Origin of the sequence: Actinacidiphila paucisporea (assembly GCF_900142575.1) — a bacterium.
Lineage (GTDB): Bacteria > Actinomycetota > Actinomycetes > Streptomycetales > Streptomycetaceae > Actinacidiphila > Actinacidiphila paucisporea.
In genome coordinates this window covers 57,672-153,639 of sequence record NZ_FRBI01000018.1, presented here as the reverse complement: position 1 = coordinate 153,639, position 95,968 = coordinate 57,672, and the positions used below count along the sequence as shown (strand labels likewise).

Genomic DNA, 95,968 nt, shown 5'->3' with positions numbered 1-95,968 from the left:
CGCCGACAACGCCGGCACCTCCCCCCTCATCGCCAACCGCACCGCCATCGGCCCCTGGGAACAGTTCGACCTCCTCGACCAGGGCAACGGCACCATCGCCCTCCGCGCCCACGCCAACAACCTCCTCGTCTGCGCCGACAACGCCGGCACCTCCCCCCTCATCGCCAACCGCACCACCCCCGGCGCCTGGGAAACCTTCCAACTCATCCACAACACCAACGGCACCATCAGCCTCAAAGCCCAGATCAACAACCAATACGTCACCGCAGAAAACGCCGGCGCCTCCCCCCTCATCGCCAACCGACCCACCATCGGCGGATGGGAGCAATTCGACCTCATCACCAGCTGACACCCCTCTTGAGGCGACCTGGCAGACGGGCGGCGCCGCCGCCGGAATGACGCCCTGACCGCGCGCGGCGGCCGCGGTCTAAACTCTCCTGGCACCGGCCTGTACGAAGGTGACCGGAGACAGGCCGTCCATGCCCGATCCCGAGGGGTACTCGGCACTTTGATACAGATAGAGTCAGTTACGAAGCGATACCCGGACGGCACGACAGCGGTCGACGACCTGTCGCTGGAGATACCGGACGGCTCGATCACCGTGCTGGTAGGGCCGTCGGGATGCGGGAAGACCACCACTTTGCGCATGATCAACCGGATGGTCGAGCCGACGTCGGGCCGCATCCTGCTGGACGGCTCGGACATCACCGGGCAGCCGGTCAACGCGCTGCGCCGGTCGATGGGATACGTCATCCAGAATGCCGGCCTCTTCCAGCACCGGACCATCGTGGACAACATCGCGACCGTGCCGCGGATGCTCGGCTGGGACCGCCGCAGGGCCCGCGACCGCGCCAGGGAGTTGATGGCGCGTGTCGGTCTGGACGAGGCGCTGGCCAGGCGCTACCCGTACCAGCTCTCCGGCGGGCAGCAGCAGCGCGTCGGGGTGGCCAGGGCGCTGGCCGCCGATCCGCCGGTGCTGCTGATGGACGAGCCGTTCTCGGCGGTCGACCCGATCGTCCGCAAGAGCCTGCAGGGCGAGCTGCTGCGCATCCAGCAGGAGTTGGGCAAGACGATCGTCTTCGTCACGCATGACATCGACGAGGCCATCAGGATCGGCGACATGATCGCGGTGATGCGGACCGGCGGCCGGCTGGCCCAGTTCGCACCGCCCACCGAGCTGCTCAGCTCCCCCGCCGACGCCTTCGTCGAGGACTTCCTCGGCACCGACCGCGGCATCAGGCGGCTGTCGTTCTTCTCCTCCGACGGCCTGGAGCTGTCCAAGGGCCCCCTCGTCGCGGTGGACGCCGACGCCGAGCAGGTGGCGCGCAGCGCCGCGGCCGGGGCGCCGTATCTGCTGCTCACCGACGCCGAGGGCAAGCCGCTCGGCTGGGTGGCGGCGCAGGACGCGGCGGGCGGCGCGGACAAGGTCGCGGTGGGCCGGCTGCTGCCCTTCGGGCGGCCGTTCGCGGCCGGGCGCGAGTCGCTGCGGGACGCGCTGGACTGCGCGGTGCTCTCCCCCACCGGGTGGGCGGTCGCGGTGGACGGCGAGGGCAAGGCGGTCGGGGTGGTCTCCCAGGAGACGATCGGCGCCGCCATCCGCAGCGCGCACGCACGGCATGAGGGCGCCGGCGGCACCGACCGGGACGACTTCACCAAGGCCGGGGCCGCCACATGAGGGGCGCCGGCTTCTTCGACATCCCCAGCGACCTGCAGACGTCCTACCTGGGCCTGATCGGCCTGCACGTCGAGGAGGCGCTGATACCGGTGGCGATCGGGCTGGCGATCGCGCTGCCGCTCGGCCAGTTGTGCGTGCGCTTCTCCTGGCTGTACGCACCGGTGCTGTGGGTCACCACCGTGCTGTACGCGATCCCGTCGCTGGCCTTCTTCATCTTCCTCATCGACTACACCGGGGCGACCCGCACCACGGTGATGATCCCGCTGACCGTCTACAGCCTGGTGCTGCTGGTGCCGTCCATCGTGGACGGCGTCAGATCGGTGCCGCAGGAGACCATGTCGGCGGCCACCGCGATGGGCTTTGGACCCGTACAGCGCTATCTCAAGGTCCAGTTGCCCATCGCGGTGCCGGCGATCGTCGCGGGGCTGCGGGTCGCGGTGGCGTCCAGCATCTCGCTGGTCAGCATCGGGGCGCTGATCGGCAACCAGGGGGCGCTGGGCAACCTGCTCCAGGACGCCATCCTCTACCACCGCTCCAACCTCGCGATGAACTCGGTGGTCACCACGGCCGTGCTCGCCGTCCTGATGGACATCGCGCTGGTGCTGCTGCGGATGGCGCTGACCCCGTGGATGCCGCGCGGCGGCCGGGCGGCCCGCCGCGCGGCACGCACCGCGGCGGTCGAGCCCACGGCCCGGCCCGCCCTGGAGGACACCACCGTATGAGCATCTTCCAGTTCATCAGCGACTTCTTCCGGGACAGCGCACACTGGCACGGCCAGTCCGGCATCCCACACCGGACGCTGGAGCATCTGCAGTACTCGTTCATGGCGCTGGGCATCGCGGCGGGCATCGCCCTGCCGGTGGGCCTGGTCACCGGCCACACCGGCCGCGGCGGCAACGCGCTGGCGCTGATCGCCACCGCGGCCCGCGCACTGCCGAGTTACGGGCTGCTGGTGCTGATGTTCTTCTGGCTGGGCATCGGGCTCACCCCGGTGATGATCCCGCTGGTCGCACTCGCCGTACCGCCGATCCTGGTGAACTCCTACGAGGCGATGCGGACCGTCGAGCCGTCGCCGGTCGACGCGGCCCGCGGGATGGGCATGGGGCCGGTCGCGGTGCTCTTCCAGGTGGAACTGCCCGTCGCGCTGCCGCTGATCCTCAGCGGGCTGCGGTCCGCGGCGATCCAGGTCGTCTCCACCACCGCCATCGCCGCGACCGTCTCGCTCGGCGGACTCGGACGGTTCGTCATCGACGGGCTCTACCAGCGCAACTACGAGATCGTGGTGGGCGGTGCGACGCTGATCGCGGGTCTGGCGCTGGCCATGATCGCGCTGTTCTGGCTGGTCGAGCGGCTGACCGTCTCCCCGGGCGTGCGGGGCGGCCGTTGATCGGCGGACGCCTGGTTTGTGAACACCGTGTATCGATACCTATCGGTGACCATGCTGGCCTTGACTCGGTTTGAGCCCGCTGGATTGGATCAGTTGAACTACGGAACCGACGTTTCGATGTCAACTGGACGCCATCCGAACCCTCAGCCCCGGAAGCGGGAATCGTGATCTCACACACGAAGAGCACCACCGGCCCTCGACACCTCAGCGCGACGGCGATCGTGATCGCCGCCGCCACGGCCGCGGCGCTGCTCGCGGGCTGTTCCTCCTCCTCCGACTCCTCGTCGGACCCGTCCGCGTCGTCCTCCGGCGGCGGCAGCAAACCCAAGGACCCGCTGGCGGCGCCGGCGGCAGGCGGCACCGTGGTCGTCGGCTCCAACAACTTCGCCGAGAGCATCCTGCTCATGGACGTCTACGGCGAGGCGCTCAAGGCCAAGGGCGTCAAGGTCAGCTACCAGCCGAACATCGGCACCCGGGAGGTCAGCTACGGGCTGCTCAAGAACGGCTCCGTGACCGTCCTGCCGGAATTCAACGGCTCGCTGCTCGCCTATCTCGACAAGTCCGCGGCGCCCACCTCGGCGCAGGCCGCCACGGCGGCGATCGAGGCGAAGCTGGACCCGAAGCTGACCATGCTCGACCCCGCCGCGGCCGAGGACAAGGACTCGGTCACGATCAACGCGGCGACCGCCGCGAAATACCACCTGACGTCCCAGTCCACCATCGCGGACCTGGCGAAGGTCGGCTCGCAGATCGTTGTCGGCGGCTCCCCGGAGTTCCAGACCCGCCAGCAGGGCCTGGTCGGTCTGAAGTCCGAGTACGGCCTGGTCCCCAAGTCGTTCAAGCCGCTCGACGCGGGCGGTCCGCTGACGGTCGCGGCACTGAAGAACAACAACGTCCAGGCCGCTGACGTCTTCAGCACCGACGCGTCGGTGGCACGGGAGAAGTTCGTGGTCCTGCAGGACCCGAAGAAGCTGTTCGGCTTCGCGAACGTCCAGCCCCTGGTCTCCAAGGCGGGCCTGCCGGCCGCCGGCGTGGCCGCGCTCAACGCGGTGTCGGCGAAGCTCGACACCAAGACACTGCTCGACCTGGACAACCAGGTGCAGAACCAGAAGAAGGACCCGCTGGACGTCGCCCAGGCCTGGCTGAAGTCGGTCGGCCTGAGCTGAGCCCCGCCCTCATGTGCCGGGCCGGTCCGCGAGGACCGGCCCGGCAGGTGTGTCAGCGGCCGGTCGCGTGGTGCCCACGTGCCCCATTGCCTCACCCACGTCCCACCCCGGGCGCCCTGAACAGGTCTTTCCTCTCGTCCTGCGCGAACCACCGTCGACTGTTCATCCGGTGATCGCCCAGCGGTTGCCGAACGCTGCCACATTGCACCGCATGGACACACCTCAGATGGGTATTGCCGCCAGGCTCGCGGCGAAGATGAGCATGGCGGAACAGCACGAGTACCTGCGCTCCAAGGTGACCCGCAGGCGCGTGGTGCTCGGCGGGATGGCCACCGCGGGCACGGTCGCCGCCTCCGGGCTGCTGGGTGGGGTCGCGCAGGCGCAGAGCCCCGCTCCCTCGCTGCTCACCCGGCCGGCCACCGACCACCACGTCGACGGTGCCCTGGTCGCCCCGTTCGGGCGGCACCTCCAGTTCGGAGCCGACCCGAAGTCACAGTTCACCGTCTCCTGGCAGGTGCCGCTGGCGGTCCGCCGGCCGTTCGTGCGGATCGGCCTGGCCCCCTGGTCGCTCAGCCACCGGATCGAGGCCGAGGTGCGCGCCCTGCACACCCCGCAGCTGCTGAACAGCAAGCTGCCGGCGGTCGACCAGTACTACCTGCACGTGCGGCTCGACGGCCTGCGCGCCGGCACCACGTACTACTACGGCGTCGGCCACGAGGGCTTCGACCCGGCGACCACCGCCGCGTTCGGGACGATCGGCTCGTTCACCACCGCGCCCGCGCACAGCGAGCCCTTCACCTTCACCGCGTTCGGCGACCAGGGTGTCAGCTACCACGCGCTGGCCAACGACTCCCTGATCCTGGCCCAGAACCCGGCCTTCCACCTGCACGCGGGCGACATCTGCTACGCCGACCCCGACGGGTCCGGCCAGCAGAGTGACTCGGCGGACTACGACGCGCGCACCTGGGACTCCTTCCTGGCGCAGACCGAGTCCGTCTCGGCGCGCGTGCCGTGGATGGTGACCACCGGCAACCACGACATGGAGGCCTGGTACTCGCCCAACGGCTACGGCGGCCAGGAGGCCCGCTGGACGCTGCCGGGCAACGGCCACGACCCGAAGAACCAGCCGGGCGCGTACTCCTTCGTCTACGGCAACACCGCGGTCGTCGCGCTCGACGCGAACGACGTGTCGTACGAGATCCCCGCCAACTACGGGATCACCGGCGGCAAGCAGACCGCATGGCTGGACCGCACCCTGGCCGGCTACCGCGGCCGCCACGACATCGACTTCCTGGTGGTGTTCTTCCACCACTGCGCGTACTCCACCACCAACTCGCACGCCTCCGACGGCGGCGTGCAGACGGAGTGGGTGCCGATCTTCGACAAATACCAGGTCGACCTGGTGATCAACGGCCACAACCACGTCTACGAGCGGACCGACGCGATCCGCAAGGGTGAGGTGTCGCACGCGGTGCCGATCGGGGAGACCACCCGCCCGGCCACCGACGGCACGGTCTACATCACCGCGGGCGGCGCCGGCCGCAGCCTGTACAGCTTCCCGGCCCCCGACACCTTCGAGGGCAGCGAGCACCCGGTGGACACGGTGACCACCTGGCACTCCGCCAAGGGCGGCGCCCACGTGGTGGACACCGTCACCTGGTCGCGGGTCCGCTACACCGGCTACTCGTTCGTCTCGATCGACGTCCAGCCCGGCCGCCCGGGCCGCGAGTCGACCCTGACGGTCTCCGCGATCGCCGAGACCGGCGAGCGCATCGACCACTTCACGGTCGCCCGCCGCACCAGCTGACCCCGCGCTCCGGCGGCCACGCCCGTTGCGTGGCCGCCGGGCGCCGCGGCGGGCCCGAGTGGTCAGCCGACCGGCTGGAAGGTCCAGAGCAGGTTGGGGCTGTCCTGCCAGGGCCACTGCTTGCACACCGAGCCGGAGGGGACCGATCCGCCGCCGTCGAGTACGAGGCCGGTGGCGCGGTTGGCGACCGAGTAGCGGCCCGCGCCGCGGTCGGTGATCTGCCACTGCTGGTTGGGGCTGCCCGTCCAGGCGGACTGGCGGGCCGGGTCGCCGGAGGTGGTGGTGCCCCCGCCGTCGGCTGCCATGCCGTTGGTGCGGTTGACCAGCCGGTAGTAGCCGGTGCCCAGGTCGATCGCCTGCCATTGGACGTTGGTGCTGTCCACCGGCGTCCACTGCTTGAGGTTCGACCCGGCGGGGACGCTGCCGCCGCTGTCCAGGGCGAGGCCGTCCGTGACGTTGACCAGGCGGAAGTACGCGGACGGGTTGAAGGCCACCTTCAGCGAGACGATCGCGTCGTTGTTGCCGGTCTGCCGCAGGTCAGGGGCGTCCGCGGTGAAGGCCCACGCCGTGCCGGTGAAGTTGTCGCCGGAGTAGCCCGTGACCTGGTAGCCGCTGGGCACCCGGAGCGAGGAGATGAGGGACGGCCCGCTGCCCGCGGCGGACAGTTGGGCGGCGGTGTAGCCGCCCAGCGCCAGGACGGCGTGGCCGCCGGCGTAGCCGGTGTCCTGGAAGACCGTCGTGCTGGAGGTGGTGGAAGGTACGCCGGTGACCGCGACGCACACCACCGAGTCGGCGGCGTTGGGCGCGGCGGTCGGCACGGTGACGTTGATCTGCCCGCCGCTGACCGTGTACGGCAGCGAGGCCGACGGGTTGTTCATCAGATAGACGCGGCTGACGGTGTTGGTGAGCGCCGGGATCTGGAGCCGGCCATCGGCGGGCCAGGTGAAGACGTGGGCGTACAGCGTGCCGTCCTTCTTGGTGGCCCTGCCCCAGGAGGGGTCGGTGGCGTAGGGGCTCGCGGTGGTGCCGTGGACGCTGTCGCCGTAGGTCGACATCCAGGAGGCGAGTCCCTGGAGGATGGTCACGGACCCGGCGGTGACCGTGCCGTCGCCCTTCGGGCCGATGTTGAGCAGGTAGTTGCCGTCCCGGGAGACGACGGTGACCAGTTCGCGGACGATGTCCGCCACGGACCGGTAGGAATTCTCCGACCCCGAGTTGTAACCCCAGGCGCCGTTCATGGTGGCGCAGGTCTCCCAGGGCCGGGACAGCGGCGCCGCGGGCACGGTCTGCTCCGGGCACATGAAGTCGCCGAGGCCGAGGTTGCGCTTGACCCGCTCGTTGACGACGAGTCCGGGCTTGCGCGCGATCAGCCAGTTGTAGAGGTCGAGGCCGTCGGCGCGGAGCCACCAGTCGTTCAGGGTGGGGCCGGCGGGCTCGCCGAACCAGTCGCCGTCGAACCACAGGACAGCCGGGTCGTAGCGGTCGAGCAGCTCCTGGAGCTGGGCCTTCATGTCGGCGATGTAGGCGCTGCGGGCGCTCAGCGAGGACATTGTGGTGAGGCCCCCTCGGTCGGTCTGGGAGGGGTGGTTCCAGTCCAGGATGGAGTAGTAGAGCCCGAACTTGACGCCCCGCGCCTCGCACTCGGTCTTGAGCGACGCCAGCAGGTCGCCCTGGTAGGCGGTGTAGTCGTGCAGGTTGTACGACTTGGTGCCGGTGGTGTCGGTGAAGCCGGGGACGCCCGAGTCCCACATGGCGAAGCCCTCGTGGTGCTTGGCGGTGATCACCAGGTATTTCATGCCGGCGTTGGCGGCCAGCGTGGCGGTGGTGGCGGCGTTGAAGGACGTCGGATTGAAGTGCGCGGACACCTGGGTCTGGTAGTTCGCCTTGGCCCAGTTCTCGTTGGTGAAGGCCCACTCGCCGTGGCCGAGGTAGGAGTAGGACCCGAAGTGGATGAACATGCCGAACCGGGCCTGATACCACCAGTCCATCTTCGCGGGAACGGTGTACGCCGCGGCGGGCGCGGCGTCCAGGAACTGGGGCAGCCCGAAGGCCACGGTGCCGCCGGCCAGTGCGGCGGCTTTGATGAGGGACCGTCGGCTCATGGGGACAGAGGACACAGGGCGACTCCTGCGGTGTGGGGGCGAAGGGGCGGGAGGGTGGGGGACCCGGCCGGTGAGCGCCGCGGACGCACTGGGCCCGGACTCGGCAGTCACGCGCGTACATCGGATGAATTTATAGAGTAGGGCGCGAACGGTGTCCAGGGCTGCGGCAAAGATGCGAGCTATTGCCCTACCCGTGAGCCGAACTCCGATGGCTGCTGCACGTAGAGATCGGGTCTCTCGCAGGGTCCGGTCGGCGGATCATTCCTGCGGGCGTGGCGGGCCGACCTCACCGGCTGAGTCGCTCGACGGCAGCGGAGGCGTCGTGTCGCACCTGCTCGGCCCGGCCCACCGCGTCGTCGGCCGCCCGCCGGCCGGCCTCGGCCTCCTGAGCGCTCGTCCGGGCCTCGGCATGGGCCTCGCGGGCCTGCCGCAACCGGTCCTCGGCGACGGCGACGGCCCGTCGGGCCTGCTCCACCCGGTCCTCCGCCTCGGCGACGGCCCTTCCGGCCTGTCCCACCCGGTCCTCCGCCTCGGCCGATGCCGCGGCGGCGGAAGCGGCTTCCTTGCGGGCTCCCCGCAGGCCTGCTTCGGCTGTCTTCGCCGCTTCGCGGGCCTCGGCGAGCCGGTGTTGCCGTTCGCGCCGCCGCTCGGCGAGTTCGTCGTGGCGGTCCGCCCGGGGCGGCGCCGGTTTCGACGGCGCGGGCTCGGTGGGAGCGGAGCGTGCGCCGGCCGCGGGGAGGTCGGTGGGCGGGGTGAGGGCACCGCTCAGCCGGCCGCGCGCCCACTGCTCGGCCGCCTCGGGGTCGGCGATGACCGCCCGCAGCGTGGACTCGACCTCCCGCTGGACGGCGTCGCTCAAGCGGTGGCCGGCCTCCTGGGCCAGTCCCGCCGCCTGCCGTGCCAGTTGCGAGATGACGCGCCACTGCTGGGAGCCGAGCTCACGCATCTGCGCGCTGTCCAGCTCGTCGTGCGCGCGACGCAGTGCTTCACCCAGCTGGAGAAACTGCCGTGCCTCCTCGGGCCGCCGGCGGACGAGCAGATTGGCGGCCCAGGCCGACAGGCTCGGTTTGCGCAGTGCGCGGATCGCGCGGGCGGTGCCGGGATCCCCGGCGGCCTTCGCGGCGCCGGCCTGCTCGTCGCGGCGCGCGACGAAGTCGCCGGGAGCACCGGTGTAGAGGTCGTCGCAGACCGCTTCCAGGTCCGGAGCTGCGCCGGACCGGCCCGCGGACCTTCTACGCGCGGCCACGTCCGCCTCCCCGGCCGGCGGCGGCCGCCGCGGTGGGGGCTGCGGCCGCGCTGCGGGTTGCTCCGGGCTCCATGCCCCCAGCCTGCTGCGCCGGGCGGTCGGGCGCACTTCGAATCCCGCGCCGGCACTCCAGCCCTCCTGCCCGCCGGCAACGCATCGCCCTCGTCGGCGGGCAGCGGCCTTCCGGCCGGTCCGCGCCGACTCAGGCGGGCAGTTCGGTGCCGGCCTGCTCGTTCACCATGTAGCGCGCGTACCAGGCGGGCCAGTCGGGATCCTCCGCGCCGGTGCGGGCCTCGTGCTCGCCGTGCGCCGCTGCGGCCCGGCGCATCGCGTCCGCCAGGTCGTCGGCCGAGGCGAACTCCGTGGTCGCGGCGTCCACCCGCCCGGGGAGCCGGGTGGTGATCTCCTGCAGGATCCAGCCGTTGCCGTCCGGATCATCGAAGGAGAGGAACGAGCCGTAGCTGTTCCGCCCGGGGTCGGGGCCGGGCACTCGGGCGTCGGTCCCGCCGTGGTGGAAGACGCCGCCGGCGTCGTGGAAGACGTCGCTCGGGTCGGCCCCCAGCCGCTTCAGCTCGCCGTGGGCGGCCTCGATGTCGGCGACGACGAGTTGCAGGCCCTCCGCCGAGCCCGGCTGCTGGTTCGTCACCGAGGTGCCGAAGATGACCGACGCCGGTGAGCCCGGGGGGGTCACCTGCACGACCCGGAAGTTCTCGTCGGGGGCGATGTCGGCGTCGAGGCGCCAGCCCAGCGCCGTATAGAAGTTCTTGGCGCGGTCCACGTCGGACACCGGCACCACGACTACTTCGAGTTTCATGTCCACGATTCGCGCCTCCCGCGGTCCCTTCTCACCCTAGGCAGGCATCAGGCCGGGCGCATGCGGGCGCGACCGCCCGCCTGCCGCCACCGGGCCGCATGGGGTGCGAGGTCCCTTCCGCGGTGCGAGGCTTGCAGCGTGCCCCGGGCGGGCCCGCGGGCCGCCGGCCCGCCCGGATCCGCGCTGACGGCAGGAGGGACAGCCATGAACTGCGTGACGCGCCCGCTGCTGTACGGAGCCGCGGCCGGAGCCGCCGGTACGACCGCGCTGAACATCGTCAGCTACGCGGACATGGCGCTGCGGGCCAGGCCCGCGAGCAGCACGCCCGAGGTGAGCTTGCGCAAACTCGCGGCGAAACTGCACGTGAGGATCCCCGGCGAGGGCGAGGAGCTGGACAACCGGGTCGCGGGCCTCGCCCCGCTGACCGGTTTCGCCTCAGGCCTCGCCATGGGAGCGGTGCTGGCCCTGGCCCGGAGCGCCGGCTGGCGCCCGTCCAAGGCCCCCGAATACGTCGTGGCCGCGGTCGGGGCGCTGATCGGCACGAACGGGCCGATGACCTTCCTGGGCGTGACCGACCCGCGCACCTGGTCGGCGTCGGACTGGGTCTCCGACATCGTCCCCCACCTCGCCTACGCGGCGGTGACGACCGCGGTGCTCGACCGGATGTACGCGACGGCCTCCGGCTGACGCGTGGCCGGCACGGCCGCGACGAGGCCGCGGTGCGGGAAGAGCGTCCGGCGCGCCCGCGGTCCGGGCGGCGGTCGCGCCCCTATGATGCACAGATGTTCGATTCCTTTCCTCCTCCCGATCGCTCACGCCACGAGGAGGTCCCGAGCGACTGGCCCTTCCTCCTGGCGCGGGCCGACCCGCCGGTCGACGGCGACCTGTGCTCGACCAGACGGAGCGACGTGGTCGTGGCCACCCGCGACGGCGGCTGGGAGGAGGCCGTGGTGTGGGCATGGACGTGGAACGACAACGGACACCCGGTCCGGTGGCGCTGCCAGGTCGAACTCGGCGGCCACGTCAGCTGGTACGTCCACGACAGCCACCTGATCCGTCCGGTGGAGGGGTGCTAGCCGTTCTCCCTACCCGGCAGGGGTGTGCCGTCCAGGAAAGCTCTGTAGGCGCGGGCGGCGTCCGGCTCGATCTCGGGGCGGGTGGGGCCGTAGCGGGTGTCGGTCCTGTCCTGCTTCGGGCCGGAGACCCAGAATTCCTCGCCGGTGTCGACGTCGTGGAAGTTCGCGTCGTAGAGCCCGGCGGCCCGTCGCAGGGTCCGCCCGTGGAAGTACGCGGTGCTCCAGGTCTTCGAGAAGTCCACCCACCCGATCCAGGACGGCCCGCGGTCGGTGTCGTAGCCGGTCTTCAGCTGCACGAACATGATCCGTCGGGGCATGCGCCCAGGGTGCCAGGGGCTCGCACTGAGCGCACCCACTTTTCGCGGGGCCCTTCCTGGTCGCGGGGCGACCGTTCTCACCCGATGTCGTCGGGCGCGAGGTCCGGGCGGAGGCGGTGCCAGGACGGGTGGCGGAGGAGGCCGGCGCGGGTCCAGGTCGTGTAGCCGACCTCGCCGACCAGGCGCGGCAGCGCCCACCTGGCGCGGGCGACCCGCGGTGCCGGACTGAACGGGCTGCGGCTGACCTCGGCGACCGTGAGAAGGGCAGCGAGGTCGCTCCGTTGCCGGTCGCTCCACCCTGTGCCGACGTTCCCGATGTACCGCAACTCCCCGTCCCTGTACTGGCCGAGCAGGAGGGCCCCGGGTAGCCCGGCGAGCCGGCCCTGCCCGGGGATCCAGCCGCCGACGATCGCGTCCACCGTCCGGACGTTGCGGATCTTGATCCACGAGCGGGACCGCACACCGGGCTCGTACGGGGATCCGGTCGCCTTGCACACGATGCCCTCCAGCCCCGCGGCGCGGGTGTGTTCGAGAGCCTGCGCGCCGTGCCCGACCAGGGCGCCGGGCACCGACCAGCTGGGCCCGTCGAGACCGAGCGAGACCAGGGCCTCGCGCCGCTCCGTCCACGGGCGCCCCGTCAGGTTCTCCGTCGCCAGGAAGGTGGCGTCGAACAGGACGAGGTGGGCCGGGACGGCCGTCGCCACCTGGGCGGCTCTGGCGGGTGAGCCGGCGAGCCCCATCCGGGACTGCAGCCGTTCGAAGTCCGGGCGCCCGTTCCCGTCGTACGCCACGATCTCGCCGTCCAGTACGGCCGGTACGCCGCCGAGCGCCTCCCCCAGGCCGCGCAACTCCGGGTAGGCCGGGGTGATGTCCAGGCCGGCGCGGGACCGCAGCAGCACCGAGCCGTCGCCGGGCAGGTAGACGGTGGCGCGCTGGCCGTCGTGCTTGGTCTCCACCGCCCAGCGGTCCTCGACGGCGGGCGCGGGCAGCGACCCCGGGGTGGCGAGCATGGGAGGGATCTCGGGAAGGACGGCCATGGGCGGACCGTCGCCGCTCCGGCCCGCGGCCACACCTGGCCGGTGCGTACTTCCCCCGTTCGGCGCAGCGCGCCGGCCCCCGGATGACGCGGGTCGCACGGAGCGGGCCCGATGCCCGGATCGTAAGGTTTCAGCGTCGACGGCTCCGACGCCCGGGTGCGGGCCTTCTGGGGGGGGACATCCGCCCCGGGACCTGACGGGCCCCCAGCCGACGACCACGAACGGGCAGGACGAAGGAATCCGGTGGAGATGCCAGAAGCAGCAGGCGCGCGGGTGGTCACGGGCGAGGAGCCCGGGTCGTTCGCGCGGAGTGTCCTCGCCCGGCGGCACCCCGCCCTCATCCGGCAGGTCCGGGATGCCTTCCCCTACCCGCCCGAGCGACAGCGAGCCCTGGACGCGCTGCTGGAGGAGACGCAGCACGGGGTGATCGCGCCGCTGCTGCCCGGGGCCCATGACGGCGAGCGGTGGGCGGTGTGGGGTGCGCCCCACGTCGGCCGGTCATGGTTCGACGTGCCGTTCCTGTGGGCGGAGAGCTACTTCTACCGCAGGCTCCTCGAAGCCGTCGGCTACTTCCGGCCGGGTCCGTGGCAGGGCATCGACCCCTTCGCGCCGTTCAAGCGCGCCGAGTTGGGCGGCGCCGCCGTGGCGGAGGAGTTGGCGGCGCTCGACGACGTGGCGGCGCTGCCGCTGGAAGCGCGGGACCAGGCCGTGCTCGGCGGCGCGCTGTGGGGCAACCGGGCCGACCTCGGCTTCCGCATCTCCGCCGGTCAGCCGCGCGAGGCGACCGATCCCGGCGACCCGGGCACCCGGGTCGTCGCGGACGACAGCGCCCCGTTCTGGCGGCACCTGGCGGAGTCCGCCCCCACCACCGTCCACCTGCTCGCCGACAACGCGGGCCGCGAGCTCATCCCCGACCTGATCCTGCTCGACCACCTGCTCCGCACCGGTCGCGCCGGGAAGGCCGTGCTGCACGTCAAGCCGTACCCGTACTTCGTCTCCGACGCCACGACGTCGGACGTCGTCGACTGCCTGCGCCGCATCACCGACGCCCCGGGCCGGGCGGGGCGGATCGGCGCCAGGCTGTGGGACGCCCTCACCGGCGGAAGGCTGACCGTGCGCACCCACCCCTTCTCCTGCGCGCCGCTCCCCTACGCCGACATGCCGGCGGACCTGCGCGCCGATCTCTCCGCAGCCGCCGTCACCGTCTCCAAGGGCGACCTGAACTACCGGCGCCTCGTGGGCGACAGGCGGTGGCCGGGCACAGCCGGCTTCGCGGAGCGCACCGCGGCTTTCCCCGGCCCCCTGCTGGCGCTGCGGACCCTGAAGTCGGACGTCGCCGTGGGGATCGAGGCGTCGACGCTCGACGCTCTGGAGGGCAGCGGCGAAGCGTGGCGGACGAGCGGCACCTACGCGGTGATCCAGTTCCGGCCCTGACCGGCACCGGCGGTCCGGGGAGTGTGCGCCCCCCGGACCGCGCGGGCACCGCAGTTGACGGCCTCTAGGCGGCGGGCCGGACCCGGGACGTACGGACGCGCTGCGCGACCAGCGCCAGGGCGCCGAAGGCGATGACGGCGGCGCTGTAGACGACCGCGGTCCTGTGCAGGCCCACGTCCGTGGTGGCGAACCCGGCGACGACGGCCGGGATGCTGAAGGCGAGGTAGGAGATCACGAAGGCGACCGCGAACAGCTCGCCCCGCTCGGCGGGTTCGGCGATACGGGCCAGCGTGCCGAAGCTGGCCAGGCCCGCCGCGCCGAAGCCGATGCCCGCGAGCGCCGTGCCGAGGGCGGCGGCGGTGACCGAGTTCACCTCGACGCCGGTCAGGCCCACGCCCGTGCCGACCACCAGCAGGGCCGCGCCGAGAGCCAGGGTGCGCTCCGTCGGCCAGCCGCGCAGCGCGAACGCCGTGACCGAGGCGGGTACGCAGAGCAACGTGACGACCAGGCCGCCGATGACGTGGCTGGACAGGCCGAACAGGCCGGCGGCCACCGACGGGCCGAGCGCGAGGTAGAGGCCGCCCAGGGCCCAGCTCGCCACCAGGATCGGCACCAGCGCGATCAGGTCGGCGCGCAGCCGGGGGGCGACGCCGAGGCGGGGTTGCAGCGAGCGTGCGGCGCCCGGCCGCAGCGCCGAGGTCTCCGGCAGCGCGGCGACGGCCAGGCCCGCCAGCACCAGGCCGGCGAGCAGCAGCACGTACACCAGCCGGGTCGGGTGCGGACCGTACTGCACCAGGAATCCGCAGCCGAGCGCGCCCAGGCCGAGGCCGAAGGTGGGCGCCGCACCGGTGATGACGCCCGCGCGGTGCGGTGCGTGCGGAGGGTTGAGGTCGACCAGGGTGGCGCCGAGGGTGGTCATGGCCGCGCCCGTGGCGACGCCCTGCACGAAACGGGCCACCAGCAGCAGCGAGACGTCACCGGCGACGATGAACAGCAGCATCGCCACCGCTTCGAGGGCGATCGCCGAGATCAGGACGGGGCGGCGGCCTATGTGGTCGGACAGCGCCCCGACCACCAGGAGCGAGCCGATCATGCCGACGACGTAGACCGCGAAGACGGTCGTCAGCATGGACGCGGAGAAGCTCCATTCATGCTGGTAGACGACGTAGAGCGGGGATGGCGCGCTGGAGGCGGCCATGAAGAGGACGAAGATCGCCGCGATGGCGGCGAAGGCGCCACCGCGGCTCAGCCCGCGCCGACCGGACACCCTGTCCGCTGCGGCCGGGGGCACGGGACTCCTGTCGTGGCGCATCCGCGCGACGGTCATACGGACCTCCGATTGCAGTGATCGTTGCGTTAGTGGTGGCTAGCCTAACGCAACGATCAGTGCGATAATTTCCGCATGGTTGAAGACGTCCACGTACGCCCCGGGGGCCGTTCCGCGCGGGTACGCGCGTCGGTGCACCGCGCCGTCGAGGAGCTGGTCGGCGCGGAGTCGGCCGACACCCTCACGATTCCCGCCGTCGCCGCACGCGCCGGGGTGCACCCGACCACGGTCTACCGGCGCTGGGGATCGGTGTCGCAACTGCTGGCCGACGTCGCCACCAGCCGGTTCAGCGGCGACGTCGTGGTGCCGGACACCGGCTCCCTGGCCGGCGACCTGGAGCGCTGGATGGGCGACGTCGCCACCGACCTCGCGGACCCCGACGTCCTGGCCCTGATGCGCGCGACCATCGGCTCGGGCCCGGAGGGCGGCTGCGCCTGCACCGTCGACCGCCACGAGCAGCTCGGCGCGATCATCGAGCGTGAAAGGGCGCGCGGCGGCGCGGCGCCCGACGTGGAGCGGGCCGTCGACCTGCTGCTCGGGCCGCTGTACTACCGGGCCGTCTTCAGCAGCCGGCCCGCGTCCAGCCAGTGGGCGCGCGGCCTGGTGGCCTCCCTGCTGGCGGACCGCGCGCCGTCGCTCTGAGGGCCGCCGCGACCGAGCCGAGTCCGTCGATTCGGCCGCGCACCGCCCCGCCGGCTACGTACAGTTGATCTACTGTCACCGACCGAGGGGCGCTGCGGGATGGCACGCCACAGAGCCCTGCTGATCGGGGCGAGCGACTACGAGATGCGCGGTGTCCCGCGGCTTCCCTTCGTCCCCGGTGACCTCGCCCGCCTCGGATCGGTGCTCGGGAACCGCGGCTTCGACGTCTCGGTCGTGGCCGCACGCGAAGGCGGCAGGCAGGTCTCGCGGAATTTCGTGGACGGCCAGGTGACCGGGTTCCTCCGGCGCGCGGGCAGGGACGACACGCTGCTCGTCCTGCTGAGCGGGCACGGCGTGCACGTGTCGGGGCGCGACTTCCTCGTCCCCGAGGACGTCCACGAGGACACCTACCCCTTCGAGTCCGGGTGCGTGGCGATCGACTGGAGCGCACACCTCGACGAGACTCCCGCCGGCCGCGTCGTCTTCCTGATCGACGCCTGCCGGGAGGGCATCGAGCAGGAGTCGATGGGCGGCCTCGCGAGCAGCCGGCGGTGGGGCCGGCGGAAGGTCGGTGCCGCGCTGCACCGCAAGGTGGCCTACGTCTACGCGTGCTCCGCCGGGCAGTTCGCGCTGTTCGTCCGGTCCCGGGACGAGCCCGTCGACCCGCTGGACGGTGTGCGTCCCGGCGAGTCGTTCAGCATCTTCTCGCGGTCGGTGGCGGACGTCATCACCGCCCATCCCGGTACGGAGGCGCTCGGCCTCCAGGACTTCCAGCACCGCGTCCAGGACCGGATCACCGAGCTGCACCGGGCGTACCGCAAGGCCGGGCAGCCGCAGACGCTGCGGGTCGTCACCGACATCCCGACCGGCGACTTCCCCTTCCTGCCGCCGCCGAGGACGCCGGGCGCGCGGCCGGGCAGAACCGCAGGACCGTCCGTCGCGCCTCCCCCTCCTCCCCCACAGGACGCCGGTACGCCGGCGCGCGCGGACACCGCGACGGCCGCCACCGCCCGTGCGCCCCGACCGGCCCGTAGGCCCCGACCGGCGCGCACGGCGCTCGCCGCGCTGGCCGCCTCCTGCGCGATCGGCGTCGCGGCCTGGGCGGTCACCACCTACGGCGGCAACTCCGACGACCCGGGCAAGTCATCGGGCTCGTCAGGACCGAGCATGCCGGCCGTGTCCGGCGTCGGCGCCCTGCCCGCCTGCACCCCGAGCGCCGTGGAGGTGACCTTGAGCAGCCTCCGGGCCACCTACGCACGCGACGACACCCCCGCCGTGCTGGTGACGGCGACGAACTCCTCGGACAGCGACTGCAAGGTCGATCTCGGCCCGGCGAAGGCGGTGCTGACGGTGACGAAGGCCGGCGGTGACGCGCCCTACTGGTCCTCGGCCGACTGCCTCACGACCACCGGAAGCCGGTGGTTCCTCGCGCCCTCCCACAAAGCCGTGACGAACACCGTGCGGTGGAACCGCCGACCGAGCGCTCCCCGGTGCGCGGCGCCTCTGGCGGGGACCGCGGCGCCGGGCACGTATCTGGCACAGGTGTCGGCGCCGCCGTTCGGAGAGGCGGAGACGTCCTTCGTCCTGGACTGAGAGCGCCGGGGCCAGGCCGGCTCAGGCGGGCAGTGGCGCGGATGCGGGCCCGTGGACGCGGACGAGCAGTGCGTCGGGGTCGGGTTCCGCCTGCAGGGCGAGCAGCAGCACCTCCCACAGCTCCCGCAGCCGGTCCTCGATGCCGGCCCGGCCGTCCATCGCGTCGGACACCGTGTGCAGGCCGAAGAAGGCGTAGACCACAGCGAGTCCGGCGGTCTCCGGCACCACCGAGACGGCCAACTCGCCCTGGGCCCGCGCCTCGCGCAGCAGCTCGGTCACCGTCGCGATCCACCCGGCGAAGGGGCCGGGCACGGCCGCGTCGATGGCCTTGCGCTCCGTCCACAGCCGCGACCCGGCGCGTACCACCACGTCGTCACGGAAGGCCCGCGCCACGGTGAAGCTCAGCGACACGAGTTTGTCCAGCGCCGGCGCGGACGACGCCCGGACCTGCGCGATGACCGCGGGCCAGGTGGCGAGCGTCGCCTCGATCACCGCGAGCGCGAGCTTCTCCTTGCTGGTGAAGTGGAAGTAGATCGCCCCGCTGGTGCGGCCGGACCGCGCGCTGATGTCGCTGATGCTGGTCCCGGCGTATCCGCGTTCCTCGAAAAGCTGCGCCGCGGCCTCCACGAGATACCTGCGCGTCGCCTCGGCACGTTCCTGCACATCCACTCCACAATTCCGCTCGCGGTCGAGCCGCCCGGCCGCGTGTCCCGCCCGGGGGGCAGCGGACGCGGCCAAGGCCTGCCATCAATGGGCAGCAATGTAGTGCCTGCGTGACTTCTCTCCGTTACATTCCGGAAGCAAGCGGGTGCGAATTCACCGGACGCGCGTTTCTCTTGTCATATGAGGGATTCGCTCGGCCTGCCACTCGCCTCCGACCGGACCGGGGACCTGAGCTGGTCCTGTACGGTTCCGCGCGAGCTGGTGCACCGTACGTCGGTGGCCGAGGTCCTGCTGACGGACGTGCGGGCGGAGCGGGCCGGGGGATTTCGCGCCGCGGCCTGCTGGCCCCGTTCGCACATCACTTTCCCGGGCGACGGCAGCGACCGGCACAGCCCGCTGCTCGTCGTGGAGACGCTGCGCCAGCTCGGCATCTACCTGCCGCTGCGGTGGTTCGGCGTGCCGCCGACCGCCCGGATGCTCATCGACGACCTGCGCTTCGTGCTGCACCCCGGCCGCGAGCCGCGGGTGGGTCTCGGCTGCACCGAGGTCACCTGCGACGTCGAGGTGACGGACCCGCGGCGGCGCCCGGACGGCCGCCTCGCCTCGGTGCGGCTGGCCGTCGCCTACCGGGCCGGCGGCCGGCTGTTCGCGCGTGCGGGGGGCGGCGCGCGATTCCTGTCCGAGGCGCGTTACGCGGCGGTCCGCGCCGACCGGCTCGGCTCCCCCCAGCCCGCGCCCGTACCCGGCGGGCGGCCCGACCCGGCGCTGCTCGGTGTCGCGCGGGCCGCCGACGTCGTCGTCGCCCGCCGCGCCGGCGGGCTGGCCGTCGAACCCGCCGACCCCGGCCACCCGTTCTACTTCGACCACGCCAGCGACCACGTGCCCGGCATGGTGCTGCTGGAGGCGGCCCGTCAGGCAGCCGCCGAGATCTCCGCCGGTTGCCTGCTGCGGCCGACCAGCGGCCGCATGGCCGCGGTGTCCTTCACCGAGTACGACCCGCCGGCCGTGGTGGACACCGTCGCACACGACCGGACCTGCGTCTTCCGGGTACGGCAGGGCGGCGGCGCGACCACCTACGGCGTCCTGGGCTTCGGGCGACACGACACGTGACACGGCGGAGTTGCTTGACTACGCCTCGTCGCCGTCCATAGCGTAATGAACGTTATGTTCTCGGCGGTGCCGGTGGCCGCGGAGAACTCTCCGCCACGCCCTTTGCCGCCCTGTCACGGCATCGGGAGGGTGTGCGGCCCCTCGTCGCCGGGAGCCGACGGAACGATCCTGCTCCGTGTGCTCCGGCACTCCCGAACGGAACTCCCGCCAGTGACCCACTCCGTGACTCAATCCGTGGCCCCGTCCCATCCCTCCGCCGCCGCGCCGCCCCCGGACGCGTCGGCCTCCGCGCCGCCCGCGCCGTCCCGCGAGTCCGCGCCACCGCTGTCCTGGACGCCGGCCGCGGTCGTCTTCGACTGCGACGGCACGCTCATGGACACCGAGCGGCACTGGCAGGACGCGCGCGACCTGACCCTGCGTGCCTACGGCCTGAACGCGGCGCCGGGATTCGCCGAGCGCGCGAAGGGCCTGCACTACACGGAGTGCGGGCAGCTCATGGCCGACGAGGCGGGCCGGCCCGAACTGGGCGGCGCGCTGACCGACGAGCTGCTCGCGGGCTTCCGCACCCTGGTGGCCGCCCGGCCCACCACCATGCCGGGCGCGCCGGAACTGGTCGCCCACGCCGCGAAGTTCGCACCGCTCGCGGTGGCCAGCAACTGCCCCGCCGACGTGGTCGAGACCTGCCTGTCCACCGCCGGTCTGCTGCCGTACTTCGACCACATCGTGGTCCCCGACGACACGGTCCGCCCCAAGCCCGCGCCCGACGTCTACCTCACCGCGGTCCGGCTGTGCGGCGCCGACCCCGCGCAGAGCCTCGCCGTGGAGGACTCGGCCTGCGGGGTGGAGTCCGCGCTGCGGGCCGGGCTGCGCGTCCTGGGCGTCGGCCCCTGGCCGGGCGAGGAGGCCGCCGCCCGCGTCGACCTGTGGGTCAGGCGGCTGGACGACCCGGACGTCTTCGCGTGGGCCGGCCGCCGCGCGGCCCGGGCGCTGGCCCGCTGACCCGGAAGGAGGTCCGGGCGCTGCGCGCGGCGTACGGGACGGTGGGTCGCGCCCACGGCCGGACCCTAGGCGCTGCCCCGCGGTTGGGGGTCGAGGCTCGGCTCCGCGGCACCGTCGCCGGGCGGCAAGGCGGCTCCGCCGGCCGGCTCGCCGGTCCCTGCGCCCGCTTCCACCGCCACCCCGCGGTGCAGTTGCCGTCCGACCAGCGCGCCGCCGAAGATGACGAAGCCCACTCCGATCAGCCAGCTCTGCACGGTCAGCACGGTGCCGACCGGGCCGTAGGTCACCGCGCTGGTCAAGGTCAGCGGCGAGAGCACCAGGATCGAGAAGACCCGCAGGCCCACCAGGCCGGCCATGGTGCACACCGCGCCGGTGAGGGCCGGCAGGCCCGGGACGCGGTTGCCGAGCAGGAAGCGCTGGCCCCACCAGAAGAAGAGCACCCCGCAGGCGAGGGTGAAGGCGATGCGCAGCCCGGCCGCCGGAGCCCCGCCGTCCAGCAGCGTGCCGCTCTGCGCCTCCACGAACAGATACGCCGTCAGCACCGCCAGCCACACCACCCGCCGCCACACCGCGTGCCAGGGCACCGCCGGCAGCTCCCATATCCGCTCGTAGCCGGTCGCCACGCTCGCCGCGAACGACAGGCCGAACACCGCGAGCGACGCGAGACTCAGCGCGCTGGTGGTGCTCAGCACCGCGCCCGGGGTGGAGAACAGCCGCCGCACGGTCCCCGCCGGGCGGCCCGACAGCCCCATGCCGTCCACGATCCACTGCGCGAAGCCCGCCCGCTGGTAAGGGACGGCCGCCGCCACCACGATCAGCAGCGGCATCAGCGTCACCAGTCCGAGCGCCGCGAACCCCATCGAACGGTGCATCAGCTCCACCTCGGCGCCCTGCCGCCAGATCCGTCCCGCGACCGAGCCCCGCCACGCCTCCCGCACCCGGGCCGCCGTCCCGCCCATCCCCGCCACCTCCGACCGCACCCCCGAGGCCCCGCGCGAACCGCCGCCCCTGCGGATACCCCGGCAGCCGCCCCGTACGCGTACGTCCGGGCACGCGGTCCCCCGCGCTCCCGCCGTCAGTGGACGAACCGGTAGCCGGTCCAGACCTGGACCCGGTCAGCCCGCTCAGGTCGAGGCCCCTGTCGAACCGGCCCTGCGGGATCGTCACCTGCCGGTCGCCGCCCACGCCGCGGTCCCGGAACGCCGACTGCCGCCGGGACCGAACGGGTTCTACGCGGCGGCCGTACGCGGTGCGCGGCGGCCGCTGCCACTCCGGGCGGCGGGGTGGCGCCCGGACGGGCGGAAAGCCGCTGTCACCGCGGGGTCAGCCTCAGCGCTCGCGCGCCGCTCTGCCAGACCGACCGGAGGTCGTCCCGGTCCGGCTCGCCGTCGGCGCCGACGCGGATGCCGTTGAACTTGGCGAAGGTCGGGTTGACCTGTGCCATGTGCGCATAGGCCGACAGGACGTCGGACTCCCTGGTGGCGACCTGCACGTCGGCCCAGCGGCGCCGGCCCTTGAGCCGGATCGCGACCGGCTCGCCGGTGCGCAGGTTGCGACCCCATCCGAAGGAGGTGCCGATCAGCAGATCGTCGCCTTCGGCGAGGTAGGCGACCGGGACCGAATAGCGGCGTTGCGACTTGCGGCCCACCACGTAGAGGGTGACCAGTCTGGTGCCGATGACCCGGGACAGGCCCGGTGTCCGCAGCAGGCCGCGGACCAGCACGTTCACCAGGCGCTGGCCGGGAAGTGTCCGCGCCCGCGCCTGGGGGCGGGAGCCGGCGGCGCCCGCGTTCGCGTCAGTGGTCATCGCTGCGCGTGGTGACCGGGTCGGCTTCGGTGATCCGCTTGTCGCTGGTCGAGGTCGGGACCGACCGCCTGACCGCCTTGGGCATCTCGCCGACGGTGAAGACGCGGACCTGGTCGCCGGCGGCGACGGCGAGGAAGGAGGCTTCCGACGGCACCTCGTCGGGCAGCTGGATCTCGTGCGGCCCGGCGTCGAGGCTGTCGTCGAGGACCCGCGCCGAGGTGCTCTTGGGCTCGGGCGGCGTGAAGGAGGTGTGCCAGAAGGCGTCCGCGGTGACGTGCGCGGGCTCCCTGAGCGTCACCTGCACCCGCCGCCGGTCGACGTCGTAGGCGATCCGGGCGCCGTCCTGGCCGCGTCGCCCGTCGGAGGTGCCGGCCTCGACCTGGGCGGCGATCACGCCGGGGATGCCGGCGAGTCCCTGGATGAAGTCCACCCGCGGGTTGCGCTTGGAGACCTCCTCGCGCAGGTGCTGCTTGGTCTCGGCCGGGACCATCCCGCCGAAGACCATGACGTCGAGGTCGGTGACGTCGTAGTCGTCCAGGACCTGGTCGAACTGGTTGGTCGCGTTCGCCTCGTAGCCCTTGGCGCGCAGGATGTCGACGGCGGCGACCAGGACGCCTGGGCTGCGGCCGACCACGAGAATGCGGCCGGGTGCCTCGGCGGCCGCGGGGGTGGTGCTCATCGTCAGATCTCCTCGGTGATGGATTCGAACCGGCCCCGCCCGTGCGAGGTGTGACGCACCACCAGGCCGCCCGCCGGGGTCCGTCCCACGCTGGTGGAGCGTAGCCGCACCCCGGGGACGGGCGGCTCCGCCGCACCGCGGGTCACCGGATCCGGTGAGCGCGTCCACCCCTTGCGACCGCCAACCGGGTCAAGCGGGCCGGCCCGGCGCCGTCCGTGCGGCGAGGTCGTCCTGGCGCGCGGAGGCGGCCGGCGGCTCACTCCTCCGGCTCGCGACCACGCAGAAGGGGTGGCCGGCCGGGTCGGTGAGAACCCGCCATCTGCCGCCGCCCGGCTGCCCGGCCGGCTTCGCCGCGCCCAGCGCCAGCAGGCGGGCCTCGGCCTCGTCCAGGTCCTCCTCGACCGTGAAGTCGAAGTGGAACTGCTGGGGCACCGTCTGCTCGGGCCAGCGGGGCGCACGGTAGCCGTCGACGCGCTGGAAGCCGATGAAGAGGCCGTCCTCACCGCTGAGGCCGGCGAAGTCCGCGTCGGAATCCGGGTGCGGGTCGAGGCCGGTGGCCTGCTGGTAGAAGGCCGCCAGCGCCTGCGGGTCCGGGCAGTCGAGCGTGATCGCGGTCAGCTTCATCCGCACGGGCGGGGCACCTCCGGGCCGGTCGGCGGGCACCGGCGAAGGCCGCGGTCCCCCTTGTGCCCGGGATCGTAGCCCGTGCCGCCGACCCCGCTCCACGGCCTTTCCGCGCGGAAGCTCCCGGGCGGCGGGACGGGCTCGGCATGGCGTCCCGGACGGTGCGCTCAGGTCAGGCGGATCACGTTCCACGACAGCGGCGGCAGGGTCGTACGGAGCACGCCGCCGGTGATCTGCGTACCGGCCAGCGGGCGCGGGACGACGCGCTCCGGTGCGGCCAGGGTGTTCGTGGCGTCGGGGTCGGGGTCGGTGAGGACGCTGTGCTCGACGACTCCTGCCAGGTCGGCGGCGGCGCCGTGCAGGGCGACCTCCAGGGGAAGGGGGTGGTGCTGGTCGCGGTTGACCGCGAAGACGGTGACCGCGCCGGTCTCGTCGTCCCGTACGGCGGTGGCGTGCAGCAGCGGCACCTCGCCGTGGCGGGCGGTGGCGTGCACGGGGCTTTCCGGCTCCACGCGCAGCACGCGTCCACGCCCGTACGCGGAGGCCTGGGCGAAGGGGAAGAAGGTGGTCTGGCGCCAGGCGGGGCCGCCGGGCTCGGTCATGATCGGGGCGATGACGTTGACGAGCTGGGCCAGGCAGGCCACCGTCACGCGGTCCGCGTGACGCAGCAGGGTGATCAGCAGGGAGCCGAGGACGACGGCGTCGGTGACGGAGTAGTTGTCCTCCAGCAGGCGCGGCGCGTGCGGCCAGTCGAGGGGATTGTCGCGCGCCTCCTGCTGGGAGCGCTGCATGTACCAGACGTTCCACTCGTCGAAGGAGATGTTGATCCGCTTGTCGGACTTCAGCCGGGCGCCCGCCGCGTCGCAGGTCGCGACGACGCTGCCGATGAAGGACTCCATGTCGGCGGCCGAGGCGAGGAAGGAGTCCCGGTCGCCGTCGACCTCCTCGTAGTAGGCGTGCATGGAGACGTAGTCGACCAGCTCGTAGGTGTGCTGCAGGACGGTGGACTCCCAGGCGCCGAAGGTCGGCATGGACCGGCCGGAGCTCCCGCAGGCGACGAGCTGCACGTCGGGGTCGACCATCCGCATGGCGCGGGCGGTCGCGGCGGCGAGTTTGCCGTAGTCCTCGGCGTCCTTGTGGCCTATCTGCCAGGGGCCGTCCATCTCGTTGCCCAGGCACCACAGGCGGATGCCGAAAGGCTCGGGGTCGCCGTGGGCGATCCGGCGGTCGGAGAGCCGGGTGCCGGCCGGGTGGTTGGCGTACTCCTGGAGTTCCAGGGCCTCGGTGACACCGCGGGTGCCGAGGTTGAGGGCCATCATCGGCTCGGCCTGCGGGCCCAGCTTGCCCAGGAAGCCCATGAATTCGGCGAGCCCGAAGGCGTTGGACTCGGTCGTGCGCCAGGCCGGGTCGAGGCGGTGCGGGCGCTCGTCCGCGGGCCCGACGCCGTCCTCCCAGCGGTAGCCGGACACGAAGTTGCCGCCGGGGTAGCGGATCGCGGTGACGCCCAGCTCGCGGATCAGGTCCAGGACGTCGGTGCGCAGCCCGTCGCCGTCGGCCGCGGGGTGGCCCGGCTCGTAGATGCCGGTGTAGACGCACCGGCCGAGGTGCTCGACGAAGGAGCCGAAGAGCCGGGGGTCCACCGGGGCCACGGTGAAGGCGGGGTCGAGGGCGAAGCGGGCGGGGTGGTTCATCGGGCGGGTGCCCTCTCTGCCGGCGAGGCGGGTCGGTGAGCGCTCACAATCGCCACTCCCCCGCCGGGTCGGTGCTTGCGCACCTGCGACCGGGTGAGTCCTACGGATCATGGCCGGACAATTGTTAGCGTTCACTCTGCCCGTCTGTCAAGGGCCGCCGCCCCGGCGCCGGGGCGGCGGCCGCGGGGGTCAGCCCGCGCTGAGGCCGGTACTGCGGACGGCCAGCCAGACAGCGGCCAGCGCGAGGACGCCGATGCCGGCGTAGCCGGCGGCGAGGACGAGGTGGAAGTGCCCGATCCGGTCGGCGGGCTGGAAGGTCTCCCGCGTCCGCAGGTGGCCGCGCGCCACGCAGGACAGCGTGGGCAGGACGCGCGGGCCCGTGCCGGTGGGCGTGGTTGACTGCCCCGGTGACCGATTACGACGTACTGCGCGTCTTCTGCGGAGCCGACGGCCGCCACGGCAACGAGTTGGCCGTCGTGAGGGACGGGGCCGACGTCGCCGACCCCGGGGAGCGCCAGGTGCTGGCCGGGAAGCTGGGATTCAGCGAGACCGTCTTCGTGGACGACCCCGAGCGGGGCGTCATCGACATCTACACGCCGACCCTGCGGCTGCCCTTCGCCGGACACCCCTGCGTGGGCACCGGCTGGCTGCTGGACCTGCCGGAGCTGGTCACACCGGCCGGCGTGGTGGGCGTGCGGCTCGACGGCGAATTCACCTGGATCGAGGCGATGGCGGCCTGGGCGCCGCCGCGCACGCTGCGGCAGTACGGCTCGGCCGAGGAGGTCGAGGCACTTGAGGTGCCGCCGGCGGGCGAGTGGGTCTACGCCTGGGCGTGGCAGGACAAGGCGGCGGGGCGGATCAGGGCCAGAGCCTTCCCCGGCCGCGACGACGGGATCGGCGAGGACGAGGCCACCGGTGCGGCCGCGCTGCTGCTCACCGACCGGCTCGGCCGCGCGCTCAACATCGCCCAGGGCCTCGGCTCACAGATCATGACGGCGCCGCGCCCCGACGGTCTGATCGAGGTGGGCGGCCGGGTGCGGCTGGACGGCCAGGAGTCGGCCTGACCTGAGGGTCCACGCCTCCCGGCCGGGTCGTCAGCCCGGGTGGGCGGACTTGGCGTTGTCCGCCGCGCTCGCCGTGGCCTCGCTGAGGAGCTGCCTGCCCAGGTCCAGCAGAGCGCGCCCGGCGGCGTACTCGTCGCCGATGACGGGCATGGGCGGGTCCTCCGGGTTGCGCACCGCGGTGGTGCGGGTGCGCAGGGTGTGGTCGCCGGTGTCGAGGGCGGCCCGCACCGTGGTGGCGTCCCGGTTCTCCTCGGCGATCTCCAGATTCAGCGTCCAGGTCTTGGTGCGCGGCTGCGCCGCGGTGTCGTGGTGCATCACGAGCCGTCCGTTCCCGTACGCGCGTAGGGGCGTCACCGGACGGCGGCGTACGCTGCCGCGCCCGGCCTCTTGGTGTCAGAAATCCTGCCCGGTTCCGAAAGCCGCAAACCGAACATAGCGGTCACATGTGTCACCCGTACGCACACGAAAGGGCCCCCGCGGACGGCAGCCCGCGGAGGCCCCTCCCTGCTCGGAACCGCCGGGCGGGAAACCCGGCGGCATGACCGCGAAGGTCGGTCGGCTGTCAGTCGACGGTGCCGGAAGCGGTGATGACGACCTTGGAGGAGGGCTTGCCGCTGCGCGAACCCTTGCCCTCGATCAGCTTGACCAGCTCCTCGCCCTCGACGACCTCGCCGAAGACGACGTGCTTGCCGTCCAGCCAGCTGGTGACGACGGTGGTGATGAAGAACTGCGAACCGTTGGAGTTCGGCCCGGCGTTCGCCATCGACAACAGGAAGGGGCGGTCGTGCTTGAGCTGGAAGTTCTCGTCCTTGAACTTCTCCCCGTAGATGCTCTTGCCGCCGCGCCCGTCACCGGAAGTGAAGTCGCCGCCCTGGAGCATGAATTCCGGGATGATCCGGTGGAAGGCGGAGCCCGCGTAGCCGAAGCCGTGCTCGCCGGTGGCCAGCTCGCGGAAGTTCCTGGCGGTCTCGGGCACCACGTCGTCGAACAGCCGGAAGACGATGCGTCCGGCCGGGGCGTCGTCGACGGAGATGTCGAAGTACACATTGTTCATGGGCCCCATCCTTGCATCCCCGGGGTCGCGGGCCGCGCGTCGGGGCCGCTTCCCGGCCGCGTCAGGCGGCGGACCGCTGCTCGCCGGCCTGTCGCGGCCGACCCGTAGCGGGCCGGGCGGCAGGGAGGGGCCGGGCGCGGGAGGATGGCCGGATGACCGACTTCCTCGCGATCGGCGAATCCGTCGCCGATATCGTCCGCACCCCGGACAGGCCCGACGTCCCGCACCCCGGCGGCAGTTCCGCGAACGTCGCCTACGGGCTCGCCCGGCTGGGGCGACGGGTCACGCTGCTCACCCAGCTCGGGCAGGACGAGGCGGGGCGGTTGATCGGCGCGCACCTGGCGTCCGCCGGGGTGGAGGTGCTGACCGACGGGCAGCCGGGCGTGGCCACCCCGACCGCGGTGGTGACGCTGGACGGGCACGGCGCGGCCTGGTACGACTTCGACATCGGCTGGACGCTGCGGCCGGTGGAGCTACCGGCGGGTGTGCGGCATGTGCATCTCGGGTCGATCGGCGCGGTGCAGCCGCCGGGCGCGGCTGCCGCCCTCGACGTGGTGGCGCGGCTGCGGGGGTCGGCGACGGTCAGCTACGACCCGAACGTACGCCCGGCGCTGCTGGGCGCGCGCGAGGAGGCGGCGGGCCGGGTGGAGCGGTGTGTGGCGCTGAGCGACGTGGTCAAGGCCAGCGACGAGGACCTTGCGTGGCTGTATCCGGGCGAGCAGCCCGGCACCGTGGCGCTGCGCTGGCTCGAACTCGGCCCGGCCGCCGTCTTCGTGACGCTCGGCGCGGAGGGCGCGCTGGCCTTCACCCGGGCCGGGCGGGTGACGGCGGCGCCGGTGCCCGCCGAGGTCGCCGACACGGTGGGGGCGGGCGACGCCTTCATGGCCGCCGCGCTGGACGCATTGGCCTCGCTCGGCCTGATCGGCGCGGCGGCCCGGCCCGGCCTGGCAGCCGGGCTCGACGGTCCCGCGCTCGCCCGGACGCTGCACCGGGCGGGTACCGCTGCCGCGCTGACGGTGTCGAGGGCGGGGGCGAACCCGCCCGACGCCGCGGAGTTGGCAGCGGCGCTCACGCGCTCCGGAGCGGTCAGCTAGGGCCTGTCCGGCGGATCTTGGCGGATCAGCCTGCGCGGTCAGTACCGCAGCACTGCTGCCACGCCGTCGGCGGCGAGGAGGGAGCCGTCGGGCACGAAGAGCACCTGGGAGTCGGCCTGTACGGCCCTCTCGACCATCTGCTCGACGACGTCGGTGGCCACATCGGCGTGGACAAGCCCTTCGACGTCCGGCCACGGGTCGGGCAGCGTCACCGGCTCCGGGTAGGGGACGACGTCAAGGATCCGAGCATCCTCGCTGATCCGGCCCGCCACCAGCAGGCCCTCCTCCACCAGCAGCCGGCGCACCCGCTTGTCGGCGACCGCGGTCCACACCTCCGGTGCGCCGCCGGCGTACCTCTGCTGGGAGCGTGCCTCTTCCGCCTCCTCGACGGCCTCGGCGATCTGCCCGACGCGGAATTCGTCCAGCAGGGGCGTGAGGCGCTTCGCCAGGTCGGGCTTCGGGTCCTTGTCCATACCGACCAGCGGCAACGTGCCGGCGACGCGGTCCCGGTGGACGGTGACGCCGTTGAAGATCGAGAGCGCCTTCTCGCCGCCGACGACGAACAGCGGCGCCCCGTTGTGCTCCTTGAGCGCCCTGCCGAGGTGGCTGTCGACGGTCCGCAGATACTGCTTGACCCGCTCCTGGTGCGACTCGTAAGGGGCGGCGCGGGGTATCGGTCCGGGAATCGAGTCCTCGGGGGAGGGAATCTGCGGCGCGGCGGGGAATCCGTAGCGCGTCACCTCGGCCAGTTCCTGTACCGAACCGTTGTAGAGCCGGCACATTTCCCGGTCGAGCACGAGAACCAGATACGGATGGGAGCGCTGCTCGGCGGCGACCGCATAGCGCGTCAGGAAAACCGTGGCGAATTCCACCCGCGGCTGGACGGGCGGCGATGTCAACTGCCAGACGCGAATGGGCTCCCCGGCGGCGATATGGACCACCAGCGCGCCGGCGGGGTGCAGGGGAAAGCCCGCCTCCTCGATGGCGTCCGGATCCAGCAGGCGGTCCCGCAGTTCCAGCTTCGCGTCCCGCGGGACGTCGGTGTCCGCGGCCAGTTGGCGCTTGGCCTGGGTCACGAGATCGCGCAGCAGGATCCGTTCCTTGTCGCCGAACGGCAGATCGGGATCGGTCGGCATGGCGAGCGTGATCGCGGGATACGGCCGCGGTGTGCGCAGGTCGGCCAGGACTTCGGGTGTCAGATCGTACGTGTCGGCCATGCCACCCTCACTGTGGTTGCGGCTGCGGGCAGGTGAAAGACGTGCGGGTCCGGGCGGGGAGCGGTCACCGGGCGCGTCGGTCGGGCGACCCCGCGGTACCGGCGGTCGGGGAACGTCACGGAACCCAGTGGCCGTTCTGCCGGCGGTGGTCGTGCGGCTGCTGCCGCTTGGCGAGCAGGGGGTCCTTCGACTGCCGCTCCGCATGCGGAATCTGCGTGTGGTAATAAAGCGGCTTTCCCTGTCCCCGCGCGCCCAGACCGTGTTGGCCCCTGGCCGGGGAGTTCTTGTTGCTCATGCCTTTCAGCTCCCCTCGATCGGCTTCCCCCGCGTACGGAAAGCCCCATTCGGGGCCGCCCGTTCGTACGATTCACGCTACGCCGTACCCGCGGCGGCTGCGACCGCGCCCTCGGCCGGCCGGTCGACTAAAATATCGACGAGTGCCCGACTTTCCCTGACGGCCGGTCGGCCGCGTATTCGGTTCGTCCCTCCACCACCACGGGAGCAGGAATGACCGGTGACCCCGAGCCCCTCAGCCCCGCCGCCCGCAAGGCGCTCGAAAAGGAGCTGTCCGATCTGCGCGAGGAGCGCAGCGCGGTCGCCGTCACCTTGCGGGGCGGTGACTCCGACGCGGCGGGCGACAGTGCCGACCAGGCCGACGAACTGCAGCGCGCCTCGGACGTCACGCGCCTGGACAACCGGATCGACGAGGTCACCGAGCGGCTGCACGACGCCGTCGTGAGCGGCCCGCCCAGCACCGACGTGGTGGGCGTCGGCAGCACCGTCACCGTACGGTTCGCCGACGGCACCACCGACACGCTGCACGTCGGCGAGGTCGCCGACGAGCAGGACCAGGCCCTGGTGACCGCCGACAGTCCGCTCGGCCGCGGGCTGCTCGGCCGCCGCGCCGGCGACGCGGTGGACTACGAGACGCCGCAGGGGCCGGCGTCCGCGCAGGTGGTCGCCATCGGCGACGCGGCCTGAGCGGGCGGGTGGCGCCACGCGGTGTGCGGCGCGGGCGCCCCCGCTTGCGGGCCGGGAAGCGAGGCGTTTGAGTGGGAGTGTCCCTCCTTCGCCAGGTGTTGCCACCCGGGCCGAGCAGGCCGGGGCGACCGGGCCGGCACGAGGCGCGGAGGCGGGAGACGCCACCGTCGCCGGCGTGCGGGACGACCGCCGCCCCGCGCGGTCCGCGGCGCCGACTCCCACGACGAGGGGAAGCAGCCATGGCGCATCACCACCACAAGTCCAACAAGGCCGTCGAGGGCGACCCCTACTCGGGGCACAGCCGCGGCATGCCGGAGCGCCCGGACGACGAGGAGCTGCGGGAACGCGCGGAGGAGGACCGCGAGGAGGTGGGTCTGCCGCCGGAGCCGCCGGGCCCGGCCGCCGGCGCGGACCGGGAGAATCCGTAGACGACCGCCCGGCCGGAGGTGAACGACGATGACCACCACCACGAACGACGACAACATCACCGCCTGGACCGAGCGGCTGCTGGTCGAGGCGCCCGATCTGGCGCCCGAGCAGGCCCGTTTCTTCGTCCACGAGCTGTACTTCGCGGCGCAGCGTGCGGTGGACAAGGAGCTGTGGGAGGCGAACTTCGTCCGCGACGAGTAGCCGGACCGCGGTTGTCCGGCCGGGCGCGGCGATCTGCCGCGCCCGGCCGGAGGGCGGTCAGCCGGAGTAGCCCGCGCCTTCGCGCGGGTAGGGGGGCCGGTCCGCGTCGTGCGGACGGGGGCGGTGGGCCGTCCGCAGCGGGCCCCGGGCCAGCCGGTGGGCGCCGAGCGCGGCGAGGACGGCGAGCAGGCCGCCGCCACCGGTCCACAGCCAGCGCGGCGACCACCAGGTGCCCGCCCAACCGCCGGCGGGTGCGACGTCGGGCGCGTTCGCGGAGACCACCGGGGCCACCGAGCCGTCGACCGCGTCGCGGCCGGCGGTGCCGTGCGAGGTGACCGTGATCGCCGCGCGCACCGGCTGGCCGAGGTCGGCCTCCGGCACGTCCAGCGCGGTCAGCCGCAGGTAGTAGGCGCCGCGCAGCGGGTCGTTGGACCAGGTGTCGGCGTAGGCGCGCACCGGGCGCAGGGTGCAGGCCAGTTCCACGGTCGCCGCGCCGGCGGCGGCCGTACGGGTCTGGGCGCCGTAACGGCACGGCTGGCGGCGGCGCAGTCCGTCGTAGACGTCGAGCTGCCAGGTCGAGGCGCCGTGCGTGGCGGCGGCCCCTGAGCCCGAGCCGAAGGTCACGGTCGCCTTGACCGTGACCTTCTGCCCGGTGTCAGCGGGCACCACCCAGTACAGGTAGTCGCCCGCCGACGCGCCGGCGGTGGCCTGCTGGCCCTGCTTGATCACGGTGGCGGTACGGAAGTTGGTGCCCGCCTCGGTGGGCGGCCCCTGTTCGCCCGAGGTCGCGCTCGCGCTGGGCGTGGCGCTCGGGGTGGCGTCGGCCGCGGCCCGGCCGGTCAGTACGGTCAGCGCGGTCGCGGCGAGCAGTCCCACCGCGGCCAAACGTCGTGCGGTGCGCATCAGGAGGTCCTCCCCGAGTTCATCCGCCAGCGGGCGGCCCAGCCGGTCAGCAGTCCGGCCACCGCGCCGGTGACGGCCAGCAGTCCCAGCAGCCACCAGCCGCGCCCGAGCCCGTAGAAGGCCACGTCGGACGGCTGGTCGGGGCTGTGCACCAGGTCGATGGACAGCTCGACGGGCAGGCCGGGGATGGTCTTGACGGAGGCCGGCGCGGAGAAGGAGTTGCCGACCTGGAGGCACACGGTCTCCGCGGGCGTGTCCGAGTCGGCCTTCGGCTTGGGGTAGCGGATGCCGGCCGAGACTGCGTCGGTACGCCCGGTGCCGCCCTCGTCGTCGCGCACGATCTCCCGCCCGTGCAGGGTGACGCCGCGCAGCAGGACGCCGTAGCCGGCGTTGACGGCCCGGTCGTCGCTGATGCTCACCGAGGCGCGCAGCTCCTGGCCGGGGCGTACGTCGACGCGGTACCAGCGGTTCTCGGAGAAGGTCTCCCGGTCGGAGTAGAGCCCCGCCTTGAGCACGGGCGCGTCCGCGCAGTTCGCGGCGCCGTCGGTGGCCACCGGGGTGATCACCGGGGCGGTGCTGCGGTTGACCAGCTGCTTCACCTTCGTGGTGAGCTGCGCGCGGTGCTGCACGGTGGTGTACGTGCCGCCGGTCGCCTCGGCGATGCAGCTGAGCTGGTTGCGGGTGGTGGAGTCGGGGATCAGGCCGAGCGTGTCGATGACCAGGTGGATGCCCTGGGCGGCGATGTCGCGGGCGACATCGCAGGGGTTGGCGTTGCAGGTGTCCTGGCCGTCGGTGATCAGCACCATCCTGGCGGTGCCGTCACCGCCCGCCTTGAGGTCGGCGGCCGCCGCGAGCAGGGCGGGGCCGATCGGGGTCCAGCCGGTGGGGGCGAGGGTGGCCACCGCGGTCTTGGCCTCGGTGCGGTTCAGCGGGCCGACCGGGTAGAGCTGCCTGGTGTCCTTGCAGCCGGTCTTGCGGTCGTTGCCCGGGTAGTCCGCGCCGAGGGTGCGTATCCCGAGGTTGACCTCCGGCGGCGTCGAGTCCAGGACGTCGTCGAAGGCCTGCTTGGCGGCGGACATCCGGCTCTGCCCGTCGATGTCCTTGGCCCGCATGGAGCCGCTGACGTCGAGGACGAGTTCGACCTTCGGTGCGGGTTGCGCCGCGGGTTCGTCCGCGGCGGCGCTCGCGGGCAGCAGCCCGCAGGCGAGGGTGGCCAGCAGGCCACCGGCCATTCCCGTGGCCACGAGTCTTCTCATGATCATCGCAGGATCGTAGTGAAGGTCCGGCCCAATCATGAAGTCGGCTGGTCAGCGCGAGGACCTGGCACCCGGAATGCCGGACTCCGTTCCGTCCGGGCGGACTTGGCCAAGTCTTTACAACCCGGGCGGGCGCCGCGTCGTCTCTGCTCCCGATCCCGGTACGGCCCGGGTCCGCGTCCGCTTCCGGGCGCGGCGGGCCCCGCGGGAGAAACGAGGAACGGGACATGCGCAGCACTTCACTCGCCGCCGGCGCGGCGGTGGTCCTGGCGGTGGCGGTCGCGGGAGCCGTCCCCGCCGCCGCCTCGGCCCCCGTCGGCCGGGCCCCCAGGACCCCGATGTGCACGACCTCGCAGCTGACCGGCGCGCTGGGCGGCGGGGACGCGGGCGCGGGCCACCTCTACCGCTATCTGGTCCTCACCAACCACAGCTCGACGACCTGCCACCTCACCGGCTACCCCGGGGTGTCGCTGCTCGACTCGGCCGGCAGGCAGATCGGACCGCCGGCCGACCGGCAGAGCAGCCGTTACGCGGCGGTGGTGCTGAAACCCGGGGGGTCGGCGAGCGACACGATCCACACCGTCAACCACCAGGGGACGTGCCTGCCGCCGTCGGCCAAGGTGCGGATATACCCGCCCGGCAACACCGCGGCGATGGTCATCCCCGGCACCATCACGAACTGCTACCACACCCTCACGGTCACGCCGATGGCTGCCGGGCGCAACGGCAGTGACCCGGTGACGGCACCGGCCCCGACCCCTACGTCCACCTCGGCCGCCGGCCGCCAGGTGCCGCAGGTCCCCTCGGGCGCGCCCGACACCGGCCTCGCCGCGACCGGTGGCGGCCACTCCCCCGCCATGACCGCGGGCGCGGCCGCCGGTAGCGCCCTCCTCGGCGGCCTGGCCGTCGCCACCGCCGCACGTCGCCGCCGCGGCGCCAGGGACTGAGCGTTGGCCGCCACCCCTGAGCCCTCCCCGCGCGGGGCGACCGCGTCACGGCCGCGGTCCCTCGCGCCACCGAGAGGTGGCCTGTCGCGCGGTGATCAGCCACCCCGGGGGCGCGCGCGACCACGGCGTGGCATCGCCGCCCGTACGCCGGCCGGTGCCCGGAAGGGGCGCGGGCAGGCGGCCGCCGGGCGGTGGCTGGTGGCCGCCGGCCGGTGCCCGGAAGGGGCGCGGGCAGGCGGCCGCCGGGCGGTGGCTGGTGGCCGCCACCGCCGCGGTCGCGGTGCTCACCGCGTGTACGGGTGCGACCGGGGGAAAGGGGGACGACGGGCCCGCCCCGACCCGGCCGGGCACGAGCGCCGCGTCGGCCGCGCCGACCACCACCACTGCCACACCGTCCGCCAGGGCGATGGCGAGGTCGGCGCCGGAAAGGCTGCGGATCCCCGGCATCGGGGTGGACACCGCCGTCATGTCGCTCGGCCTGGCAGCGGACGGCGCGGTGCGCGTACCGCCGATCGAGGCGCACGCGCCCGCCGGGTGGTACGACGGCTCGCCGACGCCCGGGCAGATCGGGCCGTCCGTGCTGCTGGGGCATGTGACGGTCGGGGAGTACGGCGACGGCGTCTTCCGGCACCTGGACCGCATGCGGCCGGGCGACAGGGTGACGGTCACCCGGGCCGACGGCAGCGACGCGGTCTTCGCCGTCGACAAGGTGCAGATCGTGGCGAAGCCGCGGTTCCCGACGGACGCGGTGTACGGGAACGTCGACCACCCCGCGCTGCGTCTCATCACGTGCGGCGGCACGAGGATCTCGGACGGCGGCGGCTACCCGGACAACGTGATCGTCTACGCCTCGCTGGTCGGCGGCCCGTGAACGACTGGCCGGCGGCGGTCAGCACCTCGGCGACAGGAGTGAGGGGAGCGGTCATCCGGCGAGACGAGCGCGCTGCCTCCGAACTGTTCGAAGCCGTCTACCCGCGGCTCGCGGGCTGGTGCCGCCGGCTGGTCGACGACGACGGCACGGCGCACGAGATCGCCGCGGAGGCCTTCACCCGGCTGTGGGCGCGCTGGACCAGGGTCGAGGAGCCGGGCGGCTTCCTCTACGTGACCGCGGCCAACCTGGTCCGCGACCACTGGCGCAAAATGGAGCGCGAGCGCCGCGCGCTGCGCCGGGTGACGACCGAGCAGTCCCTACGCCCGCAGGCGGAGGCGGCCGACCCGTCCGTACGCCTGCTGGTGCAGTCGCTCCCCGAGCGGCTGCGCAATCCCGTCCTCCTGTACTACTACGCCGACTTGCCGGTCCGTGAGGTGGCCGCGCTGCTTGGCCGGAACGAGGGAACCGTGAAGGCCGACCTGCACGCGGCACGCGAACTGCTCCGCGCCCGACTCGAGGGGCACCATGACCGGATTTCCTGACCACCAGGGGGGCGGCCTGGACGGCGAAGGCGCCGGCGGCGACCCGGTGGAGCCGCTGCTGCGGCAGCCGCCCGGGTATCTGGACGCGCCGCCCGGCTCTTTCGGGCGGATCCGGCGGCGGGCGGCGCGGCGGCGCAGGATGCGGGCGGCCGGCGGCGGCCTCGCGGCGGCCGTGGTGCTGACCGGTTCCGTCTATCTGGTGGGCGCGCTGACCTCGCACGACTCGGACGAGGTGGTGAGCCCGCCGGTCAGCGACTCGCTGACCAGCACAGCCCCTTCGACCCCGGGGCCGAGCCCGGACACGGCGCCGACCGTGAACCCCGCCCCGACCACGACCGCGACCACGGGCGGCCGCGGCACCCGGGGCGCCACCGGCACGGCCACCACGCCCCCCGGCCCGACGCCGACCAGGGACGCCGGCACGCAGACGGCGGGGGCGACCCCGATGTGCGCGACCTCGCAACTGTCCGCGGCGCTGGGCGGCGGCGACGCGGGCGCGGGCAGCCTCTTCCGCTATCTGGTGCTCACCAACCACAGCTCCACGGCCTGCCACCTCACCGGCTACCCGGGCCTGTCGATGCTGGACGCGAAGGGCGCGCAGATCGGTGCGCCGGCCGACCGGCAGCCGATGAGCTACCGCCCTGTGGTGCTGCGGCCGGGCGGGGCGGTGAGCGACACCATCCACACCGTCAACCAGCAGGGCACCTGCCTGCCCGCGTCGGTGAAGCTGCGCATCTACCCGCCGGGCAACACCGCATGGCTGGACTTCCCGGGCAGCGTGACCAACTGCGACAACCTCTTCACCGTCACCCCCTTCACCGCGGGCAGCACCGGTAATCCGCCGTCCTGAGGCGGTGACGATCGACACTGCGGAGTGTCACCGATTGGCTGCCGGTCTGGGAGCCGAACCGCCCCTGACCCGCCCGCCCATGTGCCCGCCGCGCTCCGGCGGATCCCCACCGGGGATCCGCCGGAGCGCCGCTGTTCAGGCCCTGGGCGGCGTCACAGCCGGCCCGCGCCGGACCCGCCGTCGACGATGTGCGGCACGGACCGGGGGTCGTCGACCCGGGTGCGCAGGGCCGGCGTCCAGCCGGCGCCCTGGGCGATCGGGGTGGCGGGGTGGGCGGCGTTGAAGGCGGCGAGCAGGTCGGCCGGGCGGCCGTTGACGTAGTTGTGGTCCTCCGTCATCGCGGTGCCCTTCCAGTACGCGATGGTCCGGTCCGCGGTGACCCCGGCCGGCAGGGTGAAGGCGTTGTTCTCGGCGACCAGTTGGGAGTGCACGCCGACGCCGAGGCTGTAGACGTAGGACGGCCCGTCGGTGACCACGTAGTGGTTGTTGTACGCGTCGACCTGGCCGAAGCGGACCCGCGGGGCGCGCTCGGCGATGTCCTTGAAGAGGTTGTGGTGCAAGGTGATGCGCAGGTGGCCGGCGTCGGTGGCGGCGGCGCCGTCGCTGTTGCCGAACAGCAGGGTCTTGTCGTGGTCGGTGAAGGCGTTCCAGGAGGCGGTCACCAGGTCGGCGCCCTTGACGATGTCGAGTTCGCCGTCGTGCTGCTGGTAGATGCGCCCGAAGTAGAGGGGCTGGTCGGCGTCGGGGCGGCGGCCGTCGGTGAAGGTGTCGTGGTCCACCCAGACGTGGGTGGAGGCGGTCACGACGAGGTTGTCGTACTCGGAGTTCCAGTTGCCGACCGCGGTGTCGGTCGGGTCCCACTGCGGGAAGCAGTCGAAGGCGTCCTCGAAGGTGAGGTTGCGGACGATGACGTTGTCGGAGCCGGACACCTGCAGGTCCAGGCCCAGCAGCCGAGGCTGCCGGCCGATGCCGACGATGGTGGTGTTGGAGCCGACCTTGAGTTCCACCTGGGCGGCCTGCTTCGCGGCGGAGGCGGCGCGGGCGTCCTCCAGCGCTCCGGCGGGCACCTCGGTCCTGCCCCACACGTCCGGGTCGTAGGCGGCGAGGTAGGCGTCCAGGCGGTAGCCGTCGGTGGCGTAGTCGTCGCAGGACAGCGGTGCGCCGGTGTCGTCGGCATTGCCGTCGACGGTGCCGGAGACCTGGATGATCTTGGGGGTGCTGCTGCCCTTGTCCAGGGCCGCGGCCAGCTGGGCGCGATCGGTGACGGTGAAGACGTGCGCGGCGTCGGCGGCCGCGCCGCCGGTGGTGCCCGCGCCCTGCGACGCCCAGCCGTCACCGGCGGGCAGCGCCTGACGGGCGTAGCGCGGCGGTTCGGCGCCGGTCCCGCAGTGCGCGGGCGCGGCGGCGAGCATCAGCGGGGCGGCGGAGACGAGCATGGCGATCATCGGGACATGGCTCTTACGCACTGCGGCTCCCGGTGGGGGGTGGGGGGTGGGGGGTGGGGGATGACGGCGTGCAGGAGACGGTGGGGGCGGTGGCCGCGGCGGTAGCCGGCGCTCAGCGGGCCGGCCACCGCCGCGGGGCTCACTTGGCGTGCCCGGCGAAGTCCGCCTGGGCGTCGTTGAGCTTGCCGGCGAGTTCGTCCGCGAAGTCCTTGGCGGTCATCTTGCCGAGCAGGACCTTCTGGAAGTCGGGCTCCGTGTCGGCCTTGGTGATGGTGTTCCAGTCCGGCAGGTAGTACGGGAACTGCACGATCTTGGTCTTGGGGTCGTTCAGCGACTCCATCGCCGCCTTGGTGGGCCTGGCGTCGTTGATCCACTGCTCCTGCTCCGCACCGGTGTTGGCGGGGACGGCGCCCGCGGCCTGGCTCCACAGGCTGTTCATCGGTTCGGAGGCGGCGAACTCGATGAACTTCCAGGCGGCGGCCTTGTTCTTGCCGGACTTGAACAGCCCCAGGCCGTCGACCGGGTTGGAGACGATGGTCCGCACCCCGCCGTCCTGCGAGGGCGGCAGCGGTATGCCGTCGACCTTGTCCTTGCCGAAGGCCTTGACGTGGTCGTTGTACGAGCCGAGGTTGTGCTGGAGCATGCCGACGTCGCCGTGGTCGAACTCGGCGACCATGTTGACGAAGTCGTTGTTCAGGTCGGCCTCGGGGGTCGACTTCTTGTACAGGCCGACGTATTTCTCCAGCGCCGCCACGTTCCTGGGGTCGTTGACGGTGGTCTTGTCGCCGTTCCAGAAGTCGTCGATGCCGGACTGGGCGTACATCATCTCCAGGGCCTGGGCGATCGACCCCTTGCCGCCGCGGATGGTGAAGCCGAACTTGTTCTTCGAGGCGTCGGTGAGGGTGGACGCCGCCTGGTAGAAGGCCGACCAGGTGGTGGGCGGCTGGAGTCCCGCGGCGCCGAAGAGGTCGGTGCGGTACCAGAGGGTGCCCTGGTTGGCGGAGGTGGGGAGTTCGTACATCTCCTTGCCCCGGCCGCCGGCCGCCTGGACGCCGGTGACCATGCCGGTGACGAGCCTGCCCTTCAGGCCGCTCTTGCCGATCCGGTCGGACAGCGGCTCCAGCGCGTTCTGCGCGACCATGTTGGCCAGGTACGCCGTGCCGACGCCGCCGACGTCGGGCAGTCCGCCGCCGGCGATGGCGGTGTCGTACTTCTTCTGCACGTCGGCGATCGGGATGCCGACGTACTCGACCTGGATGTCGGGGTACTTCTTCTCGAACGCGGCGATGATCTGCTTCCAGGCGTCGGTGCGCACACCGCCGTTGTTGTCCCAGAAGACGATCTTCCCCTTGCCGCTGCCCTCGCCGCCGGACTTGCCGCTGCCGGAGTCACCGCAGGCGGTGGCGGTCAGGGCGAGTGCTGCGGCGAGGGCGACGCCGGCGGCCGGCCGGGCTGTGCGCGGTCTGTGCTGCGGTCGTGGCATGGCGGCTCTTTCGGTTGTCGGGATCATCGGATGGTGCGGGCGGCGAGCGCGGCGGCCTCGTCGGGCGCGAGCCGGCCGTCGGCTACGGCGGTGACGACCCGCCGGGTGAGCGTGCCGCCCGCGGGTACGGTCAGCGGGGTGCGCCAGGCGAGTGCGGGCCCGACGCCGGGGTATTCGCGGGTCCTGACGAACCAGGGGTCGGTCGCGCGCAGCACGAGCGTCCACCGCTCGCCGGCCAGCGCGAGCCAGTCGGCCCGGCGGCCGTGCACGGCGTCCTCGCCCGCGGCGTCCGGCGTGAAGACCAGCGGTGGCGTGCCGGTACGCGGCGCCCGCCAGAAGAAGCCGCCGTATCCGGCGCCGGGGCGGCCGTTGGTGGCGGGGCTGCCGATACGCAGCGGCTCCGCGGTGGTGTTGGTCAGCGTGAAGGCGAGGTCCAGCTCCCACGCGGTGGGCGACAGCCGGCGGGTGCGGACGGTGCGTTGCTCGTGCAGCAGCTGGTCGCCGCCCGCGGTCCAGGACAGCTCCTCGGCGAAGCCGTCGTCGTCCCGCCGGGCCCAGCGCAGGTGGCGCTGCTCGCCGTGGTTGTCCAGTTCGGTCGGCCCCTGGTCGCGCACGTAGGTGCGGCCGCCCCAGAAGTTCCGCCCGGCCACGTCGGGCACCGCGATGCCCGCGCCGAGGTGGTGGAGGTGGTCGGCGGGCATCAGCTCGGTGACGGTGGCGCCGCCCAGGGTGGTCACGGGGTGCAGATACGGGCGCGGCGACAACCGCCCCCGCACGTCGGGCCGGTGGACGTACGTGGCCACCGTCCGGTCGCCGCAGCGCAGCGGCAGGCCGGCGGTCACCGGTGTGCCGCCTTCCGCCGTGCGGCACCGGCCCAGGGGGCGCCCAGTTCGGCGAACGTCGCCAGGCGCTCGGCCGCGGCGTCGACCAGGCCGTCCACGCCGTCCACCACCCGGCGGTGGGAGCGCTCCCCCGCAACGGTGTGCCAAAGGGACCCGGGGACCGGCCGGGGGTCTCCCGCGGTGCGTACCGCCTCGACGACCCGCATCAAGGCGCCGGTCTCCTGCGGCGGCACCAGCAGGCCGGCGCCGCCGGCGCGGTGCGCGAGCAGGTTCTCCAGCAGGTCGGTGCGGCAGTGGACGCGCTCCTCGGGGCCGTGCCCGGCCCGCTGGAGCAGCACCCGGTCCTGCTTGTACCACAGCGTGATCCGCCCCCTGCTGCCGTGCACCACGACGTAGGGTTCCGCCGCCGCCGCCGCGCACAAGGTGGCGGCCACCACGATCCGGGTGCCGCGTGCGGTGCGGACGCGGACGCATGAGGTGTCGTCGGACTCGATGTCGTGGGCGCGGAAGAGCTCGGTGCGGATCGAGTCGACGTCCTGCTCGCGGCTGCTGCCGTCCAGCCGCAGGGCGGTGGCGACCGCGTGCGCGAGCGGGTTGGTCAGCACGCCGTCGACCACGTCACGGCCGGCGAGGCGGCGCCGCCCGGACCAGGCGGCGCGGGTGAAGTAGTGCTCCTCGCGCACCCAGTTGCCGGCCGCGCCGATACCGCGCAGCTCGCCGACGGCGCCGTCCTCGATGAGCGCGCGCACCGCGGTGACCGCGTGCGAGCCGAGCGACTGGAAGCCGATCTGGCAGGCCCGGCCGGTGCCGGCCAACCCGGCGGCGAGCCGCCGGTATTCGGCCAGCGAGGGGGCGGGCGGCTTCTCCAGCAGGACGTCGGCGCCGCGTGACGCGGCGGTCAGCGCCAGGTCGGTGTGGGTGTGGATCGGGGTGCAGACGACCACCACGCCGGCGCCGGTCCGCTCAATCAGCTCGCCGAGGTCGGCGCCCTGCTCGGGCCGGCCGAGCCGGGTCAGCGCGGCGGCCTCCAGCGGCTGGACGTCGCACACCCCGGCCAGCCGGACGATGCCGCGGGCGGCGAGACGGCGCAGGTTGTCCAGGTGCCAGTGGCCGTGTCCGCGCCCGCCGGCCAGGACGACACGCACCGGTTCGCGGCCGGCCGCGGGGGCGCCGCTCATGCCGCTCACCCCTTCACCGCGCCGGCGCTGAAACCGGTGATGAGCCACTTCTGGATGAAGGCGAAGACGATCACCACGGGCACCGCCGCGATGACGCCGCCCGCGGCCAGCGCGCCCAGGTCGACGCTGTCGGCGCCGATCAGGGTGTTCAGGCCGACCGGGATCGTCTGCTTGTCCTGCTCGCTGAGGAACATCAGCGCGAAAAGGAAGTGGTTCCAGCTGTGCACGAAGGCGAAGGAGCCCACGGCGACCAGGCCGGGCCGCAGCATCGGCAGCACGACGGCGAAGAAGGCCCGCAGCCGGGTGCAGCCGTCGACCCAGGCGGCCTCCTCCAGCGCCTCGGGTATCCCCCGGATGAAGCCGCTGAGCAGGATGACGGACAGCGGCAGCTGGAAGACGGTCTCCGAGATGACCACGCTCCACAGCGAGTTGATCAGCTGCAGGTGGCGGAAGATCTGGAAGAGCGGGACGAGCATCAGCGCGCCGGGGACGAACTGCGAGCACAGCAGGGCGATCAGGAAGGCGGTCCTGCCCTTGAAGCGGAAGCGGGCCAGCGCGTATCCGCCGCTGAGGGCGACCACGGTGGTGAGGACCAGGGTGGCGACGCCGACCAGCATGCTGTTCTGGAAGAAGATCCCGAACGACCGGTCGTTCCAGACCTTGTCGAAGTGCGCGCCGGTGGCCGGCCACGGCAGCAGCGACGTGGAGCCGTCGGGGCGTACCGCGAACAGCAGCATCCAGTAGAAGGGGACCAGGGTGAACAGCAGGTACAGGCCCAGCGGCAGGTAGATCTGCCAGTGCGGCGGGCCGTCGGTGGGCCCGCGCCCGCGGCGCCCGCTCCGGCCGGAGCGGGGGACGGCGGCGGACGGTACGAGGGCGCCCTCCTCGACGAGTGCGGCGGTCATGTGCGGTCGCCTCCGAATTTGCTCAGGCGCAGGTAGAGGACGGAGAAGAACAGCAGGATCACGAAGGCGACGGTGGTCAGGGCCGAGGCGTAGCCGAAGTCGTGCCCGTCCAGGCCGGTGTTGGCGACGTAGAGCGGCAGCGTGGTGGTCTGGCCCGCGGGGCCGCCGCCCGTCAGCGTGTAGAGCAGGTCGACGTTGTTGAACTCCCAGACCGCCCGCAGCAGGGTGGACAGCACGATCGCGTCCTTCAGATGCGGCAGGGTGATGTGGAACAGCTGCCGCAGCCGGCTCGCGCCGTCGACGGACGCGGCCTCGTACAGCTCGCCGGGGATCGACTGGAGGTCGGCGAGCAGCAGGATCGCGAAGAAGGGGACGCCGCGCCACAGTTCGGCGAGCACCGCCGCCCAGAAGACGGTGTGCGGGTCGGACAGCACCGAGTGGCCGTAGGAGCCGATGCCGGCGTCCGCCAGGTAGCGGCTCATGCCCGTCGAGGGGTTGTAGAGCAGCATCCAGATGGTGGTGGTCAGCACGCCGGAGACCGCCCACGGGGAGAAGACCAGGGCGCGGGACAGCCCGCGGCCGACGAAGGTCTGGTTGACCAGCAGCGCGAGGGCCAGGCCGATGACGAGTTGCAGCGCGATCTCCACCACGACCCACCGCACGCTGAAGTCGAGGCTGTGCCAGAACCGCGGGTCGCCGGTGAAGATCCTGGTGAAGTTGGACATCCCCGCGAAGCCGTTGCGCCAGGGCTTGGTGACGTTGTAGTCCTGCAGGCTGTAGTAGAGGACGCTGATCATCGGGTAGGCGATGAAGGCGAGCATCAGCAGAGCTGCCGGGGCTATCAGCAGATACGGCAGGCGCCGGGTGCGCCGCCTGCGGTTCGTGACCGGGTGCTTCGCCACGGCGATGGCCATGACCGGGGGCTCCTTCGCTATGGAGGGCGTGTGGGGGTTCTCGGTCGCCCGGACGGACGAGTGGGGCGGCCCGGGTCAGCCCGCGTAGGGTTCCGGGACGTGGCCGGGTGCGGCCAGGAAGCGGAAGTCGCAGCCGGTGTCGGCCTGGGTGATCTGTTCCTGGTAGAGCGCGCCGTAGCCGCGGCCGTAACGCGCCGGCGGTGCCTGCAATCCGGCTCTGCGGCGGTCGAGTTCGGCGTCGGGGACGTCCAGGCGCAGGGTGCGGGCCGGCACGTCGAGGGTGATCGGGTCGCCGGTGCGGACCAGCGCAAGCGGGCCGCCGACGTAGGACTCGGGTGCGACGTGCAGGACGCAGGCCCCGTAACTGGTGCCGCTCATCCGGGCGTCGGAGATCCTGACCATGTCACGGACCCCCAGTTCGAGCAGGTGGTCGGGGATCGGGAGCATGCCGTACTCGGGCATGCCGGGGCCGCCGAGCGGGCCCGAGTTGCGCAGCACCAGCACGCTGTCCGCGGTGATGCCGAGGCCCGGGTCGTTGATGGTGGCCTGCAGGGTCCGGTAGTCGTCGAAGACGACGGCCGGACCGGTGTGGGTGAGCAGCCGCGGCTCGGCGGCGATGTGCTTGATGACGGCGCCGTCCGGGCACAGGTTGCCGCGGAGCACGGCGATCCCGCCCTCGCCGGCGAGCGGCCGCTCGGTGCCGCGGATGACGTCGTCGTCATGGACGGCGGCGCCGGCGAGCTGGTCGCGCAGGCTGGCGTGCGCGACGGTGGGCCGGTCCAGGTGCAGCAGGCCGGTGATCCGGGACAGCAGTCCCGGCAGGCCGCCGGCGAAGTGGAAGTCCTCCATCAGGTACCGGCCGCCGGGGCGTACGTTGGCGAGCACCGGGACCGTACGGGCCAGCCGGTCGAAGTCGTCCAGGGTGAGGCGGACTCCGGAGCGGCCGGCCATCGCGATCAGGTGGATGACGGCGTTGGTGGAGCCGCCCAGCGCCAGCACGGTGGTGACGGCGTCCTCGTACGCCTCGCGGGTGAGGATCGCGGACGGCTTCAGGTCGCACAGCACCAGATCCACGATCCGCGCGCCGCCGGCCGCCGCCATCCGCTCGTGGCCGGAGTCGACCGCGGGGATCGAGGACGCGCAGGGCATCGTCATGCCCAGCACCTCGGCCGCGGCGGTCAGCGTGGAGGCGGTGCCCATCGTCATGCAGTGGCCGGCGGAGCGGGCCAGACCGCTCTCCAGTTCGACCATCTCGCAGTCGCCGATCAGGCCGGCGCGCTTGTCGTCCCAGTACTTCCACATGTCGGTGCCCGAGCCCAGCACCCGGTCGCGCCAGTGGCCTGGCAGCATCGGCCCCGCGGGGACGAACAGCGCGGGCAGGTCGGCGCTCGCGGCGCCCATCAGCAGCGCCGGGGTGGTCTTGTCGCAGCCGCCGAGCAGCACCGCCCCGTCCACCGGGTAGGAGCGCAGCAGCTCCTCGGTCTCCATCGCCAGCAGGTTGCGGTAGAGCATCGGGGTGGGCTTCTGGAAGGTCTCGGAGAGGGTGGCCACCGGGAATTCCAGCGGGAAGCCGCCGGCCTGCCACACCCCGCGCTTGACGGCCTGGGCGCGGTCGCGCAGGTGGCTGTGGCAGGGGTTGATGTCGGACCAGGTGTTCAGCACCGCGATCACCGGTTTGCCGAGGTGCTCCTCGGCCAGGTAGCCCAGCTGCCTGGTCCTGGCCCGGTGGCTGAACGCCCGCAGGCCCTCTCCCTCGTACCAGCGGCTGCTGCGCAGCGGCGGCCGGCCGGCCGCTCCGTCCCCGGTCACAGTCCCCAGCCCTCCACCGCGGCGGCGACCTCGGCCCGGCGGGCCGGGGGCAGCGCGCTGCTGGGCGGCCGCACCTCGCGGCGGCACAGGCCGAGGGCGGCCAGCGCCTCCTTGACGACCGTCACGTTGTCGGCGGACTGCCGTGCCGCCCGCAGGTCCTCGAACGCCCGGATCTGCTCCCAGACCTTCATCGCGGCCGGGTAGTCGCCGGCCCGCAGCGCGGCGAGCATGTCCAGCGAGATCCGGGGCGCCACATTGGCCAGTCCCGAGGTGAAACCGGTCGCGCCGGCCGCGAAGTAGGCGGGCGCGTACAGCTCGGCCAGGCCCGCGAGCCACACGTAGCGCTCCAGGCCCGCGTCGCGGGCGAAGGCGGCGAAGCGGGCGGCGTCGGGCACCGCGTACTTCACGCCGATCACGTTGGGGCAGGCCTCCCCCAGGTCCGCCATCCAGCTGCCGTCGAGCAGCGGGTTGCGGATGTAGGGCACCACGCCCAGCTCGGGCACGGCCTCGGCGATCGCGCGGTGGTAGGCCACCCAGCCGTCCTGCGAGACGTACGGGTGCACGGGCTGGTGCACCATCACCATCCGCGCGCCGCAGTCGCGGGCGTGCTCGGCCGCGCCGATCGCGGACGGCAGGTCGTGGCCGACGCCGACGATCACGGTGGCCTCGCGGTGCGCGGTCTCGGCGAGGGTGTCCTGGACGACGACCTGCCGCTCCTGCGGGGTGAGGGCGTAGAACTCGCCGGTGTTCCCGTTCGGGGTGACGGTGCCGATGCCGCCGTCCAGCAGCCGGCGCAGCAGCAGCCGGTAGGCGGGCCTGTCGATGCCGCCGCCGGCGCCGAAGGGGATCACCGGGATCGCCACCACGCCGGCGAGCGCGGCCGTGAGCGCGGACCGGTCCATCACAGACCCTCCTGGTCGTCGGGGAAGGCGCGGCGGACGAAGTGCGCGATGTGCGCGTGCAGCAGCCGGCCGGCCTCCGGCGCGTCCCCGGCCAGCGCGACCCGCAGGATCTCCTGGTGCTCGTGCGCCTCCCGCTCCCACGACGGGTCGGCGGCCCAGGCGACGGTGGAGACCAGCGCGGCCTGGTCGCGGACCTCGTCGAGCATGCTGGCCAGCAGCGGGTTGCCGCACGGCAGGTAGAGCGCGCGGTGGAAGTCCCGGTTCGCGAGGCTCCGGTCGGCCCGGTCCTGCGCCTGCTCGGCCCTGACCAGCGCCTCCTGCGCCTCGGCCAGCGACGCCTCGCGGGTGATGGTCCTGCGCAGCGCCTCGGGTTCGAGCAGCAGGCGTACGTCGTAGACCTCGCGCGCCATCGCGGCGTCCACCGTCCGCACGGTCACGCCCTTGTACTGGCTCATGACCACGAGCCCGGTCCCGGCCAGCGTCTTCAGCGCCTCGCGGACCGGGGTCTTGGACACCCCGAACTGTGCCGCCAGGTCCGCCTCGACCAGGGCCTGTCCCGGGCTGAGCTGCCCGGTGAGGATGCGGTGCTTGATCGCTTCGAGGACGTACTGCGTCCGGGAGGGGATCGGGGTGGGAGCGAAGGTCATGGGCTCTCGGATTCTCGCGTATGACGTCTCATATATGACGTACGAAGTACGACGCGATGAAAGTAGGGCCGCCCGCGGCGGGCGTCAATGCCCTGCGCGGGATCCCTTCGCGGGCCGCGGGCGGCGCGGAACGCCGCCGCCCCCGTCACCGCGGGAGCGCGGGTGACGGGGGCGGCGGTCGGGTGCCGGCGTGTCGCGGCAGGTCAGCGGCAGTCGGGGTGGCCCCAGCCGTCGGCGTTCTTGGTGATCGGCTCGCCCGCGGCATAGGCGCGGCCGCAGCGGCAGCGGCCGGGGTATTTGGCCTTGAGGGTGCGCGCGGCGCCGCCGCTCCCGGCCCCGGCCGGTCCCCCGGCGGGGGCGGAGCCCCCCGCGCGGGGGGCCTTGCGAACGGTGTCGGGCGTACGCGGCGGGAGCGGCGAGCCGAGGTCGCTGCCGGCGGGCTCCTGGACGATGGCGGCGTGGCTGGCGGCGCGGTCCGCGAAGTCGTTGAGCCGGTCGCCGTCCACCTGATGGGCGGGCACGTAGCGGAAGTCCACCGAGCGGCCGGTCAGCAGCGCGTCGATCCGTACGACCAGCTCCTGGTTGGCCACCGGCTTGCCGGCGGAGGTCTTCCAGCCCTTGCGCTTCCAGCCGGGCAGCCAGGTCGTGACGGCCTTCATCGCGTACTGCGAGTCCATCCTGACCTCCAGCGCGACGTCGGCGTCGACCGCGGTCAGCAGCCGTTCCAGCGCGGTCAGTTCCGCGACGTTGTTGGTCGCGGTGCCCAGCGGACCGGCCTCCCAGCGAACCGGTTCTCCCCGGTCGTCGGCGATGACCCAGGCCCATGCCGCAGGCCCCGGATTGCCCTTCGATGCCCCGTCACACGCGGCGATGATGCGTTCACCCACGACACCGAGCATGCCAGGCGACCACCGGGGAAAGCACATCGCCCCCCCGGCGCCGCGCCCGGGCGCTCCGCATGCGGGCGGCACGGACGTCGCCGAGCATGGGTACCGACAGGACCACCCCCGTGGCGAGAGGGCGCCGGATGGGCAAGGGAGCCGAAGGCCCGGCGCGGCACGAGCGGCCGGAGGCCGACACAGCGGAACTGCGGCAGATCGAGGCCATGAACCGGTTCGGGTCGCGGCCGAACGAGGACGACGCCGGGGCGGCGGCCGAACCCGGCACCGTGCCCGCGGCGGATTCCGCAACCGGGGCCGGTACCGGTCCCGCGCGGCCGCGGCTGCGCGACGCGCTGGTGCTCGAAGCCGGCCACGACCTGGCGGAGGCCGAATCCCTGTCCACCGCCCTCAGGACGGTGAGCAGGCTCTCCGCCCCGGATTTCGCCCTCGACGGCATAGTGGTCTTCGGCGTCACCGACAAGTTCATCAACGTGCTCGGCCAGTACGGATACCGCAGCAGCGAGGCCCAGCGGGTCTTCCGGATGCCGGTGACGACCGACTTCCCGGCCACCGAGGTGGTCAAGTCGGGACGGCCGGTCTACCTGTCCTCGCCCGACGAGTACAGCGAGCGCTACCCCGCCACCTGGCCGATCGCCGCCCGGTTCGGCCGGCAGTCGTGGGCCTTCCTGCCGCTGGTGACCTCGGGGCGGATCAGCGCGGTGTGCCTGCTGGCCTTCGACCGGCCGATGGCCTTCACCGCCGACGAGCGGGCCCTGCTGGTGCTGACCGCCCGGCTGGTCGCCCAGGCGCTGGAGCGGACCAGGACCAGCAGCGCGGAGCTGGCCCTGTCCCGGGGGCTGCGGCGCAGCATGGGCGCGACGGCTCCGGCGGCGCCCGGACTGACGGTGGCCACCCGCTACGTGCCGACCGGCGGCGGTCTGGTGGTCGGCGGCGACTGGTACGACGTGATCAACCTGCCGGACGGCCGGCTGGCCGTGGTGATCGGCGACGTGCAGGGCCACGACGTGCACGCGGCCGGGCTGATGGCCCAGCTGCGGACCGCCGTGCACGCCTACGCCGCCGAGGGCCACGGCCCTGACGCGGTGCTGGCCAGGTCGTCGCGCTTCCTGGCCGCGGTCGACGAGGACCGCTTCGCCACCTGCATCTACATCGAGGCGGAGCCCGCCACCGGAATGCTGCACATCGCCAGGGCCGGCCATCCGCACCCGGTGCTGCGGCTGCCGGACGGCACCTGCATGCTCAAGCACGTCGGAGGCGGCCTGCCGCTCGGCCTGATGCCGGGCGCCGAGGACTACCCGGTCACCGACCTGGAGCTGCGGCCCGACGAGATCCTGATGCTGTGCACGGACGGCCTGATCGAGACCGGCGGCCACGACATGTACAGCGGCTGGATCCGGGTCAGGGACGCGCTGTCCCCCGGCCCGACCGAGGACCTGGAAGGCATCGCCGACCGCCTGATCAACGCCGTCCACAACCCCGTCCAACAGGCCGGGCAGGCGGCGGACGAGGAGGTCGGGCGGCGCGAGCCGGACGCGGCGGGCGTACGCGCGGACCTGGCGCCGCGCAACGAGGACGACATCGCGCTGCTGCTGCTGCGCCGCGATGCCGGGGTGCACCATCGGGCGGTGCCCGAGCGCCGGCTGGTGCTGACCATCGACCAGGACCAGGCCGAGGGCCTGGCGGAGGCGCGGGCCGAGCTGCAGGCGCTGCTGCACGACTGGGCGCAGCCCGACCAGGTGGACACCGCGGTGCTGCTGACCTCGGAGCTGGTCGGCAACGTCCTGGTGCACACCGACCAGTCGGCGGCGCTCAGCGCGTCGGTGACCGGCGAGCCGGGGCGGCGCGTGCTGCGGGTGGAGGTCTCCGACGGCGGCGACGAGCTGCCGCACCAGCGGACGCCGGGCGAGATGGCGTCCTCGGGCCGCGGCCTGATGCTGCTCGACATCCTGTCGGGCCAGTGGAGCGTCCGGCCGGAATCGGAGGGCAAGACGGTGTGGTTCTCGCTGTGGGAGGACGAGGAGCCGACCCACGAGGAGCCGGCCGGTTCCGATCCGCTGTCCGGTTTCGCGGACTGAGGGCGCCCGGCGCCCGGCTTCCCGGACGGCGGGCGCCCCCGGGCACCGCGGCCTTACGCCGTCAGGCGCGCGGCATCGCGTCCGCGACCTGCTCGCGCAGCTCCTCCGGCGACAGGTACGCGTCGGTGTACTCGAAGTCCCGCAGGGTGGCGGGCTGGCGGGACTGGAAGCCGGTGCGGACGTAGTCGAAGCCGGCCACCGCGTTGAGCAGCCAGTTGGTCATCACCCGGGTCTTGGCGACGTTGGTGCGCAGCGCCGACCAGTGGTAGCCGCGGGCGACGGCCTGCGCGGGCAGGCCGCGCAGCTCGATGCCCAGCGGCTTGGAGACCGCGTCCCGGCCCCCGAGGTCGACCACCAGGCCGAGGTCCTTGTGCCGGTACGGCCGCATGGGCTGGTTCCTGATCGCGGCGATGACGTTGTCCGCGACCACGGCGCCCTGCCGCATCGCGTGCTGCGCGGTGGGCGGGCAGACGGCGCCCTCCTCGCCCTTGGCCAGGTCCGGTACGGCCGCGGCGTCGCCGAGCGCGTAGACCCCGTCGGCGCCGGGCAGCGTCATCTCCGGGGTGACGGCGAGCCGGCCGCGTACGGTCTCCGCGCCGAGGGTCGCGATCAGCGGGCTCGCGACGACCCCCGCGGTCCAGATCAGGGTGCGGCAGGGCACCGCCCGGCCGTCGGTGAAGGTGACCTCCTCGGGGCCGGCCTTGGCGATGGAGACACCCAGCGAGATCTCCACTCCGCGGTCGGTGAGGATCTTCTGCGCGCTCGTACCCAGCTTCTCGCCCAGCTCCGGCATCAGCCGGGGCGCGATGTCGATGAGGTGCCACTTGATCAGCTTCGGGTCGAGCCGCGGGTAGCGGTGCACCGCCTCGGCGGTCAGCCGTTGCAGGCAGGCCGCGGTTTCGGTGCCCGCGTAGCCGCCGCCGACGACCACGAACTGCAGCCGGGAGGCCCGCTCGGCCTCGTCGTGCGAGGCGTCGGCGAGGTCGAGCTGCGAGATCACGTGGTCGCGGACGTAGGCGGCCTCGGCGAGGGTCTTCATCCCGCGCGCGTTGTCGACCAGGCCGGGGATGTCGAAGGTGCGGGTGACGCTGCCGGGGGCGAGCACGATGTGGTCGTAGGACTCGTTGACGATCTCGTCCGTTATCGTGCGCACCACGCAGACCTTGGCCTTGGTGTCCACGCCGATCGCGCCGCCGGGGACGATCCGGGTGCGGTACTTCTTGCTGCGGCGCAGCGACACCGCGATCGACTGCGGCGTCAGGATGCCGGAGGCCACCTGCGGCAGCAGCGGCAGGTAGAGCTGGTAGGAGAACGGGGTCACCAGGCAGATGTCCGCCTCGTCGTGGCCGAGGCTGCGCTCGAGCCGGCGCACGCACCCCACCCCGGCGAATCCCGCGCCCACCACGAGGATCTTCGGTCGTGCCACGCTGTCCGTCCCTTCTGGGGCCACCGTCGGTCGGGGTGACGTCTGCCCGCCTGCGGCGGCTTCGCACCTCCTGTCCTACCGCGCCCTCCCCCGCCCCGCCAGCGGGGTGGTACGGCCGGGGTCGGTTTGCCCGGCGGCTCGCTAACATGCTGGTGCTCCCGCACGGTTCGCCCTCGCTTCCCCGGGGCCGCGAACGGCCCCGGTCCCCCCGCATCCGGAGGTAGACATGCGCAAGCGGCACTCTCGGTTACGTTCCCTGGGCACGGTCGCGGCCCTCGCCGCACTCGGCGGTACGGCCGGCATGGCGTCGGCCGGCGCCGCCCCGCTCTCACCGGTACCGATCGGCCCCGGCCAGACCTTCGTCGGGCAGGTCAACGGCGTGACGATCGGCGCGGTGATCAAGGTCGCCTGCTTCGGTCCCGTCACCCCCACCTCGACCGGGCACCCGCTCACCGGCCAGACCGTGTCCGTGCAGCTCATCGCGGGCACCGCGCCGGCCCAGGCCACCGTCGGCTACACCGGCGCGTCCGCCACGCACGACCTGGTCGGCTTCGGTAACGCCACCTCGGTCACGCCCGTCACCGACATCAAGGCGTACGGGATCGGCGCGGCCATCCCGGCGACGCTGAACCTGCCCTGCTTCGGCACCGGCACGGTCTCCTTCGTCCCCGCGCCGACCAGCCCCGGCGCGCAGACCGCCACCGTCGGCGTCAGCTACGTCAGCATCGGCGTCAGTTCCGGGAGCTGAGCCCGGCGCCGGCGGCGCCCGCCGTGCTGCCGCCGTCCTCCGCACCGGGTCCACCGGCGGCGGAGCGGGCGACGAGGCGGCCGCGGCGGCGGGCGCCGCCGCGCTCCAGCGACATCGACAGCACGGCGAGCAGCAGCGCCCCGCCGGCCAGGGCCACGCCGACCCAGTTCGCCGCGGTGTAGGCGTGGCCGGCCGAGATGACCAGGCCGCCGATCCAGGCCGCGAGCGCGTTGCCGAGATTGAAGGCGCCGATGTTGAGCGCCGAGGCGAGGGTCGGGGCGCCCGCGGCCTGGTCGAGCACCCGCTTCTGCAGCGGTGGCGTGGTCGCGAAGCCGAGGGCGCCGATCGCGAAGACGGTGGCCGCGGCCGCGGCCTTGTGGTGCGCGGTCACCGTGAAGAGCGCGAGCACCACCGCGAGGCCGCCGAGCGCGGTCATCAGCATGGGCATCAGCCGGCGGTCGGCGAGCCGGCCGCCGACCAGGTTGCCCACCACCATGCCCAGCCCGAGCAGCACCAGCAGCCAGGTCACCGAGCCGTCGGCGTATCCGGTGACGTCGGTCATCATCGGCACCAGGTAGGTGACGGCCGCGAAGACCCCGCCGAAGCCGAGCACGGTCATGCCCATCGCGAGCAGCACCTGGACGTTGCGCAGGACCGCGAGTTCGTGGCGCAGGCTGACGCCCGGAGGGCGGGGCAGGTCGGGCACCAGGCGGGCGACGCCGAGCAGCCCGAGTACGCCGAGCGCGGCGACGAGGACGAAGGTGATCCGCCAGCCGGCGCCCTGCCCGACGAGGGTGCCCAGCGGCACGCCGACGACGTTGGCGACGGTCAGTCCGGTGAACATCGTGGCGATGGCGCCGGCCCGCTTGGCCGGCGGCACCACCTCGGCGGCGACGACCGAGCCGATGCCGAAGAAGGCGCCGTGCGCGAGCGAGGTGACCACCCGGCCGATCAGCATGACGGCGAAGACCGGGGCAGCGGCCGATATGAGGTTGCCGACCACGAAGAGGCCCATCAGCAGCATCAGCATCCGCTTGCGGGTCACCTTGGTGCCCAGCGCGGTCATCAGCGGGGCGCCGGCGACCACGCCGAGCGCGTAGCCGGTGACCAGCAGCCCCGCGGTCGGCACCGAGACGCCGAAGTCGCCGGCGACCTGGGGCAGCAGCCCGATGATGACGAATTCCGTGGTGCCGATCCCGAAGGCCCCGATGGCCAGGGCCAGCAGCGCGAGAGGCATGAGGGGCACCCTTCCCGAGTGAGTGCAGGAGCGTCTTACAAGCGTGGACAATAATTGCATACGCGGGTTAATTGCAAGCGCGTTAGAGTGGTGCATGCGCCCAAAACGGCACCGGGGCCGGGCGCGGGACCGCCCGCCGAGGGCCTGGAGGACCGATGACCGCCACCGATCCGGCACTGACCGCACTCGCCGACGGCTGGTGCGCGCTGTCCCTGCTGCACGGCCGCATCGAGGCGCACATCGAGCGGGCGCTGCAGGGCGGCCACGGGCTGAGCGTCCGCGAGTTCTCGCTGCTCGACGTGCTCAGCAGGCAGCACGACGGCGTCGGCGGGCGCCTGCAGATGAAGCAGGTCGCCGACGCCGTGGTCCTCAGCCAGTCCGCGACCACCCGCCTGGTCACCCGCCTGGAGGAACGCGGCCTGCTGGCCCGCTATCTCTGCCCGACCGACCGCCGCGGCATCTACACCGACGTCACCCCCGCGGGCGCCGACCTGCTCGCCGCGGCCCGCCCGACCAACAACGCGGCCCTGCGCGAGGCCCTGGACCAGGCAGCCGGCGACCCGCACCTGGCGCCGCTGGTCACCGCCGTCGAGCAGATCCGCGGCCCGGTCCCGGCCTGAGCCGCACCGTCCCGGCACCGGCAACCGGCACCGGGACGGACGGTGTCGCGGTCGCGAGAGCGCCGCGCGTCCGGGCCGTACGAGGTTCCGGTCAGGAGAAGAAGCGCACCTCCCGGTGGCACGGGGACGGGCCGTCGAGCAGGCCGTGGTCGTCGCGGTCGCGCAGCCAGCGGTCGAAGAAGGCCACCAGGTAGGCGCGCTGGGCGCGGACCGCGCGCCCGGGGTCGAGGGCGCCGAGGTTCGCCGGCACGGTGCCGGCGGGAAGGTGCAGGCGGCGGGCGATCTGCGGGATCAGCGTCTCGGCGTCAGTGAAGGTCGCGTGCTCGGACCCGGCCAGGCTCAGACCGCGGTGCCAGCCGCGGCTGTGACGCCACAGCGCATCCCAGGAGGGCACCGTACGACGGGTGTTGCCGTCCTTGCCGACCAGCAGGAACGGGCGGTCGAGGCCGCCGGCGGCCACCGGCGGGAGGTAGCCGCGGTCGGCGTCGTCCTCGACGTAGGCGGTGACGCCGTCGAAGTTCGCACCGGCCGCGATCCGCGGGTCGCCGTACATCGCCTGAAGCGCGGTGAAACCGCCCGCCGACTGGCCGAACATCCCGACCCGCGCGAAGTCGGGCAGGCCGCGCAGCGGCCGGGGCAGCGCGTCGGGCAGGCGGTCGAGGACGAAGCCGATGTCGGCGACCCTCACGTCAAGGACCTTGCGCAGCAGCGGCGCCACCCGTGCCGGGTCGGGGTGCTCGGGATCGGGTACGACCTTCGCCAGCTCGGCGGGCAGCACGGTGGACTCGACGCGGCCGCCGGGGAATTCCACGGCGGCCGCGTCATAGGTGTGGTCGACCGTCAGGACCGCGTAGCCGCGTGAGGCGAGGTCGTCGCACAAGGTGCTGTTCAGCGAGCGCGGATCGCCGGCGCCGGGCGAGTAGAGCACCAGCGGGAAGGGTCCCGCGGCCGCGGGCGCACCCTGGTGCGCGTGGGTACGGGTGGCCGCCCAGTCCACCCGGGCGGCGGGCACCCCGGTGTAGCCGGCCAGTTCGGCGAAGCCGGCCGCCTCCCCCGGCAGCATCTGCGGGGCGCCTGGACCGGGGCGGACGCCCTGGGCCGGGTAGCGCAGGCTCACCATCAACTCGCGGTAGGGCTGCGGCACCCACGGATCGGGGCGTACGGTGTCGACCAGCCGCAACGCGACGGTGCCCACCGCGTACGGACCGCTCGGGGGCGGCAGCCGCAGCCGGCCGAGGCCGCGCGGGCGCGGCGGGGCGGGCGACGAGGCGACGGCCGGCAGCGGGACGGCGGACAGGGCTGCGACGGCTGCCGACAGGACGGCGGCGCGGCGTGTCTGCAAGGTGGCTCCTGTGGTCCGTGCGAAGGTGACGACCGCTTCATCCTGGCCGCCGGGCGCCGCCTTCCCCATCCGGCTGGCCGGTCGGTCGCCCGGGGGGAAACCCGACTGCCGCGCGCGCGGCAGGCCGCGCCGCGGCGAGCGGCACGCACCAGGAGGGACACCATGCGGATCGCGGTCTTCGGCAGCACCGGCGCCACCGGACGCCAGGTCGTCGCGCAGGCGCTGGCCGCGGGCCACGAGGTGACGGCCTTCGTGCGCGATCCGGCCAAGGCGCCGCCCGCCAGGGACGGCCTGCGGATCGCGGTCGGGCAGGTGACATCCGATCAGGCCGCGGTGACAGCGGCCGTGTCCGGCGCCGACGCGGTCGTCAGCGCGCTGGGCACCGAGCGCAACCTGCAGGGCCTGCGCTCGCCCACCGTGATGGCACAGGCGACCCCGCGGATCGTCCGCGCCATGGAAGAGGCGGAGGTCGGCAGGCTGGTGTGGCTGTCGGGCCTCGGCGTCGGCGACACCATGGCGCAGGTGCCCGCCCTGCCGCGGCTGGCCTACCGCGTGCTGGGGCGGGTCTACGCCGACAAGGCGGCCGGTGAGCAGCTGCTGCGCCGCAGCTCGCTGGACTGGACACTGGTCTACCCGGTGATGCTCACCAACGGCGCCCGCACCGGCCGCTACCGGCACGGCGAGCGCCTGGAGCTGCGCGGCGTGCCGACGGTCTCCCGCGCCGACGTCGCCGACTTCGTCCTCGGCCGGGTCACCGCGGGCGACTACCTGCGCAAGATCGCGGTGATCGCCGACTGAGCCGCCCGCGGCGGGCGTTACCATCGTCCCCGCCGGTGGGTGCGTCCGCATCCGCGAAACAGCAGGAAGGCGGCGGCGACCCGCGATGAAGGTGGTGGTCTTCGGTGCCTCCGGCATGGTCGGGCACGGTGTGCTGCGCGCGTGCCTGCTGGACGACGAGGTGACCGAGGTGGTCACGGTCGGGCGCGGCCCGCTGGGTGTCGCGCACCCCAAGCTGCGCGAGGTCGCCCACGCCGACTTCACCGACCTGTCCCCGATCGCCGGCGAGCTGGCCGGCGCTGACGCCTGCTTCTACTGCCTGGGCGTCTCCACCGCCGGCCACACCGCCGAGGTCTACGAGCGGGTCAGCCACGACTTCCCGCTGGCCGCCGCCCGGCTGCTGGCACCCGGCAATCCCGAGCTGACCTTCACCTACGTCTCGGGCGCCGGCACCGACAGCACCGAGCAGGGCCGGGTGGCCTGGGCCAGGGTCAAGGGCCGCACCGAGAACGCGCTGCTGGCGATGGACATGCGGGCGTACATGTTCCGTCCCGGCTGGATCCGGCCGATGCACGGCGCGGTCTCCCGCACGCGGACGTACCGGATCATCTACCGGCTGACGTCCTGGCTCTACCCGCTGGTGCACCGGCTCGCACCGGACCAGGTCACCACCACCGAGCTGCTCGGCCGCTCCATGCTCGGTGTCGTACGCCTGCAAGGCCGCGGGCCGCACATCCTGTCCGCGGCCGACATCAACCGGCTCGGCGCCCCGGACGCGTCCTGACCCGTTCGGCGAGTCGGGCGGACTTCACGGCGAGCGGACATACCCCGGGGGTGATGGGGGCACAAGCTGCGTCATGAGCGAGATCGGCCTGCCCAGTGGTATCCGCGCCTGCCTCTTCGACCTCGACGGGGTCCTCACTCCGACGGCGCTGGTGCACGCCGCCGCGTGGAAGGAGACCTTCGACGGCTTTCTGCGCCACCTCGAAGGCCCTGAATTCCAGCCCTTCGACGCGACCACCGACTACGACGAGTACGTGGACGGCCGGCCGCGCGCCGACGGGGTGCGCACCTTCCTGGCCTCGCGCGGTATCGAGCTGCCCGAGGGCGACGAGGACGACCCGCCGGACCACGACACGGTCCACGGCCTGGGCAACCGCAAGAACATCGTGGTGCTGGAGAAGATCCGCCAGGACGGCGTCAAGCCCTACCCCGGCTCGGTGCGCTACCTGGAGGCGGTGCGGGCCGCGGGGCTGCGCACCGCCGTGGTCTCCTCCAGCGCCAACTGCCGCGACGTCCTGGTCTCCGCGGGGATCGAGCACCTGCTCGACGTGCGGATCGACGGGGTCGTCGCGCGCGAGCGGGGCCTGCGCGGCAAGCCGAAACCGGACACGTACCTGGAGGCAGCGAGCGACCTGGGCTTCGGCCCCGGTGAGGCAGCGGTCTTTGAAGACGCGCTGGTCGGCATGGACGCCGGGCGGGCCGGGCGGTTCGGCTACGTGGTGGGCGTGGACCGCACCGGGCAGGCCGAGGAACTGCGGCGGCACGGCGCCGACACCGTGGTCTCCGACCTGGCCGAGCTGCTGGGGGCCACCGCGTGATCACCGATCCGGCCTTCGAGGTCTCGCCCTGGTCGCTGCGCGAGTGCGAGCTGAACCTGGATCTGCTACCGCAGAGCGAGTCGGTCTTCGCACTGTCCAACGGGCACATCGGCTGGCGCGGCAACCTCGACGAGGGCGAGCCCAACGGCCTGCCTGGCACGTATCTCAACGGGCTGTACGAGCTGCACCCGCTGCCGTACGCGGAGGCCGGCTTCGGCTACCCGGAGTCCGGGCAGACCGTCATCAACGTCACCAACGGCAAGCTCATCAGGCTGCTGGTGGACGACGAGCCGTTCGACCTGCGCTACGGCACGATCCGCCGGCACGAGCGGGAGCTGGACCTGCGGGCCGGGGTGCTGCACCGGGTGTGCGAGTGGGTGTCGCCGGCCGGGCGGGCGGTACGGGTGACCTCGACTCGGATGGTGTCCTTCCAGCAGCGGGCGGTCGCCGCCATCGCCTACGAGATCGAGCCGCTGGACGGTGAGGTCCGGGTGGTGGTGCAGTCGGAGCTGGCCGCCAACGAGGACGTGCCGCACGCGGCCGGCGACCCGCGGGTGTCGGCCGCGCTGGACTCGCCGCTGCTGGCCGAGGAGCACTACGCGTCGGGCACCAGGCTGCGGCTGGTGCACTCCACCACCCGCAGCCGGCTGCGGGTCGCGGTGGCCGCCGACCACCGGATCGACGGCCCGGACAGCACCCAGGTGTCGGCGGAGTCCGACGACGACGTGAGCCGGCTGACCGTGACGTCGGTGGTCGAGGCAGGCCAGCGGCTGCGGCTGGAGAAATTCGTCGCCTACGGCTGGTCGGCGGCCCGCTCGCTGCCCGCGCTGCGCGACCAGGCGGACGCGGCGCTGGTGGGTGCCAGGGACACCGGCTGGCAGGGCCTGCTCGACCAGCAGCGGGCCTACCTGGACGACTTCTGGGAGCGGGCCGACGTCGAGGTCGACGGCGACACCGAGATCCAGCAGGCGGTGCGCTTCGCGCTCTTCCACGTCCTCCAGGTCGGTGCCCGGGCCGAGGAGCGGGCCATTCCCGCCAAGGGCCTGACCGGTTCCGGCTACGACGGGCACTCCTTCTGGGACGCCGAGACCTTCGTGCTGCCGCTGCTGGGCTTCACCTCGCCGCACGCCGCCGCGGAGGTGCTGCGCTGGCGGTACAACATGCTGCCGGTCGCGCAGGAGCGGGCACGCCAACTGGGCCTGGCGGGTGCCACTTTCCCGTGGCGGACCATCAACGGCGACGAGGCGTCGGGCTACTGGCCGGCCGGCACCGCCGCCTTCCACATCAACGCCGACATCGCCGACGCCGTGGTCCGCTACGTCGCCATCACCGGCGACCAGGTCTTCGAGCGCGACACCGGCCTCGAACTGCTGGTGGAGACCGCCAGGTTGTGGCGCTCGCTGGGGCACCACGACCACGCGGGCGCCTTCCACATCGACGGCGTCACCGGGCCCGACGAATACAGCGCGGTCAGCGACGACAACGCCTTCACCAACCTGATGGCGCAGGCGAACCTGACCGCCGCGGCGGACGCGGCGGAAAGGCACCCGCGGCACGCGGCGGCGCTCGGCGTCAGCGACGAGGAGACGGCCGCGTGGCGGGACGCGGCGGCGGCGATGGCGCTGCCCTTCGACGAGGACTTCGGGGTGCACGAGCAGTCCAAGGGCTACTGCCGGCGCCAGATCTGGGACTTCGAGGGCACCGACCCCGACCACTACCCGCTGATGCTGTACTACCCGTACTTCGACCTCTACCGCAAACAGGTGGTCAAGCAGGCCGACCTGGTGCTGGCGATGTACCTGCGCGGCGACGCCTTCACGCACGAGCAGAAGGCCCGCAACTTCGCTTACTACGAGCCGCTGACGGTACGCGACTCGTCGCTGTCCGCCTACTGCCAGTCGGTGATCGCCGCCGAGGTCGGGCATCTGCAACTGGCCTACGACTACCTCGGCGAGACCGCGATGATCGACCTGGAGGACCTGGAGAACAACGCCCGGGACGGGCTGCACATCGCCGCGCTGGCCGGCACCTGGACCGCGCTGGTGGCGGGCTTCGGCGGGATGCGGCTCATCGACGGCGACGGGATCCGCTTCGCGCCCCGGCTGCCCGACGCGCTCAGCCGGATCGCCTTCCGGCTGCTCTTCCGCGGCCGACGGCTGCGGGTGGAGGTCGACAGGAAGACCGCGACCTACACCCTGGCCGCCGGCGAGCCGCTGGAGATCCTGCACTACGACGAGCCGTTCACCCTGACCGCCGACCGTCCGGTGGTCCACCAACTGCCCCATGTCGCCCACCAGCCCTCGCCGCCCCAGCCGCCCGGCCGCGCTCCGCTGCGCCGCCCGCAGCACCTGACGTAGCCGGGGCCCTCCACCCCGCGAAGCCGGGACGCGGGGTGGACGGGGCTGACAGACTGGCCCGGTGCGCGACTTCGACATCCTGGTGATCGGTTCCGGCCCCGGTGGGCAGAAGGCTGCCATCGCGGCGGCCAAACTCGGGCGGCGGGCGGCCCTGGTGGACCGCGCCGACCGGCTCGGCGGGGTGTCGCTGCACACCGGCACCATCCCCTCCAAGACCCTGCGCGAGGCGGTGCTCTACCTCACCGGGCTCAACCAGCGTGATCTGTACGGCCAGAGCTACCGCCTGAAGGAGGACATCACCGTCGCCGACCTGACGGCCAGGACCCAGCACGTGGTCGGCCGCGAGGTGGACGTGATCCGCAACCAGCTGTCCCGCAACCGGATCACGGTGCTCGACGGCACCGGGCGCTTCCTCGATGAGCACACCGTGGCCGTCACCGGCGCCGGCGGACACGAGCGGGTGCTGACCGCCGACCACATCGTGATCGCCACCGGCACCAGGCCGGCCCGCCCGGCGAGCGTCGAGTTCGACGACCGCACGGTGATGGACTCCGACAGCGTGCTCGACATGGAGCGGGTGCCTCGCTCGATGGTGATCGTCGGTGCCGGGGTGATCGGCATGGAGTACGCCTCGATGTTCGCCGCCCTGGGCAGCAGGATCACGGTGGTCGAACAGCGCGACGCGATGCTGGACTTCTGCGACGCGGAGATCGTCGAGGCGCTGAAGTACCACCTGCGGGACCTGGCGGTGACCTTCCGCTTCGGTGAGACGGTGTCGGCCGTCGAGCGGCACGAGCGCGGCACCCTGACCGTGCTGGCCAGCGGCAAGAAGATCGCGGCCGAAGCGGTGATGTACTCGGCGGGCCGGCAGGGCCTCACCGACGGGCTCGACCTGGACAGGGCGGGCCTGAGCGCGGACAAGCGCGGCCGTATCGCGGTGGACGGCAGCTACCGTACGGCCGTGCCGCACATCTACGCGGTCGGCGACGTCATAGGATTCCCCGCGCTGGCGGCGACCTCGATGGAGCAGGGCAGGTGCGCGGCCTACCACGCCTTCGGCGAGCCGGCGCGCGGCCTGCAGGACCTGCAGCCGATCGGCATCTACACCATCCCGGAGATCAGCTTCATCGGGCGCACCGAGGACCAGCTCACCGAGGCGTCGGTGCCCTTCGAGGTGGGCGTCTCCCGCTACCGGGAGCTGGCCCGCGGCCAGATCATCGGCGACGCGCACGGCATGCTCAAGCTGCTGGTCTCGCCCGAGGACCGCAAGCTGCTCGGCGTGCACTGCTTCGGCACCGGGGCGACCGAGCTGATCCACATCGGACACGCGGTGATGGGCTGCGGCGGCACCGTGGACTACCTGGTGGACGCGGTCTTCAACTACCCGACGCTGGCGGAGTCGTACAAGGTCGCGGCGCTGGACGTGACGAACCGGATCCGGCAGATCGACCGGCTCGGCGACTGACCCGCGGGGCCGCGGCGGACACCGGACTCCGGTTCCTGACCGGGGCATTGACAAGAAGCGTCGCCGTGCCAAATATGGGAGCGCTCCCAAGCAGTCGCACACCCCCCACGTCCCGCCTCGCGAAGGTGAGAACTCCCGTGCGCCCAGGCACTTCGATCAGCTCGGCCCCTCTGCGCAGACGGCTTGCCGCCTGCGCCTCCGTCGTGGCGCTCGGCGCCGCGCTGCTGGCCGGCGGCGGGACCGCCCTGGCCGACGACCCCGGCGCGCCGACGCCCTCCGCGGTGGACGTCACGGTGAACGCGAACGAGGGGCAGGGCACCATCCCCGGTACCGCCTACGGCCTCAACAGCGCGGTCTGGGACTCGCAGATGAACGTCCCCGAGGTGCAGAACCTGCTCTCGGCGGCGAACATCGGCATGATGCGCTACCCCGGCGGCTCCTACGGCGACATCTACCACTGGAAGGACAACACCGCACCGGGCGGCTACGTGGCACCCGGCACCGACTTCGACGCCTTCATGGGCACCGTCAAGAAGATCGGCGCCCAGCCGATCCTGATCGCCAACTACGGCTCGGGCACCCCCCAGGAGGCCGCCGACTGGGTGCGCTACTCCAACGTCACCCAGCACTACGGCGCCAAGTTCTGGGAGGTCGGCAACGAGCTGTACGGCAACGGCCATTACGGCAGCGGTTGGGAGACCGACAACCACGCCGACACCTCCCCCACCGCCTACGCGCACAACGTCGCCGACTACGCCGCCGCCATGAAGGCCGTCGACCCCTCCGTGAAGGTCGGCGCGGTCCTGACGCTGCCCGGCAACTGGCCGGACGGGGTGATGGGCGCCGGGGAGACCGCCGACTGGAACCACACGGTCATCCCGCTGATCGCCGGCAAGGCCGACTTCGTCATCGTGCACTGGTACCCGGGCGGCTCCGACGCGGCGGGCATGCTGGGCACCCCTGACCAGCTGGCCGGCGAACTGGACCAGCTGCACGACCAGTTGGACGCGGCCGGGGTGGGCGCCCTGCCGATCGCGCTGACCGAGCTGAACTCCAACGTCTTCGAGGACACCCAGCCCAACGCGCTCTTCGGCGCCGACGCGTACCTGACCGCGCTGCAGAACGGCGTCTTCACCGTCGACTGGTGGGACACCCACAACGGCCCCGGCAGCATCAGCACCGCCCCGGACGGCGCCACCGACTACAACGACTACGGCATCCTGTCCAGCGGCACCTGCGTCGGCACGGTGTGCGAGCCGCCGCTGAACACCCCGTTCGCGCCTTACCACGCGATCTCGATGCTCAGCCGTCTCGGCACCCCCGGCGACCAGTTGATCGCGGCGGCCAGCGGCAGCCGGCTGGTGGCCGCGCACGCGGTGCACCGGGCGAACGGCGACCTGAGCGTCATGCTGATCAACAAGGACCCGGCCAACTCCCAGACCGTCGCGCTGCACTACGCCGGCTTCACCCCCGACGGCTCGGCGGCGACCGTGGCCACCTTCCGCGACCGGGCCACCTCGATCGACAGCACGACCGCGGCGAACACCGGGACCTGGACCGTACCGCCGTACTCGATCACCACCGTGACCGTGCACCCGAAGACCGGCACGGCCTCGGCGCTCACCGCTCCCGGTGCGCCCAAGGTCACCGCCGCCGGCGCCACCAGCGCCACCGTCAGCTGGACGCCGTCCAGCGGCGGCAAGGTCGACCGCTACGAGGTCTACCGGCAGCTCGGCGGGGTCAGCGAGCTGCTGGCCACCAGCACCGGCACCTCGGCGACCGTGCCCAACCTCACCCCGGGCAGCACCTTCACCTGGAACGTGCTGGCCAGGGACTCCACCGGCAAGCTCTCCCGCCCCTCCGACCCGGTGACCGTACGCACCGGGACTCCGAAGAACGCGCCCTGCACGGTCTCCTACGACCTGACGGGCGGCTGGGGCAACGGCTTCAACGCCAACGTGACGGTCACCAACACCAGCCCCAACCCGATCACCGGCTGGACGCTGGCCTTCTCCTTCCCCAGCAGCGGCGAGTCGGTGAGCGGCTTCTGGAACGCCAACCTGCGCACCGACGGCACCCATGTGGTGGCGACCCCGGTGGACTGGAACGGCACGCTGGCCGCGAACGGCGGCAATTCGGCGACCTTCGGCTTCACCGGCGCCAACAACGGCGCCTATCAGGACCCGACGGTCTTCACCCTCAACGGCGCGGTCTGCACCACCTTGTGACCGCACCCCCTGGGTGACCGCACCACCTGGTGACCGCACCCCCAGAACCGCCTGCCGCACCCGGTGCCTGTCAGGGGCGCCGGGCGCGGCAGGTCCAGTTCAGCCCTGCTCCGCGCCGGGCGGGACCTGCCGCGTCGCGGTCCAGCCGAGCAGGCCCTCGGCGCTGTAGGTGTTGACGATCCGCCCGGCCGGGATCCCGGCCTCCTCGGCGCGCGCGCAGCCGTAGACCTGCCAGTCCAGCTGGCCGGGCGCGTGGGCGTCGCTGTCGATCGCGAAGAGGGTGCCGGCGTCCCTTGCCAGCGCCAGCAGCCGGCGCGGCGGGTCGAGGCGCTTGGGGCTGCTGTTGATCTCCACGGCGGTGCCCGCGGCGGCGCACGCGGCGAAGACGGCCTCGGCGTCGAAGGTCGACTCGGGTCGCTCGCGGTCGCCGATGAGCCGTCCCGTGCAGTGGCCGAGCACGTCGACCAGCGGGTTGCCGACGGCGGCGAGCAGCCGCCGGGTGAAGGCCGGGGCGGGCATCCGCAGTTCCGAGTGGGCCGAGGCGACGACGAGGTCCAGCCGGTCGAGCAGCTCGTCCTCCTGGTCCAGCGCGCCGTCCGACAGGATGTCGCACTCGATGCCGGTGAGCAGCCGGAAGGGGGCGAGGCGGGTGTTCAGCTCGGCGACGACGTCCAGCTGGCGGCGCAGCCGGCCGGCGGTCAGGCCGTTGGCGATCCGCAGCCGCGGCGAGTGGTCGGTGAGCACCGCCCACTGGTGCCCGACGTCCCGCGCCGCGCGAGCCATCGCCTCGATCGGGCTGCCGCCGTCGGACCAGTCGGAGTGCAGGTGGCAGTCGCCGCGCAGGGCCGCGCGCAGGGTGGCGCCGCCCTCGGTGAGCGGGCCGCCGCTGTCCCTTTCCAGGTCCGCCAGATAGCCGGGGGTGCGGCCGGCGGCGACCTCGGTGAGCACCTTGCCCGTGGTGGAGCCGATGCCCTTGAGGTCGGTGAAGCGGCCGGTCGCCGCCCGCCGTGCGAGCTCGGCGGGCGGCAGCTCGGACAGCGCCGCGGCGGCGTTCCTGAAGGCCCTGACGCGGTAGACGGGCGCGTCGGCGCGTTCCAGCAGGAACGCGATCCGCTCCAGTGCCTCGATCGGCTCCATGCAGACCCGTTTCCCGGTCCGGCGTGCCGCGTAACGGCGACGCCGCCCGGATCACACGTTCGCGGCGGTCACCCCTTCGCGGCGGTCACCCCTTCGCGGGGTCACACGTTCGGCACGTGCAGCGCGTCCCAGGTCTCCTTGCCGGGCGGCCACTTCAGGGCGGAGCCGGTCCAGCCCTTGTGGTGGGCGGCGTTGTACTTGCGCTGCCACGCCTCGTAGGAGGCCACGTCGCCGGAGCCGATGACGTCCTTGTCAGCGGTGCTGGTGTAGTGGTCGCAGCCGGCCGCGACCAGCCGGTCGTGCATGGCGGCCACGATCGGCGAGCGGCGCCCGAGGGTGAACCAGCCGGCGCCGGGGAAGGGCTCGTAGCGCGGTGCGGGGCCCTTGCCCGCCCATGCGCGCAGGGCGCCGGGGCTGGCGAAATTCCCCACGTTGCGGTCCAGGCCGCCGGCCGAGCTGTACTGGTGGAACAGCCAGGGGTGCTCGACCCTCGGATGGCCCTCGGGCGCCGACGGGTCGGCGATCCACAGGCCGTCGGCGCAGAAGGACGTGCTGTCGCGGTGCAGCCAGAAGTCCCGGTTGCAGTAGAGGATCACCCGGTGCTCGGGCGCCTTGGCCTGCACGTGCCGCAGCCAGGCGTCCTTGTCGGCGCCCGGTACCCCGGTGTCCTCCCAGTCGAAGGCCAGCACGTCGCCGGCCTGGGCGCCGCAGTGCGCCAGGAAGTAGTCGGCCTGCGCGGTCATCGAGCCGGGCCGGGCGAAGTGGTAGTGGCCGACGACCAGGCCGTGCGCGCGCCCGGTGGCGACCTGCGCCGCGTGCTTGGGATTGACGTAGCTGGACCCCTCGGTGGCCTTGACCAGCACGAAGTCCAGGCCGCTGGTGCTGTAGTCGGTGCTCTGGTAAGAGGCGATATCGATTCCGTTGACCGTCACGGCGGTCCTCTCAGTGCACGGGGCCGACGTCGAAGGTGTCGCCGCAGACGACCGGGTTCGACGTGGCAAGGGTCATGGAGTCGGTCGATCCCGGCGGATAGACCATGATCAGGGTGGGCTTGCGCCAGCAACTGTTGCCCTTCACGCCCTGGTTGAGCGTGTGCAGATCGGCCTCGACGGTCCGTCCCGGCGCGATGCGTACGGCGGCCGGCCTGCCGCCTCGGCGGACGGCCGGCCTGCCGATGACGCTGCCGTCGCCGCGCAGTAGTGACACACCGGGGAACCCGTCGAGGGTACAGGGGTGCGAGGTGGTGTTGGTGAAGTTCAGCGGGAAGTAGATGCTGCCCGCGCCCGGGTCGCCGCGGCCCAGGGTCATCTTCAGCCCGGTGACGGTGCAGCGGGCGCTACGGGCCTGGGGTTTGGCGTCCTTGGACGTGTCGGCGGGCGGTCTGCCGGCGGTGGGCGCGGCCGGCTGCGGGTCGACCGGCGAGCCGGTCGCGGCGGGGTCGCCGGCAGTGCCGGACGCCGGGTCGCCCGGGGTGCCGGGCGCCGCAGCCGCGGCGGAGGACGAGGACGGGAGTGCTCCGGTGGAGGCCGCGGGCGAGCCGGACGCGTTCTCGTCGCCGCAGCCCGCGGCGGCAGCGGCCAGCAGCGTGACGGTGGCAGCCACGAGGAGGGTGCCGCGGCGGCGCGACCGCTTCGGGTCGGCGGCCGCGGGACGGGGAGACGAAGTAGGCATACTGCTCGATTTGCTCGCAGCGGGCCCGTTTCAACCCCTGGAGCCCGAATTGTTGCCGTCTCGGCACATTGTCACCACAGGGAAACACCGGAAACAGCACGCACACGCGGCGCACGAACATCCGTACGCCTCAGTGGTGGTTGGTGCCGTCGTCAGTGCCGTCGTCGTCGGTGCCGTCCTGGTCGCCTCCGTTGGCGTTAGTGTCGTCGTCGTCCTTGTCGCCGTCGTCGTCGCTGACGCGCCCGGCGCGGTGGCGGCGGACCTCCCAGACCACCGCGGCGGCCACCACGACCACCGCCACGACGACGGCCACCGCCGTGCCGGCCGTCTTCTCGACCTGCTTGTACGCCGAGCCGGCGAAGTAACCCAGCAGGGTGAAGCCGACGCCCCAGACCAGCCCGCCGAGCGCGTTGAAGAGCAGGAACGTCGGATACGGCATCCGCGACATGCCGGCGAGCGCCGGCATCAGGGCACGGAAGAAGGCGATGAAGCGGCCGAGGAAGACCGCGGCGGGGCCGCGGCGGCGGATGAAGTCCCTGGCCTGCTCGATCCGCGCCTGGTGCCCGCGCAGCGCCTTGGTCTCCAGGATGCGCGGGCCGAAGCGCCGGCCGACCTCGTAGCCGACCGAGTCACCGGCGATCGCGGCCAGCACGACCACGACGCACAGCCAGTAGATCGACACCCGCCCCTGTCCCGCGACCACCCCGCCGAGCACCGCCGCCGTCTCGCCGGGCAGCACGAAGCCGAAGAAGAGCGCGTCCTCGCAGAAGACCAGGGCGGCCACGACCGCGTACACCGCGATGCCGGAGGAGTTCGCGAGCCAGTTGGTGATGGAGTGCATGGAACGAGCCTTCCCGCTGCGGCGCGTCCCGCACGGCAACCGCCCGCTTGACGCGCCGGGGATCGCCGGACAGCCTTCAGGCGGCCCGGTAGAGGTCCCGGTAGCCGGGGAAGACGCCGCCGGGTCCCTCGACGGTCTCGGCGACCAGGACGGCGTGCCGGATCGCGCGGGTGAGCGCGTCGGCGCCCGCGGCCAGCACCGCGTCCAGCACGCCCGCCTCGATGTGCAGGCCGAAGGGGGGATCGGCTGCGGCGCTCTCGTCCGGCGGTACGAGCGGGCGGCGGCCGGTCGCCATGGCGAAGACGGTGTCGCCGTCGGACAGCAGATGCGCCGGGCGGACCGCGCGGGCCAGCCCGTCGTGCGCGGTGCCTGCGAGCTTGTGCGCCTGAGCGCGGGTCAGTACGGCGTCGGTGGCGACCACGGCCAGCGTGGTGTTGAGCGGCCGTGCCGCCTTCGGGTCCGCGGTCGCCGCGGCGGCCTCGGCGAGCCGCTGCCGCGCCCTTTCCCGGACCTCGGCCGGCACGGGGCCGCCGACGGGAGCCGTTGCGCCCCAGGTATCCGCCGCATGCCCGGGCCCCGCCCACAGCGCGCCGGTGTCCGGGTCCACGACCGAACCGGCCGCGTTGACCACCGCGAGCGCGGCCACCGTCGTACCCGAGGGCAGGACGAGGCTCGCGGTGCCGACGCCGCCCTTGAGGGCGCCGGCGACCGCGCCCGTACCGGCGCCGACGTTGCCCTGCGGGACCGGTGCGCCCTCCGCGGTCGCCGCCGCGGCCTCGGCGGCCGCGCGGCCGAGGTCCGGTCCCGGGCGGGCGCCCCAGTCGCCGCCGCGGCCGAGGTCGAACAGCGCGGCGGCCGGCACCACCGGCACCACCTGCCCGGGACCGCCGACCCGGAAGCCGCGGCCCCGCTCCTCCAGCCAGGCCACCGCCCCGGAGGCCGCGTCCAGGCCGAAGGCGCTGCCGCCGGCCAGTACCACCGCCTCGACGGCGGGCACGAGGTTGCGCGGGTCGAGCGCGTCGGTCTCCCGGGTGCCGGGGCCGCCGCCGCGCACGTCGACCGCGGTCACCGCGCCGCCCGCTGGGGCCAGCACGACGGTGACCCCGGTCAGCCAGCCGTCGCCGGTCCGGCCGGCGTGCCCGACCCTCAGGCCGGCCACATCGGTGAGCGCGTCGGCGGCGCCGGCGTGCACCTCGTCACCCATGCGCCGGCTCCCCGTCGGTGCCCGGCAGCCGCGAGTCGGCGGCCGCGTCCTCACCGGCCTCCAACAGGTTGGCGGCCGCGCCGATGATCAGCGGGTCGGGGGCGCCGACCACTTCGTCGTCGCGGTCGGCGTAGTCGAAACGGGCCAGGACGCTGCGCATCGCCTCGACCCTGGCGCGCTTCTTGTCGTTGCTCTTGACCACCGTCCAGGGCGCGTACTCGGTGTCGGTGTCCTGGAACATCGCGACCTTCGCCCGGGTGTAGTCCTCCCACCGGTCGAGCGAGGCGAGGTCCATCGGGCTGAGTTTCCACTGCCGCACCGGGTCGACCTGCCGGATGGTGAAGCGGGTGCGCTGCTCGTCGCGCGAGACGGAGAACCAGAACTTGATCAGGGCGATGCCGTCGTCGACCAGCATCCGCTCGAAGCCGGGCGCCTGCCGCATGAAGCGGCGGTATTCGTCGTCGGTGCAAAAGCCCATGACGCGCTCGACGCCCGCCCGGTTGTACCAGGACCGGTCGAACAGGACGATCTCACCGGCGGTGGGCAGATGGGCGACGTAGCGCTGGAAGTACCACTGCCCGCTCTCCCGCTCGCTGGGCTTCTCCAGCGCGACCACCCGGGCGCCGCGCGGGTTGAGGTGCTCGATGAAGCGCTTGATGGTGCCGCCCTTGCCCGCGGCGTCCCGGCCCTCGAAGAGTATGACGATGCGCTGCCCGGTCTCCTTGACCCAGCTCTGCAGCTTGAGCAGCTCGATCTGCTGCAGCCGCTTGTGCACCTCGTATTCGGGGCGCTCCATCCTGGCGTCGTACGGGTAGTTCTCCCGCCAGGTGTCCACGACGCTGCCGTCGGGCCGCACCAGGACCGGGTCGTCCTGGTCGGTGTAGTCGACCCGCATTCCCGCCAGGAGCGCCGCTCCGGTGTCCGTACCCACCATGTTTCGCCTTTCCCCGCCGGCCCGTCAGTGGAACTGCGGAATTATCGATACAGCCCGTACAGCACAGCGGCCGCGTCCGGGGACACCTCTCACGCCCGTACGCCGCTCCCGGCCGTCGCTTCCCGTTGTGCCCGCTGCCGGTGATCTCATGTGTTCGCCCGCCGGCGCCGGCGGGGTCGTCCCGGGCGGACGGACCCGGTCCTGGCACTGTTCACATTGTCGGCGTGGACCGGGTCGCGGCGCGACAACGCCACGACGGCCGCCGCGTCGCCGGCGGGCCGGGCCGCCCGGCCCGCGAAGGACACGTCGAGCCGGCGACGTGGCGAAGACGCCTCAGTGGCCCGAGGTCGCCTTGAGGCCGACCACCGCGACGAGCAGCAGCGTCACGAACGAGATCCGGGCGGCGGTGGCGGGCTCGCCGAGGGCCAGCATGCCCACGACGGCGGCGCCGGCCGCACCGATTCCCACCCACACGCCGTAGGCCGTGCCGATCGGGAGCGATCGGGCGGCCCGCGAGAGCAGCAGCATGCTGGCGACGATGCCGGCGCCGGTGAGGACGCTCGGCCACAGGCGCGTGAAGCCGTCGGTGTACTTCATGCCGATCGACCAGGCGACTTCCAGCAGCCCGGCGATGACGATCAGGACCCATGCCATGAGAGGCACCTCCGTGGGATGTGGACTTACGGGGGTGCGCCGTCTTTGCATGGTCCCGGTACGACGCGCTCGTCGGGTTCCCCTCACGATAGCAAATTCCGGCATTACGCCCAAGCGTTGACGATCATCACCCCGCGAGAGATCCGATGTCAGGGCGCCGGAGGAGTCGAATCACGCACGAACAGCTTCCGGACCGGATAAGTCATCCGAACTCTCCGGCGCCGCAAGGGGATTGGCGTGGACCAGCGGGGGGATTACAGTTCCACTCCCCCACACCACAGGAGGCCCCTGTGCAACGTCATACGCGCTCCGTGCGCCGCGCCGCCGTCCTGGCGGCAGCAGTCCTGGCCGTCGGCTTGTCCGTCTCGGCCCCCGCCACCGGTGCGACCGCCGCCACCCCGGTCGCACCGGCTCCCGCCCGCGCCTCCGGTGCCGCACCGGCCGCCGTTCCCGCCCCCGCTCCTGTCGCGCCCGCCGTCGCCGACGGCTGGACCGGTACGTGGTCGGTGTCGCCGCAGAGCGGCGGGCCCTCCTACAACCAGCAGACGCTGCGGCAGATCGTCCGTACGGGCATCGGCGGCACCGCGGCGCGGGTCCGGATCTCCAACGCCTTCGGCTCCGCCCCGCTGACCGTGGCCGACGTGCACCTCGCCCAGCGCACCTCGGGCTCGTCGGTGAACACCGGCACCGACCGGGCGGTGACCTTCGGCGGGCAGACCACGGTGACCGTGCCGGCCGGCGGCTCCGCGGTCAGCGACTCGGCGGCCTTCACCGTGCCCGCCCTGTCCGACGTCGCGGTCAGCCTCTACCTGCCGCAGCCCACCGGCTCGGCGACCTACCACCAGCAGGGCACCCAGACCAACTTCCTGGCGGGCGGCGACGTCAGCGCGAGCGGCACGCTGAACGGAGCTTCGACCAGTGGCAGTTACTCCTTCCTGACCAATCTGGACGTGCAGAACGCGGCCGCGCAGGGCGCGGTCGTCACACTGGGCGCGTCGATCACCGACGGGGTCGCCTCGGCCCAGGACTCCAACCGGCGCTGGCCCAACGACCTGGCCAGGCGGCTGGCCGACAGCGGCCGCACGGTCGGCGTGCTCAACCAGGGCATCAGCGGCAACAAGCTGCTCAGCGACGGCGCCGGGCAGAGCGCACTGACCCGCTTCGACCGGGACGTCATCGGCCAGCCCGGGGTGCGCTGGGTGGTGCTGTCCGACGACCCGATCAACGACCTCGGCTCGGGCAATCCGCCGAGCGGCGCCCAACTGATATCCGGCATACAGCAGTTGATTTCCCGGGCGCACCAGGCGGGGCTGTCCTTCCTGTGCTCGACGCTGACGCCCTACCAGGGCTCCGGCGGCTGGACCCAGGCCGGGGAGAACGCCCGCGCGGCGATCAACGCCTTCGTCCGCGGCTCGGGCAGCGGATGCGACGGCCTCATCGACCAGGACACCGCGACCCACGACCCGGCCAACCCCACCCGCTATCTGCCCGCTTACGACGCGGGCGACCATCTGCACCCGAACGAGGCCGGGTTGCAGGCCATCGCCGACGCGGTGAACCTGTCGTACTTCGCCCCTGCCACCCAGCCCGGGGGCAGCGGGATCGCGCTGCGCGCGCACGCCAACGGCAAGTACGTGACCGCGCCGAACGGCGGCGCCTCCGCGCTGATCGCGTCGGCGGACTCGGCGGGCACGGCCTCGCAGTTCGACGAGCTGAACCAGGGCAACGGCCTCGTCGCGCTGCGGGCGCACGCCAACGGGATGATCGTGACCGCGGAGAACGCGGGCGCGGCGCCGCTGATCGCCAACCGGACGGCGGTCGGCTCCTGGGAGACCTTCCAGCTGATCCAGAACCCCGACCACAGCGTCAGCCTCAAGGCCCAGGTCAACGGGAAGTACGTGACCGCCGAGAACGGGGGCGCCGCGTCGCTGATCGCCAACCGGGACGCCGTCGGACCGTGGGAGGAATTCGACCTCGTCACCTCCTGAGCCACCCGGCGGCCCCGCCGGGTCGCCCTGCTCTCCCGGGGTCCCGACCAGTTTCCCGCGGCGCCGGTGTCTACCCGGGAGAGCAGCTCAGGGCTCGGACGCGAACGGCGCGTACCGCGTGCCCCGGGCGAGGTGAGCAGAGGGAGAACGGTGGCCGGCGACACGGGACGGATGACGTCCGAACAGGCATGGGTGCTGGGACTTGCGTCACTGGCGTCGTTCATGATGGCGATGGACAGCGTCGTCGTCTCGACGGCGCTGACCACGATACGGCGGGATCTGACGGCCTCGACCGCATCACTCGAGTGGGTCGTCAACGCGTACAACCTGGCGTTCGCGGTACTGCTGCTGACCGGGGCGGCGCTGGGCGACCGCTTCGGCCGCCGGCGGATGTTCACCGGCGGGCTCGCGCTCTTCACCGTCGCGTCGGCGGCGTGCGCGCTGTCGCCCGGCATCGGCGCGCTGATCGCCTTCCGCGCCTTGCAGGGTGCGGGCGCCGCGATGGTGCTGCCGCTGTCGCTGACCATGATCAGCGCGATCTTCCCGCCGCGGCAGCGGGGCAGGGCAATGGGGCTCTACCTGGGCTTCACCGGGCTCGCGACCTTCAGCGGCCCCTTCATCGGCGGCGTCGTCGCCGAGGGCCTGGCCTGGCAGTGGATCTTCTGGCTGAACCTGCCGGTCGGGCTGGTCACGATCGCGTTCACCACCCGGCGCGTCGTCGAGAGCGTCGGCCCGAACAACCGCTTCGACCTGGCCGGGGTGGTGCTGGTGACGCTGTCCGCCTTCGGCCTGGTGTGGGGGCTGGTCCGGGGCAACGCGGCGGGCTGGAACAGCGTCGAGGTGCTGGGGTCCTGGGCGCTGGGGGCCGCGCTGCTGGCCGCCTTCGTGCGCTGGGAGCAGCGGACGAAGGCGCCGATGCTGCCGATGCGCTTCTTCCGCGCACGGGCCTTCGCCACGGCCAACCCGGCCAATTTCATGGTCTTCGCGTCGCTGTACGGCACGCTGTTCTTCCTGGCGCAGTACTTCCAGACGGTGCTCGGCACCGGACCGCTGGGCGCGGGGCTGCGGCTGATGCCGTGGTCGGCGACGCTGATGGTGTGCGCGCCGATCGTCGGACGGCTCGCCGACACCCTCGGCGAGCGGGCCTTCGTTGTCGGCGGCCTGTTGCTGCAGGCCGCCAGCATGGGCTGGATCGCGCTGGTCGCCGGCACCGGCACGAGCTATCCGACGCTGCTGCCCGCGCTGATCACCAGCGGCATCGGCCTGACCATGGCGATGCCGGCGGCGCAGCGCGCGGTCGTCGGCGCGGTGCGGCCGCAGGAGATCGGCCAGGCGTCCGGGGTGTTCATGATGCTGCGGATCTTCGGCGGGGTCCTCGGGGTCGCGGTCACCGTCGCGGTCTTCTCCGGCCGCGGCGGCTACGCGTCCCCCGAGCAGTTCACCCGGGGCTTCAGGGCGGCGATGACCGCGGTGACCGGATACGCCTTCCTCGGGGCGCTCATCGCCCTCGGCATCCCGGGCAGCCGCCGAACCCCGGCCGCGGCGCCGGCCGTTCAGGACGCGCCGGGCGCGACGGACGCACAGGTGGCCGCCGCACATCGCGGCAGCGACTGACCCGCCGGCCTGCGCCATCCCGGCCCGCCGCCGTTCGACTGGGGGCCGGGAAGCGGAGATCCCGGTACCCGATAGGGGTGCAAACGCTAGCCTTGCCACATGTTGCACGCGTTCGACCGGCGCGTGCCTGGTGGGGGCAGGGTGGCGTATGAGAAGAAGAAGTGCGGGAGTCGTCGCGGCGGGGATGGCGGCGGCCTCGATGGTCGGGTTCTCGTCGGCGGGTCCGGCGGGGGCGCTGACGGCTCCGCTGGGGATGACCGCCGACGACCTGCCTACCTGGCAGGTCAACGGGGTCGTGTGGGCGCTGGCGCAGGCGAACGGCGTGGTCTTCGCCGGAGGCACCTTCTCCTCGGTCAGGCCGCCGGGTGCCGCGGCGGGGACCAGCGAGCAGCCGGCCCTCAACTTCCAGGCCTTCGACGCCGCTTCCGGCGCTCCGACCTCGTGCCGGCTGTCGTTCACCGTCGGCAGCGGCGCCGCGACCGTGCGGGCGCTGGCGGTGTCGCCGGACAAGTCGACGCTGTATGCGGGCGGTACGTTCGGGAAGGTCAACGGCACGCCGGTCAGCAGTCTGGCGGCCATCGACATCGCCACCTGTACGGTGAAGACCGACTTCAAGGTGGCGGTGCCCGCCAGGGTGCGAGGGATCGCGGTGACCGCCGACACCGTCTACTTCGCCGGGGACTTCACCTCGGTGGACGGGCAGACCCGGCGGCATTTCGCCGCGGTCGACACCACCGGCGCGCTCAAGCCCTTCGCGCCCGACGCCGACGACGCCGGCAAGGCGGTGCTGCCCACCCCGGACGGCTCGAAGGTGGTGCTCGGCGGCGACTTCAACACCGTCAACGGCGCCGACTCGCACGCCCTCGCCGTGGTGAGCGCCACGACCGGTGCGAACGTCCGGACGTATCCGGGCTTCATCCCGCCGACCTCGACCGTGCAGACCCTGACGGCCGACGCCACCAGCTTCTACACCGGCAACGAGGGCACCGGCCACGGGGTCTTCGACGGCCGGATCGCGGTGGCCTTCAGCACGCTGGACCAGCGCTGGCGCGACACCTGCCTGGGTGCGACGCAGGCGGTGCTGGTCTACAAGGGCGTGCTCTACAGCGCCTCGCACGCCCACGACTGCTCCAGCATGGGGCAGTTCCCCCAGATGGACGCCCGGCAGCATCTGCTCGCCGAGTCGGTCGACAACCCGAGCCCGCTGCTCGGATGGTTCCCCGACACCGACGACGGCCCGGCCGGCACCGAGCAGATCGGCCCGCGCGCGCTGACCACCGCGTCCGCGGGCGGCACCGACTACCTGTGGGTGGGCGGCGAGTTCACCCGGATCGCCAGCGACGGCAATCGGCCGCAGCAGGGCCTGATCCGGTTCGCGAACACCCCGGACGTCGGCGCCCCGTCCGTACCGCAGCCGGTGCACGCGCGGCTGCTGCTGGGCGGCGGCATACGACTCGGGTGGCGGGCCTCGCTCGACCTCGACGACTCCGCGCTGACGTACACGATCTACCGCAACGGCGCCAAATTCGCCACGGTCAACGCCAGTTCGACCTTCTGGATCCGCCCGACGCTCGTCCTCACCGACAGCAAGATCAAGCCGGGCACGACGTATCACTACCAGGTCGCCGTCACCGACGGGGCCGGCAACACCAGCGCGCGGTCGGCCGCGACGACCGTCACCACCCACGGCACCGCGCCGTAGAGCACCCGCCGCGACCGCCGGGCGCCGGGCCTGATGCCCGGGCGCCCGATAATCCGCGCGCCCCGGAGCGCGGTGGCGCACTAGGATGCGGCGGTTGCCCCGGTGGACGTCTTCCGGGGGCGGATCGGAGGGGTTCCGGTGGCCACTGCCGCACCGGGAAGGACGGCCGAGAGCGCGGACGGGGGCCAGGGCGGGGGCCAGGGCATGGGCGGGATGTGGCGGCCGGCGACGGCCGGCGTCATCGCCGCCTTCGTCGGCTTCGCCAGTTCCTTCGCCGTCGTCCTCGAAGGCCTGACCAAGGTCGGCGCCTCGCATGCCCAGGCGGCGTCCGGGCTGATGGCGCTGTCGGTCGCGATGGGCGTCTGCGCGATCTTCCTGAGCCTGCGCTCGCGGCTGCCGATCAGCATCGCGTGGTCGACGCCGGGTGGCGCCCTGCTCGCGGGCTCGGCGGTGCCGCACGGCGGATTCCCGGCCGCGGTGGGGGCGTTCCTGATCGCCGGTGCGCTGATCGTGGTCTCCGGGCTGTGGCGGCCGCTGGGCCGCTGGGTGGCGGCGATCCCGGTGCCGCTGGCCAACGCCATGCTGGCGGGCATCCTGCTGCCGCTGTGCCTGGCACCGGCCCAGGCCGTGCGCTCCGACCCGGCCATCGGGCTCGCCGTGGTGGTGACCTGGGCGGTCGTCGGCAGTGTGCGCAAGCTCTACGCGGTGCCGGCCGCCGTCGTGGTGGCGGTGGTGCTGATCGCCACCACCACCCACATCAAGGCCGACACGCTCGGCCCGATGTGGCCGCACCCGGTGGCGGTGGCACCGCACTTCACCGCCGCCGCCGCGATCGGTATCGCGCTGCCGCTGTACGTGGTGACCATGGCCTCGCAGAACATCCCGGGCATCGCGGTGCTCGGCGCCAACGGCTACCACCCGCGGCCCGGCCCGCTGTTCGGCTGGACCGGAATCTTCTCGCTGTTCTCGGCGCCCTTCGGCGGCCACGCGGTCAACCTGGCGGCGATCACCGCGGCCCTGTGCGCGGGCGACGAGGCGGGCCCCGACCGGAGCAGGCGCTACCGCGCGGCGGCCACCGCGGGCGGGGTCTACATCCTGCTCGGGCTGGTCGCGAGCGCTGCCGTCGCACTGGTCGACGCGGCGCCGCCGCACGTCATCGAGGCGGTGGCGGGCCTGGCGCTGCTCGGCGCCCTCGCGAACTCCCTCACCGCGGCGATGGCCGACCCCGGGCAGCGGGAGGCCGCGGTGGTCACCGCGGTGGTGACGGTCTCCGGCGTGACCTTCTTCGGTGTCAGCGGCGCCTTCTGGGGCCTGCTGGCGGGCGGCGCCCTCTACGGCGTACGCCACTGGCAGTCGCGGCGGGCGGCGGCCGGCGCACCCGGCGGCGTGGCGGCGCAGGGACCCGCGGCGGATCAGGCGCTTCCTGAGCCGGACCGCAGCTGATCCCTCGGCAGCTGCGGTCGGCCCGGTCCGGGACGCGGGGCGTCCGGCCACCCGGCGGACGCCTGGAACAGGATGTAACGTTTCCCGGCGGCATCCGGTGCGAATCCAGGACACCGCTTGCGACCCGGCCATGTCAACACCCGCCTGCGCGGCGCTAGGCTGTGCGCATGAAACGGCGCGGTGTAACGGATGGCTAGGCAGCCGGGTTCCAGGGCCACGGTCCGGGCCATCGCGGCGGAGGCGGGCGTGTCGATCGCGACCGTCTCGCGGGTGATGAACGGCCAGGCCAACGTCGCCCCCGACACCCGCGAGCTGGTGCGCCGCGCGGTGGCCAGGCTCGGCGCGCCCGCCCCGGCCAGGCGCGGTACGGCGAGCGGCGCGATCTACGTGCGCTGCCCCTACGTCCTCACCGACTACTTCGGGGTGATCGTCTCCTCGATCGCCGAGACGCTCGACCTGTACGGCAGGCGGCTGGTGCTGAGCGCCGGCGACGCGGCCCGCGAGCTGCAGGTGCTCGCCGACCTGCCGGACGACCCGGCGGTCGCGGGCGCGATCCTGGTCGTGCCGCCCGAGCCGGAGCGGGATCTGGAGGCGCTGCGCGCCGCCGACTTCCCCTTCGTGGTGGTCGACCCGCGTACCCCGCTGCCGCAGGACATCGCGTCGGTCTCGGCCGCCAACCTCACCGCCGCGCGTACCGTCAGCGCCCACCTGGTGGACCTCGGCCACCGGCGGATCGGGGTGATCGGCGGCCCCGGCGACTGGCTCGCCAGCCAGTCCCGGCTGGCCGGCCACACCTCCGCGCTGGCCGACGCCGGGGTGCTGCCCTCCCCCGAGCTGCTGCGCAGCATCGAGCCCACCGCCGACTGGGGCTACGACGCCGCCTGCCAGCTCCTCGACCTGCCGGAGCGCCCGACCGCGCTGGTGGCCTTCAACGACAAGGCCGCGGTCGGCGCGCTGCGTGCCGCGTACGAGCGGGGCCTGCGGGTCCCGGAGGACCTGTCGATCACCGGCTTCGACGACATCGACCTGAGCCGCAGCACCGTGCCCCGGCTGACCACGGTCCGCCAACCGCTGGAGGAGATGGGGCGGATGGCGGTCTCGCTGCTGATGCGGCTGCTCGACCGGCACACGGTCGACGCGCTGCACGTCGAGCTGGCCACCCAGCTGGTGCTGCGCGGCTCCACCGGCCCCGTCCCCGCCCGCGAACCGGCCTCCTGACGGGTCCCGGCCGGCTCCCCGCCGCGATGACTTTCCAGCAACGCCCTGGTCTTTATTCCTGAGGGCCGCGCCCGCCTCCGTCCCCCCGCGACAACCGGCTCGCCGGCGTCCGGTGGAGACGGCGCAGACGGGCCGCCCGCGGGTGCCGCCGGCTGTCGGCCGGGGCCGGACTGGAGGTTTTTCAGGTGACAACACGCACGGAACCGCCCGCGTCGCGGACGGGGTGGACACTGATCCTCGCCTCGCTCGGGGCCTTCCTCACCTCGCTCGACGTGGTGGTCGTCTCGACTGCCCTGCCGACGCTGCGGAGCCATCTGCACGCGAGCCCGGCCGACCTGGAATGGACGATCAACGGCTACAACCTGGCCTTCGCGTGCCTGATGCTGACCGGCGCGGCCCTCGGCGACCGCTTCGGGCGGCGCAACATGTACGTGCTCGGGGTGGGCGTCTTCACCCTGTCGTCCATCGCCTGCGCGACCGCGGGCTCGTCATCCGCGCTGATCGCCGCCCGGGTGGTGCAGGGCGCGGGCGCGGCAGTCGTACTGCCGCTGACGCTCACCTTGATCAGCAACGCCTTCCCGCTGGAGAAGCGGGGCGCGGCGATCGGCATCTGGGGGGCCGTCACGGGCCTGGGGGTGGCGGCGGGGCCGGTGCTCGGCGGGCTGATCATCCAGGACATCGCCTGGCAGTGGATCTTCTGGATCAACGTACCGGTCGGCGTCGCCGTCATGGCGCTGTGCATGCTGAAGCTGCGCGACAGCCGCGGTACGCGCCCGCACCTCGACCTGGTCGGTGTGGCACTGGTGAGTGCCGGGCTCTTCGCCCTGGTGTGGGCGCCGGTGCGGGCGCCGTCCATCGGCTGGGGCGACCCGCAGGTGATCGGCGCGCTGGTCGTCGGCGCGGCCCTGACGGCGGCCTTCGTGGCCTGGCAGCGCAGGGCGCGCTACCCGATGCTGCCGCTGCGCTACTTCCGCAGCCGCGGCTTCTCCACCGCCAACGCGGTCGTCTTCTTCATGATGTTCTCGCTGATCGGCTCGCTGTTCATGATCGCCCAGATGTTCCAACTGGGCTTGGGATACGACCCGTTGCAGACAGGTCTGCGGCTGCTGGTGTGGACGGGCATGCCGATGCTGGTGGCGCCGCTGGCGGGCGCGCTGTCGGACCGGTTCGGCAACCGTCCCTTCATGGTGCTCGGACTGCTGCTCCAGGCTGCGGGGCTGCTGTGGCTCGCCCTGGTCTCCTCGGCCCACGCCGGTTACGGCGAGCTGGTGACGCCGCTCATCGTGGCCGGTATCGGCATCTCGATGACCTTCCCGACCGTGGCGAACGCGGTCGTCGGCGCGGTGCCGGTCGAGGACTCGGGGGTGGCGGCGGGCACGAACAACACCGTGCGCGAGGCGGGCGGCGTCTTCGGGGTCGCGGTGCTGGTGGCGGTCTTCTCCGCGCACGGCGGCTACGGGTCGCAGGCCTCCTTCATGAACGGCTTCCAGGCCGCCGAGGTGGTCGCGGCGGTGGCCGCGGCCGTCGGCGCCGCGGTCGCGGTGCTGGCGCCGAGCAAGCGGCAGGCGGACGCCGCGAACCCGAACGCCGCTCCGGTGGCCGGCGCGCTCCCGCAGCCCGAGAAGGTCTGACGGCCGGCCCGGCGGCAGCGTGAAGGAGGCCGCCGCAGCACCTCCTCCGGGTGCCGCGGCGGCCTCCTGCGTGCCGCGAGAACGGGCCGCGCCACGTACCGGCCGCTGCTCCGGCCGTCAGCCGCCGGGTGCGCGGCCGAGCAGCGCGACCAGCCGGTCGCCGGGGCAGGCCAGTGGTGACACGGGGACGGGCGCGGCGAAGAGGTCCGCGCCGCCGGTGAGCATCGGTGACCTGCGCAGGAGCGCCAGCGCCAGCGGCACCGGTATGGGCCGCGGGGTGCCGCAGGCCTGGGCGATGTCCCAGCCGTGCACGGCGAGTTCGACCGCGCCGATGAAGGCCACCGTCCCGCTCGCCACCGGCATGCCGCCGATGTACGTCTGCGGGGGCTCCCCGGCGGCCCCGCAGGACCGTTCGCGCCGGCTGTCCAGCAGCTCCCGCGCGCCGCGGCGCACGGCGGCGACCGGGTCGGCGGGCGGCGGCGCCGCGGGCAGCAGGGCCACCTCGCCGTCCTGCGCCGCCTCCCGCAGCGCGCACACCGACTCGTACAGGTGGCACAGCAGCGCGTCGAGATCCCAGCCCCGGCAGGGCGTCGGCCGCCGCAGCCCGTCGGGCGGCACCTGGTCGACGCAGCCCAGCGCGTAGTCGACGGCCTGCCGCAGCAGCGGCGGCGCGGTGTCCGGCCCGGTCACCTCGGCCACGACGGGGCCGGTGGGGCGTCGGCGTCCAGCGTCGCGGGCAGCCCGAACGCCGGGAAGTGCGCCTCGCGGAAGACGAGGATTCCGGCCACCCGGTGCCCGCGCAGGGTCAGGACCTGGATCGCGTGCGAGTGGAAGCGGCCGTCGTTCGCACGCCAGTACGTCGCCAGGGCCGACTGGCCGTCGTTGACGGTGAGCCCCCGCAGGCGCTGCTCGCCGGCGATCGGGAAGACCCGCGCCGCCAGGAAGCGCAGGACGACCTCGCGGCCGGCGAACCACTGCGGCTCGGGCGGCATCTCCAGCCGCACGTCGTCGCTCAGCAGCCGGGCCAGGGCGTCGACGTCGGCGTCCTCGAAGGCCTTGGCGTAGCGGTCGACCAGCGCCCGGCCGCTGTCGTCCAGCGAGTCGGTGACCTCGTCCTCGGTGACGGCGGCCTGCCGCAGCTGGGCGCGGGCGCGTTGCAGCGCGCTGTTGACGGCGGCGGGGCTGGTGCCGAGCAGGTCGGCCACCTCGGCGGCACGCCACGCCATGACGTCGCGCAGGATCAGCACGGCCCGCTGCCTGGGCGGCAGCTCCTGGAGCGCGACGACCAGCGCGAGCCGCACGCTGCCGCGCTCGGCGACCACCGCGGCGGGGTCGGGCGCCAGGTCGGGCATCGGCTGGACCCAGGGGATCTCGGTGGCACCGGCGGGATGCAGCGGCGTGGTGACGTCGTCGCTCGCGGTCCCGAGCCCCGCGGGCACGAAGCGGCGGCTGCTGTGCTGGAGCGCGGTCAGGCAGGCGCTGGTGGCGATCCGGTAGAGCCAGAAGCGCAGCGACGAGCGGCCCTCGAAGCCGCCGTAGCCGCGCCAGGCCCGCAGATACGTCTCCTGGACGAGGTCCTCGGCGTCCTGCACGGAGCCGAGCATCCGGTAGCAGTGGGCCAGCAGCTCAGGACGGTATTCGGCTGCCTTCCTGAGGAAGGCGTCGCTGTCCTGCGACGCCTCCCCGGCGGCGGCCTGCCCGCTCAGCGCATTCACGTGATGTCTCCGGGTGTCTGGGGGATCCCTCCGTGAATACAGACACCCCCCGGACCCGAAAGTCATCGCCGGTGACGGCGCGGCCCGCTCACAGCGGCTGCAGACCCTCGGCGGACAGCGCGTACGCCAGCGCGTCCCCGTCGCCCCCATCGACCAGCGACACGATGGCCGCGCCGGCCTTCTCCGGGGTGAGCAGCGGGCCCATCGCCCGCACGAAGGCGTCCGTGTCGACCCCCTGGTAGGCGGCGTAGGCCGCCGCGGCCTCGCGGCCGAGGTCGGTGGTCGGGGTCAGCCCGGGCAGGACAGCGCGGAAGCGGATGCCCAGCGCCTGCCGCCGCGACTCGGCGGCGGCGTATTCGGACACGAAGCGGACGGTGGCCTTGGCGCCCGCGTAAGCGCCGCTGAGCGGGGAGCCGCGCAGGGCGGCGCCGCTGGAGAGGGACACCACCGTGCTGCCGGGCGGCAGCGGCAGCCGCAGGGCGGCGCGCACCCAGTGGAAGGCCTGCTGGACGTCGACATCCCAGGTGGTGCGGAAGGTCTCCCAGGTGTGGTCCTGGATCGGCCGCAGGACCGGCGCGGCCCCGGCGTTGAGCACCACGGTCCCGGGGGTGTGGCGCAGCAGCAGTTCCTCGGCCAGCACCGGGTCGGTGGCGTCGCCCCGTACGGGCACGAAGGCCTCGCCCAGCTCGGCCCGCAGCTTCTCCAGGGCGTCCGCGTCCCGGGCGAGGCCGACGACCCTGGCCCCCGCCCGGACGAACGCGGTCGCGATGCCCCGGCCGAAGCCGCGCCCCGCGCCGGTGACGACGACGGTGGTTCCCGCCGGCTCGTTGACGGACATGTTCTCTCCTCGGTTGCCGGAAATGCCTCGTCAGTAAAGACACCGGCGTCCGAGGGAATTCATCGCGGACCCGCGCGGGCCCGTCGGTCAGGACCCGGCCAGCTCCACGTGCTGCGGGTAGAAGGCGACGTGCCCGGCGATGGCGGCGACGGCGTCGTAGGGCTTGTCGTACGTCCACACCGCGTCGGCGACGGTGCCGTCCGTGGTGACCAGCGAGAAGTACGACGCGTCGCCCTTGTAGGAGCAGTACGTCACGGTGTCGCTGGGCACCAGGGCGGTGGGCTGGACGTCGTCCAGCGGGATGTAGTGCACCGGCGGGTAGGACCCCTCACGCAGGGTCAGCGCCCGCGTGGTGTCGGCGACGACCTGCCCGCCGGCCCGGACGACGACCCGCGACGGGTGGGGCTCGACGGTGATGGGGTGGTCGGGGCCGGGGATCTTGACGGTGCGTTCCATGACATCTCCGTATGTGGGTGGGCGGTTCCGTCCATGGTGCGACGCTGTCGACGGTAGGCAGGTCGTCCGAGCAGCGTCAAGCACGGCCCGCCGTGGGACGGGACGGTGCGGCTCCCAGTCGGCGCTGCACCCGCAGCAGGTACTCCTTGCGGTCGAGCGGGTCGGGGCCGCTGCGGGGGCGTAGCGGAATCTCGCCGTGGACCGGTGCCCAGTGGTCGAAGACCGTCTCCAGGGCGCCTTCGCCGCTGGTGAGGGTGGGCAGTTGCTGCTCCAGGTCGTGCACCCGGGCGGCCGGGATGTCGCCTTCCAGCAGCCAGCCCCCGGACCGCGTGGGGGCGGGGGCGCGCGGCACCGCCCGCAGCCGGGACAGTGCGGGCAGCACCGCGCCGAGCGCGTCGGACGGCAACTCGACGGTGAAGCGGTGCATCGGCTCGTGCACCCGGGTGCCGGCCTGCCGCAGTGCCTCCATCAGCACCAGCGGGGTGACGTTGCGGAAGTCGCCCGAGGTGCTCGACATGCTCTTGTCGAAGACGGCGTGCGCATGGCTCTGCCGGGCCGAGTAGCCCGAGTGCGTCATGGTGACCGTGCAGTCCGTGACCTGCCACCCGTACAGGCCCTGGGCCAGGGTGGACATCACCGTCTCCTCGACGGCGACGAAGAAGGAGTAGGGCAGCGAGCCCAGTTCGACCTCGCGGCGCCACGCGACGCCGCTGCCGGGCGGCGCCGGGTCGATCCGCAGGCCCACGGTCGCCAGGAAGGGGTTGGGGTCCTTCTTGATGAACTCGACGGCGGAACCGCTGCCGGTGACCCGCTCGATGTGGATCGTGGTCGTCTCCCGGAAGTCGACGTCCACCCCGTGGTCGTCGGCCAGCGTCGCCTGGATGACCTCCTTCTGCACCTCGCCGTAGAGGGAGACGGCGATCTCCCCGCGGTCCTCGTCCCGCCGCAGGTTGATCAGCGGGTCCTGCTCGGCGAGCTGCCCGAGCGCGGTGTGCAGGGCGGCGCGGTCGGCGGGCCTGCGGGCGACGACCACGGTCTCCAGGCTGGGCGGGGCGAAGTGGTGCGCCGCCCCCGGCGTGCCGGCCGCTTCGCCGACGATGTCGCCGATCCGCACCTCGCCCAGGCCCCACACCCGGGCGATCCGGCCGGCCGCGGCCGACGCGGCGGGCACGTCGCCGCCCCGGTCGAAGACGCTGAGCGCGGTGATCCTGCCCTCCCCCACGCCCGCGCCGTCCCGGTACACCGGCACCCGGTCCCTGACGGCCAGGGTGCCCGAGGTCAGCCGGACGTACGCGATGCGCTCGCCGGCGGGGCCGCGCTCCATCTTGAACACGCTGCCGCCGAGCGGGCCGCGGGGGTCGCCGCCGGAGCCCGGCAGCAGTTCCGCGATACCGTCGATCAGCGCGTCCACACCGGCGCCGGTGACGGCGGAGCCGGCGTAGACGGGGTGCACCAGTGCCCGGCCGGTCTGCGCGGCGAGCGCCCGCCGCAGCCGCGGGTACGGCAGGGTGCCGTCGCGCACCCAGGCGGCGAGCAGGTCGTCGTCGTGGCCGGCCAGCAGCTCGGTGAGCCGGGCGGTGAAGCCGGTGTCGGCGCCGTCGTAGAGCGCCGCCGCCGCGTCCTTGGTGCCCTGCGCCTCGGCGGCGGCCAGCGGGACGACGTCGGGGGTCAGCCGGGCGGCGATGCCGGCCAGCGTACGGTCCAGGTCGGCGCCGCGGCGGTCCAGCTTGTTGACGAAGACCAGCGTCGGGATGCGCAGCCGGCGCAGCGTCCGCATCAGGACCGCGGTCTGCGGCTGGACGCCCTCCACCGCGGAGACCACGAGCACCGCTCCGTCGAGGACGCCGAGCACCCGCTCGACCTCGGCGATGAAGTCGGGGTGGCCGGGGGTGTCGATGAGGTTGACGGTGGTGCCGCCGAGCGTGAAGGAGACGACGGCGGACTTGATGGTGATGCCGCGCTGCCTCTCCAGCGCGAGGGAGTCGGTCAGCGTGCTGCCCCGGTCGACGCTGCCGATCGTGTCGATCACTCCTGCGGAGTACAGCAGCCGTTCGGTGAGGCTGGTCTTACCTGCGTCGATGTGCGCGAGAATGCCGAGGTTGAGCGAAGGCACAGCCGGTCATGTCCTCAAGATAGGGAGTCATTCCTGTCTGGGGTGGCATGACGGGACCGCGCATGATCACTGCTCCTCGGGTCGGCTGCGGCTGACCTTCCGACTACAGCAGAGCGCTCGCGCGGGCGGCAACCGTATTTCGTGGCGGCAGCCGCGGCGGACCGGTGTTTCCGCAGCCGGGGCACTCAGCTTCTGGGCACCTTGCGCGACGCGCGCAGCCACTCCCTGTTCATGGCGGTGATCGAGGTGAGCGGAATGCCCTTGGGGCAGGCGGTGGCGCACTCGCCGGCCAGGGTGCAGCCGCCGAAGCCCTCGGCGTCCATCTGCGCGACCATGTCGAGCACCCGGGTCTCGCGCTCCGGCGCCCCTTGCGGCAGGGCGCCCAGGTGGTTGACCTTCGCGGACGTGAAGAGCATCGCGGAGCCGTTGGGGCAGGCGGCCACGCAGGCGCCGCAGCCGATGCACTCGGCGTGCTCGAAGGCGCTGTCAGCGGCCGCCTTGGGCACCGGGGTGGCGTGCGCCTCGGGCGCGGAGCCGGTGGGGACGCTGACGTAGCCGCCGGACTGGATGATCCGGTCGAAGGCGGCCCGGTCCACGACCAGGTCGCGCACCACGGGGAAGGCGGCGGCCCGCCAGGGCTCGACGTCGATGGTGTCGCCGTCGCGGAAGGACCGCATGTGCAGCTGGCAGGCGGTGGTGCGCTCCGGGCCGTGCGCCTCGCCGTTGATGACCAGGCTGCACGCGCCGCAGATGCCCTCGCGGCAGTCGTGGTCGAAGGCGACCGGCTCCTCGCCCTCGACGGTGAGGCGCTCGTTGAGGGTGTCGAGCATCTCCAGGAAGGACATGCCGGGCGAGATGCCGTCGACGTCGTAGGTGGCCATGCCGCCGGGCGCCTCGGTGTCGTGCTGGCGCCAGATGCGCAGGGTGAGCTTCATGCGTAGCTCCGCTGAGTGGGGTGGACGTACGCGAAGGCGAGGTCTTCGCGGTGCAGGACGGGGGCGCTGCCGGTGCCGGTGAACTCCCAGGCGGCGGCGTAGCTGAAGTCGTCGTCCCTGCGGGCCGCCTCGCCGTCCGGGGTCTGCGACTCCTCGCGGAAGTGGCCGCCGCAGGACTCGGCCCGGTGCAGGGCGTCCAGGCACATCAGCTCGGCCAGTTCGAGGTAGTCCACAACGCGGTTGGCACGCTCCAGGGACTGGTTGAACTCACCCTCGGTGCCGGGGACTTTGATCCGGCGCCAGAATTCCTCGCGGATCTGCGGGATGCGGTCGAGCGCCTTGCGCAGGCCCTCCTCGTTGCGGGCCATGCCGCAGAACTCCCACATCAGCTCGCCGATCTCGCGGTGGAAGGAGTCGGCGCTGCGGTCGCCGCCGACACCGACCAGGCGGTGCAGCCGCTCCTTCGCCTCGGCCAGCACCGCGGCCACGGCGGGGTGTTCGGGGCCGGGGGTGTCGTTCCCCGGGTGCCTGGCGAGGTAGTCGTTGACGGTGGCGGGCAGCACGAAGTAGCCGTCGGCCAGGCCCTGCATGAGGGCGGACGCCCCGAGCCGGTTGGCGCCGTGGTCGGAGAAGTTGGCCTCGCCGATCGCGAACAGGCCCGGGATCGTGGTCTGCAGGTCGTAGTCCACCCACAGGCCGCCCATCGTGTAGTGCACGGCGGGGTAGATCCGCATCGGGACCTCGTACGGGTCCTCCGCGGTGATGCGCTCGTACATCTCGAAGAGGTTGCCGTACTTCGCCTCGACGGCTTTGCGGCCGAGGCGGGCGATGGCGTCGGCGAAGTCGAGGTAGACGCCCTGGCCGCCGGGCCCGACGCCGCGGCCCTCGTCGCAGACGTTCTTCGCCGCGCGGGAGGCGATGTCGCGGGGCACGAGGTTGCCGAAGGCGGGGTAGACGCGCTCCAGGTAGTAGTCGCGCTCCTCCTCGGGGATCCCGGCGGCCGGCCGGGTGTCGCCCTTGGCCTTGGGGACCCAGATCCGGCCGTCGTTGCGCAGCGACTCGCTCATCAAGGTCAGCTTGGACTGGTGGTCGCCGGTGCGCGGGATGCAGGTGGGGTGGATCTGGGTGAAGCAGGGGTTGGCGAAGTGCGCGCCCCGGCGGTGGGCCCGCCAGATCGCGGTCGCGTTGGAATTCATGGCGTTCGTCGACAGGTAGAAGACGTTGCCGTAGCCCCCGGAGGCCAGGACGACGGCGTCCGCGACGTACGCCGAGATCTCGCCGGTGACCAGGTCGCGGGCGACGATGCCGCGGGCGCGGCCGTCGATGACGAGCAGGTCGAGCATCTCGGTGCGGGCGTGCAGTTCGACGTTGCCGGCCGCGATCTGCCGGGACAGCGCCTGGTAGGCGCCGAGCAACAGCTGCTGCCCGGTCTGGCCGCGGGCGTAGAAGGTGCGGGAGACCTGGACGCCGCCGAAGGAGCGGGTGTCGAGCAGGCCGCCGTACTCCCGGGCGAAGGGCACGCCCTGCGCGACGCACTGGTCGATGATCTCCACCGAGATCTGCGCCAGGCGGTGGACGTTGGACTCCCGGGAGCGGAAGTCGCCGCCCTTGACGGTGTCGTAGAAGAGCCGGTGGATCGAGTCGCCGTCGTTGCGGTAGTTCTTGGCGGCGTTGATGCCGCCCTGGGCGGCGATGGAGTGGGCCCGGCGCGGGGAGTCCTGGTAGCAGAACTGCACGACGTGGTAGCCCTGTTCGGCGAGGGTGGCGCCGGCGGAGCCGCCGGCCAGCCCGGTGCCGACGACGATCACGGTGTGCTTGCGGCGGTTGGCGGGGTTGACGAGCTTCGCGGTGAAGCGGCGGGTGTCCCAGCGCTGTTCGATCGGGCCGTCGGGGGCCTTGGTGTCGGCGAGGGGGTCGCCGGTGGTGTAGCGGGCGTAGTCGGTCATGTCATCACTTCAGCTCACGAGTCCGGTCATGACGCCGACGGGGACGGCGACGAAGCCGGCTGTCAGCACCAGGGCGAGGGCGTTGGCGGTGCCTTTCAGCACCCGGTTCCGGGTGGCGCTGCCGGCGCCGAGGGTCTGGGCGGCGGACCAGAAGCCGTGCCGGACGTGCAGGCCGAGGGCGAGCATCGCGACGATGTAGATGGCGTTGTTCCACCAGTCGTGGAAGGCCGCGACGACGTTGTGGTACGGGTGGCCGGGCACGAAGCCGCGCTGGACGGTGCCGGTGGTCAGGTCGAGCAGGTGCCACACGATGAACAGGGCGAGGATCACCCCACCCCAGCGCATGGTCCGGGTCGCGTAGCTGCTGCGGGCCTTGGTGTGGACGTAGCCGACCGGCCGGGAGCGCAGATCGCGCCGGCTGAGCTGGTAGGCGGCGACGCCGTGCGCCACGACCGCGACGACCAGGCCGACCCTGATGATCCACAGGGCCCACTCGTAGTGCAGGAAGGGTTCGCCGAGGGTGCGCAGCCAGTGGGCGTAGCTGTCGAAGGTGCCGGGACCGAAGAAGATCTTGAGGTTGCCGAACATGTGGACGACCAGGTAGAGCAGCATCACCAGGCCGCTCACCGCCATGACCGCCTTCTTGCCGACGGTCGATCCCCAGACCGTACGGGCCATCGACGGCCGCCGGTCCGTCCGCGTTGCCAGTGCCATGGACACGACGCTACGGCGGGGAATGTCCAGTGGTCCAAGACATGATTGAGCTGGAGTCGATAGGTGATACCTATCGACGGGTTATCGTGAGGGCATGCAGTTCCAGCAGCTGGCCTATTTCGTGGCCGTCGCCGACGCCCGGCACTTCACCCGGGCCGCCGAGGCGGTGCACGTCTCGCAGCCCTCGCTGTCCCAGCAGATCAAGGCGCTGGAGAAGGAGTTGGGCGCCGCGCTCTTCAGCCGGGCGCGCGGCAACATCACGCTCACCGACGCCGGTGCGGCGCTGCTGCCGCTGGCCCGGCGGATCCTCGCCGACGCGGACACCGCCCGGCACGAGGTGCTGGAACTGGCGCAGCTGCGCCGGGGCCGGGTCCGGCTCGGCGCCACCCCGAGCCTGGCCACCGGCCTGCTGCCCGACGTGTTGCGCACCTTCCACGACCGGCACCCGGGCATCCGGCTGATCATCGAGGAGGGCGGTTCCCACGACCTGGTGCGCCACCTGGCCCGCGGGGCGCTCGACCTCGCGCTCGTGGTCCTGCCGCTGCCGAGCCCGTCGCCGGCGCTGACCACGGTGGAGCTCTTCCAGGAGGACCTGGTCGTCGTCTCCTCCGCCGGCGACGAGGCGCCGGCCTCGCCGCTGCGGATCGCCGACCTCGAAGGTCGGCCGATGGTGATGTTCCGCCACGGCTACGACCTGCGGGACCTGACGCTCGCGGCGTGCCGGGCGGCCGGCTTCGAGCCGTACCTCACCGTCGAGGGCGGCGAGATGGACGCGGTGCTCGGCTTCGTCCGTGCGGGGCTGGGAATCGGGGTGGTCCCGCGGATGGTCGCCACCCGCGCGGGCCACGACCTGCGCGTGACACCGCTGGCGCGGCCGGGACTGCGGCGGACGGTGGCGCTGGCGCACCGCAGCGACGTGGCGCCGCCGCGAGCGGCCCGCGTCCTGCAAAACGTGCTGCTCACCGCCGCCACCGGCCTGCGCTCCTGACCCTGCCGCCGGACGCGGGGACGGCCCCCGGACCGGCACGGCAGGGCGGAGGTCACACGGACGGTCGCACGCGCGGCAGCAGGAGCACCGCCACCACGAGTGCGGCCAGCGCGAAGCCGGACCCGAGGAGGAAGGCCTCGTGGAAGCCGGTCGCCCTGGCGGACCGCAGGGCGGGGTGGCCGGGGCCGGACATCGCGTGGCCGATGCGGGTGTAGGCCACGGTCGAGACGATCGCCACCCCCACCGAACCCCCCGCTTCCTGGCTGGTGTTGATCAGGCCCGCCGCCGTACCGGCCTCCTGCTCGGGCACCCCGGTGGCCGCGGCGATCTGCACCGGGACCAGCGACATGCCGAGGCCGACGCCGACCAGCAGGAAGGGCGGCAGGACGTCCGGCGCGTAGGCCGCGGAGACCGGCAGGCGGGCCAGGACGAGCAGGCCCGCCGCGCTGAGGGCGAGGCCGGTTATCAGGACCGGCTTGGCCGGGAACTTGGCGACCAGACCGGACGCCAACCCGGCGCCGACGACCACCGCGAGGGCCAGCGGGACGTAGGCGAGCCCGGTCCGCAACGCGTCGTAGCCGAGCACCTGCTGCATGAACAGGCTGGCGAAGAAGAAGAGCGTCAGCATCGCGCCGAGCATCAGCGCCATGGCGAGGTTCGCGGCGCGCAGCGTCGGCAGCCGGAAGATCCGCAGCGGCAGCAGCGGCGCCTCCGCGCGCAGCTCGACGGTCACGAACGCCGCGAGCAGCACCGCGGCACCGGTGAGCCCGCTGATGGTCCTGGCGGCGGACCAGCCGACGTTGACGGCCTGGTCGAGGGTGTAGATGAGCAGCAGCAGTCCGGCCGTGAGGCTCACCGCGCCCGCCGTGTCGAAGCGCCGCCTCGTCTGGGGAAGCCGGCTCTCGGGCACCACATAGGGCGCGAGCACGACCGCGGCGACCGCGATGGGCACGTTGATGAAGAACACCCAGCGCCAGCCGGGCCCCTGGGTGAGCAGCCCGCCGAAGAGCACTCCGAGGACGGAGGCGACGCCGGCCAGGGCGCCCCAGATGCCCAGGGCCTTGTTGCGGGCGGCGCCCTCGCCGTAGACGGTGGTCAGGGTGGACAGGGCGGCGGGCGCGGTCAGGGCGGCGCCGAGTCCCTGCACGGCGCGTGCGGTGACCAGGACGCCGGGGTCGTGGGCGATACCGGCGACCAGCGAGCCCGCCCCGAAGAGTGCCACGCCGATACGCAGCAGCCTGCGCCGCCCGAGGATGTCGGCGAGACGGCCACCGAGCAGCAGGAAGCCGCCGAGAACAGTGCCGTAGGCGGTGACGACGTACTGCAGGTCGCCGTCGGCCATGCCGAGGCTGCCCTGGATCGAGGGCAGAGCCACGTTGACGATAGTGACGTCCAGGTAGACCATCGACTGCACCACGCAGAGGAAGGCCAGGATGAGGCCCGGTCGTTCGGTGACCGGGGCGCGGGAGGGACGGCGGCGCTGGGAAGCGGCGGCGAGTGTCATGGGATGACGCTAGCGCGCGAATATAGTAGGTACCTAGAGGATAGTGACTACCCGTTCCGGAGGCACCCTGCATGGCCGACACCGCTCCCCCGCTCACCCGCCCCGCCGGCCGCTCCGCGGGGAAGGCCCATGCCGACCCCTGCCCGATCGGCCCCGTCGTCGACCTGGTGTTCAGCCGGTGGACGACGCCGATCCTGTGGGTGCTCAACGAGTTCGGCCGGCAGCGCTTCGTGGAGCTGGAGCGGCGGATCGGGACCATCACGCCGAAGGTGCTGACGCAGCGGCTGCGGCAGATGGAGCGGGACGGGCTGGTCATCCGGACGTATCACCCCGAGGTGCCGCCCCGGGTGGAGTACGAGATCAGCGAGCTGGGGCTGAGCCTGGCGCCGCTCTTCCACACGCTCGCCGAGTGGTCGCAGGCACACCTGCCCGAGGTGGCCGCGGCCCGGGTCGACTACGACGACCGCGGCCAGCCGATGCCGTGACGGCTCTCGGCCGCGGCGGACGTGCGTGCCGGGCGCCGCGACGCGGCGGAGATCCACCCGGCAGGCCCTACGCGTCGTAGTCGACCGTCAGGGTCTGCGAGGCCGGGAAGGACTGGCAGGTCAGCACGTAGCCGGCCTCGACCTCGGCCGCTTCCAGGGCGAAATTGCGGCGCATGTCGGCGCGGCCGTCGGTGATCCTCGCGCGGCAGGTGCCGCAGACGCCGCCCTTGCAGGCGAAGGGCAGGTCGGGGCGGACCCGCTGGGCGCCGTCCAGGATCGTCGCGCCGGTCGGCAGGGCCGCGGTGGAGGTGCGGCCGTCGAGAACGAGGGTGACCTCGCTGACCGGGCCGCGGGCGACGTCGTCGGGGTGGCGCAGCGGGGCGACCGGCTCGTCGTCGGCGAAGAACAGCTCCTGGTGGACGCGGTCGCCGGGCACGCCGAGGCCGGCGAGCACCTGCTGGGCGCCGGTGACCATGCCGTGCGGCCCGCACAGCCACCAGTGGTCGGCGCCCGGGACGTGCACCAGGCCGGCGATCAGCGCGGCGAGCCGGTCCGCGTCGAGTCGGCCGGACAGCAGCTCGGCCTCGCGCGGCTCGCGGGAGAGCACGTGGCCGATCTGGAAGCGGGCGGGGTAGGCGTCCTTGAGGTCGGCCAGCTCGTCGGCGAACATCACCGTGCCGGTGCGCCGGTTGCCGTAGAAGAGGGTCACCCGGGAGCGGGCGTCGGCGGCCAGCACGGATTCCGCGATGGACATCATCGGGGTGATCCCGGATCCCGCGGCGATCAGCACGTGGTGGCCCGGCGTGGCCAGGTCGGGCGTGAAGGCCCCGGTCGGCGGCAGCACCTCCACGGTGTCGCCGGGGCGCACCTGGTGCACCAGCCAGTCGGAGAACAGCCCGCCCGGCACCACGCGCACGCCGATCCGCGGCGGCGCGCCGGCCGGTGAGCACAGGGAGTACGAGCGCCGCTCGTCGCGCTCCCCGACGGTGCGCCGCAGGGTCAGCGACTGCCCGGGGCGGTGGGCGAAGTCGGCGGCCAGCTCGTCGGGGACCTCGAAGCCGACCGTGACGGCGTCCTCGCACAGCGGCCGGACGTCGGCCACCCGCAGCGGGTGGAAGGCCGGGCGGCGGCGCGGCCGTACGGTCCCCGCGGCGGTGGTGGTGGTCGGGGCCATCACAGCTCCTTGACGTGCTCGAAGGGCTCCCGGCAGGTGCGGCAGCGCCACAGGGACTTGCAGGCCGTGGCCGAGAAGCGGGAGGTCTCCTCGGTGTCGGCCGAGCCGCAGCGCGGGCAGCCGACCGCGAGCCGGGCCGCGCCGAGCACCAGCGGCACGGGGCCGGCGGTGCGGCGGGGTGCGGGGCCGGGCGGCGAGATGCCGTACGCGCGCAGCGTGCGCCGGCCGTGCGCGGTGATCAGGTCGGTGGACCAGGGCGGGTCGAGCACCGTGCGGATCTCCACCTTGGCGAAGCCGGCGCCGCGCAGCCGGGCGGCCACGTCGGCCCGCATCTCGGCCATCGCGGGGCACCCGGAGTAGGTGGGCGTGAGGCTGGCGACCACGGTGCCGTCCTCGGTCAGCCGGACGTCCCTGAGCACGCCGAGGTCGGCGAGGGTGAGCATGGGCAGCTCGGGGTCGGGCACCTGTGCGGCGACCTGCCGGGCCCGCAGGGCGGACTGCCGCGTCACCATGTCGCCTCCGGGTGCGCGCGGGCCACGCTCTGCAGTTCCGCCAGCAGCGGGGCCAGATGGGCGGTGTGGTCGCCCTGCCGCCCGGAGCCCGGCACCGCGGGCGCGGCGGGCAGCGACAGTCCGGCGGCGAGCAGCACCTGGTCGAGCACGGCGAGCGTCTCCTGGCGTACGGCGTCGGCGTGGGCGGCGAACTGCGGCCGGGCGTCGAGGACCTCGTCGAGATACGGCACCACGTCGGCCAGCGCGGCGCGCATCCGGCGGTGCGACTCGTCGGTTCCGTCGCCGAGCCGCACCGCCCAGTCGGCGGCATATTGGCGGTGGTAGGTCAGTTCGGGCACGCCCTTGGCCGCGACCGCGGCGAGCACCGGGTCGGCGGTCGAGGCGAGCCGGCCGAAGAGGGCCAGCCGCCAGGTGGACAGGACCAGCAGCCGCACGACGCAGAAGGCGAAGTCGCCGTCCGGCAGTTCGGCCAGCCGCACGTTGCGGAAGTCGGCCGGGTCGCGGGTGTAGGCATAGGCGTCCTCGCCGCGGCCGGTGCCGTCGGCCTGGCCGCAGCGCGCGTAGAGCAGCCGCGCCTGGCCGAGCAGGTCGAGGCCGATGTTGGCGAGCGCGACCTCCTCCTCCAGCTCGGGGGCGCGGGTGCACCACTGCGCCAGGCGCTGCGCGCCGACCAGGGCGTCGTCGCCGAGCGCCAGGCACACCGCGGCCAGTTCGGCGCCGTCCACGCCGTCGGGCACGGCGGTGTCGACGCCGTGCAGCGGGTCCTCGAACCCGGTGCCGAACGCCCAGCGGGCGTCGCCTTCCTGGTCGTGCTGCTCGGCCAGGGAGAGGTAGACGTGGTCGTCGATGTCGTCGCTCATACCGGCCTCCTAGATGTGCGGGACATCGTCGGGGATGTCGTAGAAGGTCGGGTGGCGGTAGACCTTGTCGGCGCTGGGCTTGAAGAAGGGGTCCTTCTCGTCGCGGGTCGAGGCGGCGATGTGGGTGGAGCGCACCACCCAGATGGACACGCCCTCGTTGCGCCGGGTGTAGAGGTCGCGGGCGTGGGTGAGCGCCATGGTGTCGTCGGCGGCGTGCAGCGAGCCTACGTGCACGTGGTTCAGCCCGCGCTTGCCGCGGACGAACACCTCGTACAGCGGCCAGTCCTGCCGGGCCGTACCGGTGCCGGTCTCCTCGCCGCTCATACCGCCGCTCACGCCGCCGCTCCTTCGCCGTGCCGTGCGCGGGCCGCCTGCTTGGCGGCGTGGGCGGTGGCCGCCTCGCGGACCCAGGCGCCGTCCTCGTGGGCCGCGCGCCGCCGCGCGACCCGCGCGGTGTTGCACGGGCCGTCGCCGCTGATGACGCGCTGCAGCTCCGACCAGTCGGGCGTGCCGAAGTCGTGCCGGCCGCGCTCCTCGTTCCACCGCAGGTCCGGGTCGGGGAGGGTGACGCCGAGCCGCTCCGCCTGCGGCACGGTCATGTCGACGAACCGCTGCCGCAGCTCGTCGTTGCTGTGCCGCTTGATCTTCCATGCCATCGAGCGCGCCGAATTGGGCGAGTCGCCGTCCGGCGGGCCGAACATCATCAGCGACGGCCACCACCAGCGGTCCACCGCGTCCTGGACCATCGCCCGCTGGGCGTCGGTGCCGCGCATCATCGTCATCAGCAGCTCGTAGCCCTGGCGCTGGTGGAAGGACTCCTCCTTGCAGACCCGCACCATCGCCCGCGCGTACGGGCCGTACGAGCTGCGGCACAGCGGCACCTGGTTGCAGATGGCCGCGCCGTCCACGAACCAGCCGATCACGCCGACGTCGGCGAAGCTCTCGGTCGGGTAGTTGAAGATCGACGAGTACTTCTGCCGGCCCTCGATCAGCCGCTCGGTCAGGTCCGCGCGGTCGGCGCCCAGGGTCTCCGCCGCCGAGTACAGGTACAGGCCGTGGCCGGCCTCGTCCTGCACCTTGGCGAAGAGGATCGCCTTGCGGCGCAGCGACGGGGCCCGGGTGATCCACTCCCCCTCCGGCTGCATGCCGATGATCTCCGAGTGCGCGTGCTGCGCGATCTGCCGGATCAGCGTCCCGCGGTAGCCGTCGGGCATCCAGTCCCGCGGCTCGATCCGCTGGTCCCTGCCGATGGTCGCGTCGAAGCGCTCCTGGAGCGGGGGCTCGCCCCGGTCGTCGCCGCTGTCGCCCGGCGGGCCTTCGAGTGGCATGGCCGCTTCTCCTCACTACGCCAACCGACCGTTCGTTCGGTATCAAGTGTGCGGATCTTACGGCGCCGAGGCAACCCCGGCGCGGCGATGTCGTGGTGGCCCCCCGGCCGGCGGCGGGGACGCGGGCGGATCAGCCCTGGTAGCCGTTGTCGGCCAGGATCCGGTCGATACGTGCGCGGTGCGCGGCCTCCCACGCGTCGAGGCTCTCGCCGGCCTCTTTCCCCAGCTTCTTCCCGGCGTCGGCCAGCACCTGGTCGGCCCGGCCGGCCGGGACGACGGCGACGCCCTCCTCGTCGGCGACCACGATGTCGCCCGCGTGCACCTCGACGCCGCCGCAGCGCACCGGCTCGCCGAGCGGCAGGACCGCCGACTTCCCGCCGGGGCAGGGGACGACGCCCCGGGCGAAGACCGGGAAGCCCATCGCGCGGATCTCGCCGAGGTCGCGGATCACCCCGTCGATGACGAAGCCGGCGATCCCCCGGCGGTGGGCGACGGCGCAGACGTTGCCGCCGGCCACCGCGTAGTCCAGGTCGCCGGCCGCCATGACGATCACGGAGCCGGGCGGCGCCCGGTGGATCGCCGCGTGCAGCATCAGGTTGTCGCCGGGCGGGCAGCGCACGGTGAAGGCCGGTCCGGCGATCCGCGGCCCGGGGCCCCACAGCGGCCGCAGCCCCGCGTCCATGACCTGGCCGCGTCCGAGGAGGTCGGCGAGGGTGGTCGGCGGGATGTCCTGGAATGCGCTCACGTCGTCCACGCTCACCCTTCGTCCGTGCGCCCCGACCTGGGCAACTCCGGGAACGCTACCCGAGGGTGCCGGGGCCGGGGCGCGTCGGGCGGGCCCTACGACCAGCGCTG

General features: G+C 73.1%; 93 protein-coding genes, 1 pseudogene and 1 riboswitch (1 of these 95 running past the window's edge). Of the genes and pseudogenes, 39 read left to right on the top strand and 55 right to left on the bottom strand.

What is annotated here, in order from left to right:
- From BUE44_RS24520 to BUE44_RS24495, 6 genes are all read left to right on the top strand, one after another.
- Positions 1-349, top strand: a 349-nt coding sequence (locus tag BUE44_RS24520; RefSeq protein ID WP_407640048.1) for a fascin domain-containing protein, incomplete at its 5' end; no start/stop codon positions are given.
- Positions 350-508: 159 nt separating this feature from the next.
- The gene (locus tag BUE44_RS24515; protein WP_073501144.1) at positions 509-1,675 is read left to right on the top strand and encodes an ABC transporter ATP-binding protein; all 1,167 of its coding nucleotides are present in this window, start codon (positions 509-511) and stop codon (positions 1,673-1,675) included.
- On the top strand, positions 1,672-2,397 hold the full coding sequence (locus tag BUE44_RS24510; protein ID WP_073501143.1) for an ABC transporter permease: 726 nt from the start codon (positions 1,672-1,674) through the stop codon (positions 2,395-2,397). Before BUE44_RS24515 ends, BUE44_RS24510 begins: the two co-directional genes overlap by 4 nt.
- Positions 2,394-3,062, top strand: coding sequence for an ABC transporter permease (locus BUE44_RS24505; RefSeq protein ID WP_073501142.1), 669 nt, complete (start codon positions 2,394-2,396; stop codon positions 3,060-3,062). Before BUE44_RS24510 ends, BUE44_RS24505 begins: the two co-directional genes overlap by 4 nt.
- A gap of 164 nt (positions 3,063-3,226) precedes the next feature.
- Positions 3,227-4,228, top strand: a complete 1,002-nt coding sequence (locus tag BUE44_RS24500; protein ID WP_073501141.1) for an ABC transporter substrate-binding protein — start codon at positions 3,227-3,229, stop codon at positions 4,226-4,228.
- A gap of 211 nt (positions 4,229-4,439) precedes the next feature.
- Entirely contained in the window at positions 4,440-6,035 is a 1,596-nt protein-coding gene (locus BUE44_RS24495) for a purple acid phosphatase family protein (protein ID WP_073501140.1), read from the top strand.
- Between the two features lie 62 nt (positions 6,036-6,097).
- Here the strand turns inward: BUE44_RS24495 and BUE44_RS24490 are convergent, their stop codons facing one another.
- The 3 genes from BUE44_RS24490 to BUE44_RS24480 form a co-directional block, all read right to left on the bottom strand.
- On the bottom strand, positions 6,098-8,137 hold the full coding sequence (locus tag BUE44_RS24490; RefSeq protein WP_235002408.1) for an alpha-L-fucosidase: 2,040 nt from the start codon (positions 8,135-8,137) through the stop codon (positions 6,098-6,100).
- A gap of 286 nt (positions 8,138-8,423) precedes the next feature.
- Entirely contained in the window at positions 8,424-9,383 is a 960-nt protein-coding gene (locus tag BUE44_RS37150) for a hypothetical protein (RefSeq protein WP_079190036.1), read from the bottom strand.
- A gap of 202 nt (positions 9,384-9,585) precedes the next feature.
- Positions 9,586-10,197 carry a VOC family protein gene (locus BUE44_RS24480; protein WP_322940607.1) on the bottom strand — a complete coding sequence of 204 codons (612 nt, stop codon included), beginning with the start codon at positions 10,195-10,197 and terminating at the stop codon, positions 9,586-9,588.
- A gap of 204 nt (positions 10,198-10,401) precedes the next feature.
- Here BUE44_RS24480 and BUE44_RS24475 point away from each other — a divergent pair, with 204 nt between their 5' ends.
- Positions 10,402-10,884 carry a hypothetical protein gene (locus BUE44_RS24475; RefSeq protein ID WP_073501137.1) on the top strand — a complete coding sequence of 161 codons (483 nt, stop codon included), beginning with the start codon at positions 10,402-10,404 and terminating at the stop codon, positions 10,882-10,884.
- Between the two features lie 95 nt (positions 10,885-10,979).
- Complete coding sequence (locus BUE44_RS24470) at positions 10,980-11,273, top strand: hypothetical protein (protein WP_073501136.1); 294 nt, start codon at positions 10,980-10,982, stop codon at positions 11,271-11,273.
- Here the strand turns inward: BUE44_RS24470 and BUE44_RS24465 are convergent.
- Together BUE44_RS24465 and BUE44_RS24460 are read right to left on the bottom strand one after the other, a co-directional pair.
- A complete protein-coding gene (locus tag BUE44_RS24465; protein WP_073501135.1) occupies positions 11,270-11,590 on the bottom strand; it encodes a hypothetical protein in 321 nt (106 codons plus the stop codon). The two genes, BUE44_RS24470 and BUE44_RS24465, sit on opposite strands and share 4 nt — an antisense overlap.
- 77 nt (positions 11,591-11,667) lie before the next feature.
- Positions 11,668-12,627 (bottom strand): ATP-dependent DNA ligase, encoded by a 960-nt coding sequence (locus BUE44_RS24460; RefSeq protein ID WP_073501134.1) that lies wholly within the window; start codon positions 12,625-12,627, stop codon positions 11,668-11,670.
- Between the two features lie 249 nt (positions 12,628-12,876).
- On the opposite strand from BUE44_RS24460, the gene BUE44_RS24455 reads away from it, so the two are divergent.
- The gene (locus BUE44_RS24455; protein WP_073501164.1) at positions 12,877-14,061 is read left to right on the top strand and encodes a damage-control phosphatase ARMT1 family protein; all 1,185 of its coding nucleotides are present in this window, start codon (positions 12,877-12,879) and stop codon (positions 14,059-14,061) included.
- A gap of 64 nt (positions 14,062-14,125) precedes the next feature.
- Here the strand turns inward: BUE44_RS24455 and BUE44_RS24450 are convergent, their stop codons facing one another.
- Positions 14,126-15,352, bottom strand: coding sequence for an MFS transporter (locus BUE44_RS24450; protein ID WP_235002407.1), 1,227 nt, complete (start codon positions 15,350-15,352; stop codon positions 14,126-14,128).
- A 111-nt stretch (positions 15,353-15,463) separates the two neighbouring features.
- Between BUE44_RS24450 and BUE44_RS24445 the strand changes: the two genes are divergently transcribed.
- Together BUE44_RS24445 and BUE44_RS24440 are read left to right on the top strand one after the other, a co-directional pair.
- Positions 15,464-16,030 carry a TetR/AcrR family transcriptional regulator gene (locus tag BUE44_RS24445; protein WP_073501133.1) on the top strand — a complete coding sequence of 189 codons (567 nt, stop codon included), beginning with the start codon at positions 15,464-15,466 and terminating at the stop codon, positions 16,028-16,030.
- Positions 16,031-16,129: 99 nt separating this feature from the next.
- Positions 16,130-17,623, top strand: a complete 1,494-nt coding sequence (locus BUE44_RS24440; RefSeq protein WP_073501132.1) for a caspase family protein — start codon at positions 16,130-16,132, stop codon at positions 17,621-17,623.
- A 21-nt stretch (positions 17,624-17,644) separates the two neighbouring features.
- Here the strand turns inward: BUE44_RS24440 and BUE44_RS24435 are convergent, their stop codons facing one another.
- Positions 17,645-18,286 (bottom strand): ScbR family autoregulator-binding transcription factor, encoded by a 642-nt coding sequence (locus tag BUE44_RS24435; protein WP_073501131.1) that lies wholly within the window; start codon positions 18,284-18,286, stop codon positions 17,645-17,647.
- Between the two features lie 180 nt (positions 18,287-18,466).
- On the opposite strand from BUE44_RS24435, the gene BUE44_RS24430 reads away from it, so the two are divergent.
- Together BUE44_RS24430 and BUE44_RS24425 are read left to right on the top strand one after the other, a co-directional pair.
- Positions 18,467-19,396, top strand: a complete 930-nt coding sequence (locus BUE44_RS24430) for a ScbA/BarX family gamma-butyrolactone biosynthesis protein (RefSeq protein WP_073501130.1) — start codon at positions 18,467-18,469, stop codon at positions 19,394-19,396.
- A 324-nt stretch (positions 19,397-19,720) separates the two neighbouring features.
- Entirely contained in the window at positions 19,721-20,395 is a 675-nt protein-coding gene (locus BUE44_RS24425) for an HAD family hydrolase (protein WP_073501162.1), read from the top strand.
- Positions 20,396-20,460: 65 nt separating this feature from the next.
- Here BUE44_RS24425 and BUE44_RS24420 read toward each other — a convergent pair whose 3' ends face one another.
- The 6 genes from BUE44_RS24420 to BUE44_RS37595 all read right to left on the bottom strand — a co-directional run bounded on the left by BUE44_RS24420 (position 20,461) and on the right by BUE44_RS37595 (position 25,544).
- Positions 20,461-21,354 carry a ribonuclease BN gene (locus BUE44_RS24420; RefSeq protein ID WP_073501129.1) on the bottom strand — a complete coding sequence of 298 codons (894 nt, stop codon included), beginning with the start codon at positions 21,352-21,354 and terminating at the stop codon, positions 20,461-20,463.
- A gap of 353 nt (positions 21,355-21,707) precedes the next feature.
- A complete protein-coding gene (locus BUE44_RS24415; RefSeq protein WP_073501128.1) occupies positions 21,708-22,202 on the bottom strand; it encodes a PNPOx family protein in 495 nt (164 codons plus the stop codon).
- Positions 22,192-22,881, bottom strand: coding sequence for a hypothetical protein (locus tag BUE44_RS24410; protein WP_073501127.1), 690 nt, complete (start codon positions 22,879-22,881; stop codon positions 22,192-22,194). The genes BUE44_RS24415 and BUE44_RS24410 overlap by 11 nt, the downstream gene beginning before the upstream one ends.
- A 189-nt stretch (positions 22,882-23,070) precedes the next feature.
- On the bottom strand, positions 23,071-23,505 hold the full coding sequence (locus BUE44_RS24405; protein ID WP_159450293.1) for a VOC family protein: 435 nt from the start codon (positions 23,503-23,505) through the stop codon (positions 23,071-23,073).
- A gap of 167 nt (positions 23,506-23,672) precedes the next feature.
- Entirely contained in the window at positions 23,673-25,196 is a 1,524-nt protein-coding gene (gene arfA / locus BUE44_RS24400) for an arabinosylfuranosidase ArfA (protein WP_073501126.1), read from the bottom strand.
- A gap of 189 nt (positions 25,197-25,385) precedes the next feature.
- Positions 25,386-25,544: a hypothetical protein gene (locus BUE44_RS37595; RefSeq protein ID WP_159450292.1), complete on the bottom strand. Its 159-nt coding sequence runs from the start codon at positions 25,542-25,544 to the stop codon at positions 25,386-25,388.
- 59 nt (positions 25,545-25,603) lie between these two features.
- Between BUE44_RS37595 and BUE44_RS24395 the strand changes: the two genes are divergently transcribed.
- Positions 25,604-26,260 carry a PhzF family phenazine biosynthesis protein gene (locus tag BUE44_RS24395; RefSeq protein ID WP_073501125.1) on the top strand — a complete coding sequence of 219 codons (657 nt, stop codon included), beginning with the start codon at positions 25,604-25,606 and terminating at the stop codon, positions 26,258-26,260.
- Between the two features lie 30 nt (positions 26,261-26,290).
- Here the strand turns inward: BUE44_RS24395 and BUE44_RS24390 are convergent, their stop codons facing one another.
- Together BUE44_RS24390 and BUE44_RS24385 are read right to left on the bottom strand one after the other, a co-directional pair.
- Complete coding sequence (locus BUE44_RS24390; protein ID WP_073501124.1) at positions 26,291-26,575, bottom strand: dsRBD fold-containing protein; 285 nt, start codon at positions 26,573-26,575, stop codon at positions 26,291-26,293.
- Between the two features lie 247 nt (positions 26,576-26,822).
- Positions 26,823-27,314, bottom strand: a complete 492-nt coding sequence (locus tag BUE44_RS24385) for a peptidylprolyl isomerase (RefSeq protein ID WP_073501123.1) — start codon at positions 27,312-27,314, stop codon at positions 26,823-26,825.
- A 152-nt stretch (positions 27,315-27,466) separates the two neighbouring features.
- Here BUE44_RS24385 and BUE44_RS24380 point away from each other — a divergent pair, with 152 nt between their 5' ends.
- On the top strand, positions 27,467-28,408 hold the full coding sequence (locus BUE44_RS24380; protein WP_073501122.1) for a carbohydrate kinase family protein: 942 nt from the start codon (positions 27,467-27,469) through the stop codon (positions 28,406-28,408).
- 38 nt (positions 28,409-28,446) lie between these two features.
- Here the strand turns inward: BUE44_RS24380 and BUE44_RS24375 are convergent, their stop codons facing one another.
- The gene (locus tag BUE44_RS24375) at positions 28,447-29,625 is read right to left on the bottom strand and encodes a baeRF3 domain-containing protein (protein WP_073501121.1); all 1,179 of its coding nucleotides are present in this window, start codon (positions 29,623-29,625) and stop codon (positions 28,447-28,449) included.
- A 115-nt stretch (positions 29,626-29,740) separates the two neighbouring features.
- Positions 29,741-29,920, bottom strand: a complete 180-nt coding sequence (locus tag BUE44_RS24370) for a hypothetical protein (protein ID WP_073501120.1) — start codon at positions 29,918-29,920, stop codon at positions 29,741-29,743.
- 212 nt (positions 29,921-30,132) lie between these two features.
- Between BUE44_RS24370 and BUE44_RS24365 the strand changes: the two genes are divergently transcribed.
- From BUE44_RS24365 to BUE44_RS37995, 3 genes are all read left to right on the top strand, one after another.
- A complete protein-coding gene (locus BUE44_RS24365; protein WP_073501119.1) occupies positions 30,133-30,606 on the top strand; it encodes a GreA/GreB family elongation factor in 474 nt (157 codons plus the stop codon).
- Positions 30,607-30,845: 239 nt separating this feature from the next.
- A complete protein-coding gene (locus BUE44_RS24360; RefSeq protein ID WP_073501118.1) occupies positions 30,846-31,034 on the top strand; it encodes a hypothetical protein in 189 nt (62 codons plus the stop codon).
- A 28-nt stretch (positions 31,035-31,062) separates the two neighbouring features.
- Entirely contained in the window at positions 31,063-31,236 is a 174-nt protein-coding gene (locus BUE44_RS37995) for a hypothetical protein (RefSeq protein ID WP_200804506.1), read from the top strand.
- A 57-nt stretch (positions 31,237-31,293) separates the two neighbouring features.
- Here BUE44_RS37995 and BUE44_RS24355 read toward each other — a convergent pair whose 3' ends face one another.
- Both BUE44_RS24355 and BUE44_RS24350 read right to left on the bottom strand, forming a co-directional pair.
- On the bottom strand, positions 31,294-32,139 hold the full coding sequence (locus BUE44_RS24355; RefSeq protein ID WP_073501117.1) for a hypothetical protein: 846 nt from the start codon (positions 32,137-32,139) through the stop codon (positions 31,294-31,296).
- On the bottom strand, positions 32,139-33,401 hold the full coding sequence (locus BUE44_RS24350; protein WP_073501116.1) for a VWA domain-containing protein: 1,263 nt from the start codon (positions 33,399-33,401) through the stop codon (positions 32,139-32,141). The genes BUE44_RS24355 and BUE44_RS24350 overlap by 1 nt, the downstream gene beginning before the upstream one ends.
- Before the next feature lie 221 nt (positions 33,402-33,622).
- Between BUE44_RS24350 and BUE44_RS24345 the strand changes: the two genes are divergently transcribed.
- From BUE44_RS24345 to BUE44_RS24330, 4 genes are all read left to right on the top strand, one after another.
- The gene (locus BUE44_RS24345; RefSeq protein ID WP_073501115.1) at positions 33,623-34,342 is read left to right on the top strand and encodes a DUF4232 domain-containing protein; all 720 of its coding nucleotides are present in this window, start codon (positions 33,623-33,625) and stop codon (positions 34,340-34,342) included.
- 256 nt (positions 34,343-34,598) lie between these two features.
- Complete coding sequence (locus BUE44_RS36665; protein WP_235002405.1) at positions 34,599-35,213, top strand: class F sortase; 615 nt, start codon at positions 34,599-34,601, stop codon at positions 35,211-35,213.
- A 53-nt stretch (positions 35,214-35,266) separates the two neighbouring features.
- Positions 35,267-35,755 carry an RNA polymerase sigma factor gene (locus BUE44_RS24335; RefSeq protein ID WP_407640049.1) on the top strand — a complete coding sequence of 163 codons (489 nt, stop codon included), beginning with the start codon at positions 35,267-35,269 and terminating at the stop codon, positions 35,753-35,755.
- Positions 35,739-36,605 (top strand): DUF4232 domain-containing protein, encoded by an 867-nt coding sequence (locus BUE44_RS24330; RefSeq protein ID WP_073501114.1) that lies wholly within the window; start codon positions 35,739-35,741, stop codon positions 36,603-36,605. Before BUE44_RS24335 ends, BUE44_RS24330 begins: the two co-directional genes overlap by 17 nt.
- A gap of 152 nt (positions 36,606-36,757) precedes the next feature.
- Here BUE44_RS24330 and BUE44_RS24325 read toward each other — a convergent pair whose 3' ends face one another.
- The 10 genes from BUE44_RS24325 to BUE44_RS24280 all read right to left on the bottom strand — a co-directional run bounded on the left by BUE44_RS24325 (position 36,758) and on the right by BUE44_RS24280 (position 47,629).
- On the bottom strand, positions 36,758-38,050 hold the full coding sequence (locus tag BUE44_RS24325) for a pectate lyase family protein (RefSeq protein WP_073501113.1): 1,293 nt from the start codon (positions 38,048-38,050) through the stop codon (positions 36,758-36,760).
- 139 nt (positions 38,051-38,189) lie between these two features.
- Positions 38,190-39,533 (bottom strand): ABC transporter substrate-binding protein, encoded by a 1,344-nt coding sequence (locus BUE44_RS24320; RefSeq protein WP_073501112.1) that lies wholly within the window; start codon positions 39,531-39,533, stop codon positions 38,190-38,192.
- A gap of 23 nt (positions 39,534-39,556) precedes the next feature.
- Entirely contained in the window at positions 39,557-40,375 is an 819-nt protein-coding gene (locus BUE44_RS37990; RefSeq protein ID WP_073501111.1) for a DUF6807 domain-containing protein, read from the bottom strand.
- Complete coding sequence (locus BUE44_RS24310) at positions 40,372-41,553, bottom strand: Gfo/Idh/MocA family protein (RefSeq protein ID WP_073501110.1); 1,182 nt, start codon at positions 41,551-41,553, stop codon at positions 40,372-40,374. Before BUE44_RS24310 ends, BUE44_RS37990 begins: the two co-directional genes overlap by 4 nt.
- A 5-nt stretch (positions 41,554-41,558) precedes the next feature.
- Positions 41,559-42,458: a carbohydrate ABC transporter permease gene (locus BUE44_RS24305; RefSeq protein ID WP_073501109.1), complete on the bottom strand. Its 900-nt coding sequence runs from the start codon at positions 42,456-42,458 to the stop codon at positions 41,559-41,561.
- A complete protein-coding gene (locus tag BUE44_RS24300) occupies positions 42,455-43,372 on the bottom strand; it encodes a carbohydrate ABC transporter permease (protein ID WP_073501108.1) in 918 nt (305 codons plus the stop codon). The genes BUE44_RS24305 and BUE44_RS24300 overlap by 4 nt, the downstream gene beginning before the upstream one ends.
- Before the next feature lie 75 nt (positions 43,373-43,447).
- A complete protein-coding gene (gene araD, locus BUE44_RS24295) occupies positions 43,448-45,181 on the bottom strand; it encodes an L-arabinonate dehydratase (RefSeq protein WP_073501107.1) in 1,734 nt (577 codons plus the stop codon).
- Positions 45,178-46,083, bottom strand: a complete 906-nt coding sequence (locus tag BUE44_RS24290) for a dihydrodipicolinate synthase family protein (protein WP_073501106.1) — start codon at positions 46,081-46,083, stop codon at positions 45,178-45,180. Before BUE44_RS24290 ends, araD begins: the two co-directional genes overlap by 4 nt.
- Positions 46,083-46,730 (bottom strand): GntR family transcriptional regulator, encoded by a 648-nt coding sequence (locus BUE44_RS24285; protein WP_073501105.1) that lies wholly within the window; start codon positions 46,728-46,730, stop codon positions 46,083-46,085. The genes BUE44_RS24290 and BUE44_RS24285 overlap by 1 nt, the downstream gene beginning before the upstream one ends.
- A gap of 203 nt (positions 46,731-46,933) precedes the next feature.
- Positions 46,934-47,629 (bottom strand): ribonuclease H family protein, encoded by a 696-nt coding sequence (locus BUE44_RS24280; protein ID WP_073501104.1) that lies wholly within the window; start codon positions 47,627-47,629, stop codon positions 46,934-46,936.
- Positions 47,630-47,739: 110 nt separating this feature from the next.
- Here BUE44_RS24280 and BUE44_RS24275 point away from each other — a divergent pair, with 110 nt between their 5' ends.
- Positions 47,740-49,707 (top strand): ATP-binding SpoIIE family protein phosphatase, encoded by a 1,968-nt coding sequence (locus BUE44_RS24275; protein WP_235002403.1) that lies wholly within the window; start codon positions 47,740-47,742, stop codon positions 49,705-49,707.
- A 61-nt stretch (positions 49,708-49,768) separates the two neighbouring features.
- Here the strand turns inward: BUE44_RS24275 and BUE44_RS24270 are convergent, their stop codons facing one another.
- Positions 49,769-51,133, bottom strand: a complete 1,365-nt coding sequence (locus BUE44_RS24270) for an NAD(P)/FAD-dependent oxidoreductase (protein ID WP_073501103.1) — start codon at positions 51,131-51,133, stop codon at positions 49,769-49,771.
- Between the two features lie 226 nt (positions 51,134-51,359).
- On the opposite strand from BUE44_RS24270, the gene BUE44_RS24265 reads away from it, so the two are divergent.
- Complete coding sequence (locus BUE44_RS24265) at positions 51,360-51,881, top strand: hypothetical protein (RefSeq protein ID WP_073501102.1); 522 nt, start codon at positions 51,360-51,362, stop codon at positions 51,879-51,881.
- Here the strand turns inward: BUE44_RS24265 and BUE44_RS24260 are convergent.
- Positions 51,865-53,118 (bottom strand): MFS transporter, encoded by a 1,254-nt coding sequence (locus BUE44_RS24260; protein ID WP_079190031.1) that lies wholly within the window; start codon positions 53,116-53,118, stop codon positions 51,865-51,867. The two genes, BUE44_RS24265 and BUE44_RS24260, sit on opposite strands and share 17 nt — an antisense overlap.
- Positions 53,119-53,273: 155 nt before the next feature.
- On the opposite strand from BUE44_RS24260, the gene BUE44_RS24255 reads away from it, so the two are divergent.
- Positions 53,274-53,738 (top strand): MarR family winged helix-turn-helix transcriptional regulator, encoded by a 465-nt coding sequence (locus BUE44_RS24255; protein ID WP_073501101.1) that lies wholly within the window; start codon positions 53,274-53,276, stop codon positions 53,736-53,738.
- Between the two features lie 91 nt (positions 53,739-53,829).
- Here the strand turns inward: BUE44_RS24255 and BUE44_RS24250 are convergent, their stop codons facing one another.
- The gene (locus BUE44_RS24250; RefSeq protein ID WP_073501158.1) at positions 53,830-55,080 is read right to left on the bottom strand and encodes an alpha/beta hydrolase family protein; all 1,251 of its coding nucleotides are present in this window, start codon (positions 55,078-55,080) and stop codon (positions 53,830-53,832) included.
- 162 nt (positions 55,081-55,242) lie between these two features.
- On the opposite strand from BUE44_RS24250, the gene BUE44_RS24245 reads away from it, so the two are divergent.
- The 6 genes from BUE44_RS24245 (at position 55,243) to BUE44_RS24220 (ending at position 63,508) form a co-directional block, all read left to right on the top strand.
- Positions 55,243-55,878 (top strand): NAD(P)-dependent oxidoreductase, encoded by a 636-nt coding sequence (locus BUE44_RS24245; RefSeq protein ID WP_073501100.1) that lies wholly within the window; start codon positions 55,243-55,245, stop codon positions 55,876-55,878.
- An 85-nt stretch (positions 55,879-55,963) separates the two neighbouring features.
- Positions 55,964-56,641 carry a Rossmann-fold NAD(P)-binding domain-containing protein gene (locus BUE44_RS24240; RefSeq protein WP_073501099.1) on the top strand — a complete coding sequence of 226 codons (678 nt, stop codon included), beginning with the start codon at positions 55,964-55,966 and terminating at the stop codon, positions 56,639-56,641.
- Positions 56,642-56,714: 73 nt separating this feature from the next.
- Positions 56,715-57,458, top strand: a complete 744-nt coding sequence (locus BUE44_RS24235; protein ID WP_073501098.1) for an HAD family hydrolase — start codon at positions 56,715-56,717, stop codon at positions 57,456-57,458.
- Entirely contained in the window at positions 57,455-59,815 is a 2,361-nt protein-coding gene (locus BUE44_RS24230; protein WP_073501097.1) for a glycoside hydrolase family 65 protein, read from the top strand. Before BUE44_RS24235 ends, BUE44_RS24230 begins: the two co-directional genes overlap by 4 nt.
- Before the next feature lie 61 nt (positions 59,816-59,876).
- Positions 59,877-61,280 (top strand): Si-specific NAD(P)(+) transhydrogenase, encoded by a 1,404-nt coding sequence (gene sthA / locus BUE44_RS24225; protein WP_073501096.1) that lies wholly within the window; start codon positions 59,877-59,879, stop codon positions 61,278-61,280.
- A 137-nt stretch (positions 61,281-61,417) separates the two neighbouring features.
- Positions 61,418-63,508, top strand: a complete 2,091-nt coding sequence (locus tag BUE44_RS24220) for a cellulose binding domain-containing protein (protein WP_322940603.1) — start codon at positions 61,418-61,420, stop codon at positions 63,506-63,508.
- A 99-nt stretch (positions 63,509-63,607) separates the two neighbouring features.
- On the opposite strand, the gene BUE44_RS24215 is transcribed toward BUE44_RS24220, so the two are convergent.
- From BUE44_RS24215 to BUE44_RS24185, 7 genes are all read right to left on the bottom strand, one after another.
- Positions 63,608-64,645 carry a PHP domain-containing protein gene (locus BUE44_RS24215; protein WP_073501095.1) on the bottom strand — a complete coding sequence of 346 codons (1,038 nt, stop codon included), beginning with the start codon at positions 64,643-64,645 and terminating at the stop codon, positions 63,608-63,610.
- A gap of 101 nt (positions 64,646-64,746) precedes the next feature.
- Positions 64,747-65,577 carry a GH25 family lysozyme gene (locus BUE44_RS24210; RefSeq protein WP_073501094.1) on the bottom strand — a complete coding sequence of 277 codons (831 nt, stop codon included), beginning with the start codon at positions 65,575-65,577 and terminating at the stop codon, positions 64,747-64,749.
- A gap of 10 nt (positions 65,578-65,587) precedes the next feature.
- A complete protein-coding gene (locus tag BUE44_RS24205; RefSeq protein WP_079190029.1) occupies positions 65,588-66,247 on the bottom strand; it encodes a DUF4232 domain-containing protein in 660 nt (219 codons plus the stop codon).
- A 199-nt stretch (positions 66,248-66,446) separates the two neighbouring features.
- Entirely contained in the window at positions 66,447-67,157 is a 711-nt protein-coding gene (locus BUE44_RS24200) for a DedA family protein (RefSeq protein ID WP_073501093.1), read from the bottom strand.
- A 76-nt stretch (positions 67,158-67,233) separates the two neighbouring features.
- Positions 67,234-68,361 carry a P1 family peptidase gene (locus BUE44_RS24195; RefSeq protein ID WP_073501092.1) on the bottom strand — a complete coding sequence of 376 codons (1,128 nt, stop codon included), beginning with the start codon at positions 68,359-68,361 and terminating at the stop codon, positions 67,234-67,236.
- Positions 68,354-69,295 carry a polyphosphate kinase 2 gene (gene ppk2, locus BUE44_RS24190; RefSeq protein ID WP_073501091.1) on the bottom strand — a complete coding sequence of 314 codons (942 nt, stop codon included), beginning with the start codon at positions 69,293-69,295 and terminating at the stop codon, positions 68,354-68,356. Before ppk2 ends, BUE44_RS24195 begins: the two co-directional genes overlap by 8 nt.
- A gap of 333 nt (positions 69,296-69,628) precedes the next feature.
- On the bottom strand, positions 69,629-69,949 hold the full coding sequence (locus BUE44_RS24185; RefSeq protein ID WP_073501090.1) for a DMT family transporter: 321 nt from the start codon (positions 69,947-69,949) through the stop codon (positions 69,629-69,631).
- A 33-nt stretch (positions 69,950-69,982) separates the two neighbouring features.
- Positions 69,983-70,049: riboswitch (guanidine-III (ykkC-III) riboswitch) on the bottom strand.
- A 190-nt stretch (positions 70,050-70,239) separates the two neighbouring features.
- On the opposite strand from BUE44_RS24185, the gene BUE44_RS24180 reads away from it, so the two are divergent.
- The 6 genes and pseudogenes from BUE44_RS24180 to BUE44_RS24155 all read left to right on the top strand — a co-directional run bounded on the left by BUE44_RS24180 (position 70,240) and on the right by BUE44_RS24155 (position 79,545).
- Positions 70,240-71,937: a GDSL-type esterase/lipase family protein gene (locus BUE44_RS24180; RefSeq protein ID WP_200804505.1), complete on the top strand. Its 1,698-nt coding sequence runs from the start codon at positions 70,240-70,242 to the stop codon at positions 71,935-71,937.
- A 171-nt stretch (positions 71,938-72,108) separates the two neighbouring features.
- A complete protein-coding gene (locus tag BUE44_RS24175) occupies positions 72,109-73,551 on the top strand; it encodes an MFS transporter (protein ID WP_073501155.1) in 1,443 nt (480 codons plus the stop codon).
- A gap of 148 nt (positions 73,552-73,699) precedes the next feature.
- Positions 73,700-75,244: pseudogene (locus BUE44_RS24170) on the top strand (DUF7594 domain-containing protein); the annotation flags it as partial.
- A gap of 147 nt (positions 75,245-75,391) precedes the next feature.
- Complete coding sequence (locus BUE44_RS24165; protein ID WP_235002400.1) at positions 75,392-76,696, top strand: benzoate/H(+) symporter BenE family transporter; 1,305 nt, start codon at positions 75,392-75,394, stop codon at positions 76,694-76,696.
- Between the two features lie 189 nt (positions 76,697-76,885).
- Positions 76,886-77,914 carry a LacI family DNA-binding transcriptional regulator gene (locus BUE44_RS24160; protein ID WP_073501087.1) on the top strand — a complete coding sequence of 343 codons (1,029 nt, stop codon included), beginning with the start codon at positions 76,886-76,888 and terminating at the stop codon, positions 77,912-77,914.
- Positions 77,915-78,099: 185 nt separating this feature from the next.
- The gene (locus tag BUE44_RS24155; protein ID WP_073501086.1) at positions 78,100-79,545 is read left to right on the top strand and encodes an MFS transporter; all 1,446 of its coding nucleotides are present in this window, start codon (positions 78,100-78,102) and stop codon (positions 79,543-79,545) included.
- Positions 79,546-79,662: 117 nt separating this feature from the next.
- Here the strand turns inward: BUE44_RS24155 and BUE44_RS24150 are convergent, their stop codons facing one another.
- The 8 genes from BUE44_RS24150 to BUE44_RS24115 form a co-directional block, all read right to left on the bottom strand.
- Positions 79,663-80,244, bottom strand: coding sequence for a TIGR03086 family metal-binding protein (locus tag BUE44_RS24150; protein WP_073501085.1), 582 nt, complete (start codon positions 80,242-80,244; stop codon positions 79,663-79,665).
- Positions 80,232-81,260, bottom strand: a complete 1,029-nt coding sequence (locus BUE44_RS24145; RefSeq protein ID WP_235002399.1) for a sigma-70 family RNA polymerase sigma factor — start codon at positions 81,258-81,260, stop codon at positions 80,232-80,234. Before BUE44_RS24145 ends, BUE44_RS24150 begins: the two co-directional genes overlap by 13 nt.
- 88 nt (positions 81,261-81,348) lie before the next feature.
- Entirely contained in the window at positions 81,349-82,098 is a 750-nt protein-coding gene (locus BUE44_RS24140; protein ID WP_073501084.1) for an SDR family oxidoreductase, read from the bottom strand.
- An 87-nt stretch (positions 82,099-82,185) separates the two neighbouring features.
- Positions 82,186-82,554 carry a DUF427 domain-containing protein gene (locus tag BUE44_RS24135; RefSeq protein WP_073501083.1) on the bottom strand — a complete coding sequence of 123 codons (369 nt, stop codon included), beginning with the start codon at positions 82,552-82,554 and terminating at the stop codon, positions 82,186-82,188.
- A gap of 76 nt (positions 82,555-82,630) precedes the next feature.
- Entirely contained in the window at positions 82,631-84,667 is a 2,037-nt protein-coding gene (locus tag BUE44_RS24130; protein ID WP_073501082.1) for an elongation factor G, read from the bottom strand.
- Between the two features lie 185 nt (positions 84,668-84,852).
- Positions 84,853-85,602 carry a succinate dehydrogenase/fumarate reductase iron-sulfur subunit gene (locus BUE44_RS24125; protein ID WP_073501081.1) on the bottom strand — a complete coding sequence of 250 codons (750 nt, stop codon included), beginning with the start codon at positions 85,600-85,602 and terminating at the stop codon, positions 84,853-84,855.
- Complete coding sequence (locus BUE44_RS24120) at positions 85,599-87,548, bottom strand: fumarate reductase/succinate dehydrogenase flavoprotein subunit (protein ID WP_073501080.1); 1,950 nt, start codon at positions 87,546-87,548, stop codon at positions 85,599-85,601. The genes BUE44_RS24125 and BUE44_RS24120 overlap by 4 nt, the downstream gene beginning before the upstream one ends.
- 9 nt (positions 87,549-87,557) lie before the next feature.
- Positions 87,558-88,262 carry a succinate dehydrogenase cytochrome b subunit gene (locus tag BUE44_RS24115; protein WP_073501079.1) on the bottom strand — a complete coding sequence of 235 codons (705 nt, stop codon included), beginning with the start codon at positions 88,260-88,262 and terminating at the stop codon, positions 87,558-87,560.
- Positions 88,263-88,356: 94 nt separating this feature from the next.
- Between BUE44_RS24115 and BUE44_RS24110 the strand changes: the two genes are divergently transcribed.
- Entirely contained in the window at positions 88,357-89,250 is an 894-nt protein-coding gene (locus BUE44_RS24110) for a LysR family transcriptional regulator (protein ID WP_073501078.1), read from the top strand.
- Between the two features lie 52 nt (positions 89,251-89,302).
- Here the strand turns inward: BUE44_RS24110 and BUE44_RS24105 are convergent, their stop codons facing one another.
- The gene (locus BUE44_RS24105; protein ID WP_073501077.1) at positions 89,303-90,754 is read right to left on the bottom strand and encodes an MFS transporter; all 1,452 of its coding nucleotides are present in this window, start codon (positions 90,752-90,754) and stop codon (positions 89,303-89,305) included.
- A 71-nt stretch (positions 90,755-90,825) separates the two neighbouring features.
- On the opposite strand from BUE44_RS24105, the gene BUE44_RS24100 reads away from it, so the two are divergent.
- Positions 90,826-91,239 carry a winged helix-turn-helix transcriptional regulator gene (locus BUE44_RS24100; protein ID WP_079190027.1) on the top strand — a complete coding sequence of 138 codons (414 nt, stop codon included), beginning with the start codon at positions 90,826-90,828 and terminating at the stop codon, positions 91,237-91,239.
- A gap of 67 nt (positions 91,240-91,306) precedes the next feature.
- Here BUE44_RS24100 and paaE read toward each other — a convergent pair whose 3' ends face one another.
- The 7 genes from paaE to BUE44_RS24065 all read right to left on the bottom strand — a co-directional run.
- Entirely contained in the window at positions 91,307-92,413 is a 1,107-nt protein-coding gene (paaE, locus tag BUE44_RS24095; protein WP_073501076.1) for a 1,2-phenylacetyl-CoA epoxidase subunit PaaE, read from the bottom strand.
- Positions 92,413-92,925: a 1,2-phenylacetyl-CoA epoxidase subunit PaaD gene (paaD, locus tag BUE44_RS24090; RefSeq protein ID WP_073501075.1), complete on the bottom strand. Its 513-nt coding sequence runs from the start codon at positions 92,923-92,925 to the stop codon at positions 92,413-92,415. Before paaD ends, paaE begins: the two co-directional genes overlap by 1 nt.
- Entirely contained in the window at positions 92,919-93,785 is an 867-nt protein-coding gene (gene paaC / locus BUE44_RS24085) for a 1,2-phenylacetyl-CoA epoxidase subunit PaaC (RefSeq protein ID WP_073501074.1), read from the bottom strand. Before paaC ends, paaD begins: the two co-directional genes overlap by 7 nt.
- A 9-nt stretch (positions 93,786-93,794) precedes the next feature.
- The gene (gene paaB / locus BUE44_RS24080; protein ID WP_073501152.1) at positions 93,795-94,109 is read right to left on the bottom strand and encodes a 1,2-phenylacetyl-CoA epoxidase subunit PaaB; all 315 of its coding nucleotides are present in this window, start codon (positions 94,107-94,109) and stop codon (positions 93,795-93,797) included.
- Positions 94,110-94,117: 8 nt separating this feature from the next.
- Positions 94,118-95,113 carry a 1,2-phenylacetyl-CoA epoxidase subunit PaaA gene (paaA, locus tag BUE44_RS24075; protein WP_073501073.1) on the bottom strand — a complete coding sequence of 332 codons (996 nt, stop codon included), beginning with the start codon at positions 95,111-95,113 and terminating at the stop codon, positions 94,118-94,120.
- A gap of 130 nt (positions 95,114-95,243) precedes the next feature.
- Positions 95,244-95,867, bottom strand: a complete 624-nt coding sequence (locus tag BUE44_RS24070) for an RraA family protein (RefSeq protein WP_073501072.1) — start codon at positions 95,865-95,867, stop codon at positions 95,244-95,246.
- A gap of 86 nt (positions 95,868-95,953) precedes the next feature.
- On the bottom strand, positions 95,954-95,968 hold the end of the coding sequence (locus BUE44_RS24065; protein ID WP_079190026.1) for a glycoside hydrolase family 27 protein. Its footprint extends 1,599 nt past the window's final position; the window shows 15 of its 1,614 coding nt (coding positions 1,600-1,614); its start codon lies off the right edge, out of view; its stop codon occupies positions 95,954-95,956.

Bases quoted from the DNA above. Each gene is read 5' to 3' on its own strand.
- BUE44_RS24195 (WP_073501092.1), bottom strand. From the start codon at position 68,361: ATGGGTGACGAGGTGCACGCCGGCGCCGCCGACGCGCTCACCGATGTG.
- arfA (WP_073501126.1), bottom strand. From the start codon at position 25,196: ATGAACCACCCCGCCCGCTTCGCCCTCGACCCCGCCTTCACCGTGGCC.
- BUE44_RS24475 (WP_073501137.1), top strand. From the start codon at position 10,402: ATGAACTGCGTGACGCGCCCGCTGCTGTACGGAGCCGCGGCCGGAGCC.
- paaD (WP_073501075.1), bottom strand. From the start codon at position 92,925: ATGGTGACGCGGCAGTCCGCCCTGCGGGCCCGGCAGGTCGCCGCACAG.
- BUE44_RS24115 (WP_073501079.1), bottom strand. From the start codon at position 88,262: ATGGCACTGGCAACGCGGACGGACCGGCGGCCGTCGATGGCCCGTACG.
- BUE44_RS24200 (WP_073501093.1), bottom strand. From the start codon at position 67,157: ATGCACTCCATCACCAACTGGCTCGCGAACTCCTCCGGCATCGCGGTG.
- BUE44_RS24140 (WP_073501084.1), bottom strand. From the start codon at position 82,098: ATGTCCGTCAACGAGCCGGCGGGAACCACCGTCGTCGTCACCGGCGCG.
- BUE44_RS24350 (WP_073501116.1), bottom strand. From the start codon at position 33,401: ATGATCATGAGAAGACTCGTGGCCACGGGAATGGCCGGTGGCCTGCTG.
- BUE44_RS24405 (WP_159450293.1), bottom strand. From the start codon at position 23,505: ATGAAGCTGACCGCGATCACGCTCGACTGCCCGGACCCGCAGGCGCTG.
- BUE44_RS24185 (WP_073501090.1), bottom strand. From the start codon at position 69,949: ATGGCATGGGTCCTGATCGTCATCGCCGGGCTGCTGGAAGTCGCCTGG.
- BUE44_RS24490 (WP_235002408.1), bottom strand. From the start codon at position 8,137: ATGAGCCGACGGTCCCTCATCAAAGCCGCCGCACTGGCCGGCGGCACC.
- paaC (WP_073501074.1), bottom strand. From the start codon at position 93,785: ATGAGCGACGACATCGACGACCACGTCTACCTCTCCCTGGCCGAGCAG.
- BUE44_RS24175 (WP_073501155.1), top strand. From the start codon at position 72,109: ATGACGTCCGAACAGGCATGGGTGCTGGGACTTGCGTCACTGGCGTCG.
- BUE44_RS24430 (WP_073501130.1), top strand. From the start codon at position 18,467: ATGAGGGATTCGCTCGGCCTGCCACTCGCCTCCGACCGGACCGGGGAC.
- paaA (WP_073501073.1), bottom strand. From the start codon at position 95,113: ATGCCACTCGAAGGCCCGCCGGGCGACAGCGGCGACGACCGGGGCGAG.
- BUE44_RS24445 (WP_073501133.1), top strand. From the start codon at position 15,464: ATGGTTGAAGACGTCCACGTACGCCCCGGGGGCCGTTCCGCGCGGGTA.
- BUE44_RS24470 (WP_073501136.1), top strand. From the start codon at position 10,980: ATGTTCGATTCCTTTCCTCCTCCCGATCGCTCACGCCACGAGGAGGTC.
- BUE44_RS24345 (WP_073501115.1), top strand. From the start codon at position 33,623: ATGCGCAGCACTTCACTCGCCGCCGGCGCGGCGGTGGTCCTGGCGGTG.
- BUE44_RS24460 (WP_073501134.1), bottom strand. From the start codon at position 12,627: ATGGCCGTCCTTCCCGAGATCCCTCCCATGCTCGCCACCCCGGGGTCG.
- BUE44_RS24105 (WP_073501077.1), bottom strand. From the start codon at position 90,754: ATGACACTCGCCGCCGCTTCCCAGCGCCGCCGTCCCTCCCGCGCCCCG.
- BUE44_RS24330 (WP_073501114.1), top strand. From the start codon at position 35,739: ATGACCGGATTTCCTGACCACCAGGGGGGCGGCCTGGACGGCGAAGGC.
- BUE44_RS24260 (WP_079190031.1), bottom strand. From the start codon at position 53,118: ATGCCTCTCGCGCTGCTGGCCCTGGCCATCGGGGCCTTCGGGATCGGC.
- BUE44_RS24375 (WP_073501121.1), bottom strand. From the start codon at position 29,625: ATGGCCGACACGTACGATCTGACACCCGAAGTCCTGGCCGACCTGCGC.
- BUE44_RS24385 (WP_073501123.1), bottom strand. From the start codon at position 27,314: ATGAACAATGTGTACTTCGACATCTCCGTCGACGACGCCCCGGCCGGA.
- BUE44_RS37995 (WP_200804506.1), top strand. From the start codon at position 31,063: ATGACCACCACCACGAACGACGACAACATCACCGCCTGGACCGAGCGG.
- BUE44_RS24245 (WP_073501100.1), top strand. From the start codon at position 55,243: ATGCGGATCGCGGTCTTCGGCAGCACCGGCGCCACCGGACGCCAGGTC.
- BUE44_RS24495 (WP_073501140.1), top strand. From the start codon at position 4,440: ATGGACACACCTCAGATGGGTATTGCCGCCAGGCTCGCGGCGAAGATG.
- BUE44_RS24280 (WP_073501104.1), bottom strand. From the start codon at position 47,629: ATGCTCGGTGTCGTGGGTGAACGCATCATCGCCGCGTGTGACGGGGCA.
- BUE44_RS24300 (WP_073501108.1), bottom strand. From the start codon at position 43,372: ATGGCCATCGCCGTGGCGAAGCACCCGGTCACGAACCGCAGGCGGCGC.
- BUE44_RS24240 (WP_073501099.1), top strand. From the start codon at position 55,964: ATGAAGGTGGTGGTCTTCGGTGCCTCCGGCATGGTCGGGCACGGTGTG.
- BUE44_RS24390 (WP_073501124.1), bottom strand. From the start codon at position 26,575: ATGCACCACGACACCGCGGCGCAGCCGCGCACCAAGACCTGGACGCTG.
- BUE44_RS24125 (WP_073501081.1), bottom strand. From the start codon at position 85,602: ATGAAGCTCACCCTGCGCATCTGGCGCCAGCACGACACCGAGGCGCCC.
- BUE44_RS24410 (WP_073501127.1), bottom strand. From the start codon at position 22,881: ATGAGCACCACCCCCGCGGCCGCCGAGGCACCCGGCCGCATTCTCGTG.
- BUE44_RS24415 (WP_073501128.1), bottom strand. From the start codon at position 22,202: ATGACCACTGACGCGAACGCGGGCGCCGCCGGCTCCCGCCCCCAGGCG.
- BUE44_RS24120 (WP_073501080.1), bottom strand. From the start codon at position 87,548: ATGACCGACTACGCCCGCTACACCACCGGCGACCCCCTCGCCGACACC.
- BUE44_RS24310 (WP_073501110.1), bottom strand. From the start codon at position 41,553: ATGAGCGGCGCCCCCGCGGCCGGCCGCGAACCGGTGCGTGTCGTCCTG.
- BUE44_RS24505 (WP_073501142.1), top strand. From the start codon at position 2,394: ATGAGCATCTTCCAGTTCATCAGCGACTTCTTCCGGGACAGCGCACAC.
- paaE (WP_073501076.1), bottom strand. From the start codon at position 92,413: ATGGCCCCGACCACCACCACCGCCGCGGGGACCGTACGGCCGCGCCGC.
- BUE44_RS24265 (WP_073501102.1), top strand. From the start codon at position 51,360: ATGCGCAAGCGGCACTCTCGGTTACGTTCCCTGGGCACGGTCGCGGCC.
- BUE44_RS24255 (WP_073501101.1), top strand. From the start codon at position 53,274: ATGACCGCCACCGATCCGGCACTGACCGCACTCGCCGACGGCTGGTGC.
- BUE44_RS24325 (WP_073501113.1), bottom strand. From the start codon at position 38,050: ATGATCGCCATGCTCGTCTCCGCCGCCCCGCTGATGCTCGCCGCCGCG.
- BUE44_RS24215 (WP_073501095.1), bottom strand. From the start codon at position 64,645: ATGGAGCCGATCGAGGCACTGGAGCGGATCGCGTTCCTGCTGGAACGC.
- BUE44_RS24110 (WP_073501078.1), top strand. From the start codon at position 88,357: ATGCAGTTCCAGCAGCTGGCCTATTTCGTGGCCGTCGCCGACGCCCGG.
- BUE44_RS24360 (WP_073501118.1), top strand. From the start codon at position 30,846: ATGGCGCATCACCACCACAAGTCCAACAAGGCCGTCGAGGGCGACCCC.
- BUE44_RS24100 (WP_079190027.1), top strand. From the start codon at position 90,826: ATGGCCGACACCGCTCCCCCGCTCACCCGCCCCGCCGGCCGCTCCGCG.
- BUE44_RS24370 (WP_073501120.1), bottom strand. From the start codon at position 29,920: ATGAGCAACAAGAACTCCCCGGCCAGGGGCCAACACGGTCTGGGCGCG.
- BUE44_RS24380 (WP_073501122.1), top strand. From the start codon at position 27,467: ATGACCGACTTCCTCGCGATCGGCGAATCCGTCGCCGATATCGTCCGC.
- BUE44_RS24510 (WP_073501143.1), top strand. From the start codon at position 1,672: ATGAGGGGCGCCGGCTTCTTCGACATCCCCAGCGACCTGCAGACGTCC.
- paaB (WP_073501152.1), bottom strand. From the start codon at position 94,109: ATGAGCGGCGAGGAGACCGGCACCGGTACGGCCCGGCAGGACTGGCCG.
- BUE44_RS24305 (WP_073501109.1), bottom strand. From the start codon at position 42,458: ATGACCGCCGCACTCGTCGAGGAGGGCGCCCTCGTACCGTCCGCCGCC.
- BUE44_RS24355 (WP_073501117.1), bottom strand. From the start codon at position 32,139: ATGCGCACCGCACGACGTTTGGCCGCGGTGGGACTGCTCGCCGCGACC.
- BUE44_RS24420 (WP_073501129.1), bottom strand. From the start codon at position 21,354: ATGGGCGGGACGGCGGCCCGGGTGCGGGAGGCGTGGCGGGGCTCGGTC.
- BUE44_RS24480 (WP_322940607.1), bottom strand. From the start codon at position 10,197: ATGAAACTCGAAGTAGTCGTGGTGCCGGTGTCCGACGTGGACCGCGCC.
- BUE44_RS24135 (WP_073501083.1), bottom strand. From the start codon at position 82,554: ATGGAACGCACCGTCAAGATCCCCGGCCCCGACCACCCCATCACCGTC.
- BUE44_RS24320 (WP_073501112.1), bottom strand. From the start codon at position 39,533: ATGCCACGACCGCAGCACAGACCGCGCACAGCCCGGCCGGCCGCCGGC.
- BUE44_RS24285 (WP_073501105.1), bottom strand. From the start codon at position 46,730: ATGACCTTCGCTCCCACCCCGATCCCCTCCCGGACGCAGTACGTCCTC.
- BUE44_RS24455 (WP_073501164.1), top strand. From the start codon at position 12,877: ATGCCAGAAGCAGCAGGCGCGCGGGTGGTCACGGGCGAGGAGCCCGGG.
- ppk2 (WP_073501091.1), bottom strand. From the start codon at position 69,295: ATGGTGGGTACGGACACCGGAGCGGCGCTCCTGGCGGGAATGCGGGTC.
- BUE44_RS24290 (WP_073501106.1), bottom strand. From the start codon at position 46,083: ATGGACCGGTCCGCGCTCACGGCCGCGCTCGCCGGCGTGGTGGCGATC.
- BUE44_RS24440 (WP_073501132.1), top strand. From the start codon at position 16,130: ATGGCACGCCACAGAGCCCTGCTGATCGGGGCGAGCGACTACGAGATG.
- BUE44_RS24365 (WP_073501119.1), top strand. From the start codon at position 30,133: ATGACCGGTGACCCCGAGCCCCTCAGCCCCGCCGCCCGCAAGGCGCTC.
- BUE44_RS24235 (WP_073501098.1), top strand. From the start codon at position 56,715: ATGAGCGAGATCGGCCTGCCCAGTGGTATCCGCGCCTGCCTCTTCGAC.
- BUE44_RS24465 (WP_073501135.1), bottom strand. From the start codon at position 11,590: ATGCCCCGACGGATCATGTTCGTGCAGCTGAAGACCGGCTACGACACC.
- BUE44_RS24160 (WP_073501087.1), top strand. From the start codon at position 76,886: ATGGCTAGGCAGCCGGGTTCCAGGGCCACGGTCCGGGCCATCGCGGCG.